Annotated in this window: 102 protein-coding genes and 3 pseudogenes (2 of these 105 cut by a window edge); 26 read left to right on the top strand and 79 right to left on the bottom strand. The window is 48.4% G+C overall.

The window, feature by feature from the left end; translation table 11 throughout:
* The 8 genes from SATMO3_RS07430 to SATMO3_RS07395 all read right to left on the bottom strand — a co-directional run.
* Positions 1 to 493, bottom strand: partial view of a nitrogenase component 1 gene (locus tag SATMO3_RS07430; RefSeq protein ID WP_371379634.1) — the beginning only. The gene continues 980 nt to the left of window position 1, outside the view; 493 of the gene's 1,473 nt are visible here — the first part of the coding sequence; its start codon is at positions 491 to 493; its stop codon lies off the left edge, out of view.
* 97 nt (positions 494 to 590) lie between these two features.
* Complete coding sequence (locus tag SATMO3_RS07425; RefSeq protein ID WP_371379630.1) at positions 591 to 1,439, bottom strand: MetQ/NlpA family ABC transporter substrate-binding protein; 849 nt, start codon at positions 1,437 to 1,439, stop codon at positions 591 to 593.
* Positions 1,440 to 1,459: 20 nt separating this feature from the next.
* The gene (locus SATMO3_RS07420) at positions 1,460 to 2,128 is read right to left on the bottom strand and encodes a methionine ABC transporter permease (protein ID WP_371379628.1); all 669 of its coding nucleotides are present in this window, start codon (positions 2,126 to 2,128) and stop codon (positions 1,460 to 1,462) included.
* On the bottom strand, positions 2,125 to 2,904 hold the full coding sequence (locus SATMO3_RS07415) for a methionine ABC transporter ATP-binding protein (protein WP_371379626.1): 780 nt from the start codon (positions 2,902 to 2,904) through the stop codon (positions 2,125 to 2,127). Before SATMO3_RS07415 ends, SATMO3_RS07420 begins: the two co-directional genes overlap by 4 nt.
* Before the next feature lie 522 nt (positions 2,905 to 3,426).
* The gene (locus SATMO3_RS07410) at positions 3,427 to 3,828 is read right to left on the bottom strand and encodes an ExbD/TolR family protein (RefSeq protein WP_371379624.1); all 402 of its coding nucleotides are present in this window, start codon (positions 3,826 to 3,828) and stop codon (positions 3,427 to 3,429) included.
* Positions 3,825 to 4,427, bottom strand: coding sequence for a MotA/TolQ/ExbB proton channel family protein (locus tag SATMO3_RS07405; RefSeq protein WP_371379621.1), 603 nt, complete (start codon positions 4,425 to 4,427; stop codon positions 3,825 to 3,827). Before SATMO3_RS07405 ends, SATMO3_RS07410 begins: the two co-directional genes overlap by 4 nt.
* A 53-nt stretch (positions 4,428 to 4,480) precedes the next feature.
* On the bottom strand, positions 4,481 to 5,182 hold the full coding sequence (locus SATMO3_RS07400; protein WP_371379618.1) for an energy transducer TonB: 702 nt from the start codon (positions 5,180 to 5,182) through the stop codon (positions 4,481 to 4,483).
* 29 nt (positions 5,183 to 5,211) lie between these two features.
* On the bottom strand, positions 5,212 to 7,173 hold the full coding sequence (locus tag SATMO3_RS07395) for a TonB-dependent copper receptor (protein WP_371379615.1): 1,962 nt from the start codon (positions 7,171 to 7,173) through the stop codon (positions 5,212 to 5,214).
* Positions 7,174 to 7,694: 521 nt separating this feature from the next.
* Between SATMO3_RS07395 and SATMO3_RS07390 the strand changes: the two genes are divergently transcribed.
* Complete coding sequence (locus SATMO3_RS07390; RefSeq protein ID WP_371379613.1) at positions 7,695 to 8,192, top strand: rhodanese-like domain-containing protein; 498 nt, start codon at positions 7,695 to 7,697, stop codon at positions 8,190 to 8,192.
* 101 nt (positions 8,193 to 8,293) lie between these two features.
* A complete protein-coding gene (locus SATMO3_RS07385; RefSeq protein WP_371379611.1) occupies positions 8,294 to 8,650 on the top strand; it encodes a hypothetical protein in 357 nt (118 codons plus the stop codon).
* Positions 8,651 to 8,753: 103 nt separating this feature from the next.
* On the opposite strand, the gene SATMO3_RS07380 is transcribed toward SATMO3_RS07385, so the two are convergent.
* From SATMO3_RS07380 to SATMO3_RS07365, 4 genes are read right to left on the bottom strand one after another with little or no spacing between them, the layout of a single operon-like run.
* The gene (locus SATMO3_RS07380; protein WP_371379609.1) at positions 8,754 to 9,818 is read right to left on the bottom strand and encodes an Ldh family oxidoreductase; all 1,065 of its coding nucleotides are present in this window, start codon (positions 9,816 to 9,818) and stop codon (positions 8,754 to 8,756) included.
* Positions 9,819 to 9,838: 20 nt separating this feature from the next.
* Positions 9,839 to 11,113 (bottom strand): Sapep family Mn(2+)-dependent dipeptidase, encoded by a 1,275-nt coding sequence (locus tag SATMO3_RS07375; RefSeq protein WP_371379607.1) that lies wholly within the window; start codon positions 11,111 to 11,113, stop codon positions 9,839 to 9,841.
* A gap of 20 nt (positions 11,114 to 11,133) precedes the next feature.
* The gene (locus SATMO3_RS07370; RefSeq protein WP_371379604.1) at positions 11,134 to 12,156 is read right to left on the bottom strand and encodes an ABC transporter substrate-binding protein; all 1,023 of its coding nucleotides are present in this window, start codon (positions 12,154 to 12,156) and stop codon (positions 11,134 to 11,136) included.
* Between the two features lie 44 nt (positions 12,157 to 12,200).
* Positions 12,201 to 12,611 carry a NifB/NifX family molybdenum-iron cluster-binding protein gene (locus SATMO3_RS07365; RefSeq protein WP_371379602.1) on the bottom strand — a complete coding sequence of 137 codons (411 nt, stop codon included), beginning with the start codon at positions 12,609 to 12,611 and terminating at the stop codon, positions 12,201 to 12,203.
* A gap of 313 nt (positions 12,612 to 12,924) precedes the next feature.
* Here SATMO3_RS07365 and nifS point away from each other — a divergent pair, with 313 nt between their 5' ends.
* Positions 12,925 to 14,130, top strand: coding sequence for a cysteine desulfurase NifS (nifS, locus tag SATMO3_RS07360; protein WP_371379600.1), 1,206 nt, complete (start codon positions 12,925 to 12,927; stop codon positions 14,128 to 14,130).
* A 152-nt stretch (positions 14,131 to 14,282) separates the two neighbouring features.
* Here the strand turns inward: nifS and SATMO3_RS07355 are convergent, their stop codons facing one another.
* Positions 14,283 to 14,534, bottom strand: coding sequence for a hypothetical protein (locus tag SATMO3_RS07355; protein WP_371379597.1), 252 nt, complete (start codon positions 14,532 to 14,534; stop codon positions 14,283 to 14,285).
* 15 nt (positions 14,535 to 14,549) lie between these two features.
* Between SATMO3_RS07355 and SATMO3_RS07350 the strand changes: the two genes are divergently transcribed.
* Genes SATMO3_RS07350 through SATMO3_RS07340 form a run of 3 tightly spaced genes read left to right on the top strand, consistent with a single transcriptional unit; the run spans position 14,550 to position 17,807 of the window.
* On the top strand, positions 14,550 to 15,326 hold the full coding sequence (locus SATMO3_RS07350) for a DeoR/GlpR family DNA-binding transcription regulator (protein WP_371379595.1): 777 nt from the start codon (positions 14,550 to 14,552) through the stop codon (positions 15,324 to 15,326).
* Positions 15,327 to 15,359: 33 nt separating this feature from the next.
* On the top strand, positions 15,360 to 16,934 hold the full coding sequence (locus SATMO3_RS07345) for a PTS sugar transporter (protein ID WP_371379591.1): 1,575 nt from the start codon (positions 15,360 to 15,362) through the stop codon (positions 16,932 to 16,934).
* Positions 16,935 to 16,970: 36 nt separating this feature from the next.
* Positions 16,971 to 17,807 (top strand): thiamine phosphate synthase, encoded by an 837-nt coding sequence (locus SATMO3_RS07340; RefSeq protein WP_371379589.1) that lies wholly within the window; start codon positions 16,971 to 16,973, stop codon positions 17,805 to 17,807.
* A gap of 338 nt (positions 17,808 to 18,145) precedes the next feature.
* Here the strand turns inward: SATMO3_RS07340 and SATMO3_RS07335 are convergent.
* From SATMO3_RS07335 to SATMO3_RS07265, 15 genes and pseudogenes are all read right to left on the bottom strand, one after another.
* A pseudogene (locus tag SATMO3_RS07335) lies at positions 18,146 to 18,457 on the bottom strand (PLP-dependent transferase); the annotation flags it as partial.
* Positions 18,458 to 18,627: 170 nt separating this feature from the next.
* Complete coding sequence (locus SATMO3_RS07330; protein WP_371379586.1) at positions 18,628 to 19,671, bottom strand: ABC transporter substrate-binding protein; 1,044 nt, start codon at positions 19,669 to 19,671, stop codon at positions 18,628 to 18,630.
* Between the two features lie 48 nt (positions 19,672 to 19,719).
* Positions 19,720 to 20,358, bottom strand: a complete 639-nt coding sequence (locus SATMO3_RS07325) for an ABC transporter permease (protein ID WP_371379583.1) — start codon at positions 20,356 to 20,358, stop codon at positions 19,720 to 19,722.
* Between the two features lie 11 nt (positions 20,359 to 20,369).
* Positions 20,370 to 20,552 carry a hypothetical protein gene (locus tag SATMO3_RS07320; RefSeq protein WP_371379580.1) on the bottom strand — a complete coding sequence of 61 codons (183 nt, stop codon included), beginning with the start codon at positions 20,550 to 20,552 and terminating at the stop codon, positions 20,370 to 20,372.
* A 52-nt stretch (positions 20,553 to 20,604) separates the two neighbouring features.
* Positions 20,605 to 21,390 (bottom strand): ABC transporter permease, encoded by a 786-nt coding sequence (locus tag SATMO3_RS07315; RefSeq protein ID WP_371379578.1) that lies wholly within the window; start codon positions 21,388 to 21,390, stop codon positions 20,605 to 20,607.
* A gap of 243 nt (positions 21,391 to 21,633) precedes the next feature.
* On the bottom strand, positions 21,634 to 22,422 hold the full coding sequence (locus SATMO3_RS07310) for an ABC transporter permease (RefSeq protein WP_371381680.1): 789 nt from the start codon (positions 22,420 to 22,422) through the stop codon (positions 21,634 to 21,636).
* A gap of 203 nt (positions 22,423 to 22,625) precedes the next feature.
* A complete protein-coding gene (locus SATMO3_RS07305) occupies positions 22,626 to 23,804 on the bottom strand; it encodes a PLP-dependent aspartate aminotransferase family protein (RefSeq protein WP_371379575.1) in 1,179 nt (392 codons plus the stop codon).
* 189 nt (positions 23,805 to 23,993) lie between these two features.
* Positions 23,994 to 25,226 carry a chromate efflux transporter gene (gene chrA, locus SATMO3_RS07300; protein ID WP_371379573.1) on the bottom strand — a complete coding sequence of 411 codons (1,233 nt, stop codon included), beginning with the start codon at positions 25,224 to 25,226 and terminating at the stop codon, positions 23,994 to 23,996.
* Positions 25,227 to 25,308: 82 nt separating this feature from the next.
* Positions 25,309 to 25,743: a DUF4418 family protein gene (locus SATMO3_RS07295; protein ID WP_371379570.1), complete on the bottom strand. Its 435-nt coding sequence runs from the start codon at positions 25,741 to 25,743 to the stop codon at positions 25,309 to 25,311.
* 25 nt (positions 25,744 to 25,768) lie between these two features.
* Complete coding sequence (locus SATMO3_RS07290; RefSeq protein ID WP_371379567.1) at positions 25,769 to 25,939, bottom strand: hypothetical protein; 171 nt, start codon at positions 25,937 to 25,939, stop codon at positions 25,769 to 25,771.
* 121 nt (positions 25,940 to 26,060) lie between these two features.
* Positions 26,061 to 26,717 (bottom strand): corrinoid protein, encoded by a 657-nt coding sequence (locus SATMO3_RS07285; RefSeq protein ID WP_371379565.1) that lies wholly within the window; start codon positions 26,715 to 26,717, stop codon positions 26,061 to 26,063.
* 93 nt (positions 26,718 to 26,810) lie between these two features.
* Complete coding sequence (locus SATMO3_RS07280; RefSeq protein WP_371379562.1) at positions 26,811 to 27,875, bottom strand: uroporphyrinogen decarboxylase family protein; 1,065 nt, start codon at positions 27,873 to 27,875, stop codon at positions 26,811 to 26,813.
* Between the two features lie 6 nt (positions 27,876 to 27,881).
* Positions 27,882 to 29,234 carry a nitrogenase component 1 gene (locus SATMO3_RS07275; RefSeq protein WP_371379559.1) on the bottom strand — a complete coding sequence of 451 codons (1,353 nt, stop codon included), beginning with the start codon at positions 29,232 to 29,234 and terminating at the stop codon, positions 27,882 to 27,884.
* Positions 29,231 to 30,718: a nitrogenase component 1 gene (locus SATMO3_RS07270; RefSeq protein WP_371379557.1), complete on the bottom strand. Its 1,488-nt coding sequence runs from the start codon at positions 30,716 to 30,718 to the stop codon at positions 29,231 to 29,233. The genes SATMO3_RS07275 and SATMO3_RS07270 overlap by 4 nt, the downstream gene beginning before the upstream one ends.
* 13 nt (positions 30,719 to 30,731) lie before the next feature.
* Complete coding sequence (locus tag SATMO3_RS07265) at positions 30,732 to 31,016, bottom strand: DUF2325 domain-containing protein (RefSeq protein WP_371379554.1); 285 nt, start codon at positions 31,014 to 31,016, stop codon at positions 30,732 to 30,734.
* Positions 31,017 to 31,623: 607 nt separating this feature from the next.
* On the opposite strand from SATMO3_RS07265, the gene SATMO3_RS07260 reads away from it, so the two are divergent.
* From SATMO3_RS07260 to SATMO3_RS07230, 7 genes are read left to right on the top strand one after another with little or no spacing between them, the layout of a single operon-like run.
* Positions 31,624 to 32,706, top strand: coding sequence for a uroporphyrinogen decarboxylase family protein (locus tag SATMO3_RS07260; RefSeq protein ID WP_371379552.1), 1,083 nt, complete (start codon positions 31,624 to 31,626; stop codon positions 32,704 to 32,706).
* The gene (locus SATMO3_RS07255; protein WP_371379549.1) at positions 32,703 to 33,749 is read left to right on the top strand and encodes a uroporphyrinogen decarboxylase family protein; all 1,047 of its coding nucleotides are present in this window, start codon (positions 32,703 to 32,705) and stop codon (positions 33,747 to 33,749) included. The genes SATMO3_RS07260 and SATMO3_RS07255 overlap by 4 nt, the downstream gene beginning before the upstream one ends.
* A gap of 4 nt (positions 33,750 to 33,753) precedes the next feature.
* On the top strand, positions 33,754 to 35,469 hold the full coding sequence (locus tag SATMO3_RS07250; RefSeq protein WP_371379546.1) for an ASKHA domain-containing protein: 1,716 nt from the start codon (positions 33,754 to 33,756) through the stop codon (positions 35,467 to 35,469).
* Between the two features lie 13 nt (positions 35,470 to 35,482).
* Positions 35,483 to 36,160, top strand: coding sequence for a DUF1847 domain-containing protein (locus tag SATMO3_RS07245; RefSeq protein ID WP_371379544.1), 678 nt, complete (start codon positions 35,483 to 35,485; stop codon positions 36,158 to 36,160).
* 7 nt (positions 36,161 to 36,167) lie between these two features.
* Positions 36,168 to 37,253, top strand: coding sequence for an ABC transporter substrate-binding protein (locus SATMO3_RS07240; protein ID WP_371379541.1), 1,086 nt, complete (start codon positions 36,168 to 36,170; stop codon positions 37,251 to 37,253).
* A 56-nt stretch (positions 37,254 to 37,309) separates the two neighbouring features.
* Complete coding sequence (locus SATMO3_RS07235) at positions 37,310 to 38,113, top strand: ABC transporter ATP-binding protein (protein WP_371379538.1); 804 nt, start codon at positions 37,310 to 37,312, stop codon at positions 38,111 to 38,113.
* Positions 38,110 to 38,850 (top strand): ABC transporter permease, encoded by a 741-nt coding sequence (locus SATMO3_RS07230; protein ID WP_371379535.1) that lies wholly within the window; start codon positions 38,110 to 38,112, stop codon positions 38,848 to 38,850. Before SATMO3_RS07235 ends, SATMO3_RS07230 begins: the two co-directional genes overlap by 4 nt.
* Positions 38,851 to 38,948: 98 nt before the next feature.
* Here SATMO3_RS07230 and SATMO3_RS07225 read toward each other — a convergent pair whose 3' ends face one another.
* The 9 genes from SATMO3_RS07225 to SATMO3_RS07185 form a co-directional block, all read right to left on the bottom strand.
* Positions 38,949 to 39,422, bottom strand: coding sequence for an HD domain-containing protein (locus tag SATMO3_RS07225; RefSeq protein ID WP_371379532.1), 474 nt, complete (start codon positions 39,420 to 39,422; stop codon positions 38,949 to 38,951).
* Between the two features lie 139 nt (positions 39,423 to 39,561).
* Entirely contained in the window at positions 39,562 to 40,863 is a 1,302-nt protein-coding gene (locus SATMO3_RS07220; RefSeq protein WP_371379529.1) for a CitMHS family transporter, read from the bottom strand.
* A 115-nt stretch (positions 40,864 to 40,978) separates the two neighbouring features.
* Positions 40,979 to 42,133 (bottom strand): MFS transporter, encoded by a 1,155-nt coding sequence (locus SATMO3_RS07215; RefSeq protein ID WP_371379527.1) that lies wholly within the window; start codon positions 42,131 to 42,133, stop codon positions 40,979 to 40,981.
* A gap of 281 nt (positions 42,134 to 42,414) precedes the next feature.
* Positions 42,415 to 43,236, bottom strand: a complete 822-nt coding sequence (locus tag SATMO3_RS07210; RefSeq protein WP_371381679.1) for a MetQ/NlpA family ABC transporter substrate-binding protein — start codon at positions 43,234 to 43,236, stop codon at positions 42,415 to 42,417.
* Positions 43,237 to 43,260: 24 nt separating this feature from the next.
* On the bottom strand, positions 43,261 to 43,923 hold the full coding sequence (locus SATMO3_RS07205; protein ID WP_371379525.1) for a methionine ABC transporter permease: 663 nt from the start codon (positions 43,921 to 43,923) through the stop codon (positions 43,261 to 43,263).
* Positions 43,916 to 44,878, bottom strand: coding sequence for a methionine ABC transporter ATP-binding protein (locus SATMO3_RS07200; RefSeq protein ID WP_371379523.1), 963 nt, complete (start codon positions 44,876 to 44,878; stop codon positions 43,916 to 43,918). Before SATMO3_RS07200 ends, SATMO3_RS07205 begins: the two co-directional genes overlap by 8 nt.
* Before the next feature lie 66 nt (positions 44,879 to 44,944).
* A complete protein-coding gene (locus tag SATMO3_RS07195) occupies positions 44,945 to 46,753 on the bottom strand; it encodes an ASKHA domain-containing protein (protein WP_371379520.1) in 1,809 nt (602 codons plus the stop codon).
* Between the two features lie 5 nt (positions 46,754 to 46,758).
* Positions 46,759 to 47,766 carry a uroporphyrinogen decarboxylase family protein gene (locus tag SATMO3_RS07190; RefSeq protein WP_371379518.1) on the bottom strand — a complete coding sequence of 336 codons (1,008 nt, stop codon included), beginning with the start codon at positions 47,764 to 47,766 and terminating at the stop codon, positions 46,759 to 46,761.
* Between the two features lie 89 nt (positions 47,767 to 47,855).
* Positions 47,856 to 48,506: a corrinoid protein gene (locus tag SATMO3_RS07185; protein ID WP_371379515.1), complete on the bottom strand. Its 651-nt coding sequence runs from the start codon at positions 48,504 to 48,506 to the stop codon at positions 47,856 to 47,858.
* A gap of 175 nt (positions 48,507 to 48,681) precedes the next feature.
* On the opposite strand from SATMO3_RS07185, the gene SATMO3_RS07180 reads away from it, so the two are divergent.
* On the top strand, positions 48,682 to 49,752 hold the full coding sequence (locus tag SATMO3_RS07180; RefSeq protein ID WP_371379512.1) for a uroporphyrinogen decarboxylase family protein: 1,071 nt from the start codon (positions 48,682 to 48,684) through the stop codon (positions 49,750 to 49,752).
* 92 nt (positions 49,753 to 49,844) lie between these two features.
* On the opposite strand, the gene acsB is transcribed toward SATMO3_RS07180, so the two are convergent.
* From acsB to menC (SATMO3_RS07150), 6 genes are all read right to left on the bottom strand, one after another.
* The gene (gene acsB / locus SATMO3_RS07175; RefSeq protein ID WP_371379509.1) at positions 49,845 to 51,980 is read right to left on the bottom strand and encodes an acetyl-CoA decarbonylase/synthase complex subunit alpha/beta; all 2,136 of its coding nucleotides are present in this window, start codon (positions 51,978 to 51,980) and stop codon (positions 49,845 to 49,847) included.
* A gap of 144 nt (positions 51,981 to 52,124) precedes the next feature.
* Entirely contained in the window at positions 52,125 to 52,709 is a 585-nt protein-coding gene (locus tag SATMO3_RS07170) for a DMSO/selenate family reductase complex B subunit (protein WP_371379506.1), read from the bottom strand.
* Complete coding sequence (locus tag SATMO3_RS07165) at positions 52,706 to 54,982, bottom strand: DMSO/selenate family reductase complex A subunit (RefSeq protein ID WP_371379504.1); 2,277 nt, start codon at positions 54,980 to 54,982, stop codon at positions 52,706 to 52,708. The genes SATMO3_RS07170 and SATMO3_RS07165 overlap by 4 nt, the downstream gene beginning before the upstream one ends.
* A 178-nt stretch (positions 54,983 to 55,160) precedes the next feature.
* Positions 55,161 to 56,324: a M20 family metallopeptidase gene (locus SATMO3_RS07160; RefSeq protein ID WP_371379501.1), complete on the bottom strand. Its 1,164-nt coding sequence runs from the start codon at positions 56,322 to 56,324 to the stop codon at positions 55,161 to 55,163.
* Positions 56,325 to 56,343: 19 nt separating this feature from the next.
* Positions 56,344 to 57,453: an o-succinylbenzoate synthase gene (gene menC, locus SATMO3_RS07155; protein ID WP_371379498.1), complete on the bottom strand. Its 1,110-nt coding sequence runs from the start codon at positions 57,451 to 57,453 to the stop codon at positions 56,344 to 56,346.
* A gap of 212 nt (positions 57,454 to 57,665) precedes the next feature.
* Positions 57,666 to 58,778 carry an o-succinylbenzoate synthase gene (gene menC, locus SATMO3_RS07150; RefSeq protein WP_371379495.1) on the bottom strand — a complete coding sequence of 371 codons (1,113 nt, stop codon included), beginning with the start codon at positions 58,776 to 58,778 and terminating at the stop codon, positions 57,666 to 57,668.
* 198 nt (positions 58,779 to 58,976) lie between these two features.
* On the opposite strand from menC (SATMO3_RS07150), the gene SATMO3_RS07145 reads away from it, so the two are divergent.
* The gene (locus SATMO3_RS07145; protein ID WP_371379493.1) at positions 58,977 to 60,299 is read left to right on the top strand and encodes a hypothetical protein; all 1,323 of its coding nucleotides are present in this window, start codon (positions 58,977 to 58,979) and stop codon (positions 60,297 to 60,299) included.
* Positions 60,300 to 60,469: 170 nt separating this feature from the next.
* Here SATMO3_RS07145 and SATMO3_RS07140 read toward each other — a convergent pair whose 3' ends face one another.
* Positions 60,470 to 61,723, bottom strand: coding sequence for an MFS transporter (locus SATMO3_RS07140; RefSeq protein ID WP_371379490.1), 1,254 nt, complete (start codon positions 61,721 to 61,723; stop codon positions 60,470 to 60,472).
* An 808-nt stretch (positions 61,724 to 62,531) separates the two neighbouring features.
* Between SATMO3_RS07140 and ahpC the strand changes: the two genes are divergently transcribed.
* From ahpC to SATMO3_RS07120, 4 genes and pseudogenes are all read left to right on the top strand, one after another.
* Positions 62,532 to 63,095: an alkyl hydroperoxide reductase subunit C gene (gene ahpC / locus SATMO3_RS07135; RefSeq protein WP_371379487.1), complete on the top strand. Its 564-nt coding sequence runs from the start codon at positions 62,532 to 62,534 to the stop codon at positions 63,093 to 63,095.
* 115 nt (positions 63,096 to 63,210) lie between these two features.
* Positions 63,211 to 64,887, top strand: a complete 1,677-nt coding sequence (locus tag SATMO3_RS07130) for an FAD-dependent oxidoreductase (RefSeq protein WP_371379484.1) — start codon at positions 63,211 to 63,213, stop codon at positions 64,885 to 64,887.
* A 274-nt stretch (positions 64,888 to 65,161) separates the two neighbouring features.
* Complete coding sequence (locus SATMO3_RS07125) at positions 65,162 to 66,331, top strand: pyruvate formate lyase family protein (protein WP_371379481.1); 1,170 nt, start codon at positions 65,162 to 65,164, stop codon at positions 66,329 to 66,331.
* Positions 66,331 to 66,423, top strand: a pseudogene (locus SATMO3_RS07120) (hypothetical protein); the annotation flags it as partial. The gene SATMO3_RS07125 and the pseudogene SATMO3_RS07120, both read left to right, overlap by 1 nt.
* A gap of 173 nt (positions 66,424 to 66,596) precedes the next feature.
* Here SATMO3_RS07120 and SATMO3_RS07115 read toward each other — a convergent pair.
* The 8 genes from SATMO3_RS07115 to SATMO3_RS07080 all read right to left on the bottom strand — a co-directional run bounded on the left by SATMO3_RS07115 (position 66,597) and on the right by SATMO3_RS07080 (position 73,987).
* Positions 66,597 to 67,031, bottom strand: a complete 435-nt coding sequence (locus tag SATMO3_RS07115) for a winged helix-turn-helix transcriptional regulator (protein WP_371379477.1) — start codon at positions 67,029 to 67,031, stop codon at positions 66,597 to 66,599.
* A 45-nt stretch (positions 67,032 to 67,076) separates the two neighbouring features.
* On the bottom strand, positions 67,077 to 68,825 hold the full coding sequence (locus SATMO3_RS07110) for an NADH-dependent [FeFe] hydrogenase, group A6 (RefSeq protein WP_371379474.1): 1,749 nt from the start codon (positions 68,823 to 68,825) through the stop codon (positions 67,077 to 67,079).
* A gap of 1 nt (position 68,826) precedes the next feature.
* On the bottom strand, positions 68,827 to 70,128 hold the full coding sequence (locus SATMO3_RS07105; protein WP_371379471.1) for an NADH-quinone oxidoreductase subunit F: 1,302 nt from the start codon (positions 70,126 to 70,128) through the stop codon (positions 68,827 to 68,829).
* The gene (locus SATMO3_RS07100; RefSeq protein WP_371379468.1) at positions 70,128 to 70,640 is read right to left on the bottom strand and encodes an NAD(P)H-dependent oxidoreductase subunit E; all 513 of its coding nucleotides are present in this window, start codon (positions 70,638 to 70,640) and stop codon (positions 70,128 to 70,130) included. The genes SATMO3_RS07105 and SATMO3_RS07100 overlap by 1 nt, the downstream gene beginning before the upstream one ends.
* Before the next feature lie 133 nt (positions 70,641 to 70,773).
* Positions 70,774 to 70,953, bottom strand: coding sequence for a hypothetical protein (locus tag SATMO3_RS07095; RefSeq protein WP_371379466.1), 180 nt, complete (start codon positions 70,951 to 70,953; stop codon positions 70,774 to 70,776).
* A gap of 125 nt (positions 70,954 to 71,078) precedes the next feature.
* Complete coding sequence (locus SATMO3_RS07090; RefSeq protein WP_371379463.1) at positions 71,079 to 71,555, bottom strand: acyl-CoA thioesterase; 477 nt, start codon at positions 71,553 to 71,555, stop codon at positions 71,079 to 71,081.
* 18 nt (positions 71,556 to 71,573) lie between these two features.
* Positions 71,574 to 72,758 carry an acetyl-CoA C-acetyltransferase gene (locus SATMO3_RS07085; protein ID WP_371379460.1) on the bottom strand — a complete coding sequence of 395 codons (1,185 nt, stop codon included), beginning with the start codon at positions 72,756 to 72,758 and terminating at the stop codon, positions 71,574 to 71,576.
* A gap of 14 nt (positions 72,759 to 72,772) precedes the next feature.
* Entirely contained in the window at positions 72,773 to 73,987 is a 1,215-nt protein-coding gene (locus SATMO3_RS07080; protein ID WP_371379457.1) for an OFA family MFS transporter, read from the bottom strand.
* Positions 73,988 to 74,137: 150 nt separating this feature from the next.
* Between SATMO3_RS07080 and SATMO3_RS07075 the strand changes: the two genes are divergently transcribed.
* Positions 74,138 to 75,067 (top strand): LysR family transcriptional regulator, encoded by a 930-nt coding sequence (locus SATMO3_RS07075; RefSeq protein ID WP_371379454.1) that lies wholly within the window; start codon positions 74,138 to 74,140, stop codon positions 75,065 to 75,067.
* Between the two features lie 16 nt (positions 75,068 to 75,083).
* Here SATMO3_RS07075 and SATMO3_RS07070 read toward each other — a convergent pair whose 3' ends face one another.
* From SATMO3_RS07070 to SATMO3_RS07005, 14 genes are all read right to left on the bottom strand, one after another.
* Positions 75,084 to 76,427, bottom strand: a complete 1,344-nt coding sequence (locus tag SATMO3_RS07070) for a DUF512 domain-containing protein (protein WP_371379452.1) — start codon at positions 76,425 to 76,427, stop codon at positions 75,084 to 75,086.
* Positions 76,428 to 76,588: 161 nt separating this feature from the next.
* Positions 76,589 to 77,269, bottom strand: a complete 681-nt coding sequence (locus SATMO3_RS07065; protein WP_371379449.1) for a 3-oxoacid CoA-transferase subunit B — start codon at positions 77,267 to 77,269, stop codon at positions 76,589 to 76,591.
* A 17-nt stretch (positions 77,270 to 77,286) separates the two neighbouring features.
* Entirely contained in the window at positions 77,287 to 77,946 is a 660-nt protein-coding gene (locus SATMO3_RS07060; RefSeq protein WP_371379446.1) for a CoA transferase subunit A, read from the bottom strand.
* A 19-nt stretch (positions 77,947 to 77,965) separates the two neighbouring features.
* Positions 77,966 to 79,132, bottom strand: coding sequence for an acetyl-CoA C-acyltransferase (locus SATMO3_RS07055; RefSeq protein WP_371379443.1), 1,167 nt, complete (start codon positions 79,130 to 79,132; stop codon positions 77,966 to 77,968).
* Entirely contained in the window at positions 79,132 to 79,956 is an 825-nt protein-coding gene (locus SATMO3_RS07050) for a 3-keto-5-aminohexanoate cleavage protein (RefSeq protein ID WP_371379440.1), read from the bottom strand. Before SATMO3_RS07050 ends, SATMO3_RS07055 begins: the two co-directional genes overlap by 1 nt.
* A gap of 54 nt (positions 79,957 to 80,010) precedes the next feature.
* Positions 80,011 to 80,988 carry a phosphotriesterase gene (locus SATMO3_RS07045; RefSeq protein ID WP_371379437.1) on the bottom strand — a complete coding sequence of 326 codons (978 nt, stop codon included), beginning with the start codon at positions 80,986 to 80,988 and terminating at the stop codon, positions 80,011 to 80,013.
* A gap of 17 nt (positions 80,989 to 81,005) precedes the next feature.
* A complete protein-coding gene (locus SATMO3_RS07040) occupies positions 81,006 to 81,821 on the bottom strand; it encodes an SDR family NAD(P)-dependent oxidoreductase (RefSeq protein ID WP_371379434.1) in 816 nt (271 codons plus the stop codon).
* 25 nt (positions 81,822 to 81,846) lie between these two features.
* The gene (locus tag SATMO3_RS07035; protein ID WP_371379431.1) at positions 81,847 to 82,812 is read right to left on the bottom strand and encodes a 3-hydroxyacyl-CoA dehydrogenase family protein; all 966 of its coding nucleotides are present in this window, start codon (positions 82,810 to 82,812) and stop codon (positions 81,847 to 81,849) included.
* 100 nt (positions 82,813 to 82,912) lie between these two features.
* Entirely contained in the window at positions 82,913 to 83,719 is an 807-nt protein-coding gene (locus SATMO3_RS07030; RefSeq protein WP_371379428.1) for a cyclase family protein, read from the bottom strand.
* Between the two features lie 125 nt (positions 83,720 to 83,844).
* Positions 83,845 to 84,618 (bottom strand): SDR family NAD(P)-dependent oxidoreductase, encoded by a 774-nt coding sequence (locus SATMO3_RS07025; protein ID WP_371379425.1) that lies wholly within the window; start codon positions 84,616 to 84,618, stop codon positions 83,845 to 83,847.
* A gap of 49 nt (positions 84,619 to 84,667) precedes the next feature.
* On the bottom strand, positions 84,668 to 84,994 hold the full coding sequence (locus tag SATMO3_RS07020; protein ID WP_371379422.1) for a cupin domain-containing protein: 327 nt from the start codon (positions 84,992 to 84,994) through the stop codon (positions 84,668 to 84,670).
* Between the two features lie 235 nt (positions 84,995 to 85,229).
* Positions 85,230 to 86,150, bottom strand: a complete 921-nt coding sequence (locus tag SATMO3_RS07015; RefSeq protein WP_371379419.1) for a glycyl-radical enzyme activating protein — start codon at positions 86,148 to 86,150, stop codon at positions 85,230 to 85,232.
* Positions 86,151 to 86,163: 13 nt separating this feature from the next.
* Positions 86,164 to 88,533: a pyruvate formate lyase family protein gene (locus SATMO3_RS07010; protein ID WP_371379416.1), complete on the bottom strand. Its 2,370-nt coding sequence runs from the start codon at positions 88,531 to 88,533 to the stop codon at positions 86,164 to 86,166.
* Positions 88,534 to 88,554: 21 nt separating this feature from the next.
* Positions 88,555 to 89,388: a methyl-accepting chemotaxis protein gene (locus SATMO3_RS07005; RefSeq protein WP_371379413.1), complete on the bottom strand. Its 834-nt coding sequence runs from the start codon at positions 89,386 to 89,388 to the stop codon at positions 88,555 to 88,557.
* Positions 89,389 to 90,224: 836 nt separating this feature from the next.
* On the opposite strand from SATMO3_RS07005, the gene SATMO3_RS07000 reads away from it, so the two are divergent.
* Positions 90,225 to 91,151 carry a LysR substrate-binding domain-containing protein gene (locus tag SATMO3_RS07000; protein ID WP_371379410.1) on the top strand — a complete coding sequence of 309 codons (927 nt, stop codon included), beginning with the start codon at positions 90,225 to 90,227 and terminating at the stop codon, positions 91,149 to 91,151.
* Positions 91,152 to 91,237: 86 nt separating this feature from the next.
* On the opposite strand, the gene SATMO3_RS06995 is transcribed toward SATMO3_RS07000, so the two are convergent.
* From SATMO3_RS06995 to SATMO3_RS06960, 8 genes and pseudogenes are all read right to left on the bottom strand, one after another.
* A complete protein-coding gene (locus tag SATMO3_RS06995) occupies positions 91,238 to 92,065 on the bottom strand; it encodes an FAD-dependent oxidoreductase (protein WP_371381678.1) in 828 nt (275 codons plus the stop codon).
* A gap of 117 nt (positions 92,066 to 92,182) precedes the next feature.
* Positions 92,183 to 93,184, bottom strand: a pseudogene (locus SATMO3_RS06990) (hypothetical protein); the annotation flags it as partial.
* Between the two features lie 76 nt (positions 93,185 to 93,260).
* Positions 93,261 to 94,013 (bottom strand): SDR family NAD(P)-dependent oxidoreductase, encoded by a 753-nt coding sequence (locus SATMO3_RS06985; protein ID WP_371379407.1) that lies wholly within the window; start codon positions 94,011 to 94,013, stop codon positions 93,261 to 93,263.
* 66 nt (positions 94,014 to 94,079) lie between these two features.
* The gene (locus tag SATMO3_RS06980) at positions 94,080 to 95,285 is read right to left on the bottom strand and encodes an S-layer homology domain-containing protein (RefSeq protein WP_371379404.1); all 1,206 of its coding nucleotides are present in this window, start codon (positions 95,283 to 95,285) and stop codon (positions 94,080 to 94,082) included.
* A 33-nt stretch (positions 95,286 to 95,318) separates the two neighbouring features.
* Complete coding sequence (locus tag SATMO3_RS06975) at positions 95,319 to 96,653, bottom strand: S-layer homology domain-containing protein (RefSeq protein ID WP_371379401.1); 1,335 nt, start codon at positions 96,651 to 96,653, stop codon at positions 95,319 to 95,321.
* Positions 96,654 to 96,722: 69 nt separating this feature from the next.
* Positions 96,723 to 98,033: an MFS transporter gene (locus SATMO3_RS06970; RefSeq protein ID WP_371379397.1), complete on the bottom strand. Its 1,311-nt coding sequence runs from the start codon at positions 98,031 to 98,033 to the stop codon at positions 96,723 to 96,725.
* A gap of 598 nt (positions 98,034 to 98,631) precedes the next feature.
* Entirely contained in the window at positions 98,632 to 99,630 is a 999-nt protein-coding gene (locus SATMO3_RS06965) for a sigma-54 interaction domain-containing protein (protein ID WP_371379394.1), read from the bottom strand.
* Between the two features lie 703 nt (positions 99,631 to 100,333).
* Positions 100,334 to 101,221 (bottom strand): LysR family transcriptional regulator, encoded by an 888-nt coding sequence (locus SATMO3_RS06960; RefSeq protein ID WP_371379391.1) that lies wholly within the window; start codon positions 101,219 to 101,221, stop codon positions 100,334 to 100,336.
* A 216-nt stretch (positions 101,222 to 101,437) separates the two neighbouring features.
* On the opposite strand from SATMO3_RS06960, the gene SATMO3_RS06955 reads away from it, so the two are divergent.
* Both SATMO3_RS06955 and SATMO3_RS06950 read left to right on the top strand, forming a co-directional pair.
* On the top strand, positions 101,438 to 103,804 hold the full coding sequence (locus SATMO3_RS06955; protein ID WP_371379389.1) for a formate C-acetyltransferase/glycerol dehydratase family glycyl radical enzyme: 2,367 nt from the start codon (positions 101,438 to 101,440) through the stop codon (positions 103,802 to 103,804).
* A gap of 364 nt (positions 103,805 to 104,168) precedes the next feature.
* Entirely contained in the window at positions 104,169 to 105,422 is a 1,254-nt protein-coding gene (locus SATMO3_RS06950) for a nitrate/nitrite transporter (protein ID WP_371379386.1), read from the top strand.
* 210 nt (positions 105,423 to 105,632) lie between these two features.
* Here SATMO3_RS06950 and SATMO3_RS06945 read toward each other — a convergent pair whose 3' ends face one another.
* Positions 105,633 to 106,409 carry an epoxyqueuosine reductase gene (locus SATMO3_RS06945; protein WP_371379383.1) on the bottom strand — a complete coding sequence of 259 codons (777 nt, stop codon included), beginning with the start codon at positions 106,407 to 106,409 and terminating at the stop codon, positions 105,633 to 105,635.
* Positions 106,410 to 106,613: 204 nt separating this feature from the next.
* Between SATMO3_RS06945 and SATMO3_RS06940 the strand changes: the two genes are divergently transcribed.
* The 3 genes from SATMO3_RS06940 to SATMO3_RS06930 are packed head-to-tail and all read left to right on the top strand — an operon-like array spanning position 106,614 to position 110,279.
* Positions 106,614 to 108,794, top strand: coding sequence for an ATP-binding protein (locus tag SATMO3_RS06940; protein WP_371379381.1), 2,181 nt, complete (start codon positions 106,614 to 106,616; stop codon positions 108,792 to 108,794).
* Between the two features lie 28 nt (positions 108,795 to 108,822).
* Positions 108,823 to 109,542, top strand: a complete 720-nt coding sequence (locus SATMO3_RS06935; RefSeq protein WP_371379378.1) for an N-acetyltransferase family protein — start codon at positions 108,823 to 108,825, stop codon at positions 109,540 to 109,542.
* On the top strand, positions 109,542 to 110,279 hold the full coding sequence (locus SATMO3_RS06930; protein ID WP_371379375.1) for an aspartate/glutamate racemase family protein: 738 nt from the start codon (positions 109,542 to 109,544) through the stop codon (positions 110,277 to 110,279). The genes SATMO3_RS06935 and SATMO3_RS06930 overlap by 1 nt, the downstream gene beginning before the upstream one ends.
* Before the next feature lie 137 nt (positions 110,280 to 110,416).
* On the opposite strand, the gene SATMO3_RS06925 is transcribed toward SATMO3_RS06930, so the two are convergent.
* The 4 genes in view from SATMO3_RS06925 to phsA are tightly spaced (at most 44 nt apart) and all read right to left on the bottom strand, a layout consistent with a single transcriptional unit that may run on beyond the window.
* Positions 110,417 to 111,466 (bottom strand): 4Fe-4S dicluster domain-containing protein, encoded by a 1,050-nt coding sequence (locus tag SATMO3_RS06925; protein WP_371379372.1) that lies wholly within the window; start codon positions 111,464 to 111,466, stop codon positions 110,417 to 110,419.
* 44 nt (positions 111,467 to 111,510) lie between these two features.
* The gene (gene nrfD / locus SATMO3_RS06920; RefSeq protein WP_371379369.1) at positions 111,511 to 112,533 is read right to left on the bottom strand and encodes an NrfD/PsrC family molybdoenzyme membrane anchor subunit; all 1,023 of its coding nucleotides are present in this window, start codon (positions 112,531 to 112,533) and stop codon (positions 111,511 to 111,513) included.
* A complete protein-coding gene (locus SATMO3_RS06915) occupies positions 112,533 to 113,102 on the bottom strand; it encodes a 4Fe-4S dicluster domain-containing protein (protein WP_371379366.1) in 570 nt (189 codons plus the stop codon). The genes nrfD and SATMO3_RS06915 overlap by 1 nt, the downstream gene beginning before the upstream one ends.
* A gap of 11 nt (positions 113,103 to 113,113) precedes the next feature.
* Positions 113,114 to 115,343: the 3' portion of a thiosulfate reductase PhsA gene (gene phsA / locus SATMO3_RS06910; RefSeq protein ID WP_371379363.1), read on the bottom strand. It continues 71 nt past the right edge of the window; the window shows 2,230 of its 2,301 coding nt (coding positions 72–2,301); its start codon lies beyond the right edge, outside the window; the stop codon is at positions 113,114 to 113,116.

The following is a 115,343-nucleotide window of genomic DNA, read 5'->3' as shown; positions in this document are numbered from 1 at the left end:
ATTCCTCTGTCAAATCGTTGGCTACCCCTTCCACATCGTCGCCAATAATCCCCGAAGCGCAGGAGGTGGTTATAAAGATAGCATTAGGCCGTACCCGTTCATATACGGCCCGGACAGTCTCAGCCAGCTTCTGGGCCGCGCCAAAGATAGTGTCCTGTTCTTCCAGGTTGGTGCTAAAATAACGGCCAATTACCGGCGGCAGTTTTCTCTCCATCTGCCCAACCCGGTACACAAAGTTAAAGGTAAAGAAATCACCCGCGCAGCCAACAGGCGCATGATTGATAACGACAGCATCCTGAATCATGGAAAGCTGACAAAACGCGTTAATTGAACTGCAGCCCATACACTGGCTGAAACTGCGGGCAGTGTCCTGCAATTGGCCGCTGCGCGCGCAGCGAACCAGTTCACCGGCAGTCCCTTCAAAGCCGGTAATGGAACCAAGTCGGGTTTCCCTTACAGGTACCTCGGCCGCTTCTATATTGACAAAATTCATGACTGTCCTCCTGTCACCCCATAAGTAGTTTCATCCCTAATCCGGTGGATAATGACAAGCTCCCGCCATTATCCTGCCGTCTTAAGGTTCACAGCTGCTAGAACGCAGGCACAACAGCAACGCCATACTTATCTTGGATGAATTTCTTGACATCAGCCGATGTTAAAACTTCGGTCAGTTTTTTGATTTCCGGGCGATTTTCTTCACCCTTGCGCACAAACAGATCATTGGCGTAAGGCGAGTTGGCATCTTCCCGGAAAAGGGCGCTTTTCGGATCAATCTTGGCTTCCAGAACAAAATTGGTATTAATGATGGCACCGTCGACATCAGGTAAGGACCTGGCCAGTTGCGCCGCTTCCACTTCAACAAATTTCAGTTTTTTCGGGTTTTCGGCAATATCCCGGGGAGTAGCCGAGAAATTAGCAATACCATCCTTCAACTTGATGAGTCCATTGGCCTGTAATAAAGCCAGCGCCCGGAATTCATTGGACGGATTGTTGGGAATAGCAATGGTGGCCCCCTCTTTAAGCTCCTCTTTGGACTTTAGCTTTTGTGAGTAAAAGCCAATTGGTTCAACATGCACTTTGGCGGCTACCGCAAAATTATAGCCCTTTTCCTTGGCTACCGATTCATAGTAAGGCACATGCTGGAAATAGTTGGCGTCAATTTGTTTGTTCGCAAGCGCCGGATTTAACTGGCCTTCATCATCCAGCACGACCACTTCCAGATTGATGCCGTCCTGCTTGAGTTTGGGCTTTATAAAGTTCAGTATTTCGGCATGCGGCACAACGGCTGCGCCGACTTTAACTGTAACCTCCTGCTTACCGGACGGTTGCGCAGGTGCAGCGCTTTTTTCACTGCCTGATGAGCAGCCGGCAAACAAGCTTGCCAGCAAAAAAACACCAATAATAGCCAGCGCGGATTTAACAATGCTCTTTTTCAACATAGACATCGTCCTTTCGTTTTTTAATCAAACTTATATCTTTTTCTATTAATATAATTAGCCAGCGAGTCACCTCCCCACTGCACCCCTTGCACCAGCAGAACCAGAATAACAACGGTAGCCAGCATGATATCATCCCGGAACCGCATATAGCCAAACCGTATTGCCAGACTTCCCAGGCCACCGGCCCCAATGGCGCCTGCCACCGCAGTAAACCCGGTTATGGTGATAACAGCCAGGGTAACGCCCCGGACCAGCGCCGGCAGTGCTTCAGGAATCAAAACTTTGGTAATGATGGTAAAGGGATGGGCCCCGATTGCCATGGCGGCTTCAATTTTGCCAAAACTGACTTCCTTCAGGCAGTTTTCAATAATTCGGGCTAAAAACGGCGCAGAACCAATAGCCAGCGGCACGATCGCCGCAGTTGCCCCTAACGTTGTACCAACAATGAACCTGGCCAGAGGCAGTAAAACAACAATTAATATAATAGAAGGAAAAGACCGGACAATATTAATTACGGTGCTTAATACCCTGTTAATTTTTGGCGCTTCCAGCACATGGCCCTTATCGGTGATTACCAGAATAATGCCGAGCGGCATCCCCAGAATCAAAGCGATGCAAGTGGACAGCGCAACCATATACAGGGTTTCTCCTAAGCCTGTCGCTAAAAGCTCTATTAAGTCTTCACTCAAATCCCTTCCCCCTCACGGTAAATTCTCTGCGCCTGAAAACCTTGCAAAATGCGGATAAACCGCTGGGCCGTATCGCTTTCCGGGTTGAGGAAAAACTTCTCTACAGACCCGCTTTCAACAATCTCCCCCTGTTCAATAACCGCCATATTTTTGCAAATATGTTTGAGGACATCGAGTTCATGGGTAATTAATACAATAGTCACTCCCAGTTTTTCATTGATATCTTTTAATAGTTCCAGGATCGAAAAAGTCGTTTGCGGATCGAGAGCCGATGTCGCTTCATCACTCAAAAGGACATCAGGATCATTGGACAGCGCCCGGGCGATGCCGACCCGCTGTTTCTGCCCCCCGCTCAATTGCAGCGGATAAGCCCTGGCCTTGTCGGTTAAACCAACCAAATCCAAAATCTTCTGTACTTTTTCATTAATAATTTGCGGGGAATGACCGGCAACTTCCAGCGGGAAAGCTACGTTTTCAAATACCGTCTTGGCGTCAAATAAGTTGAACTGCTGAAAAATCATGCCGATCTTGCGTCTGGCCAGCCGCAATTCTTTCTTGTCCAATGCGGTAATTTCCTGTCCGGCCACAGTAACGCTGCCGGTATCCGGTTCCTCCAGGCGGTTGAGGCAGCGGATCAGGGTGGATTTGCCTGCTCCGCTAAAGCCGATGATGCCAAAAATGTCGCCTTTGTTAATCTTGAGATTTATCTTGTTCAGCGCCGGTATTACGGCATGGGGAGTTACATACGTCTTACTCAGATCTTTTACTGTGATCATAGCTTCCTGCCTCGCTTTATTGCTTAAATTACAGTAAGGAAAACACAACTGGCACCGGGCCCTGGGCGAACGCAAGTGCCGCTGTAGCCCTTATCCAGGCGAAAGTTATACTTTCTATCAGGATAAAAAAGCTTGGCTTCACACGCATACCCATCCGTGCAAAACCAAGTCTCCAGTATGTCTGGTCAACTTTAGACAAGTATTCTGTTAAGCTCCGACAACAAATAAAAAAAGGCTGTACTCCCTATTAAGGGAACACAGCCTCTGATTGCATAGATCAGTCAGCAATGTCGGATTCAATAAATTAATTGCATTATACATTGCCGCATTATAATTGTCAATATTCTATATCTGTATTTTCAAGCTTTAGTCTTTTCCCTTTATGTGACCAACTGCATTTTGCAGATAGTTTGCGTGATACCTATCCAGGTACTGATGTCGACGCTGCTGCTCACCTTAGGAAAGATTCTAAACAGTTTTACAGTTCTTTATTTGCGGATAGCTGCCGGCGCAGACAGCAGTTCAGGAAGGATTGACAGCCACGGCAATTCTGGTAATGCCGGCTTGCCGGAGGATGTCCATTAATTCAATCACGCGTCCATGTTCCACACTGCGGTCGGCCTGGATAATAACAGATAATGGCAGTCCCTTGCGGCTCTCTGAGGTACGCGCCGCAGCGTCCGCCGGCGAGGCGACCGGTTCCTGATTATAAAAATATCCATTGTCCTTGGTCAGGGTGATGGTATGCACCTGCTGCCTGTCGGCCTTAACGCCGCCGGCCTGCGGCAAATTGACCGGCAAACTGTTCTGGCTGGTCATCGCCAGCGTTGCAATCATAAAAAAAACCAACAGAAAAAACATGGTGTCAATCATGGGTATGATTTCTATCCGGGCCTTTTTAGGCGTATTTCTTGCTATCTTCATGTTTCTCTCCTGAGCAGCTGCGTGTCCAGCGCCACTTCCAGCCGGGTTGCATAGTATTCGATGACTTCGGTTTCCTTCTCAACGCGTGCGGTAAAATAGTTATAGGGAATCAGCGTGCTTACAGCAACCGTAATGCCGGCCGCAGTGGCTATCAGAGCTTCCGCCACCCCGCCGGTAATGGCATGCGGCTGTGCCAGTGAACCCAGGGTCATAACCTGAAACGAACTGATCATGCCAATAATAGTCCCCAATAGTCCTAAAAGCGGCGATAAGGTAATAATGGTATCGAGCACCGGCAACCCGCGTTTCATAAGCGTTATTTCGGCAATGGCCGCCGCTTCCATAGCTTTGACTGGGCTACCGGCCTGCTCAATGCCTACACCTAATATGTTAAGCAGTGGCGCGGCTGCTGCTTTGCTCAGCCGGGCGGCTTCACCCGGCTGCCCGTTTTTCACCAGACCGACAATTTGTTCCGCCAGACCGTTCACGGCGGTTTTCCTGAAAAAATACAGCCGCTCAATGATAACGGTAAGTGAAACCAGTGAGCAAATCAGGAGCGGCACCATTGCCCAGCCGCCTTTGATTAAAAATTGCAGCATAAATTGTTCCGACCTCCTCATCTATTTGGTATAATCATTTGCCGCCAATCGGCTTACTCCCAATCGGCTAGGCGGAATCTCACCCGTACGTCATGATAACTTTCCACCGGCGCGGAACCGTAGCGGGCCGGAGAAAATCGCCACTTCCTCACACCCCGTGCCGCCGCTTCATCCAGCAAGGAATAACCGCTGCTTACTAGCACCGTTGTCTCAGCAGCCGACCCGTCTGCACCGACAAGCACCCGGATTACAACCGTACCCTCCTGTCCCGCCCTGCGGGCCTGCTGCGGATAATCCGGACGCGGCCCCGACTGGAATGCAGGCTGTGACCGCTCTTTTGAATTGCCTGCCGATAATTCATTCCTGGCAACATTTTTATCAGCCGACACCCCGCCTGTGGCAGTTTCGTGAACGGCTACAGGCGGGGCGCCTGGCTCGCTTACTCCGGATTGCCGGTTAGTTTCCGGGGAGGATAAGGCTGCTGACTGTTTAACTGGCTTTTCAGTCCTTTTCTGCCATTCTGCAGCAGCCGCCGGTGGCTGGGCGGTGTGAAGCCCGGCAACCATCGGCAAGGCTCTAGCGGCAGTTGGCTGTTCACCCGGCTCAGCCACGTTGGCCGGGAGTATTTCCACTTCGACCGGAGCAATAATCGCAGGCGATGTGTATATACTCCAACCGAACGAAAAAATACCAATCACCAGAGCATGCATTGCCAATGACAATCCCGCTGCCTTGCTGTATGGATGTTTCACCATGGTATTAAACTCCTTACGAGGTGTTTTTGCTAATAATTATAGGTGGTCTTTAACCAAATGGTTCGTCTCGGTTCGTTCACCCGGAAAGACTGGGCGATACCCAGCACCGGAATTGATACCCCGGAGCGGCTGATAAATTCGGCGTAATTTTTATCAAAAAGGTTATCTACCCCGGCTGCTACCGTAAGCTGTTTGTTGGCCTTATAAGCCACACTGGCTGAAAGGATGCCAAAGCCACTGCTTTTTCCCAGGTCGTAGCCGGTTTCAGTACCGCTGTTCAAGTCATAGCGGGTTTGCGCCTGAACACCGCGCCACAATAAACCTGCTTCCACCTTTTCACGCCGGTATTTCAGTCCCAGTGTCCCCTCTAGCGGCGGCATCTGAGCCAGCGGCTTGTGATTGGAATCATTATTGCCGCGAACATAAGCCAGTGTGGCAGTTACCGTCCAGTTTTCATTCAGAGTGTAAGCCGCGTCGATTTCACCGCCGTACAGGGAGGCGTCAATATTCTCCGCTGTCTTGGCCGTTGAACTGTTGGCATTCTTGAACTGGATAAAGTCATTAATGTCGGCATAGAAAAGTGAAAGACCGGTCTTCAATTTATCGGAATTATAAATCCAGCCGATATCTAGCTGTGTATTTTTCTCCGGTTTTAAAAAGAGCTTGATTCTGCGTTCCCAATAGTCAGCCGGACGCTGTGCATGTCCTATGCCGATATAGGAGGTAACCGGCGCATTGGCGTAATCGTGTTCATACCGCAGGAATGCACCGTAAGTCCGCTCATGGGCTTTTGCCCCTGAACTTTCATTCCTTACATCCAGACTGTCGGTTCTGATGCCGGACAACAAACGGCTGTTGGTATCCAACTGCTGTTTAAACTCGCCAAATAGGCCATAATTGGTAAAGGTCAGGTCTGAGGACCATTTTGAATAACCGATTCCCATATTGTTTCGTCCGGAATGTTCGTTTTTCTGATAATCCAGTCCCACTGTCGCCGTAGTGGACTTGCCCAAAACCAGATCAGCCGCCAGCCGCCCGCCATTGGTTGTCCGGTCCACTTCCATAGCCATGGCCATCATGCCGGCAGGCCGCAGTGAATAGTTATCCATCACATGATCAACATAGGAATGATACAACTTGAATTCCAGATTGCTAATTACCGGCGACAGATTTTTCTTGTTGAATTTAAAACTGTAATCATTGCGGTCGAATTTCGGGCCGTCCATGCTCCTGCCGGCATAGGCCGCTTCGGCATCACTGGTACCGGCGGTAAATTCATACAGGGTATCGGCGTCGGGTGTCCAGCCGGCAATGCCGGTCAGGCTGTTGCGGGTATAGAGCGAATGGACCTTCGTGCCGCTGCCATCCGTATAATCGTCAGCATTCGACCTGGTTCTGATAACCCGCACATAGCCTTTGGCATCGCCGGCAGTAATGTCCATCACTTCATCGTCGCGACCGTTGCTGCCGGCCAGCACACTGCTGTTTACCCTGACTCCCGGCTTGTCAAAACGTTCGGTTTCCCGTTCAAACAAAACTGTTCCGGCCACATCACCGCCACCGTATTTCACTGTCTCCGGCCCTTTTAAAACAGTGATTTTACTGTACGTTTCCGGAAATACATACGAAGTGGTAGGGTCCATCCGACCCGGGCAAGCCCCCAACTGATACGTTCCGTCCAACAAAACATTCAGCCGAGTTCCTCCCAGCCCCCTAAAGACAGGATCACTGCCTGTCCCGCCCTGCCGCACCACGGAAAAGCCGGGAATGCTTTTTAAATAACCGCCGCCGTCAGCAGCCGGAACCGGCTGCCTGGGCGCTTTGGGATCGGTTTCCACCGTCAGCGGCGCACTGACTGCCGGCGCGGTCACAATGACCTCTTCCAGCGGCACTGCCGATTGTTCCCTGTTTTCCTGTTCCGCCCAAGCCGCCTGGGTACTGGCTGAAAGCAGCAATAAAGAGGAGACTACCAGGGTTCGTACTTTTTTCATCACAGCATCATCCTTTATAGTGTTTTCTCACCCTTAAAAACATCGCGGCAAAAAAGAAAGGCCGGGTGTCCTTAAGGACAATCCCCGCCTTCAGCCTTTACTGATCAGCCTGGCACTAGTACTTTGCGTCACTTAAAAATTGAGAATAGTTAGGTGACGAAGGTCTAGCATTTGTTTACTATTATATTTATTAACTCTGAAGCGCAACACTGTCCTAAAGCACTATTTTTTTTAGCTTGTTGCTCCCCGGATAGTACTTTCAGGCGGTGTCAATAGTACTTTTGGATAATAGACATCAGGATAACATAGTTTTATAATCAATATATAGTTGATTAGCAACAAGCTAAAGGCTACAAAGGTCCTCAGACCTTTGTAGCCTTTTCTGCTTTCGAGCTCGGCAGTGCCTGTAAGAAACTCTACCGGATCCCAGGCATGCATGATTAAATACTTAGGAAGGAGGCTGACTCATCCGATCTTCGGCAAATACAAAAATTTCACAAATTCATCTAAGGAGGCAAACTATGAAAACCCGTTTATTTCTACTGGTAACGCTCATTCTAACTTTTACGCTGCTGCCGGTCTCGGCTCACGAAGCAGCAACCTCCGGCCAAGTCCACAGCGCCCAGACCCCGGGCGGACACGATGCCAACGCTTCGATTCACCATAAAATTGATCAATTGTTAAAATCAATACCTGAGAACCATTCCTTTATTGTGCCTTTGGAAAGCAAAACAGCCAACGATCTTCTGCTGGCTGTGCGCACCGCAGAAAACTTTCAAAAATCGCCTGTCCCAGATGCCTTAAATGTTTCTCTGGCGGATTTGCACGCTCACCTGAAGAACCTGCCTAAAGATAAAAGAGTGCTGGTCATTGGCGATTCCACGGTGGACGGGGCTTATGCCACTTTTATCTTGCGGTTGCATGGCATCGAAGGCTGGCTGATAAAAAGTGACAAAGCACATAGCGGCTGCCCCTTGGCGGAATCCCAGAATAAGAAAAAATGCCCAAAATGCCATTGATACAGAAAAACTCACAAGGAGCCACTGTTAGCACTTCTTTATGAGTTTTTACATGCCTAAAGCACGTCTCCTAAATATTTCCAAAAACCTGGAGGTCCAAAATGAAAGTATATTGCCTTATCATTATGCTTATCGCCTTAATCCTGACAGGCTTCCCCGCCGCCGGTTCGGCCGCAGGTCAAGAATTCACCATTGTTAATAACAGCAGCTCCGACTTTTATGATCTGGCAATCACGCCGGCCAACAGCGCCGAGCGGGGACCCAACGTCTTAAACGGGGATGACTTGCAAAGCGGCCAAAGCCTGCGTGTTGTTTTTCCCAATTATAATTCCGGCATTACGCAATGGGACATCCTGGGGATCAGCTGCTGCGGAGAAAAATTAAAATGGCAGCAACTCAATTTAAATTCAGCCCGTATGATCACGTTACGCGACGGCGGCATTGCTGAATTGAATTAGCTGCCAACAAAAATTTTCTTCATTTTAAATTAAAATTAAAAAAATGCTGCCCTTATTTGACTACAGGGCAGCATTTTTATTTTCGCCAAATTCCATTACCGTATTACTCTGAAGCCGTAATAATCTCCAAAATGCTCTTCAGCCCATATCTCTTTTGTACTTCCTGCAAATCGGCCAATACCGCGCCGCTGATGTCCACGCCTTGCTTAATGCTGTTGGCTCTGCTGATATATTCCTTTTCCCCCGGCATGTAGATCTCCCCGTAGTTCTCCTCGCGCCGGGAGGCCTTTAAACTTGCAATCAGCTCATCAACCGCCTGTTTAAATAGGGCAGTATCTACAAAATCCGTAATGTGAACAGCCCCGAAAAAGAAACCCACGCCGTTATGTTTTGCCGCAGGCTGCTCACCGCCTGCGGCCGCAAGAAAGGCACCGCTTAGAAGACCGCTAAGCACCTCTACCATAACCGCCAAATCGGAACCTTTATAACCGCCAAAGGGAATGACGGCCCCCAGCAAGGCTTCACCGGCGTTAACCGTGGGCTGCCCATGCTGATCAACAGCCCAGCCGGACGGTATCTCCCGTTCTTCCCGGTTGGCGACAATAATACGGTTAAAAGCAGCCTGACTGGTTGCCGCATCAAAGACCAGCGGATACTCTTGGTTGGCGGGGACGGCTATACTGATCGGGTTGGTGCCCAGCACCCGCGAAGTACCGCCATATACTGTCATGATGGGACCGCTGTTGCATAAGGCAATGCCAATCATATCCTGCTTTAAGGCCAGCATGGAATAAAAAGCCGCCATGCCGAAATGCCGGCCTTTGCCTACCGTAGCGACAGCAATTCCGGTCCTTTTGGCCTTATCCAGGCAGCGGGTCATGGCCCATTTGCCGGTAACAGCCCCTAAGCCGAAATCGCCGTCAATGGCCAGGCTGGAGATGCCCTCCCGGACTATTTTTATGTCCGGCCTGGCATTGAACTCCTTAATCTCAAGCTTATGGGCATATTCCTTCATTTTGGCAACACCGTGGGACTTTACGCCGCGTAATTCGGCTTCCACCAAATTGTCGGCCACCGTTTGGGCATCCGTCATCCCCACGCCTAAAGTGGCGAAAACTTCCTGGCAAAACACCCGCAGACTATCCTCCGTTACCCGATACTGTGTCATGACTTACTCCTTATCACTCTTTATTCTCCGGCAAGTTTATAGATGGCTGCCACATATACTTCAGTTGCTTTCAGCAAACTGTCAATCGAAATATATTCATTTTTTTGATGCGCCGTACGGGGATTGCCGGGAAACCGCGCCCCAAAGGCGGCAAAGTTGCCCAGTACGCGGGCGTAGGTACCGCCGCCCATAGCTTGTGGCGGCGTATCGTAGTCGCCGGTTATTTCGCGATAAGCGGCGACCAGTTTTTTTATTAAGGGCGAATCCGGCGCGACATAATGTGGCGACGAACCGGTATAATCTGCAAACGAAAAGCCGTATTGTTGGCCGGCGGCCTGCAGTTTCTCAATTATGTCGGCAGCATTATTCGTAACAGGGTAACGAATATTGACCGTCAGAGTAGCCGCGTGTTCGTCAACATGAATTAACCCCAGGTTATAGGTCAAATGTCCGGAAATTTCATCCCGGGCGGCGATTCCCAGACTTTCCGAGCTTGCTGCTGCCTGGGTAATAAACTCCAGCACCGGATGTTGGCCAACCGCGCTCAGTTCCCGGGCTAACTTGACGATTGCGTTTTCTCCCAGTTCCGGGGTTGATGCATGCGCCGCCACCCCAGTTGCCTCATAGCTTTTCCCGGCAAATTCCGCCTTGGCGTAGGCTGGCACCACATTGCGCGCCGTGCCGCCTGTAAAAATCAGTTTGCTGGTTCCGGGCGGCAATTGTTTTACAAAATTGCCGCTGAGCGCCCCTTTTTCCGCATTAATCACGGGAAAAGCGCCATCGGGTGTGAACCCGGAGGCCGGCAGCCCTTCTACTTTTATATAATGTTTGACACACTCAAAACCGCTCTCCTCATCGCAGCCGAAAACCAGCCGGATACGTTTGTTCACCACTATCCCGCTGTCGCGTACAAGCTTAAAAGCATACATGGCGGCAACGGCCGGTCCTTTATTATCAGCCGCGCCGCGGCCATAAATATTACCGTTATGGATTTCCCCGCCCAAAGGCGGATAATCCCAGTCAGTGCCTAGCGGTACTACATCTAAGTGCGGCATAATAACAACCACAGCCTGGCCTTCGCCAAATTCCCAATAACCGGCATAGCCATCCAAATCCTTGGTAATAAAACCCCATTGCCTGCCGATTTCCAAAACATAATCAAGGGCGGCCCGGTTACCCGCACCAAAAGGCGCATTGGGTAGAGCCGGTGTTTCCACGGTGTTAAACTGAATCAATCTTTGGGTTGTTGCTATGATATCATCTTTGATGGTTTGAATTTTACTTTTAATCGCCATACAGTTTACTCCTTACCTGTCTATTCTTTCAATTCACCGGTAAAAAAAGGGTTAACCTCATTCGTATACAAATCTTGGGCCTTAATTTCACCCGGGTTGGCAAAACCATTGCGTTCCATCATATCAATCCAGAACTGAATCTTCCTTTCATCCACCCATTTATCAGTGGAATGCCAGTTACCGCCGGATAAAGGCGCATCATTGAATTTAGCCCAAAGCTGTTTCGCGTCGGCAAAATTTTTATTGCCCCATTGCTGTCCCCGGTAGTTGCCGGAAATATAGGCTTTAACTACGCCCGGGTATCTTTTTATAAAATCTTCACTGAACGCCCGCACCGCCAGTCCCCCAGCTTCCCCGTCACCGGCTGCCACACCGATTTGATAGCTGGAAACCAGTACTTTCAGACCTGGCCGCTGCTGCGCACCAATCGAAAAAGTTGAGTGGACAACGGCAACATCAATCAATCCTTGCCGTAAGGCTTGTTCCTGCTGGGCATCCGGCATGGTCACCAGTTCCACCTGGTCTTTGGCGATGCCATTTTGCCGGAGATATTCATAAGTGAGCAAATCAGCGCAACTGCCTCTGTTGGCGACTGCTATTTTTTTGCCGATGAGATCCTGGGCCGTATTGATCTTGCTATTATCTTGAACTAACCAATACATATGGCCTTTATCGCCGTCAGGATGGTCCACCATTCCTTCCATAACAATTTTAATTTTCATACCGGCTTGTCTGGCCATGGCCACATTGATGACATGGCCGGAATGCATAACATCAACGTCGCCTTTGACAACGGCCTGCACCAAAGTTCCGCCTTTAAGCGGCCCCTGGTAATCGGTAACAATCCCCACATCCTTAAAAAAACCGTTTAGATCGGCCATGGCATAATCAAAGGCGCCGCCTTTGATTACTTTGAGGTGAAATTCCTGCGAAAGTTTGCCGTTTTTGAATTGGTAGTCACCGCCATCGACTCTTTTCGCGCAGCCTGTCAGCAGCAGAACGAGCAGTATTGCCAACACCGGCAATAGCCTGTTTGCCTTCATCTTCAACTCTCCCATCTGCCATAAAGTAAACTTAGCCTAACTGCCTATTCACATCTGAATGAGCCTCCGCACAACCCGGCGCCGCTTACTCCCGGACAACCGCTTGTCGGCCTGGCAGCCTTTATGCTCCGGAGAAGCTTTCCCCGCCGGCCGTATGTTTCCAATGCCTTAGCAATAGGACCGGTAACAGCTAAGGCGAAAACACCTTTTCCCAGCAACTCAATTTCAGCCCGTGGACCAATTTGGGTTACTAATACGGCCTCCACATCGGTCAGCAATTCAACTGCCCTGCTGGCGGCATGGGTGGCAGGATCTACAGGCTGCTGGACTGTCCGTTTCTCTAGCAACTGGTAGACCCCGGTCTCATCAACTTCATAAATCAAAAATTCCCTGGCCCGGCCGAAATGTTCGTTGATGGTGATCCCATCAGTACTGGCAACTGCTACTTTGGACATGTTCTATCACCTCATATTTATATTTGAATTACTTTCCCGTGAAAAATAAAAAGACAGATCTTTTCAAAATGAAAAAACCTGTCTCCGGACTCATTCCGGTCAACAAATCGGCTATTTAGATATTTTATACATTGTAGACCATGCGTCAGGCGGTGTCAATGCAAAATTTTATTATTTTTCAATGTTGACAATGCTGATCGGATTTATTACAATTAGTGCAATGTTAATTATTAACATCCAGGTGGTGATTTGCTAAAGATATTGTTTAGTATAGGCTGATTTAATTAAAAACAAAGTCAGGAAGGTGTATACGATGAGTGATAAGCACATCTATTTGGATCATTCGGCAACGACCTATATTAAGCCACAGGTCTTCGATGAAATGCTTCCCTATCTGAATACATATTACGGCAATCCTTCTTCCATCTATGCCATGTCACACAAGACAGAACAAGCCATTGACCAGGCCAGGGAAAGAGTAGCCCTCGCCCTGGGGGCGGAAAAAGCTGAGATATTCTTTACCGGCGGCGGCTCAGAAGCCGACAACTGGGCCTTAAAAGGGATTGCGTTTGCCAATAAGCACCGGGGTAATCATATCATTACCACCAAGATTGAGCATCATGCCATTTTGCATGCCTGCGAGTTTTTAGAACGCAACGGTTTTGAAGTAACCTATCTGCCGGTGGACGCCGAAGGTCTGGTAGACCCGGAAGCGGTGCGGCAGGCCATTACCGACAAAACCCTGCTGGTCTCGGTGATGTTTGCCAACAATGAAATCGGGACAATCGAGCCGGTAAAAGCAATCGGCCAAATCTGCCGGGAAAAGAAGGTATTGTTTCATACCGATGCCGTTCAGGCCGTAGGTCATGCGCCAATTGATGTAAAAGATATGAATATTGACCTATTGACGCTGGCTGCTCATAAATTTTACGGCCCCAAAGGCGTGGGTGCGCTTTATATCCGGCGGGGAGTAAAAATCGACAGTCTCATTCACGGCGGCGGCCAGGAGCGAGGCAAACGGGCCGGTACCGAGAATATTGCCGGTATTGTCGGTTTGGGCAAGGCGCTGGAACTGGCGGTGGCGGAAATGCCTGCCGAAAACAAGCGGCTGGCAGCCTTGCGGGATAAACTCATTAAAGGACTTACCCGTATACCGCACACCCGCTTGAACGGACCGGCGGGTGATAAGAGAATGCCTGGCAATGTGAATGTATGTTTTCAGTTCATTGAAGGCGAATCTTTGCTCTTATTACTAGATAGCAAGGGCATCTCGGCCTCCAGCGGCAGCGCCTGCACGTCCGGCTCGCTTGATCCCTCCCATGTATTGCTGGCAATCGGCCTGCCCCATGAAATTGCCCACGGCTCACTCAGGCTTACGCTCGGGAGCAGTACAACCGAGGCAGATATTGATTATGTTCTGGAGGTATTGCCCGGAATTGTACAACGATTAAGAGATATGTCCCCGCTCTGGAAAAACTATCTACAGGCGCAAGCAAACGCTAGTGGGCATGCAGTATAGTGGTAAGACCGGCAGACTATAGGGATATAAATTAAAGAAGGCTAAGAAAAACCTGGGCGGTTTTTCTTAGCCTTCAGACATTTTCCGATCAGCCAATACCTGTTTATTACAAAATATCACTTTATACAATGAGCTGTCAAGATCAGCTATATTTAAATTTTCCAATCGCAAGCTGCAGTTCCTGCGCCATTTGCACCAGGGTCTGGCTTGAGACTGGCAGTTCCTCCAACACCGGAAGGTTCTGCGATCGACCTGCTCTGCAGCTTGGCTCCGCCAGCCATATCGGCAATAGTGGCATAATCACGCTCTTCTTCGATGGCAAACTTACACATTAAATAGCTATCATTTTCAGAAAAAATAAAACTATTATTGCAAAGCAGATATTGTTGTTCTATAATGTTCATAGGTGGTGATCATTCGTGAACGAAGGTGAACGTTTTAAATCAATAATGGATATTTTATATCAAGAAGATCTGGTTTCCTCGGAAAAATTAGAAAAAATACTGGGTGTATCTTCTGTAACGATAAGAAGAGATTTGCAGAAATTAACTAAAAAAGGACTCATTGTGCGCTACAGAGGTGGCGCCATGCTGGCCAAGTCCAAACTTGGGCATGAACCAACATTGGGTGAACGCGAATCTGAGAATCTCTCTAACAAGCGCTTAATTGGGCAAACTGCCGCTAGTCTGGTAAAGGATGGGGAAGTCATTGCTCTGGATGTTGGAAGTACAGCGATGGAGCTTGCGAAAGCTTTAAAAGCACGCAGTAATATTACTGTTTTCACCCCTAGTTTGCCGATTGCCAATATATTTCTCAATACGAATGTAACGGTTTATATAGTCGGTGGAATTTTACAGCACAAAGAAGTTTGCGTAGGCGGACCAATTGCTAGAAGCATCATTCGTCAGTACCATTTCGATAAGTTTTTCCTGGGGGTTGCGGGTATCAGTGAAACTGCGGGAATGACTGATTTCGGCATGGATGAAGTTGAAACCAAGAAGGCTTTTATTGAACGGGCACGGGAGGTTATTGTACTGGCTGATTCCAGTAAATTTAGCAAAACTTCCTTTGCTACCATTTGTAAATTCAATGAAATAGATCAAATTATTACAGATTACGACCTCGATTCTCAGCTGCAAGCTAATTTAAAAAAGAAAGGAGTAGATATTGTCGTGGCCAGTTGCAGTGAGGATTGATTCGTATATAAAAATGTAAAAGGAGTAGCGATCATGAGAAAGAGAATTGCTATTTTAGGAAGCAGCGGCGGGAATCTTTATAATCTTGGTGGAAAAGACCCCAAAAGTCTGTTAGGGGAACTTATCCAACAAATTCAAGCTGCAGAAATGGAAATAGGTGCTGTGCAGTTTATTGCGGCAGAAGCTTCCATGGATAATATCAAACCAACTACAAAGGCAAGTTTGTGGACCTGGAACGGTGACGATATTGAAATTAGCTTTACCGGAACGCTGCAAGAAGTAAACGAACAAGCGAAAGCGGAAGATAGTAAAATTGCTCAATTAATTTCAGACAGCCAAATTGACGGACTTATTCTGGCCAGTGCTGATCCTGAGGGAACTAATAAAGAAGCACTTGCGGCCGCAGCCAAAAATAAACTGGCAGCAACAGGAACTGGCGGAACTTCCATGGCTAAAATTCAGGCCATGGGTGTAAACGTTGTTGCTGTTTCAGGTACTACAGGCACCACAAACCGGACTCGCTCCATTGCTAATGTTTTTGCCCTTGCTAAACATTGGCAATTGAAATACCGTCCTTCGATAGGAAATGCCGGAGAAATCAATGCTTCTGGAAACGTTTTTTCCAGAATAAGTATTCGTGGTATATTGATGGCTTCCTTACCCGCTTTCATTAGCATGGCCCTTATCCTAATAATCAGTAAAATTCCAGGGTTACAAGCTTTCGAGAAAATATTTGAAACGATAATTGCCGCTCTGCCTGTTGTTGTCGCTACAATAGCTGCCAAGCAAGTTTCCGGTTTGAATGAAGTCGCGATTGTGGCAGGGATTATTACCGGTACTTTATCTGTCGGTGGTGGACTAATTGGGGGCATTATCGGCGGTATAATCGCCGGTATCCTTGTTCAGGTCTTGTTTATAAAATGCCTTCAGTGGAGCTTCCCCGCAACCACAGCGAATATCGTATCGGGTGGTATTTCCGGATTGATCGCAGGCTTGCTTGTTTATTATTTAATCGGTCCTCTGGCTCAAATGGCTGGGGATAGTATAAGATTACTCATCAATACGGCAATCGAAATCAGCCCTGTACTATGTGGAGCATTAGCCGGTTTGCTAATTTGGCCGGCAATAATGGGCGGCATGTACCATGCGGCTATTTTGCCCATCGTCCTACTGGAAATGGAGAAAACAGGGAACAGCTTTTTAGGGGCAATTGATATGGTCGGTTTGGTCATGGTATCTGCTGGGATAACCCTGGCAAATGTGCTGTATCCCAGGGTCAAAGATGAACAGGCTTTAGCCACACCTGGATTTTTAATCAACGTTGTATTTGGCACTTTTGTCGAGGCTTCCTATCCATTTATGTTTTCCAATAAAATTGTTTTCGCCGGTGCTCTCATCTCGGCCTGCGTAGGTGGAACTTTGGTAGGTTTTTTTAATGTCAGAGGAACCGCTTATGTCCCAGCCATTGTAGCACCAGGTCTTTCTACTGACTGGCAAGGATTTTTGATTAGTATGCTAGTTGCCATGGCGATTAGTTTTATAATTACAATTTCCGCAAATAAATTTAGTAAAGTTAAAGATTCAAAGGATGACATTACAGTAGCCTAGCTATGTAATAATTATACTAATTAAGGAGTGTTAGAAATGATTAAAGCAGACATGAGAAAAAAAATGGAATCTGCAAGGCAAAAGGTTTTAGCCGCTATTCATGCCCACGGTGGTACCACGCTGCTTTCGACTGGTTTAACCGGCGATGATGCCCGGTTGGCTAAAGCTGCTATTGCAGCCGGTGCTAAAATGGTAGAGCCGAACCATCCGGCAGTCGCTCTAGCCCGGGGTTATAAAGGAGTTACCAATATGCACGCTGCCGAGCAAATTCGTCATGAAATACCAATTGTGGAAATGGCTAAAGTAACCTCAGGAGTGAGACAGGTTGTTGGTAAGGACATTTATATCACAGTAGGTATTCCCGGTGGATTTACCGAAATCATGCCTACCATTCTTACCGATAACGATTTTAAGCTGATGTCAGAAGCAGGTGCTGATGGCCTTCATATTCATAAAAGTGATTTACAAGATTTAGCCGAAATTGTTGAAAAAGCACATTACTACGGCCTGCTTGTCGATGCATATATTGGTCGCTCTACGGATTTGCATTCTTTTGGCATTCCTGCTGATACACCTGAAGAAGTAGCTAAAGTAGCCAAAGAGATGGAAAAAATAGGCGTAGATTTTATTGGTCTGATGACCGGTATGAGTTATGAAGGAATCGCGGCTGGTGAAATCCCTGCTGTAATAAAAGAGCGTCTCAAATCGTTAGTTGAGACTGTTAATGTTCCGACCTTAGCCGAAGGTGGCATCAATCTAAATAATCAAACTGCTTTTAGAAATACCGGCGTTAATATTTTGGTTGTAGGTACAGCTATTGATGATATGGCTGAAGAAGCAGTTAAAGCAGCAGTAAAATCCTTTCTGCCTTAAAGTAAGGAGAGTTTTTTTAATGAAAAGGAAAAGTCTTATTAGAAAAAAGAGCCCAAAAACGCTTTGAGCCGGCAAGCAAACAAGCGAATTTGAGCCCCCTATGGAAAGGAAAATCTTCTGATTTTCCTTTCCTTTGCATTATAGCACACCGTTAATTAATCGTCACCAATGGTGAACTTTCTAAAACGCTCAGCGTTTGACAGTATGCTTAACCGCATTTCTCTATTAAGCCCCTTGCGGGGCACCTGTTTCGCCTTCTTAAAAGGCTTAACATTTGTTGAATAAAATTGTCAAATATAAACTATAAGAGAACGCAACATGCAAAAAACGCTTGATGGTCATTTATATTTTTGACTCACCTCAAGGGCTTCTTCCAGATAATAGATCAGGTCATTAATATCTTCCAAACCGATAGACACGCGGATCAGATCTGCGGTTACGCCGGTTGCCAGTTGCTCCGCCGGGGTTAACTGCTGGTGGGTGGTGCTGGCCGGATGAATAACCAGCGACTTGGCATCGCCAACATTGGCCAGGTGAGAAAACAAGCCGAGATTATCGATAAGCCTGCGGCCTGCTTCTAAGCCTCCTTTTATGCCAAAAGTAAGAATGGCCCCTGCGCCCTTGGGGAAATACTTCTGCGCCTTTTCATAACCCTGCCGCATTGCCTGTCGTTAATTCACTGTTCGGCCGCACCTCCCTACATTTATACCAGTATCTCCTTGTCCGGCAGAAAACTATATTTCTGTCAGGCGGCTGGCGCCCAGCCTTGGCTAAAAAAGCGCAAGCCGGTGTTACAGGGAAGTTATAGATTACTAGCTACTTACTGTAAAACAGTCAGATCCAGCAAATCGTCCACTTTTACCTTTCCTTTGGCAATTACGCCGGCATTTTCCAGATCTTCAATCCACGGTTTTACCATCTCCGGGGTAATAGCGGCGTCGCCCGCATAATAATGGGTGGCGCTAACCGGTACCTTGATCCAGTCTTCCGTCATTTTCCGGGCTTCCTCCGGGTGGTCGTTAGCCCATTTTTGGCCTTTTAGGATGGCCCGGGCAAATTTCCGGACAGTCTCAGGATTTTTCTCAATGTAATCGGTAGTAAAGTAATAGTAGCCAACACCGCCGGCTTGACCGAATCCGGCGTCAAGGCTGTCGGCAATCTTGACCATGCCGGCATCTTCCATGAGTTTATAGAATGGCGGATGTACGCCGGATACTGTTACCAAGCCTTGCTTCAAGGCCTGTACGGCCTGCACGTCCGGCATGGTCACCCACTCAAGCTTGTTTCTGGCGACGCCATTATGGTCGGCAATGTTATTAGCCAGAAAATCAGAGCATTGATTATTGGTAATGATGGAAAATTTAATTTTTCCATCCAGCTTGTTCAAATCGGCGAAACTTTTAATGCCCGAAGTTACATTGGGGTTGACATACCAATTCATATGCCGCAGCTTGGGGTCCTGGTCGGGCAAGGGATCAATGCCGGCTTTTACGACCCCTTTGATTTTAGCCCCACCGGCGATAGCAACGGCAAGTGTATTAGGATGGGCATTGCTAACATCGTTATTGCCGTTCAGAATGGAAGGGATAATCTGGTTCGGCTGTGTATCGCCGGTATACACCACTTTAAGTCCCTCTTCTTTGAAGAAACCTAGCTGATCGGTTACTACCCAGGGTGTTGAGCTGCACGCCGTCTGCGATATGGTGCGGATAGGAATTAGGCCATCATTACCGGCGCCATTTGCTCCGTTTTGTCCGGCAGCGGCCGGATTATTGCCTTGATGGGCGCCATAGGCAATGGCGCCGGCCACTGCCACGCCAATAATTCCTGTCAGCACCAGTTTGATTGTTTTTCTAGTTGCCATAATACGGTTATCCTCCTCCGATTTTGTAATCGCTTGGTTACGTAAACATCAGTATTCAGGTGCGTTCTCTTTCCAATTGATAATACGTTTCTCCAATTCGGTAAACAAATAGTTAAGCGAGAGACCAAGAACAGATATGGTAACGGTAGTGGCGAATAACTTGGGGATCTGGTAGTTGTTCTGGGCGTTAAACACCAGCCAGCCCAGACCACTGCTGGCGCCAATCATTTCAGCGGCAATCAGCATAAAGAAGGCGGTATTGCAGCTGGTCTTAAGGCCATGGAATATACCGGGCGACGCCGCCGGCAGCACCACCTTGAAAAACATATCGACAGCACGCACACCCATAGAGCGAGCGGATTTCACCAATAATCCGTCAACATGCTGCACGCCGGTAATCGTATTCAGCAAAATCGGCCACAGGCATACCCAAAAAATCATGGATACCTTGGATATTTCCCCGATACCAAAGATTAAAATAAATACGGGAAACAACGAGAAGGGATTTACCTCGGCCAACAAGCGCAGCACTGGTGTGACAATCCGCTCAAACAGCTTAAACCAGCCGCCCAAAAAGAAACCTAACGGAATACCGATAACGGCCGCCAGCACAAATCCCAGCAGGGCCCGTAACAGACTGGCCTTGATATGGATTAGCAAAGTGCCGTCAGCCAGCAAATCCCACAAGGTACCTATCACTACTGTCGGCGGTGAATAAAAGTTTGCGGTACCAGCCCAATCCTGGGCGCAGCCTCCCAGATAATGAGAAACACGATAATTGATAAATTGTCGACAATCAATTTTTGCACAAGCAGCATTGTCTTTCTTCGTTCACCCCCTTCCCTGACTTTGGTGTCTGTTTTCTTTAGCGTTGCCTCCATCTGGCACCCTCCTTTATCTACCACAGATGTAAAAAATCATATTGAATTGACGTTACCCTTCATTTTTGTAAGCTGCTTTCCAGTCAATTACAATATCCTCCAAATAATGCAATGCATAGGTGATTGCGGCGCCGAGTACGGCGATACTGATGACCCCGGCAAAAAGCCTGGGTATGACGCCATTGATAGCCGAATTATGGATGAGCCAGCCTAGACCGGCGCTGGCGCCGATAACCTCGGCCGCCATTAGCATGAGAAATGCGTGGGCTGCCCCGGTGCGCACGCCGGTAAAAATAACCGGCGCCGCTCCTGGCAGAAGTATCTTCCAGAAGATAACCGCCCTACTGGCCCCCATCGACCAGGCACTCTTTACAAACAGGGGATCTATTTGCTTAATGCCGGCAATGGTGGTAAACAAGACCGGCCAAATGCTCGACCAGAAAATGATGCTGACTTTGGCCCCTTCCCCAATGCCAAAAAACAAAATAAATATGGGAAACAGGGAAAAACCGTTAATTTGTCCCAGCATGCGCAACAAGGGGCGCAGTTGCCGGGCCAGTTGCGGGTAGACTCCACCCAGCAGGAAACCGCCGGGGATACCAATACCTACGGCTAGCGCCAGGCCAATCAGGGTCCGCTGCAGACTCGCTGCAATGTGTAAGAATATGGACCCGTCTGCGGCCAGCGCCCATAAAGTCTGCAACACCACCGACAATGGCGGTATAAACTGTCCGTCGATAACACCAACCCGCGGTAAAATCTCCCATAAGGCAAAAAAAGTCACAATACCTGATAGATTGATCAACCGCTCTTGGAATTCTTGGATATAAGCGAGCATAATATCACCCGTCCTTCTAAATACTTATAATTTCTATCCGCCAGATCCCGAAAATATGGGAAGGCCACAGAAATAGCTGACTATTTCTGTGGCCTTCAGTTTTTTTCACTGATCAGCCCCTGTACAAGGGACAAATTTAATATAAATCATCTATAAAAACAAAGGCTGGTAAGATAAGCCGCATACGGGCAATATCCTGCCAGCCTTTGGTATAACAACCAATCAGCATATGAAAATTCGGCTTTAGAAACCGGCAGCCGGCTCCTCTTTCCAACGGGTGACCCTTTTTTCGATCGCTACCAGAGTATAGTTTAGCAGCAATCCTAACATCGACATGGTAATAATGGCCGCATACATGTTGGGAATCTGGTATTTCACTTCAGCATCATACAAAAGAAAGCCCAGGCCGGCATTGGCCCCGATCATTTCGGCCGCGATCAAAATCAAAATAGAGGTGGTGGCGCTAAGACGGATGCCGGTAAATATAGACGGTATGGATGCCGGAATAACTACTTTAATAAAGATCTTCAAGGGAGAAGTCCCCATGGACCTGGCAGCTTTGACTAACAGCGGGTCTACATTTTTGACACCGGCAATGGTATTTAATAATATCGCCCAATGCACCCCCCAAAAGATAATGGCCACTTTGGAAATCTCGCCAATACCAAACAGCAGGATAAAAACCGGAAACAATGCCAGAGTCGACGTCTGCCGGAACGTCTGCAATAACGGATCAATAAAGTTTTCAAAGTTTTTAAACCAGCCGATAATGAGTCCTAAAGGAATGGAGATGATAAGTCCCAGACTAAAGCCGATTATGGAACGACGCAAACTGACAGCAATATGTTTGAATAACTCCCCGCTGGCAATTAATTTGCAGAAGGCGGCAAATACTTTGGAAAACGGCGGCAGAAAAACAGGATCCGCCAAGCCAATCCGCGGCGCAATTTCCCACAGTAATAAGAAAAGTCCGATAGCCAAAAAACGGTAAGCACCGTGAAATAGCCTCTTTCCCCATTTCGTCAGCAGCACTTGTTTCAATACAATCACTCCATGTCAAGTATTCTCTAAATAACATAAAAAGGCTGCATCCCTTAAATAAAGGGACACAGCCTCCAGTTCTCTGACCAGTCAGCAATGATTCTATATTTGTATTTGAAGTTCATTGTACATGAGCAGGTTATAATTGTCAATACAAATTCAAAATACGGTATGGCCAGCCAGGTTTTATGATTTTAGAAACCGCATTTCGCCAAGGCCTGTTTAAGATCGTCGATAATATCCTCAGCCGCTTCCAGGCCGATGCTGAAACGTAAATGGCCATTCTGAAACTCAGGCGGATAAAAATGATTTCTTTCATCATCAGGCCCGACATAAACGATTAAGCTCTCATCATGGCCGACAGACACGGCAGGAACAATCAATTCCAGCGAATTGACAAATTTGTTGTGGGTAGCCACATCGACCTTCAGCCCAAAAGCCATAACCCCGGAAAACATACTCATCTGTTTTTGGGCAATTTCGTGCTGCGGATGACTGGCAAGACCCGGATAGGCGACAAAGGCTACTGCCGGCTGCGCTTCCAGAAACCGGGCGACCTCAAGGGCTGTTTCGCTATGCTGCTTCATGCGCAGCGGCAAGGTTACCACCCCGCGCATAATAAGCCAGGCGTTAAACGGACTGATGACCCCTCCGAGATTGACCATGGCCTGCCGCTTTATCTTGTCAATGAGTTCGGTGCGGCCGATTACAGCGCCGCCCATAGCATCTCCATGGCCGTTGATGTATTTGGTCAGACTGTGAATGACCAGATCGGCCCCCAGGGCGAGAGGCTGCTGCAGATAGGGCGAGGCAAAGGTACTGTCAACCGTAAGTAAAGCGCCTACTGAGTGCGCCAGCTTGGCAATACCGTCAATATCACTGACCCGGGTGGTCGGATTGCCAGGTGTTTCAATGTGAATAATTTTGGTATTAGGCCGCAAAGCCTGTTTGACGGCTGCTAAATCAGCAGTGTCTACAAGACTTGTTTCAATGCCGTATTTAGCGGGAAAATACTCTTGCAGCAGCCTGTACACGGCTATGTAGGATACGTTGGAGCAAATGATGTGAGCGCCTTGCTCCAAAAAAGTGAAAAATACCCCGGCCAAAGCCGCAACCCCGCTGCCTAAGACGACACAGTCTTCCCCTCCCTCCAAGGCCGCCAGCTTTTCCTGCAGATAGATCTGGTTGGCCGAGGTATTTCTGGTGTAAACCAGCTGATTGGGATCACTCCAGTTAAGCGTGGAGGCATCTTCCGGCAGCCGGTAGCTGTTGGCCATGGTAAGCGGGCGCCGGATGGCGCCGGTTTCCTTGTCAATTCCGTTGCCGGTGTGGACGCATTTCGTCCGGAAACTAAATTTCTTGCTGTCAGTCATGTTGCAAGTCCCTCTTTTCCTTTGAAATTATAAGCAGCAAACCTTCTAAAAAAATAAAAAGACTGAAGTGCAACCGATATTACTATCGTTTGGCCTTCAGTCATCTGATCAACCTTAACGGTTTGATTATACCATTTTATAAGGAATAATTCAATGTTCCTCCGGCAAATTATTCCCAAAAGCCAAATCTTATCCCATACTACGCAGGGCTGAAAGCAAACAGAACAGCAGTGTTCCGAAAACAATTACCGTAATGGTACCCAGTCTGGCAAACCGTAAAGCCATAAAAGCCAGCAGAGCCATACTAACAGCCAGCAAGTCGGTCAGAGTATGCCGGGCCAAATCAATAACTGCAATTGTCATCATCCCGGTAAACGCGGCCGCTATGCCTTTGAGGGCCGCCTGCACCCGGCGATTGTTGCGGATACGCTCATGGACTTCAGCAGTTCCCATAACCAAAATCAGGGAAGGGGCAAACATTCCCAAGGTAGCCGCCAAAGCTCCGCTGATGGCGGCTACCTTGTAACCGATGAATGTTGCGATAATCAAAACCGGACCGGGAGTCATCTGACTGAGAGCAATCCCGACGGTAAACTCGTCCAGACTCAGCCAGCCATTGACAACCACCACTTCCTGCTGAATAAAAGGTATCATGGACAACCCGCCACCAAATAAGACGGCACCCATCCGACAGAAAACCAACCAGAGTTTAGTGAGAACAGGCGGAATAGGCGCCACGAGCCAAAGCACAGTGAAGATCCCCCCCAGACAGGCTGCCGGCCATAGGCTGATAACGCTGACGGTATTATGATGATCCCGGTTGCCCGGTTCACTCATGGCCCCGTCTTGTCTCTGCGGGAAGCGGCCATCAATGAGAAGCCCTGAAAGCGCAGCTACCAGCAGCGCAACAAACGGACTCTGCGAGAAGGACATAAGTCCGGCTGCCGCCAAAGCAACAGCCACTGCTATCCTGTCACGGGCAGTAACACGCCCCACTTCAATAACGGAATGGGTGATTACGCCCACGACAACCACAGCGCCGCCACGAAACAGCATGCCCACTGTTTCTATCGAATGATAGGTAAAGTATATATGCGACAACATAAGCATCACGGTAAACGGCATAAGCAGAAGGGCCAGAAAGGCAGTAACCGCACCGGCCATTCCTCTCAGTTTATAGCCGATATACACCGTTAAGTTGACAAAAGTGGCTCCAGGCAGGAGTTGGGCTAACGACAGTCCGTTCACAAAGTCTCGTTGTTCAAGCCATGGCTGGTTCTGAACCAGACGTTTTTGGGTTTCGGCGGCAAGCGTTGGCCCAAAACCGGTCAGCCCAATCAGTGCATACAGGTAGAACAAACGCCACAGAGATATGACGCTACCCGCCGGTTCTGCAGATAAAGCCCGTTTTACTGTGTTCAATCCGCATCTCCCACCCTTGCCGAGTCCTGCTAACTTGACTTTGATCGAGAGTTAACTTCATTATAATTTACTCAACATTCCTTTAGATATTGACTGTTGTTTTTCCTGCTTGCCCTTCAGCAATTTGCTGCCGCCGGGTAACCCAGATAAGCAACGCCCCTGTAAAACCAAGCAGACTGCCGATAATCGTCGAGAAAAACGCCGTCTTGACGCATGCCCCGCCATGCGCGCAAATGCCAATAACCCACGGTTGCGGCAATATCGCAATGGTTATGCCCAGCAACAGCAGTAGGAAACTGCTTAATGTTCTGGCCTCGGTAGTCTGCAATACAAGCAAAGCACTGGAAAAGATGAGTGCCAGAAGAGCAATGAGAAATTCAGCCTGATAGGCAAAATGGCATTGCATCGGATTCCCCCCCTGGCCTACTCCGGTGCAAACAGGGATAACCCGTGGCAGTACCAGCAGCACTGCACTTAATAATATCGCACTCCATGACAGCGTTTTATAGCCACTCATATAAAACAGCTCCTTTCACATTTCATTACGCCAGATAATTAGTCCCGGCAGATAACGGCGCTGCGGAATGGGTTTGCGGATGCGGACCGTTAGGATTATGCTGTCTGAAGGGCGCCCGGTTTGCCCCGCTGTACAGGATGGCGACACCCGCTAAAAATACTATGAGAGCACTTATCAAGAATTTTTTTAAGCTCACACTCACAACCTCCTTAATCACGCCTAGATCAATTTTTCCTCTCCATAAACTAAAGGCCGAAGTGTTCCCCAGGAACTCTCCGGCCTTTAGTCGCTACTAATCAGCCAAGCCAAACAAGATATTATCCGGCCAATCCTAGAAGGCGCCGGGAAAGTCTTACAGCATCGGCCGCATTAACGGCATAACCGTCAGCCCCGATTTTATCGGCGAAGCTTTGCGAAATAGGTCCGCCGCCAATAATAACCTTGAACTCATTTTTAATGCTTTGCTGCTCTAAGATCCTGACCACTTCGGCCATCCCATCCATAGTAGTGGTCATAAGCGTGGCCACAGCTATGATATCGGCATTAACTTCTTGGGCCTTATCCACAAAAGCCGCCGGCGCAATATCCCGGCCTAAATCATACACATCAAAACCGGAGGTCTCCAGCATTATCTTTACTAAGTTCTTGCCAATATCATGGGTGTCGCCCTCAACAACCCCGATAACAACCTTGCGCTTTTCGCCTTGCTCGGCAACTTTAAGATGCCCCTTCAATACGCCCAGTCCGGCATACATGGCATCAGAGCATAAGAGCAGTTCGGGAATAAAATACTCTTCTTCCTCAAACAGTTTGCCAGCCCGGTCCATGCCGTCAGACAATCCTTTTTCCACGGCCTCATAGGCATCAATCTGGTTGGCGACAATTTCCTCAGCCAGACTCACCGCCGCAGCTTCGTCCATGTCGACCACCGCATCGGATAGTTTTTTGAATAGCTCTTCCTTATTAACCGACATATAAAGTCCTCCTATAGTTTTATTCTTATATGAGACCAAGCCCGAAATCTTCTTCCTGAATTGCCGCCTGTGGAGCAAAAAGGATTTTGACAGTCATGAAGCTTCGGCCTCATGACCTCTTTCGACCTGCAGGAATGCTTTCACATTTGCCAGCGGCACACCGGGCGGAATGTCGCAGCCGGGCATGAGAATATAGTTGGCGGCCCGGCCGGCCTGCCTGATACATTGCTTGGCAGCCTGAATGACTTCCGCCGGAGTTTTATCTTTGAGCAGCACCGGGTTTACATTGCCGGCCAGCGCTGTTTTGCCGTCCAGAATACGCTGGGCCAGCGCCAGATCCACCTTGTAATCAACCGATAACAAATCAATATGCATATGGGGAACAAGAGTCAGCTGGTCTCTGATATTCCCGCAAATATGAAGCGTGGTATAAGCGCCCTGCTTTTGCAGGCGTTCGGCTGCCCGGCCAATATAGGGAGCAACAAATTCCTCAAAATGATCCAGGGAAATGAGATCACCGGAAGCCGTCGGCTCCGCGATAGAGAGAATTCGGGCGCCCTCTTTGACAGCGGGGGCCAGATAGGCGACGCACACCTCGGTCATGACCGCCAGCAAGGCATGAATGGCGGCTTTATCCTGATATAAGCCTCGCATCAGTTTTTCCACGCCATAAAATTGGCCGGCCAGGGTAAATGGTCCCCAGCTTGATGTACCGACAAGCACGTTATGACCGACTTGCCCATCGACCTGTGCGATTATAGAGCGGATGGTCTTAATCCATTCGTGTTTGTCAATAAGTCCCAGATCCAGTTGTTCGGCCTGGCCGGCCTCGGCTAACAACGGCTGCTGCACATCAATATTGCCCTGCGGCCGGAACTTGACCTGGCCGCCAAAAATATGCACAAGCAGGTTATGGTAGCCCGAGCCCGGCCACACAATGTCGGACTGAACCTGCTGATTGGTCTCGATAATGGCCTTAACCCCCGCTGCCGGGTTCTCAAGCACCTCCTTGAGCGAAAGGCCTTGTTGCCTAAACGCCCAGGTTCCCGCCGACAGAAGCGTGGCCGGAACGGGTGACTGGCCGAAAGGTCTGCTGCTTTTAGCCGTTATTGCCTGGATAATCCTGTCCTTGGGCAGCATACTTACATCTCCCTTCACATTTCTTTACCTGCCGGCAATAATTATGCTGACTAAATCTTCGATCAGTGTCAGACCGCCGCTATACCCGGTATATCCTCTGCTGATAACAGCCCGGTTGGCCACCGGAAAACCTACACTGAGATGCCCGGCGCCCAGTTCTTTGGCGAGTTCCCGGTCCAGCGAGCTGCCGATAACAAAGGCCGGACTAAGTGGATTGGCGTATTTGCCGGCCTGCGCCTGGTATTTATTCCAGTGGGCCCGTACAGCATCGGCAATGACGCTGCCATCGGTGTGAAAAATCACTTCCGGCGAAATGCCGCTATCCAACCGGGTCAGGCGGCTGGCTATTTCAACTTGCTGGTCATCGTCCAGAATGTCGGTAATACCCACAACTTCCGGCAGCCAGCCCAAATCATCGGCCAAAAACCGGGTTATCCCTGCCGCATAATTGGTATCGCCGATAACAACGGCATACCGCTGTAAATCAGCGTCATTAAAGCAGTCGGCCAGTGTTTCCAGCAAGCTGTAGTATCTTTTGTTTTCATAGGTAATCAGACTTTCAAGCAAGGCACTGTCTAAATTAAGGGCAGCGCCAATCTGGCGGAGAAAAGCATCGGTAGCCGAAGGTCCCACCGGCAGTGGCGTTCTTATATAAGGTATGCCGTGAATTTCCTCTGCCAGTTGCGCCGCGCCCTGGCCAAACACCTCGGATACAACAATATTCAGGCTGGCGCTGCCTGCTTCCCGGATTCCGGCCGCACTGTCATCCACAGTAAAAAAGCTGTTGACTGAAAGTCCCAGTTTAGCCAGAAGCTGGCGGATGCCATTTAAGTTTCCTCGCCAGAATACATCAATAAAAGGAGCAATACCCCATAAATTTACGGTTTTAGGCTGCTTTTCCTCAGTCTTGGCGACGAAATTTTTAAATAAGCTTTGCAGCACCAAATCATAGCCCTGGTAAGAGTTGCCCCGGAAGCCACCGGTTTCGGCAAAGAGAATGGGGACGCCCTCTTCCGCAAAAGGTCTTACCACCGACCCGATATCATCGCCGATTACTTCGGTAACACAACTTGTCAGTACAAAGTACAACTCACCCTGCATAACTTCCAGGGCATTCTTGATCTCCTGCTCCAACCGTTCGGCGCCGCCAAAGACAACTTCCCGCTCCTGGACATTGGACCCGGGCATACTCAGTCCGCCGCAGTAGCCGCCAACCTGCAGACCGCAGCCGCCGGCCTGAGTCCAGGTAAAGTTGCCGGCGCAGCCTGGCGGCGCATGCAATATCGGCACAGCCTTAGGCAAAGCGCTTACTGTGGCGATGGCGCCGCCTAAAGCGCAGGTATAGCGGGGCCGTTCCACAAAATTATAGTTGCTCATTCGCTGTCACCACCTGCGGTTTCAATATATTTAAACGGATTCTGACTGTACCAGGATTCCTGATACGGCAGACTGGCAAACCGGCTAAGATTGGCGTTAAAGCGGGGATTTTTCAGTTGCCGGTATAACCGTCTTGCCAGTTCATAGGCTCCCCGGTAACCAACATAATGGAGGCCGGTATTATAAATAACGTGCGTGGCAATACCCAGTTTGGCCGCTGTGCTGTTGCCGTTCATATGCCCTAAGAAGACATCCGGCTTAAGTTTGCGTAAGAGATTGGCTTCCTCAAACGGCTGGCAGTTGGCAATGTTTAAGGGATAGTCCTGCCCGGTAATCCGTACCAGCTTTTCGTATTCCACATCCGCAAACTCATCATGATGAAACGCACGGATGCCCACTACCTCAAAACCCAGTTCGGCCAGCAGGATAGCGGTAGACAAGGCTCGAAACTCACCGGCGCTGCTAAAGGCCTTTTTCCCGGCAAACATGGATTTAAGCGGCGCAAGGGCAGCTGCCAGCTCTGCCTCTTCCTGCGCAATTAAGGCCCGGGCCTGCTCGCCAAGACCAAAAAATTCAGCCACATCGGCGAGCCATTTGCCGGTGTTCTCAATGCCGATTGGCATATGCCTGATAATAAACGGCACCTGATATTTCTCGTGCAAGTGATTTAGCATATAATCATCATGAGTCGGACAAGTACTAATGGACAAATCAGCCTCAGCCATCCGCTTCATGCCGTTTGGATCAGCAAAGACCGGGAACACGTTGACCTTGAGCCCCAAAGCTTTTAGCAGGCGCTCCAGTTCCAGTTCATCAACCCGCCCCATGGACGACATGTTCATCAAATTAACGGTTTTTCCCGCTTTCTTTTCTGGCGTTTTGTTCTCGCCATCAGGCAGCAGCGTCCGGCCAATCGCATGGTACACAGCATCATAAGCCGTAGCCCAGATCTTGGTTTTAAAGCCTTCGCAATGGACAGGCAGCAGTTTCGCCGAAACCTCGGGCTGGAGCTGCTCGACCACCCCGTCCACATCATCGCCGATAATACCCGGCACACAACTGGCCACCACAAAAATAACAGCCGGCTGGTAACGCCTGTCGGCTTCCAGTATGGCCTCAGCCAGTTTAGGTTCACCGCCGCTGATGACATCGGCCTCCGTCAGGCCGGTGGATAACCAGGTGCCGTCCTTGACAATACCCCAGCGCTGGTTATTACCGCCGCGTACGGCTGCATTGCCGCCATGAGAGGAGGAACCGCAGCCCAGGCCGCCATGCATCAGCACAACACTGTTGGGGATACTGTTCATGGTCCCTAAGGCCGGCAGTAAGAGACAAATAGAATTCTGGGTAAAACTGCGTTCACTCTCCGGCAGACAGCACCCCAGCCGGCGACCTGCTACCTCACCCAGGGACGCTCCGTGGGCGATGCAGGCTTTCAGCCTGTCTTCCCGCCTGGGCGGCTCTTTTAACTCGAAATAACTCATAATCTCATCCTCTCTATAGACCAAGTCCGGCCAGTTTGTGCTCAACGGCACTCCAGGACCGTTTGGCATACACCAGTGGAACCGACCGCGCCTTGGCATGGTCTTTCACCACTTTAGCAATATTGTGATTAACGTAATCGGTAAAGACCAAAACAAAAGCTGCGGCCTTAGGTATATTCACTTTTTTGATTTCACCAGGATTACGGCCCTTGATATGAGCGATTTCGGTTATACCCCTGGCCCGCATTTTTTGTTCTATGGCTCCCAGATAATCCGCCCCGATAACCAAAGCCGTCATGTCCTCATCTCCTTAAAAATATTTTTTGATAAAGTAAACTTAGCTTCAGGTGGGGTTTTAACCCATCTGAAGGTTAGTTGCCCTTATCCCGGCGAAAGTTATACTTTCTATCAGGACTAAAAAAGAGGCAACCGAAAAAACCCTCTAAGAGAGTTGAATTCGGTTGCCTCCGGTGTGTTTTACCGGTCAGCAATGAACTAACGCTTGCATTGAGCCTTTGTTAAAATGAAGTCGTCGGGTCTTAATACTGTAAGCAAATTGCTGTCAATAAAATAAAAAAGGCAACCAACGGCTCAGTAGCCGGTGATTGCCTCCGGTATTCCGGTCAGCTTAGTGACTATTATGCTCATCATGTTAGCATAGCCGCATCCGGGTGTCAATCCCCAAAAAAGTAAATTTATTGATCTTTTTTAAATTTAGCCTTGACACTTTTTTACTTCTTATCATATAATTGCCACAATACGCAATCTATGCAAGGCTGATCAGACATACTGAAGGCCAAAAGGAACATTTCGTTTCTTTTGGTCTTCTTTTGTTTTTCCATGCTAAATGCTATTCGAACTGAAAGGAGTATTGGAATGAATACGAAAAAGGCAGGTGCCCTTAAATGGCTATAGACCAGATGACACCCATCGAAAGAATGACCGCTTACAACCAGGGAAAACCGGTTGACCGGTTGCCCTGCGTCCCTATTGTCGGCAACACGTCGGCCCGGGTAATTGGAGTTAAAGTCAGCGAGCTGCCAGGCAACGGCAAACTGCTGGCCCAGGCGCAAATTGCCGCCTATCGCCGGTTTGGCTATGATATCATCCGTATTTTTACCGATCTCTACGGTCAGGCCGAGGCCATGGGAGCCGTTGTTCGCTATCCGGAGGATGAAACCGCCTACCTGGATAAACCGGCTATCAGCGAAATCAGCCAGATTGACCGTCTCAAACCGGCGGACCCTTACCGGGACGGCCATCTCCCAAACCATCTGGAAGCTATGAAAATTGCCGTAGGGGAAGTCGGTAAAGAAGTAATGGTAACAGGCGCACTTACCGGGCCTTTTACCAATGCCTCCTTTCTGGTTGGAACCGAAACTCTTACACGACTTGTCGGCAAAAATCCCGAGGCGGTTCACCGTCTCTGCAGGATTTCCCTGGAGACTTGCCTTAACTACGCCAAAGCCATAATTGACAGCGGCTGCACTCCCAGCCTGACAGACCCCATGTCTTCGGCTACCATCATCAGCCCGCAGAAATTCAAAGAATTTTCTTTGCCTTACCTCAAAGAGCTCATCGACTATATTCACTCGCGCGGCAAAACAGTAACCCTGCATATCTGCGGCAAAACGGCTAAGATATGGGAACTGATGGCTGAGGCCGGCGCCGACTGCATCAGCATTGACAATGCCGCCAGTCTTACGGAAGCCAAAGCTAAGGTTGGCGACCGCCTGCGCCTTATGGGCAATGTGAAACCGTCAGAAATCATGCTGCAGGGCACTCCGGCCGAAGTCCGGCTGGCTGTCTTAAGCGGGATCCGCGAGGCTTATGATAATCCTAAAGGCTATATTGTCGCGTCTGGCTGCAGCCTGCCCACCGAAACACCGTTTGCCAACATTCATACCATGCTGGAGGCTGTCCGTGAAATCGGCTACCCCATTACGCCGGAAAAACTGACTCTGCTGGAGACGAGGTGGTCCAAATGACAACGCCGGCCCTGACGGAGAAAGCGCGCTTATTATCCGTATTAAACAAGCAAACCGTTGACCGCCCGCCGGTTATCTGCCCCGGCGGCATGATGAACGCCGCCATCGTCGAGGTAATAAACGAAGGCGGCGCCGCCTTGCCGGCCGCTCATGCCGACGCAGCCTTAATGGCTGATTTAGCTTATCATGTGCACAGGCTGACCGGCTTCGAGAACTTCGGCCTCCCATTCTGCATGACGGTCGAAGCCGAAGTTCTGGGCAGCGAGGTTGACTTGGGAACCCTGGAATGTGAGCCCAAAATCAGCCGGGAAATATTTGCGTCCGCCGCGCAAGTAGAATATAAAGACATTGCCGCCTTAATAACCGCCGGCAGAATCCCCGTTGTCTGCCAGGCCGTCTCCCTGCTCGCTTCGCAATATCCCACAATCCCGGTTATCGGCAGTCTGACAGGTCCGGTAAGTACAGCCGCCTCCATTGTCGATCCAATCCCCTTTCTCAAAGATTTGCGTCGGGACCCGGCTGCTGCTCACCGTGTTTTTAACTATGTGACCGATCTCTTAATCGGCTTTGCCCACAAACTGATCGACCACGGCGCCACCGCCATTGCCATCGGCGACCCTACCGCAACCGGTGAAATCCTCGGACCCAAGATGTTTGCCGAATACGCCGTCACCTATATTAATAAACTTATCGAAGCAATCCACCAAAGACAGGTTCCCGTTATTCTCCACATCTGCGGCAACTTAAACAGTGTAAAACCCTTGCTGCCGGCTATTAAGGCCGATGCCGTGAGCACCGACGCCATCGTTAACCTCAAACAGCTGAAAGAGGATTTTCCGCAGCTGACCACCATGGGGAATGTCAGTACCTACCTCCTGGAGTTTGGACCGCCGAAAAAAGTAGCCCTGCAAACCGGCAATCTGCTGCTTAACGGTATAGATATCATTGCACCGGCCTGCGGCCTCAGCACCTCCAGCCCGTTAGCCAATATTCAGGCTATGACGCAAACAACCAAAGCCGCGCCATCCCGGGAAAGGAAGTGAATATGTGACCTTAGTACGTTTTTGGCAGGGCGGCATTCGCTCTGACAGCATCCCTGTCTGCCTTGAAATTACCGGCAATACTACTGTTCTCGCAGCTGCCCGGGCCGCCGGCGTTCTGGTTGAATCCCCCTGCAACGGGGCCGGCACCTGCGGCAAATGCAAAGTGCGAATTCCTGCGTATGCTGCGGCTAATACCCGGTTAACCGGCCAATGCCAGCATACTCTGACATCGGCGGAAATAAGCCAGGGGATTCATTTGGGCTGCATGACCGAAATTCAGGGACAAATGACTGCTGCTGAAGCAGTTGATATCTTTATCCTGGAGCGTCAAGACAAAAACCATGTACAGATTTTGAGCCGGGGACAGCAGCTCGACGTTACTCTGGACCCGGTAATCAAAAAACAATACCGGGAGGATTTAAACCAGACCTTCGTTTTAGCGTCTGAGGCCGTACTGGGTATAGAACCCGGCGATACCGCCGCTGCCATGCATGGCCTGGTTGTTGACATTGGTACAACTACGTTAGTAGCTGCCTTATTCGATCTGACTACCGGCAGGGAATTAGCTGCCGTTTCCGAGCTCAATCCGCAGAGCCTGCATGCCCAGGATGTTCTTTCCAGGATCAAAATAGGCTCTGACGCCGCTGGGTTGGCTACTCTACACACGGCTATTATCACCGCCATTAATACCATGATCGGTGAACTGTCACTAATCACCGGCACTGAACCGGATACGATTTATGAAACCGTCTTTAGCGGCAATACCTGCATGCTGCATCTGGCTATGAAAACCAATCCGGCCTCCCTGGGTAAATACCCTTACACACCCGCACTCTGGGGTAACAGTTACCATCCTGCTGCCGCACTTGGCTTAAAAACGGCGCCTTTTGCCCAAATCTACCTGCCGCCGGTGATGTCCGCCTATGTGGGCGCCGATATTACCGCCGGCATATTAGCAGCTGATTTGGCCAATCTTTCCGGCACCACCTTATTTGTAGATATCGGCACCAATGGCGAAATGGCGCTCGCCGTCAACGGCCGCCTGGCGGTAACCTCCACCGCCGCCGGTCCGGCTTTCGAAGGCATGAACATTGCCTGCGGCATGCGGGCCGCTCCGGGCGCCATTGAAAAATTCGCCGTGGAGGAAAACGGAGCTGTTTCCGTCAAGACCATTGCCGGCAGTCCGGCCGCTGGCATCTGCGGCAGCGGGCTTCTGGATATTGTCGGGGAACTTGTCAGGACCAGCATCATCAGTAAGAGCGGCAAATTCAGCGGTACGGCCGGCAGTTCTCCCCATCCCTTACAGCGCCAACTGCAGAGCGAAAATGGAAAAACTGTCTTTGCTGTAGAGCAGGCAGTCTATCTGTCACAGAAGGACATCCGCCAGGTACAGCTGGCCAAAGGCGCTATCCGGGCCGGCATTGAATGCCTGCTCGCCGCCAAAGGACTGAGCGCTGCTGATGTTGACCGAATTTATATCGCCGGCTCGTTTGGCTTTCATCTCAACGCGGCCAGTCTCATCAATATCGGTATGCTGCCGGCCCCCTTTAAAGGCAAGATCCATTTTCTCGGCAACACGGCGAAAACCGGCGGGCAGGCGCTGCTCTTAAACCAATCCACCCGGGATTTGGCAGCCGGTTTAGTTAAACAGGTTACCGTGGTGGAACTGGCCACTTATCATGACTTCGACAAAACTTTTGTCAACTGCCTGAATTTTTAAGGAGGTATTTTTCTTGAGTGATCACCGGCCGAAAGAAGAACTTAGCTGCGCCGACTGCCATCAGTTGAACTGCTACCGGCGCGATAAAAAATTTCCTGAATTTTGTTTGAGTGTAGTCCCGCGCGGCGAGGTGGATATTGACGCTGAAATTGAAAAAGCAAGAGCCATCTATAGCCAGGAAGGGCCAGACCGCAGCATGGCCCTGGCAGCCGCCGAAATTGAGGGCATCTATTACGGCAAGCTGACCAGAGTCGAGGAAATCATCGCCTTTGCCAAACGCATCGGCGCTAAGAAGATCGGTATTGCCACCTGCATCGGCCTTATGGAGGAAACCCGGGTCTTTACCAAGGTTTTGGCCGCCAAAGGCCTGGAGAGCTATAGCGTCATCTGCAAGGTAGGCTCGCTTGACAAGACGGAAATCGGGGTTCCACCCGAATATAAAGTGCAAAAAGGCTGCCATGAAGCATTATGCAACCCCATTCTTCAGGCCCGGCTGCTAAATCAGGCCGGTACTGAACTCAATGTTGTCGTTGGCTTGTGTGTCGGCCATGATTCTTTATTTATCAAGCATTCCAACGCCCCGGTCACAACGCTGATAACCAAAGACCGGGTCTTAGGCCATAACCCGGCAGCCGCCCTTTATACCAGCGGCTTTTATTATAAACGGTTGTTACAGGAAGAAAAGGAGTGATTCGCCCGTGTTAAAAAATCGTCTGATTCTGGCCTGCCTGGCCATATCCCTCGTTTTCAGTATACTTTTAGCCGGCTGCGGTCAGCAAAAACCCCCACAAACTGCTGCGTCCGCGGGTTCAGCAGCACCCCCGGCTGACAAAATCAAGTTTAACATCGGTTATCTGCCGGCCGTTGGCCATGTTCTCTATTTTGTTGCTAAGGAGAAAGGCTTCTATGAGCAGGAAGGTCTTGATGTCGAACTATTTCAATTTACTAATTCCGGTGAAGGCCTGAATGCTATTAAAGCCGGGAAACTGGATGCCGGCTCGTTCGGCACAGCCGCACCACAGGTATTCATCGCTAAAGGCACGCCGTTTGTAGATATCGGCGGCATGCAAAGCGAAGGCCACGCTGTTGTTACCAAGCCCGAAAATGTCGGGCAGTATTCTACCATCCAAGGCTTTGTCGGTAAAAAAGTAGCTACCGTCCGCCTGGCAACCGGTGACGCCGTCTGGCGTTCGGCCATGTCTAAGGCCGGTATTGACTGGAAAACCCAGGTAACCATTCAAGAACTGGATTCACCCGCCGCCGTGCTGGAAGCTGTAAAAAAAGGCGCGGCTGATGCCGGCCTGATTTGGGTTCCTTTTTCCGAAATGGCTGAACAGCAAGGCCTGAAAGTAGTTACCTGGTCGTCCCAGTACATGGATGGCCATGTGTGCTGCCGGATAGTGGCGCTTGAAGACAAGATCCAAACCAATAAAGAGGCTTATATCCGTTTCAGCCGCGCCAGTATCCGCGCTTACGACTTTTATCTCAACCACCAGGATGAAACACTGGATATTCTCAGCAAATATGTCAAATTGGATAAAGAAATGCTTAAAAAGGCTACTTACAGCGGTCATATCCACAGCATCCCCGATCCTGATAAAAAGCGGTTTGTCGCTTTCTGGGAGGCTATGAAGGCAGCCGGCTATATCCAAAGCGACATTGATATCACCAAGCATGTTAACAGCGAAATCTATAAAACTGCCCTGGACCAGTTGAAACAACGGGAACCGCAGAATCCGACCTACCAGCAGCTTGATAAAGATTTTTCGGTCAACAATCTATAATCGACAAGTATGACTCATTAGTTTTACTATACAGCATATCGGAAAGGAGGATGCTTGTGGCTTTACTGAATCTCGATTCTGTCTCGCTCGTTTACCCGGGCGACGATCGGCCGGCGGTTGCTAACCTGTCGCTCGCCATAGATCAGGGAGAATTGCTGGCAGTAGTGGGCCCCAGCGGCTGCGGCAAAAGTTCGACCATTGGGCTATTGGCCGGACTGACACAGGCTACAAGCGGCCTGCTTACGCTAAATAACATGCCAATTGTTGCACCAGGCCCCGACAGGGCGGTCGTTTTTCAGGATTACTCGCTGTTTCCCTGGATGACGGCGCTCGATAATATTGTCTTTGCCCTGCAAGAATCTGGCCGCGCACTTGGCAAAGCAGCCCGGGAGGAAGCAGGGAAATTGCTGGAAATGGTTGGCCTCGAGAGTTACAGCCATAAATATCCGGGAGAATTATCAGGCGGCATGCGGCAGCGGGTAGCTATCGCCAGGGCCTTTGCCCTGGATGCCCCTGTGTATCTAATGGATGAGCCCTTTGGCGCGGTAGACGCCAGAAACCGGGTAAGCCTGCAGGATTTACTGCTCAAACTCTGGATCGGCAGCGGCGCAAAAAAAACTATCTTCCTGGTCACGCATGATATTGACGAAGCGCTGTATCTGGCCGACAGGATTGCCGTATTTACTCCCGGACCGGGCCGGGTACAAAAAATAATTGAGGTTCCCTTCCCCCGTCCCCGCCGGCGTTATTTTCTGGTACAGGACCGGCGCTATATCGATCTGCGCAATGAGATCCTCTCCTTGCTGCAAAAAGAAATACTGGAAGAGTTTCAGCAAGTGGAAGGAGGCGCAGGCATATGAGCCAAACCAGCCGCGACCGCCTGCTCTTAGGCCTTGCCACCCTTCTCCTCTGGCAGCTCAGCACCGCCTGGCTGAAACTGTTAGACCCCCAATTATTCCCCGAGCCGCTAAAAGTGCTAAAGCTGCTGGCCGAGGACCGGCAGGTATTTCTAAAAAGTCTTGTCAGTTCTTTTAATCTGCTCTTCTGGGGTTATTCCCTGGCAGTCCTGACCGCGGTCCCTTTAGGACTCATCGTCGGCTGGAACCGCCGTCTCAAGCTGGCCATTGAACCGGCCACCAATGTCCTCGGCCCCATCCCGCCCATTGTCTATATTCCCTATGCCATTGCCATATTACCGACCTTTACCTTATCCTCCATCTTCGTCATCTTTATCGGCGCCTTCTGGCCCTTATTCATCAATACCATCGCCGGGGTGGAAGCGTTGGCGAAAGGGATTGTGGATTCGGCCCGGACGATCGGCGTCAGTAAGCGGTCAATGCTTTTTAACATTCTCCTGCCGGGAGCTATGCCGCACATTGTCAGCGGCGGCGCCGTCAGCCTGGTACTGGCCTTCATCCTCTTAACAGCCGCCGAGATGATCGGGGCTACCAGCGGCCTGGGCTGGTACGTCAAGTACTTCTCCGACTTCGCCGATTATGCCCGCGTTGTTGCCGGTATCATTGTCATTGGCGCTGTTGTGCTCGCATTAATGACCCTGTACCAGCGCATTACCGGCTACCTGCTGCGCTGGCGGTAAAGAAAACACGGCTTGTGCTGAGCCCTTGGCGAAAGCAGAAGCCGATGTTGCCCTTATGCTAAAAGAAAGTCATTCTTTCTTTCAGTAAAATAAAAAGCTTACATGCCTAATTCAGCAAGCACGGCTGCCAGCCGCGCCCGCTGTTCAGGGCGCTCCAGCGTTTGTCCGTACTGGTGGCAGTCAAGCACATCAGCATCTTTTACGATCTCCTCCAGCGGGGTGCCGATTTTCTGCTTGTTGCTGTGATTCTTCGCCGCTTGGGCCAATATTTCTATTTCCCCGGCCGTAAACAAACCATATTCCTGCAATAGCGCCTTGAGAGGCAGGTATCCGTTTGGGGCATGGTTTACTTGTTTACCGGTTACAATCCGTCCATAATCATGCAAGGTACAGGCAATAGCAGCCATTTCCGGGTTCACCCGGCGCTTAACGGCCAGCAACTGGCCTAGTTTGCTGCAACTGGCCATATGTATTGTTTCCCAGGCCAGCGGGTAATCCCGCTCCATGCCGTGCTCCGCCTGCTTATCAATTTCAGCAAGCAGGTTTGCCTGTATGACGTAGATTCTATTCATAGGGTTCATATCCTCGCTTTTCTATAGTAAAGTACAACTTTATATGCACTTCAAGTATTCTAAAAAAAGGAACAAACTCCTGCCAAATCTCAACAAGATCTGACAGGAGTTTGTTTTTCACTATCACCATGCTATACACCTATAAAGCAAAAGCGCCGAACAGGACCGCTGCCAGCGTCATCACAATACTTGCCGCCCACAAGAACGGAATGGCAAATTTCTGGTGATCGGCAAAATCAATTTGCGCCAGGCCGACAAGTAAAAGCGGGCTTGGCGTGAGCAGGCTTACCGGAAACCCGGTCGTCATTTGTCCCAGCAGGGCGGCCTGGCCGATCTGCACTTTCGACACGCCCAGCATGCTGCCCATTTCGGCAATTACCGGCAGCACGCCAAAATAGAAAGAGTCCGGATCAAACAAAAGGCTGAGAGGCATGGAGATAAGTCCTAAGACAACAGGAATATGGCCGGCTAACTCTTGGGGTATAAAGTGTACCGCCGTTTTGGCCATGGCTGCCGTCATGCCGGTTTGCGACATAATACCGATAAAGACCCCGGCTGCCAGCAGAATACTTGCCATCATCAGGGCCGCTTTGGCGTGAGCATCCACACGTTTTCGCTGCTCGTCAGGATCCCGGTAGTTTACCAGCAGGGCTATGGCCGTACCGGCCATAAATGCCACCGCCGGCTGAAGAAGGCCGGTAATCATACTCCCCAGCACGCTGATGGTTAACAAGACATTAAACCAGAGCAGCTCAGGGCGCAGCAGTCTCTTTTCCTCGTCCTTCAGTTCGCGCTGTATGATGCCAGCCGCATTACCGGTTTGGCTGTAACCCAGCCGCCTGGCCTCTTTTCGCCCCAGCCACCAGCCTGTCAGGATAGCAAACAATATCCCGACAAACTGCACCGGCAGCATGGGAATAAAGAGTTCCATAACCGGCACCTGCAGAGATGCGGCTGCCCGCATCGCCGGACCGGTCCAGGGAATAAACCCCATGACCCCGGCGCCAAGACCGGTCAGACAGGTAAGGATGCGTCTGTCCATGTTTAATTGTTTATAGACAGGCAATAAAGTGGAAACGGTAATCAGGAAAGTTACCGCCCCGGCCCCGTCCAAATGGGCAATCATAGCCAGACAGACCGTGCCAACCGCAATCTTTACCGGATTATTGCCGACAAGCGCCAACGTTTTGTCGATAATGGGGTTAAACATACCGGCATCAATCATAACGCCAAAATAGATGATGACAAACACGAAGGTGGCTGCCACCGGCGCGATATTCCGTATGCCTTCAATGACGAACCTGCCGGCGTCATGCCCATAGCCGCCGGCCATGGCTGCCAGCAACGGCACAACAATTAAGGCAACCATCGGTGACATCCGTTTTGCTATAATTACGGTCAATAAGACAGCTACAGTTGCCAGACCAAGCAATGCAAGCATGGTTTTTGCCTCCTACCAGGCCTCAGGTCAGCCAGTTAGTAATACCGTGTTAACAATTATCTGCAATTATGCGTTCGTCACGGTACTCGTCTATTATTTCTAATTATACCACTTATTACGCTGTTACCGGTTCCCTGGACACTTTGGCTTCCTGGATCGGCAAATTGACGAGGGCCGCAGCACCGGCCAGCAGCATATCGGCATACCACATCCATTGATAATTGCCGTCATGGGCTACCGCAATTCCCCCCAGCCACGCCCCCAGGAAACCGCCGATCTGGTGGGTAAGAATTGTCAGGCCCAGCAGCGTTGCCATATAGCGGGTGCCGAAAAGCTTACCGACAAGACCGGCCGTGGGCGGCACCGTCGCCAGCCAGGTAAAGCCCAGCCCGGCCGCAAATATGTAAAAAGTAAGCGGTGTTTTGGGAGCCATAAGATACATGGCGATCATAACCGCGCGACTGGCATACATAACGGCCAGGATGTATTTCATCCGGTACCGCGTGCCAAGTACGCCGGCAGCCAGACTGCCGCCGATATTAAATAACCCGATAAGCGCCAGTGACGTGGCCGATACACTGGCCGCATGGCCACACAGCGACACTTCCCCGGGCAAATGAGTAACCAGAAAGGCAACATGGAAGCCGCAGGTGAAAAAACCGGCATGCAGGCATAAATAACTGGGGTTGCGCAAGGACAGCCTGACTTGCCGGAGTAGTCCGCCTGCGGCTTGGCCGTCTGCGGGCCGGGGTGCGGCGGCTTTACCGCACAGCAGCGAAGCAAGCGGAATAGTCAGCAAGGTGGCTGCGGCCATGGTAAGCATGGCCGCAACCCAGCCAAAGCCGCTGATAATAGCCTGTAACAAGGGGGCGAAAATAAATTGGCCTAATGAACCGCCGGCATTGATAAACCCACCGGCGAACGCCCGCTTTTCAGCCGGCAGGCGCCCGCTGGTGGCGCCGATCAATATCGAAAAGCTGCCAGCCCCGGCTCCGGCCGCACTTAAAATGCCCATGGTTGCGACAAGCGCCCATTCCGATTGCACCAAGGGTGTCAGCGCTGTGCCTCCGGCCAGCAGCAGGGTTCCAAAAATGAGTACATGATAAGAGCCCTTTTTGTCGGCGATAGCACCAAATATAGGCTGAGCCAGCCCCCATACAAACTGGCCAATCGCCAGTGCAAAGCTAATTGAAACAATGCCCAGGCCGGTAGCCTGATCCAGCGGTGTAACAAACAAACCTACCGACTGCCTGGCTCCCATAGTAATCATTAATATCGCCGCCGCACTCAGCATCAGCAGCCAGGCAGACTGAATTTTGGATGTAGTCAGGTGATAGTCCCCCTTTTATTACAAATCAAGCTAATTTCACCTTAATTCCATATTCCAGTGTAAAATTCCTTTTGAACAATCCCGCGCACGCATTTTAACTTTGCCGCAAACTCCTTTTACCCGGTTAACAAAGAAACCATTCCTTATTGAAAAAACTGCCGGTCTCCAACATTACAGTCGAAAACCGGCAGTCTTTCTTCCTACTTGCGACTTAGGTTAAGTTAGAATAACGGCACTATCGCCCCTTTATATTTTTCTTCCAGGAACTTTTTAACCTTGTCCGATTTCAGGGCGGTTTCCAATCTGGCTATAGTTTTATCAACCTTTTGGTCCTTCTGCACGGCAATCACAATAGAGTATTTGTCGCTTTCGGCTTTATCCTCCAACGCAATGGCCGATTTGGGATCCACATTGCCTTGAACGGCAATAACCGAATTGATAGTGGAGCAGTCAACATCATCAAGCGAACTGACCAGCTTCATAACATCCATCTCGACGATATTCAAATTTTTCTTGTTTTCCACAATATCCAGTTTGGTTGGCATAGCCGCGCCGTCCTTAAGCTTAATTAACCCGTTGGCCTGCAGCATTTTCAAAGCCCGTGACCGGTTGCTCGGGTCATTCGGGATGGATACGGTGGCGCCAGCCTGCAAGTCGTTAATGTTTTTTATTTTTTTGGAAAAAACACCCATAAAGTATTTAACTAGGCCGCCGTTATAAGGAGCAAGAGTAGTGCCTTTGTTTTGATTGAACTGTTCCAGATAGGGCCCGTGCTGGTAGACATTAGCATCAATACTGCCTTCCTGCAAGGCGATGTTAGGAGTTACCAGATCATCAAAAACCTTTATATTTAAAACATAGCCGTCTTTATCGAAATCTTCTTTGGCTGCAGCTACAATATCCTTAAAGATCGGGGACGTTCCCACCGTGATACTCTTCTTTTCCTGGGAACTGGCTGCTGTATCGGCGCTTTTAGAGTTCCCGCAGCCAACCACGCTAAGGCCAAGCAGACAAATTAACAACAGGGCCATTGCTTTTTTCATATTCACGTTTACCACTCCATAACTTTATTTTAGTACTTTGTATAAGTAGTTACCTATCGACTGAATAACCTGCACTAGTATAATAAGGAAAAAAACCGTACCATACATGATTGTGTTGTCAAAATTGGCATAGCCATAAGTGATGGCCACAGCTCCCAGTCCACCGGCGCCAACGGCGCCGGCCATGGCCGTGCAGCCCAGTATGGAAACAATGGCCAGCGTAATGCCGGAAATAACTGATGGCACCGCCTCCGGCAGCATAATCTTGAAGATGATTTGAAAATTGCTGGCGCCAAAGGATTTCGCCGCCTCAATCAGTTCCTTGTCAACCTCACGCAAACTGCCTTCAATAATCCGGGCAATAAACGGCGCACCGGCAATGGTTAGCGGCACAATCGCGGCCTTTTCGCCAATGGATGTTCCGACTATGGCCCGGGTAACCGGGATGATCGCCACCAGCAAAATGATAAACGGGAAAGAACGGACAATATTGATAACGGTGTTTAAGGCCTGATAAACATATTTATTAGGCTTTAGCCCGTCTTTATAGGTAATAATTAATAAAATGGCCAGCCCGATACCGATTATGGAGGACACTGCCGTGGCTACGCCCACCATAAACAGCGTTTTGGTAAGCTCGGGCAGCACAATGCTGTGAATCAGGGTATAAATCTGCGAACTACTCACTGTGTACCGCCTCCCATTTGACGCCGGCCGCGGTTAGGTAATCGCCTACTTTTTGCACATTGCCCTCATCAATATTAATTACAATGGAGCCAAGCACACCATCCCGGTACTTTTCCACCTTGGCCCAGGCAATCGAAAAACCGATATCCAGTTCTTTGGCCATTGCCGACAAGATTTGACTATTATCGGCATAAGCAATACGGATATTTTTGCCGGTCGCCGCTATGAATTCCTCGTTTTCGTCCCCGAGCAGATTCTTAAGCGCCTGCGGCTGATTAAGGAAGATACTGCCGACCGTGCCATTGGCCATAATTTCGCCGTCTTCCAGAATAGAAACCTTATGGCAGATGGCCCTGACCACCGCCATTTGATGGGTGACAAAAACGACGGCAATCCCCAGGCTTTCACTTATCTTCTTTAACAGCAGCAAAATGGCTTTCGTCGTTTTCGGGTCTAAGGCCGATGTCGCCTCATCACAAAGTAAAATTTTGGGATTCAGCGACAGGGCCCGGGCAATGGCTACCCGTTGCTTCTGCCCGCCGCTCAATACCCGGGGTTTGTCATGGATTTTATCTTCAATATCAACAAGCTTTAATAATTCCCGGACGCGCTTGTCAATCTCACCCTTGTTGTAGCCCCAGCATTCCAGCGGTAACGCCACATTCTGGTATACGGTTTTTCTCTCCATTAAAGAGAAATGCTGAAAAATCATACCAATATTTTTTCTGAACTGCCTTATTTCGTGATCACTATGCTGGCTGATTTCGAAGCCGTCGATTTTCACACTGCCTAAGTCATATTTTTCCAATCCGTTAATGCAGCGCAAAAGAGTCGATTTTCCAGCGCCGCTCCGGCCGACAAGTCCATAAATTTCTCCGTCCTGGATGGTTAAATTAATATTTTTCAAAACTTTAATGTCACCATAAGACTTTTGTAAATTCCGTATTTCTATCAAGCAACTCACCCTTTATCATGCATCTGCGTCTACTGTGTCAATTTTGGCCGGGAGGAAAAACAGCACTCACACGTCAACAGCCGCTTGCGGGGGAAAAGCCAGCGCCCGGACAAAATAATCCTGAAATTCCGGCTGCAGCGACAGCTCGATAATTTTCAGGTCCTGACCGATTTGCTCCACTTCAGCACCGGCCCGGCGGTTTAAGAGCACCGCCCTGGCCCCCTCTTTGGCCGTATTGCCGACAAAGCGTATTTTACTCTGGCAGGCAGCCGGCAATAAGCCGATCCCTGCCAGGGAAGCCGGCTGCAAATGAAAACCAAAAGCGCCTGCCACCAGAATCTCATGTATCTCACTAAACTCTACGTGTATTTCCTTTAGCAAAAGATCGATAGCGGCCCTGATAGCGCCTTTGGCCAATTGAACCTGCCGGACATCCTTCTGGGTTAGAAACACGCGTCCGTCCTCAGAAAGGGAAAAACAAGGCTTGCCATCCATTGTGACAAGACGCGACGCCAGCTGCGGCGTCAATTTCTCAGGGTTCGCAAATCGTCCGCTGGCGGTAATCACGCCATGCCTGACAAGCTCGACAATCAAATCAATGAGCCCGCTGCCGCAGATTCCGGTTGGCTGGCCGCCACCGATAACCTTGAGTTTCACAGTCCCGTCACCGGATATGGCAGCGCCTTCGATGGCCCCTGGCTCGGCCCGGCAGCCACAGGTAATATTCATCCCTTCCAGCGCCGGTCCCGCTGCCGAGGAAGTTCCCACAAGCTCCCCGTCCTTACAAACTACAATTTCGCCGTTGGTCCCGATATCGATAAACAAGGCCGTGTCCGGGCAATGGCTGAGACCTGCCGCCAACAGACCGGCTACAATATCGGCGCCGACAAAGGCGGCCGCTGAAGGCAGAACAGTAACGACACCGCGGGGAGACATGGCAAGTCCAAGTTTAGCGGCACTCACTTCCACCTGCTGAAGAAAAACCGGGCGATAAGGTGCGCAGGCTAAGGAATGCGGCGCTATCCCCAGCAGCAAATGCTGCATGGTAGTATTGCCGGCGACAACCATATGATAGATATCCCTGCTGTCCAGCTGCCGGGCAGCAATCAGCTGTTCCAGCAACCGGTTAATGCCGGCAATTATCTTTTCCTGCAATAAAAGGGTTCCTTCCGCCAGTTTACCGGCAAAGGCTATTCTTGTCAGCACATCGCCGCCAAACTCGGTTTGAGGATTTAAACAGGAGCGCACGCCCAAGCTACAGCCGCTCGCTAAATTAAAAAGTTCGGCAACAACACTTGTTGTGCCGATATCCAAAGCAACCCCGTAACACGTACGCCCGGGCTGGTAATGCCAGTCCAGCAGTTTGCCATTGTTAACGACGGCTTCCATATGCGTAATTCCTTGTTTATAATTTACAGCCAGTTCCTTGAGCAGCGCAGCGTAATTATCCGGGAATTGAGGGGAAAATCCCATGGCCAGATCACGCTGGTCCTCCTGAGAGCCAAACCGGCCAGAGACTAGCTTATACACTGGCGGGTCAAGCGGCCATTCTATACCCTGGCCTGCGGCCACAGTAATAAAACCATCCTGCTGACCGCCCGGCAGTTCCACCTCTGCCGGCCCCAGGATTTTGGCCTGGCAGGCTAACCGCAGGCCTTGAGTTTGCTGTTGCTCCAGCCATTTGCGCTCTGTTTCGTTCGGAACGCTCAGAGCTCCGGCAGCTTTAACCTGGCATTTGCCGCAGGTGCCACGTCCGTCGCAGGGCGCCTCCAGCGCCAGGCCCGCTGTCCTGGCCGCCTGCAGCAGCGTAGCGCCTTCCGCGGCGATAACGGTTCTGCCGCCCGGACTAACTGTAATTTCGTGTAAACGCTTCAAGAGTATTATCCTTTCACAGCACCGGTAAGCGCCTTAAGATTGGCCTGCGGCGTTGCCAGGCTAATCCCGCAGGCCGGTGCAATAATGTCGATATCCTGCTGCAGCAGAATGTTCACATATTGTCTAATCCGCTGCGGCTCGCCGGTGTGCAGCATTTGGGTATTGATATTGCCCATGACAGGTTTATTGGCTAAAACGCTCTTAGCCTTCGCCAGGTTTACGATGGAGTCGAAACTGAAGGCCGCGCCGTCCAGTTCATTTAAGGAGTCGAGCAGCACGGTGGCATCACCGCAGATATGCACGATAGCGCCGGCCCCTGTTCGCTCTATCTCCCTGATGAGACGGGATAAGAGCGGAATTGCAAACCGGCGGAAATTGGCCCCGCCGATAATTTCACCGGTGGCAGTAGGATCGGCAATGGCAATGGCATCTGCGCCGGCGGCAACCTGATTACGGGCAAAAGTCACCAGATAATCAGTTAAATAATCCAGTACGCTTTGTACTTCCGCCGGTTTTTTCCGCATCAGGCGAAAAAAAATCAAAGGGTCCATAATCGAGGTGGCTAAACTTATGGGCCCGGTCAGGTTGCCGATGATAGGGACCTCCTGATTACGGGCGGACAATTCTTGAATAGCACCAAGAATAACGGCCGATCTGCCGCCGCCGGCCGGATCAGGCAACGGCCTGTCCAGGATAGAATCCAGTTGCTCTGCCCCATACCGGGTGACACAGGGTTCCACGCCGGCATCACCCATATCGACAGTACTGCCAAACACTTCGGCTTCCACCGTCATACAAAAAGGTACGCCCAGATTTTCAAAACCGGTATGTGACCGGATGGCTTCCGCTACCTGAGCCATAACAAGCGGATCGGTGTGAAAACTGCCGGCAAATTCTTTGAGTACTGTTGTCGTAGCCGCACTCATCATTCCACCAGGGCAGATTACCGGCGAACGATCGGCCTCTTCCCCGGCTAAAGCGGCTTTAAGCCGTGATTTCTCTGTAAAACTCACCCGCATCACTCCATTTTTACATTGGCCATAAACTGCACACGATAATCTCCCAGACTGCCTGGGCCTGATTGGACCTGCCTTCAGTTCGCTCAGGCAACTGCTGTCTTACGGGCTTTTAGCTGCCGGACAGCCACATTGGCGTCTGAGGCATACAGGTCGGCTTTGATTTCATCGGCAAAAGCCTGGGAAATGGGCCCACCGCCAATCATCACGGTAACTTTATCGCGCATGCCGCGTTTCTCCAATTCTTCGACAACGACACGCATTCCCTCCATGGTGGTGGTCATCAGGGTCGCCATGGCAACAATGGTGGCGCCCACTTCCTGGGCTTTATCAACAAAGGCCTGCAGGGGGACATTGCGGCCCAAATCATACACTTCAAAGCCAGCAGCCTCCAGCATGATTTTAACCAGGTTTTTACCGATATCATGGGTATCGCCCTGGACAACGCCAATTACGATTTTTTCAGCGTCCTGATTATAGTCCTTGGGCAAATGAGGCCTAAGAATTTCCAGGCCGGCAATCATGGCGTCAGAACAAAGCAGTACTTCCGGAATAAAATACTCCTGGTCCTCATACTTATCACCAACAATATTCATACCCTTTACCAAACCTTGCGTAATCGCTTCATAGGCGTCTATACCGGCGGCAACAGCCGCTTTTGCCGCCGCTTGCGCACCTTCTTCATCCATTTCGACAACTGCGTTAGCCAGTTCCGCCAAAATATCCTGTTTACTCATGCTTGCACTCCCCATAAAAAATTTATTAAACTCATATGTTTTTTCTATCCCAATAAATTGAACTCCTGCTAAAATAAAGCAGGAGTTCAATTTATTATAGATAATTATTAATAAATATATATAATAATTCTTTAGCCATTAACGTGCAAGGTTAAAGGAAGCGGGAGGACAATCCATGAAAACTACCTGGAAGGACCAAATGACCCCCAAGGAGCGAATGAAGGCCTTCGCGGCCGGACAGCCCCTTGACCGGATACCCTGCATGCCCTTGGCTACCGACCAAGTCTACAGCCTGGCCGGCGGCCCCATGCCACAGTATTATCATTCGGCCACACTTATGGCCCAGGCGCAAATTCATGCCTTCGAAACCTATGAAACCGATTCGATTGGCTCCGGGCCAGGGTTGTTTGGGATAGCCGAAGCCATCGGCACAAGGCTGACTTTTCCCGAGGATGGCATTCCCTTTGTTGCGGCACCGGCGCTGGCCAGTTATGATGACATTGACAGGCTGGGGTTAATCGACCCGTACCGTTCCGGGAGATTGCCGCTTATCCTGGAAGCGCTCAAAATAGTTCAGAAAGCCGTTGGGGAACGCGCTGCAGTAGGCTGTTCGGTCGGCGGACCGCTTACCACGGCGGCGGCCGTCCGCGGCACTGACCAATTTCTCCGGGATATCTGCCGCAATCCTGCTCAGGTGCACCGTTTATTGCAGTGTGTGACTAACAATGTCCTCATATTTATTGACGTGCTGTGCGATATGGGCATTAAACCAAGCATCTCCGAACCCACTGCCTCCGGCACGTTGATCAGCGCCAAACATTTCCGGGAGTTCGCCAAACCCTACCTGAAACAATACGCCGACCGGATTAGCAAACGGTGGGGCAGCGGTCCTTTTCTCCATATTTGCGGTGATACCATGCCAATTCTGGCGGACATGGTCGATGCCGGCGCTACTGTACTCAGTTTGGATAACCAGATTGACCTGGCTGAAGCCAAAAGCAAGGTGGGCCACACAGTCTGCCTGGCGGGTAATGTAAAGCCGTATACACTCTGGAAGGGAACCCCCCGGCAGGTTGCCGGCGAAGTAAAGGACTGCCTGTTGAAAGCCTATGACAGCCCGAAAGGGTTTATCTTATCCAGCGGCTGTGGTCTGTCGGTAGGTACGCCGGCGCAAAATGTAATTGCCATGATGGATGCCGCCAGGCAATACGGCAAATGGCCGATCGATCCGGAGCGGCTGAAGTAATTGTTGCCTTTATCCAGGCGAAAATTGATATTTAGCAAGACGAAAAAAGATAACCCTGGCAGCCAGGGTTATCTTTCCATTTTTTTATACCGTTACATTAACGGGTCCATTTTCAAAGCCGGATGTTGTCTCTCTTCCAGGAAAGGCAAGATTTCTTCTTCGGTTATGCCAACCGTCTCGTCGGCAATTTTATCGATAAAATCGGCGCCAAGTCCGAGGAGAGTAGCCCGTTCGGTGATTTCATCCCGGAGATAGTCTTTCAGTTCCTTCGGCATCCAGACAACCCGTCCCAGCCCGCCGTCAGCCGTGATAAACTTGGAACTGACGATATACCGGCGGCCAATGCCCATAAAGCCGGGCGTCTGTACGCCGCCGCCGCAGGTGCCGGCCAGCGTGGAGAAGGTCATGCCGCAAGGAGTGTCACCAGAATGTTCACGGGTGGTGATCATCACGCCGTTGGTCATCGGCAGCACGGCGATAATGGCTTCAAAACAGCCGCAGGAAGTCATGGGCTTATCCATCAGGGTGTACAGGTTGACCTCATCCAGCGTGCGGTTGGAGGCCGTGTGGAGGAAATCATTCAGGTTCTGCCACATGCCTTTTTCGGCATCGACGCACTCGCCCTTTTCGATCGGCTGATTGGGGCCTGTCGGCGTAATTTCGTTGGAAGCCTTGGCATCCAGCCAGCTTACCGCTCCGCACAGGCCAACGCGCTCGGGGGAAACAATGCATACATGATTAGGCGCGAACGACTGACATAGGGTGCAGGAGTAGAAGGTGTCGACCGACTCGTCGGTCAGGCCTTTCAGACGGGCATCGCGGGCCTGGTATTTGTCACGGGCGATGGCAATTTTTTCTTCGATAGCCTTGGCATCGGTAATCAGGGTTACTTGTACCCGGTCGACTATCGCCGGATAATCCGACTTGAACTTGGCAATTAAGAGCTCGCCGTAATGACGGATTTTAAAACCGGCGGCCTGAGCGCCTTTACTAATCCTGAGCCAGCACAGATCACGCTGGGCAACATGCCAGAGACCTTCGCCGTAGTTGATGAAATAATGGATACGGCGCTCCAGCACCCCTTCAAAATCTTCCTGCATCTTACGGCCATAAATATCCACCATAATGCCTAACGGGAATACACTGCCTTCCGGCATCTCGTCGATTTCCGGCCCGATAACCTCGATTTTTCCGTCCTCAACCTCTTCGGCGCTGGACATCCGGACAAGCTCGAAGCCTGGTGCACGCCCGCCGCCGAACTCGACCCAGGCTTCTTTCTTACGGATGGTTTCGCCTTCAAAAGCCGGGCCAACGGTAATGGGGACAGGGATATCCACGATTTTAAGTTTAATGCCGCGGAGTTCTAAAGCCAGCTTGACGATTTTATCATACTCCGGCTGCGGCTCCAGGAGGCCAGGGATGGTAAGCTCCGGCGGCAGCGCCTGATCGGTGACAATAGGGAAGCCCATAAACAGCGCCCCGGCGCCAATGGCCACGGTAACGGCGTCCAATTCACCCAACGCAATAACAAAAGCGGGCACCCGCCGTTTCTGATAGTCCAGCATTTGCTCGCGAGCCCCTTTGGGTACGCCGCCAAAGGCCAAACCGGCCCGGGCCGCAAAGTTAACGGCATGAATAATCTGCGTGAATTTTCCCAGCGGGAAAGTCAGGTAATCCACACCGACTTTAATATTTTCTTCAATACATTGCTCAATAATGTCATTAACCAGCATAACCAGGATGCCCTTGGACTGCAGATCCTTAACAAGGGCAGCGCCGGCTTTGGCGTCCTTAGCCTTGCCGGTGACAACGGCTACGCCGGGAATAGTGCCGTCAACCAGCGGCACCCCGAATTTGCGGAGAATAGGATCAGGCAAAAAGCCGGTATAAGGCGGTTCATCAGGTTTGGCCCCGCCGACATACCGCAGGGCTTCAATGATTTCACCGGCATACAAAGTAGCTTCCCCGGACAAGAGGGCATTGCCTAATTCAGGTTCAGGCCGCAGGTTATTTTCTTTAATCCTTTGCAAAACAGGAACAATATCACCTAAAGTCGTTACTTCCTCACCGCTTAAGGCGGTAACCATGGGCAGCTTGTACGCCGTATCGGGATACTTTACCGGTGCTTCAGCACCGTGTTTTTCGATGGCTTCCGTAAGGAGCTTTTCGGCAACACTTACCGCAGTGGAAGCTCCCTGATAAGCCAGTTCACAAATTTGTTTCGACATGAGCATGCCTCCTTCAGGAGCACGTTATTATTTTTACATACTTCCTACTATTCTAGCATACCCGGCGTATTCCTGCAAAAATCAGGAAATCATAGAAAATATTGAATGCCTAAAGCAACTGCTTTAGGCATTCATTTTACTTAGTCATTTAATTATCCGGGCGTTCTTGTGGGGCGTAATTACCAGGGACGGTTTCGTGATATCAGGCTGTGGCATTCCTGGTATCTGCGCTATACTGCCATGTCGTTTTTGCAGTTCCCCGATAAGACCATGCTGCAAGGCGCGCATGGGACAGGCTGACACACAGGCCGGGCTTTCACCGCGCGTGAGCAGTTCCGAACAAAAGTCGCATTTGGCTGCTTTCTGCACCCGGGGATCATAGTGCAGCGCGCCGTAGGGACAAGCCGCCATGCACCGCCGGCAGCCGGTGCACACATCCGGATTGACAATCACAATTCCATTTTCCCGCTGTTTTCGGATAGCTCCCGCCGGGCAGCTGGCGGCGCAAAGCGGCTCTTGGCAATGATTGCAGGTTAACGACAGCCAATAGGCATACACGTTGTTAGCCACTCCCTGACCGCTTTGAGAGTAGCCGCCGCCTGCCAGTTCCCGCACCTTGCGAAACAGGATTCCCAGCGGCAGGTGATTTTTCTCCTTGCAGGCAATCTGGCAGGTTGTGCAGCCAATACACCGGTCCTGGCGAAAATGAAAACCGATTTGGCCATTCATTCTGCATCCCCCTCCCATTTGACCACTTCCACCAGGTTGGTATGCTGGGGATTGCCAAACGCCAGCGGAGTAGGCTGATATTTTGTCAGCGTATTAATATTGCCGCGGTGGTCTATTCCCCTGGTATCAGGCTGCCACCAGGCCCCCTGGGGAATGGCGACAACACCCGGCCTGACTCTGGGTGTTACCTTGACGGGTATCACCACTTCCCCCCGGTCGTTGAAAACCCTGGCCTTTTCACCGCTCTGTAGTCCCCGTGCCCCGGCATCCCCTGGATTGAGCCAAATTTCCTGAGGGACGGCTTCCTCGAGCACAGCAAGGTTATCAAAGGTGGAGTGTACCCGCCGCTTGGAATGATAGCCAATACACTGCAGGGGGAATCTTTCCGCCAGCTGGTCGTCAGGTCCTTCCCAGGCGGGCAGGTATTTAGGGATGGCCGGAATAAGCGGGTTATTCATTTCCCACAGTCTTGGGGAAAATATCTCGATCCTGCCGGAGGGCGTAGCAAACGGGTTGGCCGATACATCCCGGATCTGCCGCTCATAAGCAATGATCGGCCTGGCCGGCTTCTTTTTATAGATGCCAATCCTGCGAAATTCTTCAAAGTCCGGAAACTCCGCGTCCTGCCGCTGCGCTTCGCGGACGCACTCCCGCAGCCAGTCCTGTTCCGTCTTTCCGCCGGTATAGGCCTCAGCAAAACCTAGCTTCCCGGCCAACGCACTGCATACATCATAAACACTGCGGCATTCATACATAGGCTCGCGGACTTTCCGGTGGTAAATGGCATAGGCAATGCCCGCTGAAAAGGTAACAATATCCTCCCGTTCAAAATGACTGACATCAGGCAGCACGATATCGGCGAATTTGGCACTGGGTGTCATAAACAAATCATGCAAAACAATAAATTCGCATTGCCGTTCGTCTGCCAGCAGTTTAGCGGTGGCGTTAATGTCGGCATGCTGGTTAATCAAAGTATTTGAAGCATAATTCCAGATCATTTTAATATTGGCCGGTAAGCGTTTAGCGCCCTTTACTCCATCGGCGGCAGTCATCTCCTGCCCGCGGCGAATGGCGTCCGTCCAGGTAAAGCAGGAAATCCGGGCTTTAACCGGATTCGTTCCGGCCGGCATCCACCCCATCGGCATTTTATGTCCGCCCGGGCGCAGTCCCGGGCCGCCGCCCTCTCGGCCAATATTGCCGGTCATGGCCGCCAGCACCGGCAACGCTCTTACCGCCTGCTCACCGTACGCGTGCCGCTGCCAGCCAAGTCCCTGAACAAGAGCACAAGGCTTGGTCAAACCAATTTCACGGGCCAGACTGACTATATCCTCCCGGGGAACACCGGTGACGGCTTCCGCCCAGGCCGGCGATTTGGCAATTTTGTCCTCACCCAGGCCCATAATATAACTTTTATAAGACTGGCCGGCCGGAATACCTGGCGGCATATGAGCCTCATCAAAGCCTAGGCAGTATTGATCCAGGAAGGCCTGATCAACAAGCTCTTCGCTGATCAGTACATAAGCAAGCGCCGCCATCAGCGCATTGTCGGTCGTCGGCTTGACCGGAATCCACTTATCGGCCAAACTGGCGGCCGTATCACTGTGCCGCGGATCAATAACAATAATCTTGGCTCCCCGCTCTTTGGCCAGACTTAAATAATGCGGAATATTAGCCCCGCCCATTCTTGTCTCGGCCGGGTTGTCGGCAAACAGTACGATCAGCCCGGCATTTAAGAGATCATCCGGCGACTGGCCTTCCACCTCCCCGAAGGTATACGGGGCAGCCGCGCTGTAACAGGCCGCACTGTAGGTATTATAGTAGCCCAGAAAACCGCCAAACAGGTTGAAAAACCGCGGCAGTGCCCCCCGGCTGCTGTCGTCAATCCAGGACTGGCTGATCTGACCGTACACGCCTGTGCCATAGTTTAAATACATGGCGGCATTGCCGTACGCTTCCTTAATCCGGGTCATTTCCGCCGCAATGGCAGTGATCGCTTCATCCCAGCTAATTCTTTGAAAATGCCCTTCGCCGCGCTTCCCCACCCGTTTCAGAGGGTATTGCAGTCTGTCAGGGTGGTCCAGCCAGTGACGCTGAGCAAGGCCGCGCAGACAGGCTCTGGTTTGAGGGCAATCCGGGCTGTCCGGCCCCTCTTCGCCGGGCGACAGCCTGATAAGCTTACCGTCTTTAACATGCGCGTGCAAGAAGCAGCGCCCGCTGCAATTGTGAACACAACTGGTGGGAATTAGCTTTTCTTCCGGTGGCAAATGACTCATGGCTGCTTCCTCTCCTAGGGCTTACTGTCTATGTAGACATTGTACCGGCTTATTTTCCTCGTGTCCATAAGTAATAGCAGCACTGCAGAGGTCAAAGCCGTTTACGGAAAGCGCCGGTTCCGGACGTAATCAAGTATTATGACTGGAGTGATAAGCGCAGCGCATAAAGTAACTCCAATTACAGTGTGTCAAGCTTCATGACACAGGCAGCCAGCAGCTTGGCCCTCTCAAACAAGGTTTCAACAATAGCATATTCCTCCGGGCTGTGATTTCGCCCGCCTTTTACCCCCATTGCACATATGGTAGATACACCGGCACTGACGGTATAGGCCGAGTCGGAGCCGCCACCTACCTGCTTAGCATAGGGCAATTCAAAACCGCTTTCACTGGAAACTTCTTTTACCAGCGTAAAGAGACGCTTTACGCCATCTGTTGCCTCCATTGGCTTAAAAATGACACCGGTTGTTAATATCGTTTCAGTACCCGGCACATAGGTCCTGGCAGTGATGGTTTCAAGCTGCTTTCTAATTCTTGGGTAGTCGCTGACGCTGCTAAAGCGAACATCTATTGTTATCTTGGCATAATCAGGCGTTGCATTTGGCGCCGTACCGCCTTCAATGCGCCCGACATTAAAGGTGATGCCTGCTTCCCAGTCTGTGAGCTTCTCGATCTCGATAAGTTTGTAAGCAATTTCCACTATGGCGCTGCGCCCATTTTCCGGGTCATTACCCACATGTGCGGCTTTGCCCCTGACTTCCAGATCAAACCTGGCAACGCCCTTACGCCCAATTACCATGGCATTATCGGCAAAACCGGTCTCACAATTAAATGCCGCAATACAGCCGGCAGCTTCCTGGCAAATAACTTCGGCGGCATTTGTTGCGGCATGGCCGGTCTCTTCATCTCCTGCCAGCAGCACTTTGATTGGGCGTTCGGAGAACCCGGCGGCATTAAGGGCTTTTATGGCATAGAGAAAGGCCACTACGCCGCCCTTCATATCAAGCACCCCCGGACCATAGGCTTTACCGGCGTTTATAGTAAAAGGCCGCTGCTTAGCTGTGCCGGTTTTAAACACCGTATCAATATGTCCTAAAAAGATAACCCCCGGCCGGCTACGTTCTGTACCGATCTCGGCGATCAGCATATTGCCGGCCTGCTCGTATTCAATCAGCCGGACAACCGCTCCATCCCCTTCCAGTATTGCTTTAATGGTATTTTGCAATTTATCAATACCGGTCTTATTATCAGGGCCGCTATCTATGTTTACAAGGGTCTGCCATAACGCCAGCATATCGTTCCGGCGACTGTCGATGTAGTTAAAAGCTTTCTCTTTACTGCCCATATATTTTTCCTCCGTTTATTTATCTGAATACTTCCCGTCCGACCAGCATCCGGTCAATGGCCTTTTCATCCACCTGATAGCAGATACTGTTGCTTTCATCCGGAACAAGCAGGGTGCACCGCCCGGTGGTAGTAACGACCGGCACGGTGATATCCTCGGCAAAGTACCGGCTGCTGGCCGCAATATCGTGAGCCAGCGTAAAGTTTGGCAGGCTGGCCAGCGAAATATTCTGCACGCGGCCAATGCCAAGCTCAGTCATGCCGCCGCACCAGACGGGAATATTATGTTCCCGGCACAGGTCATGTATTTTTATTGCTTCACCGACTCCGCCGCAGCGGCTGGACTTAATGTTAATGACTTTACAGCTGTTAAGAGCTATGGCTTTGCGGGCCGCATCCACCGATACAATGCTTTCGTCCAGGCATATCGGCGTTGTGATGGCTTTTTGCAGCACGGCATGATCGATAATATCATCTTCAGCCAGCGGCTGCTCAATATAGGCCAGGTTAAACTCGTCCATGGCCTTAAACAACTCGATGTCAGCCAGCGTATAATCGGAATTGGCGTCCACAGTTAGCGTAATATCGGGATAATGCCGTCTGACCTCTTTCAGCACCGCGAGATCCTTACCCGGTTTGATTTTTAACTTGGTCCGGTGATACCCTTCGGCCAGGTATTTTTCGATTTTATTAAGCAAGGCGGGAATTGTCGGTTCAATCCCCAAACTGACACCTACCTTGACTTCCTCATAGACACCGCCCCATAAGGCCTTAAGCGACTTTTGCTCCCGCTGCGCCTTTAGGTCCCACAGCGCATTTTCGATGCTGGCTTTGGCTAACCGGTTGCCAACAATGAAGGAAACCTTGGCCATGAATTCGGCCGGTCCCTCAATATCCTGATGTAAGATGCTTGGCACCAGGAAATTTTTAAGTATATAGAGACAAGTCCCGTTATCTTCCGAATTATAGAGCGGAGCATGGAAGGCCTTGCATTCGCCGTAGCCGGTCAACCCTTCCGAATATATCTTGATGAGTAAGGCATCCCGTTCCACAAAGCGGACAAAACTTGTTTCAAAAGGATGCACGAACGGATTTTTAACATGAATAATATCAACACGGTCAATTCTCATCTCACATCATCCTTTGCCGGGAATTTTAATAGTAGAAAAAACGCCTGTTAGCTGCGGCGTTTTTTCTGCTATATACAACGCATTAAAGTTTTGCAGGCGGGTGGTGCGTTGGCAAAAGCGGAAGTTAAACGCCAGTGGTGGAGCGTTGTCAATGCATCACCCGCCTGCTCTGGCAAATGCTTTAGATAGTATCCAATAACGATTTCCTATGGCTATCTAAAAATTTCTTTTTTCTCAAAAGTAAAAGCATCCATCAATTCCGGCACCGGCACAAACCCAATTCCCGGTTTTTGCGGAACTTCAATCATGGCATTTTGATCAATAATCAGTTCAGGTGTGGTTAAGTCCTGCTTCCAGTAACGGTTGGAAGCGGGCACATCACCGGGGAATTGGTAATTGGGCAGTGACGAGACAGCAACATTATGCGCCCTGGCAATACCGGTATCCAGCATCCCGCCGCACCAAACCGGAATATTGTAAGACTGACACAGATCATGAATCTTCTTAGCCGCTGTCAGGCCACCCACCCGGGCCACTTTGATATTGATGGTTTTAGTACTGCCCAGTTCAATGGCGTGCCTGGCATCATCCACCGAGTGAATGCTTTCGTCCAGACAGATTCTGGTTTTCATAACCGCCTGCAGTTTGGCATGATCGACGATATCATCATGCGACAGCGGCTGTTCAATCATTAAGAGATTCAAGTCGTCAAGTTCTTTGAACAAGTCTATATCCTTCAGGGTATAAGCCGAGTTAGCGTCCGCCATCAGCATGATATCGCCAAACTGTTTGCGTACGGCTGCCAGATAGTTAATGTCTTTGCCGGGTTTTATTTTTACCTTGACCCGTCGATACCCCTCGGCCAGATGTTGGTCAATTACCCGCAGCAAATCGTCGGCCGTGGCCTGGATGCCAATGCTGACGCCTGTTTCCACCTTGTCTTTGATGCCGCCCAAAGCCTTAGCGAGCGGGATATTCTGCTCTTTGGCGTACAAATCCCAAACAGCGCAGTCAAGGGCGGCTTTGGCCATTTTATTGCGGCGGATATGCTCAAATAAGGAGTATACTTCTTCCGGATGCTTTATTTCTTCTTGGCTGAATAGCAGCGGCGCCAGAAAGTCCTCAATAATGTGCCAGGCGGTAGTGGTGGTTTCTTCATTGTAAAAGGGGTGGGCAAAGGCCGAACAGTCTCCGTAGCCAACATGCTCCCGGCCGTGAACCTCAACCGCAATAAAACTCTTATCTTTCATGCGTCCGAAACTAACTTCAAACGGGGTCTTAAACTCCATTTTCATCTTGCGCAAGACTATTTTTTTCAGTTTCATCTTCTGTTCCTCCATACAATATATTTAGGCAGAAAGAGCAAAATAGCCGCTGACAGCTTTCTACAGCAATCGGCGGCTACACTGCCTGATTCGGGGATATGTGTTTTCATTGTGTTTTTTCCGGTTAATGCTATTATATATAGAGAAGCATGACCTTAAAACGTCTTTAAACTGTCCCAAATGAGTTAGGAGGCCGGCATGAAACTAGGCATCGCAGGACCACAGGAACCTGGCGAAAAAATCATTCAGATAATCAAACGGGAATTTCACCAAATTGAACCGGTTGCCCTGACGTACAGGACCTATCTGGAAGCTCCGTCCCTCATCGCTCCGCAGCAGCCTTTTCTGGATGTTATCTTATTTGCCGGCGCTACGCCGTTATCGTATGCAGAAAAACATATTAAACAAACCATTCCCTGGGAGTTCGTTCCCCGCAGCGGCAGTGCCTTATTGCGGGTCTTACTGTCCATTGCATTATTAAATAAGTATGATATCTGCCGCCTAAGCTCGGATCTGTATGACACCGCCCAGTTGTATGAAGCCTATGAAGAAATCGGCATAAACAAAGACCGGCTGCAAATATATACTGCCAAGCCACTACCGCAGGCCAACGATTTTGCCGATTATGTCTGCGCCTTTCATGAGCAGCACTACGAATGCAACCGGGTTTCCTGCTGTATCACAGCCCTGTCCAGTGTGCACGAGCGATTAACAGCTAAAAAAATCCCCTGCTTCCGCGTCGACCCTACCGCCGACGTGATTAGACAGACACTGCATAAATTACAGTTAAACTACCTGCTGCAGGTCAGCCAGCAAAGCCAAATAGTCGCTGTATACCTAAGAATAGACGCCTCGCATGAGTACTCATTACTCAATGACAATGAGTACCAATATATCATTGATAAAACTAACGTCACGCGGGAAATTTATCTGTTTGCCCAGAGAATTCAGGCTGCCGTTATTGAAGTAGGTTTGCGGGAATTCCTGCTTTTTTCCACCAAGCAAATGCTGGAGAATGTAACTAACAATTACGAAAAAATTGACTTACTCCCGGCTGTAAGAAAAAATACCTCCAGCACCTTGAGCGCCGGCGTGGGTTACGGAAAAACAGCGCAAGAGGCCAAAATCAATGCCGGCATTGGTATGGAAAGAGCCGGTAAAGCCGGCGGCGATACGGCCTTTATTGTTTACAGCGGCAATCAAATCATCGGCCCTATCCGCTCATACGATATAAACCAGCCGGCAAACACCAATCCCAAAATCGATCAAAAATTTCTGGCTGTTTCGGAAAAAACGGGCATCAGCGTCAACACCGTTTTTCAAATCTACAGCCTTGTTAAACAGCAGGGCAAAAACCGTTTTACCACTGCCGAACTGGCCGAACTAACCGGAGTAACCTTAAGAACCATGAACCGGATTGTCGCCAAGCTAACGCTGCATGGCTTCTGCTGCGAGGTTGGCAAACGCGTGCTGGCCAATTCCGGCCGGCCTAGCAGAATCATCGAAATCTGCATACCGTAACCAATATTAAAAGGGTATCAGCCTGGCAGCAGCCAGCTCTGATACCCTTTTAATGTGATAGGCCAGCATGTGTGTTCCTCCTTTTGTCTTTTCCTCCCCCGGGGAAAAGCTTCATCTGGTTTATCTGCGCTACAAAAGCACATGCCCGTCCCTGGGGACGGGCATGTATCTTAGCATACTTCAGGAGCCACCTTGGTATTGCCGGGAAGTTTATCACCTTTTTTTATTGTCAGACTGGAGATGGCCGACAGGCAGGCACAGCTGATCAGGAACCAAAAGACCGCATCATAGGAGCCGTTGAAAGCACTGATCATAAAACCGATAATAATGGGGGAAACAAAGCCGGCCGACTGACCGCCAACGTTGATCATGCCGGTTGCGGAACCAACAACCGTGCCTGGCAGCATCTTCATAGGCATAGCCATAACCCCTGCCAAAACAAAGGATTTAAAGAAATACACCAGACTTTGAAAGGCAATTACCATGATAGCCGTTTCCGCAGTGTACATAAAATACAGGAAAAAGGCAGTTAAAGCCGCAGCCGTGACCAGCAGGTATTTCTCCCGGCCGTCAAAGAGTTTATCCATAACCCAGCCGCCCATGGCCGTTGCCAGACCGGCAGCAACAAACGGCAAAGGCGTCAGGAGGCCAATTGATTTTAAGTCTAAATGACGTACAGTCAGCAGATAGGTAGGCATCCAGGAGTCCAGACCTTTGTTTATCAGGCTAAGCGCAAACCAGGCTATCACCAGCTGCCACATCAGGGGAATTTTCAGCAATTCTTTGGCGCTTATTGGGGGAGCGCCGGCCGCCTTCTGCTCTTCCTCCTCCTGTACTTTGGCCGGTTTGATTAAGAACCAGTACACGGCAATAAAGACAATACCGGCAATACCGATAGTAAAGAACATCTGCCGCCAGCCCAGATACATGAGCAAAGGCGCAATAACCAAAGGCGCAATGGCACTGCCGATATAGTTGGAGGAAAGCAGCGCGCCGATCATTTTCGGCCGTTCACTCTTGGGGAAATACTCAGCAATGCCTTTAAAACTGGCACAGGGAAAAGCGCCTTCCCCTAAGCCAAATAACAGGCGGATAACAATTAAAGCGCCCAGTGACCAGGCCAAGCCGGTAAAGGCGGTAAATACCGACCACAGCAGCAGGGAGCCGATAACAATTTTCTTGGAACCAAACTTGTCTGCCATCCAGCCGCCGGGAAGCTGCATGATGGCATAACCGATAAAAAAGGTACTCAGTACTACACCCATTGACGCCGGATTTAAACTAAACTCCTTGCCAATAGAAGCCAGGGCAATATTCATGGCCGCCCGGTCGATATAAGAAATACACCATCCAAGATAAAGCAGGGTAAATGCAAGATACTTTCCGGTAGCAGTTTTGTTGAAAATGTCTTTGGCTGTTTGCATCAGTAGTCCTCCCTCGTTATTACAGAATTAGAAGTTACCAGAGCGCCGCCCCTTCTCCACCGCCTATAAAGAAAACACGGCTTACGCCGAGCCTTTGGCGAAAGTGGAAGCCGATGTTGCCCTTATCCAGGCGAAAGTTATACTTTCTATCAGGAAAAAAATAGCCATTAAAGCAGAATTATGCTTTAATGGCTTCATTGCCTAGTGCGCATTATTTGTGGAAACAGGCAGAATTTAATATATATGACTTATTGAATGCTTTAATTATACAAGTCCGAAACTGTCCTTAAAACGTCTTTAATCTGACCAAAATTACCATCACAGCCAACATTCCCGCGGTGCAATCATACCCGGCAAGGTAGGAATTACAAGCCGTGGCAGCGATTTTGCACTGTTAATTTTCAGGCTTTTACTATAATATTTTTTGCCTTGTCTGTAAATTCGATTCTCGATTGTATTTCTGTATACATTCGCAAATCGAAAAAATGGCCATCGTCCTGCGTCAGAACGATGGCCATTTTGTTAGACAGGCCTGAATCAGGTAGTCAACCGCCTGTTCCTTAAAGAAGAGATCGCCATCCTCCGCGGCGACTAGCTAGGGATAAAGAAAAAATTATTAAATCGTAAAATTTTGCATTTTGCTCTTGACAAAATTATCTAAATAAGATAAATTGATAATTGAGAACAATATCCATTAGTAGTTGATAAATTTTATTTACAGATGTTGAAGTTTTCACATCAAACCTATTTAGCAGCTAACCATAAGTTACTTATGGTGCAAATAAAAAACAAAAGGGAGGCTATGTTCATGTCGTTAATTGGAAAGGAAGTCAGCGACTTCAAAGTCAAGGCCTTTGTGAACAATGATTTTCACGAGGTAACCAAGCAGGATATTTTAGGAAAATGGTCGGTCTTCTTCTTTTATCCGGCGGACTTCACTTTTGTATGCCCGACCGAACTGGAAGATCTGGCGGACAAACATGAGGACTTTTTAAAGATCGGTTGCCAGATCTATTCCGTGTCCTGCGATACTCATTTTGTACATAAAGCCTGGCATGATGCGTCCAAAACCATCAAAAAGATCCGCTACCCCATGCTGGCAGACCCGACAGGAGCTCTGGCGAGAGACTTTGACGTTATGATCGAAAGCGCCGGGCTTGCTGAAAGAGGCACTTTTATCATCAATCCGGAAGGAAAAATCGTAGCCTATGAAGTGCTGGCAGGCAATATCGGCCGGAACGCCGATGAGCTTTTGCGCCGAGTACAGGCGTCCCAGTTTGTGGCTGAACACGGCGATCAGGTGTGCCCGGCAAGATGGGCCCCTGGCAAGGAAACCTTGAAACCCAGCCTGGATTTAGTCGGCCTGTTATAAGCGAAGAGAGAGTCTGTATGCGGTACGTATGAGGCATCACGGCCTGCCGCGTACAGGCTTTCTTTTTATCTACCCGGTTATGAAAAATGCACTGGAAGGGAGAGTGTAAAGAGCAATGGAGCGTTATGACGCAATCGTTGTCGGCGCCGGTCCGGCCGGACTGACGGCGGCCATCTATCTGGCCAGGGCCCGGTACCGCGTTCTGGTGATAGAAAAAGCGGCCATCGGCGGCCAGATCACGATAACCTCGGAAGTTGTCAATTATCCCGGTGTCAGGAAAGCCGACGGCAAGCAGCTCACAGCCGAGATGCGGGAGCAGGCGGAAGCCTTTGGCGCGGAATTTTTGCAGGGTGAAGCCATTGGCTTTGACCTGGAAGGTGATTTTAAAGCGATTACCCTAAAGGATGGGCGAACCCTGCAATCCCTGGGGGTCATCCTGGCGCTTGGCGCCAATCCGCGCCAGGCCGGCTTCCTGGGCGAGGAGGATTTTAAAGGGCGAGGCGTTGCCTATTGCGCAACCTGTGACGGCGAATTTTTCACAGGCAAAGAGATTTTTGTAATCGGCAGCGGTCTGGCCGCCGCCGAGGAAGCGCTGTTCTTAACCCGCTACGGCCGCAAAGTCAACTTGCTGGTCAGGGGCGACCGGCTGAAATGCCCTGAACCGGTAACCGAACAAGTCGAAAACAGCGCAACAATTCAAATACATTATCATACACAGGTTACGGCGGCCGGAGGAAATTCAGTGCTGGAATACCTTGTTTTGCGAAACAGGCTCACCGGAGCGGAAGAAAAATATATCCCGGAAGCCAAAGACAATATCGGCATTTTTGTCTTTGCCGGCTATGAACCGGCGACAACAGCCGTCAGAGGCATTGTCGCAACCGATGAGGCCGGGTATCTCATAACCGACCGGAATCAAAAATGCAGCATTGAGGGCGTCTATGGCGCCGGTGATGTATGCATCAAAAATTTACGGCAGGTGGTGACCGCGGTGGCCGACGGCGCCGTAGCGGCAACCGAGCTGGAAAAGGTCTTGGTCGAAAAGTATGTTCGGCTTTCGCTGCCCAAAATCGCCGTAAGCAACAAAAATGACGAAACACAAATAAAAACCGGCCTTGCGGAAACTGCCGCTCTCCAGGAACAGCCGGACGGCATGCCGGGCGCTTTCCTGGACGCAACGCTGCGGCAGCAACTGCAGGGTGTCTTTCAGCAACTGACCAAACCGGTTCACCTGCGCGCCCGGCTGGATAACCGCCCTGTTTCCCGGGAAATTCGCCATTTCCTGCAGGAAATCTGCGCCTTGTCCGACAAGCTGTCTTACCAGTGTGAAGAACCGGAAAAAGCCGCCGTCACTAAGCTGCTGCCGGAAATACGCCTGGAAACTGATGACGGTTACAGCGGCATCAGTTTTCACGGCGTCCCCGGCGGTCATGAGATCAACTCCCTGGTCGTTGCCCTGTATAATCTCGGCAGTGATGGTCAGAAGATAAGCAGTGAATTGCGGGACCGGATCGTAGCCGTTAATCAGGACATCCGGCTGGAGGTCATTGCTACCCTGGCCTGCACCATGTGCCCCGAACTGGTAATGGCCTCTCAGCGAATGGCCTCCCTCAATCCCCGGATTGAAGCGCATATGTTTGATTTAGCCCATTTCCCGGATTTTAAGGAACAATATCAGATTTTAAGCGTCCCCTGCCTCGTCATCAATAACGAGCAGGTTCTCTTTGGCAAAAAAGATCTGGCCGCGCTGACGGACTGCATTGAAGAATACTTGCGTGAGAAGCAGCGCTGACATTCGGGAAAGGATATCAACACTCATCCCCTCATACGCACCTTACCGGAAATAAATTTCTCTGAAATATCATTACTGGAAAATCAAAGCCACCCGCCAAAAACAGGTGGCTTTCTAATTTGCATGTGGGTTAGACAAAAGACTGCTGGCAACATTTTATCGACAGTCCGAGGTAATATACTAACCACATAGTAAGCTAATGAGAATATTGTGCGTACTTCTCAGTCCCTGATTAATCTCCTATAATTGAATAAAATATATAGGAGGTATTTAAATGGCTATAAATTCAAGAGTAAAAAAGCTGAGAGATAAAATGCTGACGATTCCGGAAATATGCACTGAGCGCGGACATTACATGACTGAATCTTATAAAGAAACCGAAAATTATCCGGATGTTATAAGAAGAGCCAAAGCACTGGAAAAAATTTTACTAAATATGACTATTCGCATTGAAGACGGTGAGCTTATCGTTGGCTGGCCAACCAGTAAAATTCGTGGTGGCGCCTTGCTTCCTGAACTGAATTCGCAGTGGATATTGAATGAAATAGATACCGTTTCCACGAGAGATTGGGACAAATATGCTCCTTTGACTGATGCTGAAAAGAAAAAAATTAGAGAGTTTATGCCTTTTTGGGAGGGAAAATCCTTAAGTGATAAATGGAGCGGCTTACTCCCGGATGAAGAAAAAGAGCTTGAGGGCATTATTCAAACTTCCGGCGGCATGTGCCGCAACGGCCATCATTTAGCGCATGTTGCCGTAGACTATGAGTTAGTGCTAAATAGAGGTCTGGCTGGCGTGATTTCTATTATTGATGATGAGATTGCAAAACTATCTCTAGCGAAACCTGAGGATTTTGAAAGATATCAATTCTTAATTTCTGCAAAATTGACCAATCAGGCAGTAATAGCCTTTTCGTTGAGATATGCGGAACTTGCGGAAAGTATGGCTAAAACTGAAATTGATGAGCAACGTAAAACGGATCTTGAACGCATTTCACAAACATGCAGAAAGGTGCCGGCACATCCAGCCGAAAGCTTTTATGAAGCTATTCAATCAATATGGTTTGTTTATATTCCGCTTATGATTGAGAGTTGGGGAGCCGGAATGAGCCTTGGCAGAGTTGATCAATATCTGTATCCTTTCTACAAAAAAGATCTTAACCGCGGCATAATTACTGGTTCCACTTCACTTGAGCTTATTTCACTGCTTTTAATAAAAATGAATGCAGTGATAAATGTTGCCGATGAAATTGTTACAACCTTTCTTGGAGGCTACCCGGTTATGCAGGGACTTACACTTGGCGGTGTAACAAAAGATGGAAAAGACGCCGTAAATGAGCTGTCCTATCTTTTCTTGGATGCTGAAAAAGATATCGGTCTTAATGCTGAAGATGTCGTAATCAGGGTGAATAAACTAAACCGGAACAATATAGAGATCTTTTAGTTCGAGTGGCTACCTATAGCGCTTATTTTGTAGAACTGAGTCCTGAGCTTCAAAACGACATCATAAAAAGAATGGAATTTGACAAAATATAATCACTACCAGCCGAACCGAATAAGCTTTAAGCCTGCAGTGGGCTTTCACCAGCAAGTGCCCATTCAGGACAAGTCGAAAAAACCACCACCCAAGCGAGTAGTGGTTTTTTCTCATTACACCAAAACATTAAATTAAACTCTATAACAATAGGAGCAACTTACAGCCGGATTAGTCAGCGACTGAACGGTGGCTGCATAATTGTTTCGTTTCTTTTTTGGTATCCGTGCCAGATTTCTCCTTCCCGATCTATAGGAAGCTTGCGCTTCTTCATTTCTTCCCTGCCCCAGTCGTACAGGGCATTAAGAATGGGACATATTGAGTAACCGAGCTCAGTCAATCTATATTCCACACGTGGCGGTACTTCTGCGTAGACGGTTCGCATTACGAGACCGTCAGCTTCTAACTCCCGCAGGTTCTGGGCAAGAACTTTCTCTGATATCGGCAACTGTTTGGTAAATCTGGCAAAACGCGTGAATTCATCACAACTGATGGCTTTGATCAAAAATGGTTTCCAGCGTTTACAGAATAATTTCATAGCAAAGTTATATGGGTCCTTACTTAAGAATTCCTTTACATGTTCCGGATAATCACTTCTGTTTGTATCCAACAGTGGTCACCACCGCACATTTTTTAAATGGCTAGAACTCGCCTTTCAACTATTTACTTTTGGAACATAATGAGTATGCAGCAGTTCGTGCGCCTTACGGCTCAGCGGCTTTTCCAGAAACTCCTTATAAAGGGCTTTTACAGCCGGGTTTTTATGCGACTTGCGAATAGGCATCTCCCTGTCTAGCTGATAAATGCTGTTCAGCCGCGCTTCTTTTGTTGCCGTGGTAGTTCCCCAGGGCTGACCGCCGCCACCAATACAACCGCCAGGGCAGCACATAATTTCCACAAAATGATAGTCGCACTGGCCTGCTTTGATTTTGTCTAAAATCACACGGGCATTTTTTAATCCGTTGGCAATAGCCACTTTGACTTTTTTCCCCGCCAGGTCGACTTCCGCCTCTTTTACGCCGGTTAAACCGCGCGCGGCTGTAAATTCAACATTGGCTAGATCTATTCCTGTCACCACTTCGTAGGCGGTCCGCAGCGCAGCCTCCATCACACCGCCTGAAGCACCGAAAATAACGGCGGCGCCGGTAGAAATGCCCAGCGGAGCATCAAAGGCTTCGCCTACCAAATTGTTAAAGTCAAAGCCTGCCTGTTTGATCATGCGGGCCAATTCACGGGTGGTCAGCACAATGTCAACGTCGCGGTAGCCGCTGCTGTTCATTTCAGGACGGGCACTTTCATGTTTTTTCGCCGTACAGGGCATGACCGACACCGATATGATATTGGCGGCATCTATGCCGGCTACCTTGGGATAATAGGTTTTTACCAGGGCGCCAAACATTTGCTGCGGGGATTTACAACTGGACACATGCGGTAAAAGTTCCGGATAGAAAGTTTCCACAAAATTTATCCAACCGGGACTGCAGGAAGTAATTAGCGGCAGCACAGCTTCAGAATTCATTCTTGCCAATAGTTCATGGCTCTCCTCCAGGATGGTGACATCGGCGGCAAAGTTGGTATCAAAGATTTTGTCAAAGCCCAAACGTCGAAGCGCCGCTATCATTTTACCAATGGTGATGCTGCCGGGCGGAAGACCAAATTCCTCGCCCAGGGCGACTCTGACTGCCGGCGCAACCTGGACAACCACGTGTTTGCCGGTATCACCAATGGCTTGCCACACTTTTTCCGTATCATCTTGTTCGTAGAGGGCGCCAACCGGACAGACCGAGATGCATTGGCCGCAATATACGCAAGTGCTGTCCTGAAGAGGCCGGTCAAAAGCGGTGGTAATTTCATAGTCGACTGAACGGTGAGCCGTATTGATAGCGCCCACGGTTTGAACTTCCTGGCACATTTCCGCACAGCGACCGCATTTTACGCATTTGGCCATGTCCCGGACAATAACGCCATTAGCATCTTCCGGGGGAATTTGCTTAGGTTTGTTGGCAAACAGCGGCTGACTGACGCCAAAATCCCGGGCTAACTGCTGCAGTTCACACTTGGTGTTGCGTATACATTGCAAACATTCTTGCGGGTGTTCGGCCAGGATAAGTTCCAGGATATCTTTTCTGGCTTGACGGATGGCCGGACTGTTGGTAATAAATTCGGCGCCATCCCAGACTTCGTTACTGCATGCGGTCTTAAATTTTTTCTGCCCCTTGACTTCAACTATGCAGATGCGACAGGTAGCTCGGACTTTTAGATCGGGATGATAACAGAGCACAGGAATGTCAATTCCGGCCATTTTAGCGGCATCCAGAATCAGGGTGGTTTCCGGACAGGATACAGGTATATCATTGATAGTTACTGTTACAATTTTATTTGGATCGGCTGCATGATGTGCCATTTTATTCACCTCTTTCCTGTTCGCTAACGCAAACATTTGCCGGACATGTTTTGTTTAAGTGGTCGGCAAATTCTGCGTGGAAATGCCGCCAACAAGTGCTAAGAGCAACGGCAGCCGCCTGCCCCAAGCCGCAAAAAGAGGCGTTAGTCATGGTATTTATGAGCCGCCGGAGGATTATCAGATCTTCAGGGACAGCCTCACCGGCGGAAAGTTTCGTTAAAATGGCGTAAATCTGTTTGTTTCCTTCCCGGCAGGGCGTGCATTTACCGCAGGATTCATGGATAAAAAATTCAGTTACGCCTTTGAGATAATCAATAACGCAAACCTCTTCATCAAGAACCACGATTGCCCCCGAACCGACACTAAGTCCGGCATTACGCAGCGCTTTGTAACAATACGCCGTATCGAGTTGACCTTCACTGCCAATAGGGCCGGATTGGCCGCCCAGATGGAAAAATTTAAGCTTCTTGCCGTTCGGAATACCGCCGCCGATTTCAGGATCATAGATGACATCACGCAGGCTGACACCAAAAGGAATTTCATATACACCACGGTTGTTTACGTTGCCGGACAGGCAGACAAGTTTTGTCCCGCCACTGTCAGAAGTGCCATAGCCTAAGTATTTATCTCCTCCCTCCAGAACAATGGTCGGAATGCTGGCAATGGATTCCACGTTATTTACCAGGGTCGGCTTGAGAAACAGACCTACTTCGGCCAAATGCGGCGGTTTGATCCGCGGCCGCCCGGCTTTTCCTTCAATAGAATTTAACAGCGCTGAATTTTCTCCGCACACATAGGCGCCGGCGCCTGTCATAACATGAATATGAAAGTCAAAGCCGGTTCCCTGAATGTTATTGCCTAAATATCCAGCTTGTACAGCGTTATCAACGGCGTTTTGAAATATTCTTTGTATGGCGCGGTATTCGCCGCGAATATAGATATAGCCGTCCTGAGAACCAAATACATAGCCGGCAATCGTCATGCCTTCGATTACTCTGAGCGGATCTTGTTCCAACAGAATTTTGTCTTTAAACGTGCCTGGCTCACCTTCATCGGCATTGATCACAATATATTTCGGAAACTCACCGATTTCCAGAAGTTGTTCCCACTTTGCGCCTACCGGATATGCCGCTCCACCGCGCCCCAGGAGTTTTGCCTTTTTTACTTCTCCAATTATATCCAGCGGATTCATTGTGAATGCCTTTTTTAGCCCCTGGAAACCGCCGGCTTTGATATATTCCTCTACATTAACCGGCGTAATAGCGCCACAGTTGCCGGATATAAGCTTTCTTAATTTCGACATTACGACACCTCCCGGTAACTTAAAACGATTTCGGCTATCTTCACTGCAGTCAGATTTCCGTATACTATCTCGCCAATTTTGGCTACCGGCCCAATATCACAGGCGCCGACACAACTGGTATGCAACAAGGTAAAAAGCTTATCCGGCGTGGTTTCACCGAGCTTAATTCCTAATTCTTTTTCAAACAGCGCGACAACTTCATCAGCTTTGGTCACCTGGCAGGGGGTGCTTTTACATATTTCAATTATATATCTGCCTTGCGGCTTGATATGAAACATGGCGTAAAAGGTGAGTACATCATGTACTTTACTAACAGGAAGTTCTAATTCGTCAGCGACAACTTCGGCCCATTCCTCGGCCACATAGTTTTTTCCGGAACTGGCCTGAATATCTAATAATATGGCTAGCAGTTGCTCCCTGGATTTATCATACTTAGCTATAATGGCTTTCACTTGCTCGTAGCGCTTTATAATTGCCAATGCCTGTTTTTTGGGTATTGTCGTACAACACATTCTGCTCCCTCACCCTTACCTTTCTTCCTTTTGCAATACAATAGTCTTCTAATATTCAAATTCTTGGTCTTTGTACACAATTATCAAAATATGCTTTTGTTATAATCGCTGTATTAAAAGCGAACCGTTGAATTTATGCTAAACTGCGAACCTGCAGAAATTTTATTTTTGCTTCTCTTGGTCTAAGTTGCATTATTTTGCCATAGACAAGCCGCATGGCATCTTCCGGGCTATCTGATTTTACAGTTTCTTCAATTAAAACCGCATTATTTTTTGATAAACAAATATTGAATTTAACTGCGTATGATTTCATGTTACATAAGCTCCATCTTAAAATAATTATAAAATTTTATCCCCTTTAGCCGCCCGGCTAGAGCAGCGAAAACTTCGCTCGCCCTGGCAGGACGGCGCCAGGAGATACAATTAAAATATGTACTTTTAGTTGGTGTTTTTCCGTTGTAATTTATAGGCTAAGTAGCGTCGATATCCTTCCGCAAAGGCGCAACGCTCTGCTTCGCTTTTTGCTGCTAAAGCGGGCACAGCTTGGGGATGACCGTCGGCATCGAGTGACACCAGTGTAAAAAACGCCGTTAATGCCGTTAACGCCGGTTCTTCTTTTGACAAATCTTCAACAGTTACTGTGACCGAAACTTCCATGGAACTTTTGCCAGCAAACGTTAATTCACCATAACAAGTTACTACATCACCAACACGGATAGGCTGATGAAATTCCATTTCATCAACACGGGCAGTGACAATATTAGTGCGGGCATGCCGCCGGGCCACGACTCCAGCCGTATTATCCATGATCTTCATAATCTCGCCGCCGTGGACGTTACCTGCCGGATTAGCATGTTGGGGCATCATTACAACCGACATTGACACCTTAGAGTCCTCAACTGATTTTGACTTCATAACACTCTCCGAAATTAATTAATCTATTCTCTTAACAATTGTGGATACGCCCATTCCGCCACCAACACACAGGGTAGCTAATCCTAAATCAACTTTCCGTTTTTGCATTTCATGGAGTAAAGTAACCAGAATTCTAGTTCCACTTGCCCCGACAGGATGTCCCAGCGCAATCGCGCCGCCATTTACATTTACCCGCTCAGTTTGCCACTTTAATTCTTTGCCCACAGCCAAAGCCTGTGCAGCAAACGCCTCGTTGGCTTCGATTAAATCCATATCATCAATTTTCAGGTTTGCCTGTTTTAATGCTTTTTGGCTGGAAAGGATCGGGCCTAATCCCATAACTTCAGGCGCCACGCCGGCAGAAGCATAGGAAATGATTTTGGCCATAGGTTTAATACCCAACTCCTGCGCTTTGCGTGCATCCATGACAACAACAGCTGCTGCTCCGTCATTCACTCCGGAGGCATTGGCGGCGGTAACAGTCCCGTCCTTCTTGAATGCAGGCCGCAATCCTGCCAGACTTTCGGCAGTGACCCCGGTCCGCGGAAACTCATCCTGGGAAAACAGTTTCTTTTCTTTTTTGCCGGTTGTTACTTCCACAGGAACAATCTCCTCAACAAACTGTCCTGACTTAATTGCTCGTTCCGCTTTCTGCTGACTTTGAGCAGCAAAGGCATCCTGCTCTTCCCGGGATATATGGTATCGTTCTGCCACATTTTCCGCAGTAATCCCCATATGGTAGTGATTAAAGGCATCGGTTAAGGCATCATTCACCATGGTATCCACTAATTCCCCGTTACCCATCCGGTAACCCCAACGGGCTTTATCCAGGACATAGGGAGCTGCACTCATGTTTTCCATACCGCCGGCAATAATGATCTCTGCATTACCTGCAGCTATTAAACCGGCGGCAAGATTAACCGCTTTTAACCCGGAGCCGCAAATATTATTAATGTTCATTGCCGGCACATAATCGGGAATGCCGGCATATATGGCCGCCTGCCGCGCTGTTCCCTGCCCTAGGCCGGCCTGCAATACATTCCCCATAATTACTTCATCGACAAGTTCAGCGGAAATTCCGCTTCTTTCCAGTGCAGCGGCAATGACCACCCGCCCCAGCTGTTCAGCCGGTATTCCCGCGAGTGTCCCGCAAAATTTCCCAATTGGTGTTCTGACTGCTCCTGCTATAACTACTTCTCTCATACACAACACCCTTTCTAGTTATTAAACTCAGTCCCAATTACTCCTTTTTGTTTCATGGCGATAAATGCCGTTAGCAGAATACCTACTAAACTAAGTACCGCAGCGGCGATGAAGGCCTGGGAATAATCACCAAGCGAGACTGCCAATCTGGGACCCAGTATCCCGGCAAATCCATAAGCAATATACATCAGCCCATAGTTTGACGAAAGATTCTTTGTGCCAAACATGTCAGCCGTTACAGGTGCTATCAAAGTGGTAAAGCCACCATAACATAAACCGACTAACAGCATCGCACCAATAAACACCGGGAATGATTGGACTGCTGAAAGCGTAAACATAGCCACCCCAATACAGGTAAACAGGGAGAATATTACCGGATACCGGCCTATCCGGTCCGACAGCCAACCCCAGAGCAGCCTGCCACCGGTATTAAATACCGCCAGAATTCCGACGAAAAATGCTGCTTTTTCCGGTGTTAGTTTAAGCATTTGCTGCAAAATGGGCGATGCACTGCCCATAAGCATTAAGCCTGACGTTGTACCCAATGTAAATAATGCAAGTACTACATAGAAGACTGGACTTTTTACCATTTCGCTTCTTGTTTTGTCTATCCCACTGGTGGATCTATCAACTAATAACCCCGAACTATTTGCTACAGACATAGATTCAGGCAAATCACCAAGCAATCTTGATAAAACACAGATTACAATAAGGAAAATCGAGCCTAACACTTTAAAAGCGGCAAGCACGCCATACGCGGCAATTATATTGGCCGCAACCGGAGCAAAAATTATGGCGCCTGAACCATAACTGGCTGCCAGTAAGCCGGCTGACAGCCCTTTTTTATCCGGAAACAATTTAACCGAGTAGGCCATCAAACAGGGATATATCAGGCCAACACCGATACCGGTGCCAATGCCGTACAGCAAATATAGCTGAAATATTGACTGTATGAATCCTGTTGTCAGCACGCATAAGCCGTAGATTATCCCGCCTGCCAAAATTACTTGTCTGGTTTTTACTTTATTAACTATGTTGCCAATCAGCAGCGGCGTTAAGGTCGACGCCGCAATTTGCAGAGTAAAGGTCAGCGAGACATCCACAGCCGGCCAGCCAAAGTTTTTAACAATCGGATTTTGAAATACACTCCAGGAGTAACCAATACCCGCACAAACGCAAATTACCAGCGACACAGCCAGGTATATCCACCGTCTTGTTTCAAAATTCATAACCAATCCCCTCTTAATCCAAATTATCAATCGTCATCTATAGCGGCAAGTACGAGCCCTATTCTGGAGAATATTTACATATTCCACATATTATGTTATAATAATGTTTTCAGTAATACTATATTTGTTAGTCTCAACAAGGAGAAACGCATGAACAGCCTTCAAATTGAGTATTTTTTAGCACTGACAAAGTATTTAAATTTTACGGATACTGCTAAGGCTCTTTATGTTTCACAGCCGGCTATCAGTAAGCAAATTGCGGCGTTGGAAAAAGAAATTGGCTTTACGCTTTTTTTTCGCTCCAACCGCAATGTCAGCCTGACTCCGGCAGGTATGATTTACTTGAAGACATTTAAACAAATTAACGAACTTTATAGCGAAGCCCAGGAACAGGCACAAGCCATTTACAGCGAGCAAAACAGCAAAATACGTCTAGGCTGCGTTGAGGGAATGGAACTGAGTAGTTTGCTGAGCAAGGTTTTTACCTCCTTCTCAACACAGTTTCCCAGCATTCAGTACCATCTGGAACGGCATACCCCGCAAGATCTGGTAAGCGCCTTATATAACGGCGACCTGGATGTAGCCATAACCCTGGAGCCGTTTATCGAAGACAAGCCCGACTTATCCCGCATCTTTTTCATGAAAGCCAAACATATGCTTTTTGTGTCAGTAAATAATCCCATTATTCAAAAGGACAACTTTTCTATCACCGATTTGAAAGATGAAACTTTTATATCGTTAGCACCCGACATTATGCCATCAGCGGATAAAAGCATTGCTAATTTCTGGGAAAAAAATGGCTTTTATCCAAAAAAAATGCATTATGTCCCTAATGTGGAATCATTAATGCTTTCGGCTGAAGTAGGCCTCGGTGTTGCTTTCGGGGATACGCTGCTCAGGTTATGCAGCAGTTCTTTACTGCGTAATTTTGAGCTTAATACTTCACATAACATTTATCTGGTCTGGAAAAAGAACACAACAAACCTGCTAATACCGTCTCTGGCCAAACTTGTTGTTGAATTCAGCAAAGCTATGTCAGTTGTCGCCTCGCCGGATTCCGCCGCGGAGACAACCGGCTAAATCCGGAAACTTATCACTATATTACTTTTACCGCAATTCCTGTAACTTCGCTCAATTGACTGTATGGCCGCCCCAATAGATCATATCCCTGACAATCAAAAGCTTCCTGCGGAATTAAGACTATGTCCGGGCGCTTGTTTGTCAGGCAATAATCCTCGATTGCCTGTACAAAATCAGAGACAGTCAATAAACCGGCTGCTTTGATTGAGCCACCGAATAAATTATTTTTGACTGCCAGGACTTGTATCAGTCCTTTTTCAACAGACATCAGCTTAACTACCGAAGTCAAAACAGCAAAACCGAACTCTGATGACAACACTGCCGCCTTGCCGCCGGCGGCCTGGATACTCTGCTCCATTGCCTGCAGCCGTCTCATGTCAAAATCATATTCCATGACAGCACCGCTGCCGCCGCCTTCACCGTTATCCCATTCAACCTCGAAGTATTGTCCGTTGCGGCTAGCCTCCACCTTAACCGGTCCCGGCTGTTGCAACATATTCCAGGCTTCAACCCGGGAACGCGGCGCCAAGCCATTGGCAGTTTTAATGACATCGCCACGCCGCAAGCCGCTTTTATACGCGAGTGAACCGTTCACAATCCCTGCAACCACCGGCGTTAAGTCACTTAATAACGGTGGCTCCATAACAAGCGGGCAATTAATCTCTTGAGCCAGCCTGCTCACAAGCTCCGCCAAATCCCGGTGCATAGCCGTGGTGTCAAACTTAAGCGAGCGCGGGGCCCGCTTAGAGTAACCCGGCATAAATATGCGAATGCCAAGCGCCTGATTTGCCGCCAGATAATGTACGGTCCTGGTTACATCCTCCCAGCCAATCAGATGCGGCATGGCCACAATACTGCCGTGAAACGGCAGTTGATACTGCCTAAGGAGCTTAACCCCGTTGATGGCTTTTTCCGCCTGGCTGCGATTGTCGCCCATTAACCGTTCCCGGCCTTCAACAGTGCCGCTGTTTAAGGATAGATTGATTACTATCGGCATAGCCGTTTTTAGAAAAGCAACCAGCCGGTCGTCAAGACCGTGGCCATTGGTGGTAATATGAACGGGTGTTGCCGGGAATTTTTCCCGCACCAGCCGAATGATCTCCATAAAATCCGGGTGGCACAGCGGCTCGCCTTCAATAATACTGGTTGCCGATTCACCAATCGTAATCTTCTCCTGACCGTTTAAGAAACGTAAGGTCCAGGCTATTTCGTCCAAGGAACGCGGCGGCATCGACACAGTGCGGATACCTGGCGGATTGTCCTTGTGGCTGCAAAAGACACAGCGGGCATCGCAGGCGGAGGTAATTGGCAAAATATTGGCTTCCATGGCTGAGTGCAAAATCAAGTGTTCATTTTCCACACGCTACTCCCCCCACACCCTAACAAGATCACTGACCCCAAAATACTTTGAATATCATAAGCGCCAAAGTCATGGGTACAAAAAATTAAATCCGTAAAACCGGCAACTTGCTCCTGTTGCATCTGGCAAACACTGCAACAGGAAGTGCAAGTTGCTTTTATTTATTCCGAGCCCCTGAATGCTCCACGCCGGTTTGGATATGCTTCCATTACCGCCACGGAATCCGGGATAAGTAAGGTTGGTTCCGTTTTGGACTGAATTTCATCCACTGTGACACCTGGAGCCAGTTCCTTTAAAACAATTCCCGCTTCTGTTACTTCCATAAGACCCAATTCTGTAACAATCAGGTTTACAACCTTTACCCCTGTCAGCGGAAAATTGCAATTCTTTAGTATTTTAGGGGATCCGTCTTTAGCGGTATGTTCCATAGCGATAATCACTTGGCGCGCACCGGTAACCAGATCCATGGCTCCGCCCATGCCGACAATTCGACCGGGAGTCGCCCAGTTAGCCAGATTGCCTTGTTCATCAACCTGCAAGGCGCCGAGTACAGTGGCGGCCAGATGTCCGCCTCTGATAATCGCGAAAGAAGTAGCATGATCAACACAGGAAGCGCCTTTGACAATACTGACCGGCTGCGCTCCCGCATTGACAAAATCCGGATCTTCCTGACCGGCAGGAGGTTTGGGACCATAACCGATCAAGCCGTTTTCGGTATGCAATAAAACTCCGTCGGTAACGTAATTGCCGACAAGAGTCGGTGTACCTATACCAAGATTGACTACGTCCCCGGATTTAAAAAGCTTGGCAATCCTCGCTGCAATGAATTCTTTTGTATCCATCTTCTCCTACACCTTCCTTACTTCGCTAATACCATATTGACGAACACGCCGGGAGTCATAACCTGATCAGGCTCAAATGTGCCTGCGGGAACAATTTCCTCGGCTTCCACAATGACGGTTTTTCCTGCTGTAGCAACGATGGGATTATAGTTTCTGGATGTGCCCCGATAAACCAAATTGCCATATGTATCCGCTTTCCAGGCCTTAACCAGTGCTATATCGGCCGTTAGCGGTGTTTCCAGCAGATATTGAACTCCATTTACTTCAATCTTTTGTTTACCTGCTTCAATCATCGTGCCCATACCGGTTCTAACAAGTGCACCGCCTAAGCCGGCGCCGCCGCAGCGAATTCTTTCTACCAAAGTTCCTTGGGGATTGAGTTCAAGTTCCAACTCTCCCGCCTTGGTCATATCACCCACCAGTTTGAGCGCTTCAGGGTTCATGCCGATATAAGAGCAGACAAGTTTAGTTCCCTGCCGGCTGTCAAAAATTTTGCTGGCGCCGATACCGGCTAGGCCGGTATCATTCGAGATGATCGTCAGGTCTTTTACACCACTTTCGATAATAAGGTCAATTAACTTGATTGGTACTCCATAATTGGCAAACCCGCCAATCATAATTCGTTGTCCATCACTAAACTGGTTAATAATTTCCTCCCGGCTGACTACTTTATTCAAATGCAGCACCTCCTTCGTCCTATTCCCGCTCAATAATCGCCGCGATACCCTGTCCGCCGCCAATGCAGAAGGAGATTAAGCCTGTCTGCAGATTTCTTCTTTTTAGCTCACTTACCATCTTGGCAACTAAAATTGCGCCGGTAGCAGCCATAGGATGTCCGAGAGAAATAGCCCCGCCGCAAACATTTAATTTTGCCGTGTCCATCCCTAATTCACGAATGCAGGCCAGAGACTGAGCGGCAAAAGCTTCGTTCATTTCTATTAAATCGATGTCCTGCATGGTCATACCGGCTCGGGCAAACAGTTTTCTGGTAGCCGCTACCGGGCCAATTCCCATGATCAGCGGATCTACACCGGTTACTGCAAAATCCCGGAACTTGCCAAGTATTTCGAGGCCCTGCGCTTTTGCCTTAGCTTTTTCCATAACCACAACCGCACCTGCGCCGTCGCACAAGGGCGAACTATTGCCGGCAGTTACAATACCATCCTGCTTGAACACCGGCGGCAGCTTGGCAAGTCCCTCCATGGAAGTGTCCGCTCTTACGGTCTCATCCTTGGTTACTACTACGGTTTTTCCTTTTCCCGCCGGTACTTCCACCGGCGCTATCTGCTCGTCAAAATATCCCAGTTCCCATGCGGTTGCTGCTTTTTGATGGCTCAAGAAGGCAAACTCGTCACATTCCTGGCGGGTTAGGCCATACTGTTTAGCAACGTTTTCAGCTGTAATTCCCATGGGAACATTCATATTCCCCGGGGCAATCCTGACTTCCGCCCATTTAGGAGGGGCTGCCTGGTAGGCTGCGCCGGGTTTCTCCATGATATAACAGCGAGTGGAATCGCTTTCTACGCCGCCGGCCACAAACACATCCCCATAGCCGGCCTGAATCATGGCCGCCGCATGAGCAACCGCATTCAGTCCGGTTCCGCACTGGCGGTCAAGCGTAATACCCGGAACACTAATCGGCAGGCCGGCGGTTAAACCCACTACTCTGGCCATATTGTTGACTTCACTGTTCATGAGATTGCCAAAAATTATATCATCAATTTCCGCGGGATCAATCTTGGCCCGTTTGACTGCTTCCTTGACGGCAATTGCCCCAAGTTCATGAGCTTTTACCGGCGCGAAAGAACCCCTGAACTTGCCTACCGGCGTCCGGGCAACAGCTACTATAACTGCTTCTCTCATTATTTACTTCCCCTTAATCCCAGAATCTGCCTGGCGTCAGCAGGTGTAGCCACTTCTTTGCCTGCTTCTTTTACCAGCCTGCCGGCCCTGGCCACCAAATCAACATTGGTAGCTAACAGATCCTTAGAGTAATATACATTATCCTCCAGACCCACACGCACATTGCCGCCCAATGCAATTGCCGCATATAAAATCGGCAAATGGGCTTTACCTATTCCAAAAGCCGACCAGGTTGCGTTTTTAGGCAGCAGGTTTCTCAGATACACCAGGTTTTCTACTGTGGCCATGGCTGCGCCAAGTACGCCCAGGACAAATTGATAATGCGGCGGCGCCAGCAAAACCCCTTTTTTGAGATAATATTCGGTGGTATGGATCATGCCGGAATCAAATATCTCCAGTTCGGGCTTTACCTGGTTTTCAATCATAACTTTTCCCAGTTTTTCCAGGAACTGCGGGGTATTCATGAACACCCCGGCCGGCATCCAGTTAAAGCTGCCGGCATCAAAGGAAGCCATTTCCGGCCTGATAGCCGCAATATGCGCCATTCTTTCCTCATCAGAAGCGCGATTGTCGCCGGAGGTAGTTAAATTAATCACCACATCGCATTTTTCCTTAACAAGGGCAACCGTTTCCTGGAACAGCTCGGTATTCATTGTGCCTAAGCCTTTTTCATCCCGCATATGCAAATGAACGACGGCAGCACCTACTTTCCAGCATTCATAGGCGTCATTGGCAATCTCTTCTGGCGTCATTGGGATATGGGGGTTAATGTCTTTCGGAGTTACGGCGCCGGTAAGTGCGGCTGTAATAATTACTTTATCCATTTCATTCACCTCATCAATTTTTAAACCAAATATTGCAGTTAATTTAAGCTTCCCTTAGCTAAATAGTCGTTGGGGATTACGAATCATTATTTTATCAAGTTGCGAGTCGGTGGCACCCATTCTTTTCAAGTCAGGTATAATGGTTTCAAATATCCGTCCTATATGTGCATCAGCAAAAATTGCTGCCATTTGCGGCGGCATTTCCACCGGCCTGCCCAATAAAAGATTGACCGTGTCATGTGAAAACAGCAGCCGGTCTTCATAACCAAGCGCAAGCAATGCTACGGTAAGCGCTTCACGAAAAATATCTTTCGGCGAATCACCTAATCCTTGAAGGCCAAACCGATCAAAGCCAATGTATACACCTTTTTCAAGTACTCTGACCTGATATTGGATATCCGTATTGCCGCACATATGGCCAATCATAATTTTTCCCGGGTCAGCTCCTGCGGAAATTAGCAGTTCGGCCTGCTCACACCCCATAGTCCCGGCCTGAGTATGGGTAATGATGACAACGCCTGTTTCCCGCTGAACTCTTGCGGCCGCCTTAAAAAATAACTGTTCGTAGTCAGTAATACAGTCTTTGCTGGAGGCTAATTTGATTACTCCGGCTCTAATTCCCGAAGCCCCTATACCTTCCGTAACTTCCCGCAGCAGCATTTCATAGATTTCTTTTTCTGCATGTCCCAGCAGATTTCTGAATTTGAAATAGGCCGGCGCGCCTTCACCTTCATAATAGTAGCCTGTCGCACAAATTATGTTTACACCTGATTGTAAAGAAATTTCCTTCAACAATTCCGGTTGTCTGCCTGAATCATTGGGTGTAGCATCAACAATTGTTTGTACTCCATGCAATTTAGCCCGCTGAGCGGCTGCTACACCGATTGCCAGTGCCTGGCTCTTATCAAATGGCCCAAAGGTTGCATCTCCCGCAAATCCCGGATAGCCAAACACAAAATGCTCGTGCATCAGGGTCTTTCCTAATTGGTTAACAGCAATAGGCCCGGTAACAGTATTAACCTTGCTTATCATATGCATCGGCCACCTTATTACTTGATGTACACTTTACTATTAGTGCCGCCGTTTACTTCAAGCACATGGCCTGTTACATAATCTGACATGTTCGTCGTTAAGAACTCGATAGCATATGCACAATCTTCCGGAGTGCCGAAGCGTTGCAGTGAAACATTGCGTAAGAATTTCTCCTCACCGGTTGCTGCAAAGCCTGTTTTTAATCTGGCGGTACTGATATACCCCGGGGCAATGCAATTTACATTAATGCCATACGGGCCAAGTTCATTGGCGAGCAGCTTAGTATAATGGATAATGGCAGCCTTGGACATCGAATAATGCGCATAAGTTCCATCAAAGTTGGCCATTTGCCCGCCTACGGAGGCGACAGTTACGATTTTTCCGGCCCGGTTCTTCTTCATCATAGGCGCTGCAGCAGTAACAGTGTACACTGTTCCGTCCACATTTCTGGCTACTACCTTGTGATAGATATCCAAATCCATTGCCGACGCTTTACCTTCCGTCAGCGGCCCCATGCCGCCGCCGGCGTTGCAAATTAGAATTGACACATCACCAAGTTCGTTACTGATCTTTTGCACAGCGGCAAATACCTGTTGCTGACTGGAGATATCGGCCTCAGCTCCGATCGCCTTTATACCAAGCGCCCGGAGTTCTTCAACAACTGTATCTGCCGTCAGTTGGTCCGCTTCGGCCTGAAACTCCTGAAAAGACCGCAAGCTAATGTCAATAACGCCAATATTTGCTCCCAGTTTTGCTAAATGCAAGGCATAGGCTCTGCCTAACCCTCTGGCCGCTCCTGTAATTATTGCGGTTTGTCCGGTTAACTTCCCCATCGGGTTCTCCCTCTTTTCCAGTTACTTATAACTTGTTATGAAGTTTTAGCAGCTCAATCAACATATCATCCCGGAATTTGATCAGTTCTTTGTCTGTTTTGCCAAACTCAGCCGGGCGGTTTTCCATTTCACGCAGTACGCCCTCATGCGCAATATCAGCCCATTCCTCCGGAATTTCTGTTCCTGAGGCCATATCTTTGAGCCACATCATTCCCGGCTCCCGCATTTTCGTTAACATACCTTTTGCGCCCTGCGGACCACCGCCAAGATGCAAGGCCAGAATGGGGCCCATGATGGCGAACCGCAGTCCCGGTCCATAAAGCATAGCTTTATCAACGTCTTCAATTGTGCAGACGCCACGCATAACCAAGTCCATTATTTCCCTGGAAATAGCCATTTGCAGACGGTTAGCGATAAAACCGAGGGTTTCCTTATTCAAGACGACCGGTTCTTTGCCTAATAATGTATAGAACTCTTTAGCGCAATGTACGGTTTCCGCACTTGATTGCTCACCTTTGGTTATTTCGACCAAAGGTATCAGATGCGGCGGGTTATAAGGATGACCGCCGATGCACCGTTCCGGGTGTTTAGCGTATTTGGCAATCTCGGTAATCAGCAACCCGGATGTACTGCTGGCGATAATTGTGTCCGCCCGTGTATATTCTTCAATCTCAGCCAGTACTTTTTGTTTTATTTCATATTTTTCCGGACCGGACTCCTGAATAAATTGCGCATTCTTTACGGCTTCTTCCAGATTCAGCGTGTAGCTTACCATTGCCAGGGCCGTAGCAGCACTTTGGGAAGATATTATTTCTTTCTTGACAAGAAAATCCAAATTTTCTTTTACAGTGTCTTTGGCAGCATCCAGTTGCGCTTGCATAATGTCATAAATAACCACCGGATAACCACGGACAGCAAAATTGGTTGCCCAGCCTGCCCCAATGACACCTGCGCCGATGCAAGCAATCTTTTTTATATCACTAGCCTTCATTGCCATATCCCCATTCATTAGTCTTATTCTATAATTTGTTAAATAACTGGAAGCCCTCACAGGCTCCCAGTTATTTACAAATCATAATGTCAGACAAATATTAATAAATGCCGTATTTGTATTCTCTTGGCTTTATATTTTTGTTAATTTCATCTTCATCGATAAAGGCCACGATCCTGACCCAGGAGCCGTCACCCATATACCATTTTGTCGGAAAAGCGGAAATTACGCAGCGTTTGCCTACCACCATTTCAATATCGCCGCCGACATTCTCAAACCCGGGAATGCCATTAGAAAGCAACGTATAATGCACCGGCTCCCAATCGGGATGATCGTCTTTGGGATTCCGCCCTATTTCCCGGCGATAGTCTTCGATCAAACGCGGTACAAAAGGTCCCACGCCATGGTCGATCATGTAGGTTGCACAGGGGTGATCCAGAGCCTGACAGTCAATGCCGAAAGCCTTAATCTCCTTTTTTACCAACCATTCAGCCGCCGCTTTATTTAATCCAGGTCCATGGGCGAAATACTTGTCATTGTCACCCCAATAACGGTGGCTGCCGGTATGAACAATAACAATATCGCCTTTTTCAATCTTGGGAGTAGCTTTTTCCAGATCTTCCGGGGTAATTACTCCCCATTTTCCTTTAGGAATATCAACAATAACAGCATTTCCGTGATATTTTTCCAAAGGCATTTCATGCATAAACGGCGATTCCTGCACTACATGGGCAGGGGCATCGGTATGGGTGCCAATATGCATATGTAACCCATAAAACAACTGCGTCAGGCGATCATGTTTGGCAAAATACTGAACCTTCTTGCTGTGATAATCTTCGCCGGCCGGCCACACCGGAGTGTTTTCCCCAAAGGGATGTGTTAAATCGACCAGTTTTGTTTTTCCCATAGTAAAATTCCTCCTTTTAACAACCGTGTCACTATAAATTTTTAATATCTATAATATATTAACCACACGCAACCTCTGCTTTGGCTCAACGCCGTTAGCAAAGCTGGGCAATACTATAGCCTGTATCAGCCGATGGCAGTAAGGCCGCCATCGGGGTAGATAACCTGTCCTGTGACATAGTTCGATGCATCTGAAGCCAAGAAGACCGCCGCCCCTATCATATCTTCAGGAACACTGAGCCTTCCCAGCGGATGCGCACCGGTAAGACGCTCTTTTAATGCGGGATTGTCCGTAAGCAGCTTGGTCATCATCGGGGTTTCGGTAACGGTGGGCCCCACTGCGTTTACAGTAATATTAAAAGGAGCCAGTTCAACCGCAAGCGTTCTGGTCATCATATCGACAGCGCCCTTACTGGAATTGTAGGCGCTGTTGCCCCCTCCGCAGGCTCTAGCCCCACGGACCGAAGATACATTGATAATTTTGCCGTAGTTCTGCTTGGTCATAATTTTGGCAAACTCTTTACAGCACATCATTACGCCTTTTACATTTACATTGAACAGGGCATCCCACTGATCCATCTGAAATTCCAAAGCACTCTGCTTGATATTAATTCCCTGGGAATTTACCAGGATATCAACCTTGCCCATTTCAGCAACCACTTTCCCGGCAAGGGCTTTTATACTGTCCTCATTCGCAGAGTCTACCTGGAATATTTTTACCTCTTTGTTAATGTCGGTCTGGATCTCTTGCGCCGCCTTTTCCAGATTCTCCAGTTTTCTACTGGCGATCCCTACTTTGGCACCATAAAATGCCAGCCCCTTGGCAATAGCCTGACCAATGCCGCCGGCGCCGCCAATAACTATGGCGTTCTTGCCTTGCAATGAAAAGATATCTTTCATTTAAAACTGACCTCCTTACAGGTATTTAATTAGCGCCAACGCTTAACCGCTACATTATGACAAGCATTGTCGCCGGTAAATTTGTCTCATTAATGACCGCTCTGCCATCGCCGGGCATAATATGGATAGAATCCCATTTCTTGAGAACGTATTTTTCCGTTTTTGTTTTTACCGTGATTTCGCCTGCCAATACGAAATATACTAATTCCATTGGTACTTCTGCCCACTCAGCGCCACCGCCGGGTAGAAAATGCGACATCCCCATCCAGTACTTGGGGTCGCCGACGCTTTCCCTTTCGTGCAGTTTGAGTCCAACCATATCGAAATGTTTAGGGGCTGTGTACGGCTTAACATCCTTTAGTTCAATCTTCTTCATTTTTTCCTCCTAATTAATCCGGTTGTTTCAGCTAGCCAACAACTGATTTTTCAAGAATCGATCAACTAATTCAATTTGATATTTTCTGAATTTGGATCTCTGATTTCATGTTAGCAAACCGGTCTCAACCTGTAAAATATCCATGTAGCATCGAGCTATTACCATTTGGTTATAGCCGGCGGCCCAGCAAAAAAGGCTCTGTAAAACAAGCCTTTTTACCGCATAATAAGCATTATTAGCCGCCAATTTGCGCGTTCAATCCATAACTTTCAAACAACATTTTAATTTGCTCTTGCCGTTCCTGCGGAATAAGTTGAATGTCGACTAGTTTGTATTCCATTCCGATCTGGGAATACTTGACTTTGCCAAACTGATGGACAGGCAGGATATCTACTCTTGCCACCGATTTAAGCGTTGCCAGGAATGCGGCCGTTGCCGTAAGATTTTGCTGCGAATCGGTATAGCCGGGGATAACAGGCACGCGGATTATGATTTCTTTGCCTAAGTCATTAAGATTTTTCAGATTTTCCAAAATGATTTCGTTCGGAGCACCGGTATTTTTAAGATGCTGCTGCGAGTCCATCCCCTTTAGATCAAACAAAATCAGGTCTGCCTCAGCCAACGCCTGCCGTCCGTCAGCACTGGTAACATAACCGCACGTATCAACAGCAGTATGAATATAGTTTTCTTTGCATTTTCTAATCAGCGCCAATGTGAATTCCGGCTGCCACGTGGCTTCGCCGCCGCCAATGGTTACCCCCCCCTCAGACGACCGGTAGAAAATAGCATCTTTTTGGATAATATTGAACAGCTCATCAACCGTATAATCTTTGCCGAAAAAACTTAACGCATTGGTATAACATACATCAATACATTTACCGCAATTAGTACAGAGCTTCCGGTCAACATCCAGCCGAATATCGTCTTGTTCTTTTTCCAGCTGGATAGCGCCGTGCGGGCAGGCGGAAACACAGTTCCCGCACCCGTTGCAATCGGCGGCAATAACTTTTAATTCCTGATTAAAGGCTTGCCCTTCCGGGTTGCAGCACCAAATGCACTTTAACGGGCAGCCTTTTAAGAAGACGGTTGTTCGTATTCCGTAACCATCAACAAAAGAACCATGAATAATATGAAATACTGACCCTTTAATCGTCATACCGCTCTCCTTCCTAACACTCCTGAAATTCCATTCTGTCTATAATGTCATTCTGCAGCTCGGCACTGAGTTCCACAAAGTAAGCGCTGTAGGTTGCCACACGCACCAGTAAATCTTTGTACTTTTCCGGGTCCTGCTGGGCCTTCCGCAGCGTATCGGTACTTACAATATTAAACTGAACAAGATATCCGCCCGTCTCACAGAAGGCTCTGATCATATTGGCAAACTTTTTGATCTTGCCGGCATCCTTAAAGGCATCCGGGCTAAATCTCATGTTAAGAACAGAGCCGTTGGTAATTTGGGTATGGTCTAGCTTGGCTACCGACATAAGGGTCGCGGTAGGTCCGCAAACATTGCGGCCTTGATGCGGCGATATCCCCCCCTCGGCAATCGGCGTTCCGGCTTTGCGGCCGTCCGGCAAAGCACCAACAACAAATCCTAACGGTATATTAGCCGTAACCGTGCCTGCCGCGCAGTTGGACACTGCACCTTTAAAACCTTTGATCTTACCTGCTTCCCGGCTGCCAAGCACAATTACATCATTAACAATCGAATCAACATATTCATCATCATTGCCAAACTTCGGGGCCGACGACAGGATATGCAAAATCTGTTCTTCCCCTTCAAAGTTTTTATCCAATGCATCAATCAGATGCTCCATGGTGATCTTTTGATCTTCAAACACTGCTTTTTTAATTGCGGCGAGGGAATCGCCAACATTGGGGGTACCCGCTAAAGAAACAGCATAGCTGATGTACGGCGCCGTTCCGCCATTAAATACATCCAGTCCCTTCTTAATGCATTCCTCATACAGGGAGGACTCAAAAACAATAGGCAAATACTCGCCGAATAGCTGCTTGTCAACATTTCTGAACAACAGGGCTGCCGGCATCAACGCTTCCACCTGTTTAGCAAAGGCCTGCCAAACCTCTGCAAACGAGTTGAATTTTTTCGGCTCTCCTGTTTGTGGTCCGATTTGCTGCCCTGTCATGCGGGAAACGCCATTATTTAGTGCCAGTTCCAGCAAGAATGGCATATTTACCATTCCACCGGGGATATCCAGCGAATGCCCCGGTACAGTCGGACTGTTGCAGCCGGTTACGCCGTAATTTCTGGCAAGCTCCAAGGGTTTCCCGTCACGCACAAGCTGCTGGATGGTTGTCTCATCACTCAGGAATTTAATTTTCCCGCTTAGCTTATAAGCCACTTCGCAGGCTCTAATCACAAATGCATCCGGCGTCTTTTTGTGAATTCTGACAATAATATCTTCAGAGTTTAGCGCTATGTCTTTTTCAGCCTCAAGGAAGAGGTAGGAAAGCGCGTTAACCGCATCTTTGCCCTGTTCGGTTATTCCGCCTAAAATAAAATTAGCTCCTGTTGACAGGCCGGCAAAAAAACGCACTGCTTTGGAAGGATAGATTATAATCAAACCGTTGCACTTGACATACAGCAGTTCAATCAGTTCGATCACTTCGGCATCGGTGATTTCTCCTTCGTCTATGTCCTTTTTATAAAACGGATACAAATACTGGTCCACTCTGCCAAAGCCATTTCCCGGCCCCATGCCTTCAATCATAATTACCAGATAGGCAAACCACATAGACTGCAAGGCTTCATAGAAATTTCTCGCCGGATGATAAGGAACCCGGTTGCAGGTTTCAGCAATCCTTTCCAGTTCCTTTTTTCTTTGGCTGTCAGTCTCTTTTGCCGCCATACCGGCAGCAAGCTCGGCATACCGTTTGGCAAATGCCACCGTGGCTTCCAATGTAATGTTAGCCGCTTTTAGAAACTGGTATTTTTCAAAGTCTGCTACGTCGGCAAGGTTTAACTTTGCTATTTCATCCTTTATCTGCTGTTGGATGCCTTTTATTCCTTTAGTAATGATTACGCTATAATCGGCACTGGAGTGGCCAAAATACTGATTGTTGCCGCAGAAAGCACCGCCGCCCTGCACCAGGTTGTTTAATTTCAGTATGTCTTCCGGTATCCGCGCAGTCCACATATCCAGTAGTGATTTATCTTGCCAGTAGGGCATAAATTCTCGCATTTTAGCCTTATCGGCTTCCGAAATAGGGGCAAATCTATCAACACTTCTTGTCGACAGGTCGTCCATTTCTTCCAAATACCAGCCGGCGTTAAGCTCCGGCGTCATAACGCCGCCGCGCTGTTTACTGGAGCCACGGCCGACAATGAGTTCTCCTCCGTCAATACAAATACTCATTTTCTGAAGAATATTGGCTACGGACATAGCCCTTCTGATTACGTGGGGCTGGCTTTCCGTCTGTTTATAGGATTCGGTCATTAGTAGACCTCGCTCAATGCACACCTCTGGCATTGAAAGCATCTTTTCCCGCAAATTTAATACTCTTGCACTAGCTTCCATGTTCCAATCTCCTTTTTAATCTCACATTTTTTGCGCGAGTTCCTCAAGTTCAACAGAAGTAGCAGCCAGTGATTCCATGGTTAAAGAAATCTCTTGCATTGCCGCGGCCTGCTTTTCACTAATCTCCGCCGTATTTTGGATTGTTTTTACAACTACTACTGTTTCTTTCTGTATGTCCAATAGAATTTTTTTAATTTCGCTTACTGATTGAGCACTGTTGGCCGCCATTTTACGTATCTCTTCGGCCACCACTGCAAAGCCTCGCCCTTTTTCACCGGCCCGGGCCGCTTCAATCGCCGCGTTTAGACCGAGCAAATTTGAATTGGCGGCAACGTCACTGACAAATCTCAGGATATCATCTGTTCTGTTAATTCTAGCCAGTACGTTTTCACCACCGGTTTTTGCCTTCTCCAGCTCTTTAGCCAGACTAACGGCGTTAGCTCCCAGTTCCTGGGTACTGGCGGTCATTTCCTCGGTTGTAGCGGCAATAGCCTGAGCAGCGCTGTTAAGAGTATCATGGCCGTCCAGACTTACTGCAACAGCAATCACTCCTTCAACCTGCCCATCTTCGCCAAATATCGGACAGTTATGTGTTTTCCAGCGAAACCCAAAAGCTTCTTTGGGAACAATTATAGTCAATGGCTTTTTTTCTCTTATACAGTCATACGTTACAGCGTCAGACGGAAGCTTATCGCCGATCTTAAACGCGGGTATAGCCGGGTTTTTCCGGTGAAACTCAGCTTGCAACGAAGTTAAGATAACCCCATCCCGGTCAATCACCAGTACGCTGCAATCTAAAGGACAAACCATTTGCATAATTTCCGCAGCCGCAACTACCGCATCCAGCCTTCTCACATATAACACCTCTTTATAAATTACCCCAGTCCTACGATAACGCTACGTTTCATTTCACAGGCATCGTTAAACTATTGCGATTAGCGATGTCTGCAAAATAACATGACTTTCGTATTACCCTTTTCCTCCTTGCAGCTATAATCTGAAATATTAGAAAGTTAATCTTATGTCTTTCTATCAACCGCTTTCAAGCGTTACTTCCTCCTCTTTTCTTACACCATTAAACCATTGATTGTGTTCATATTATTACAAATTGACTGGTAATGGAAATATTGTATACGGCGGCTTCTTATGCAAAATAAGAATGACGAGTTTCACTCTTTTCCGGATGTTGCCGTACATCTTTTAAAGTCCTTTTTCACTGCCTCAACAAGAGAAGCATTTAGCATGGACAGCCAAAAAAAGGCAAGAATGCCTTACAAAAAAGTAATACTTATTGTGTTTGTTCTTATGCATAAAAAGAATTACAGATAGAACTATTTATCAGCAAGAACAGTTTTTTGCATGAAAATCACTAATAATTTGGCTAAAATATAAAAATGAGTCCCTTAATCAGACTTTAACAAAAGTCTAATTAAGGGATTCATTCCAGTAATATCTATTTTTAAATTTTTCGATCTTTCCATAAATATAAAATTCATAGTATAATTATGAATCAAGTAGAATCATTGGTTTAACTGTTAAATTGCACTTGCGGAATTGAATATTCTGCTATTTTTATGTTATATCCAGTAACAGATTCATACTTCTATTTTGCGGCAAACATTTTAATAAATGCGAAACTGCCGTTTGAAATATCGAATTCTGTGGGATTGCATAACAAATTGGGAGGACTTATGGAGCTTTGTCACTTGCGTGAATTCGTCGTGCTTGCTAAGCATCTGAACTTCAGTGTGGCCGCAAGAAATTTATTTATTACTCAACCAGTACTTAGCAGGCATATCTCTGAATTGGAACAGGAATTAAATGTACTGCTGTTTGTGCGAAATAAACATTCTGTTCAGCTAACTGCCGTAGGTAACCTGCTATTGGAAGAAGCACAAATTCTCCTTGCCCGTTATGAGGAGACCCTGGAAAAAATCCGTTTGGCTGCTTCAGGTTTGACCGGCTGTGTTAACATCGGCTTTTTAGGTGCGGCTGTAAAACCTTTTTTGGTGCCATTTGTGATGCATTTCAATTGCGTTCATCCAAAAATCCAATTACAGTTCTCTTCCTACGAAAATGCCAGAATGTTAACAGACGCCCTTCTCCGCCGCGATATTGATATTGGCTTTACATTGTCCATGGAGCTTCCTACCAATTCCAGCAAGCTTAACTGGAAGCCCATATATAGTGATACAGTTTCTGCCGTATTACCTCATAACCATCCACTCGCCAACGAAAAAAATATTGATATTACCCAACTAGCCAACGAACCCTTTATTCTGCTTTCCCCCGAACACACGCCGGACAGCTTCGAACATGTAATGGAAATATGTAAAGCCGGCGGATTTGCCCCGAATGTAGTTCGCCAAAGTACTCGTCTCGATGCAGTATTTATGATGATTGAGATGGGCCTGGGGATTTCTATTATGCCGCGCCATACGCAGGTCTACGCCAATCCCGCCATTCGATACATTGATCTAACAGGGGCAGATTGCCGGCTGGATGTCGTACTCGCCTGGCGAACCGATTGTACCACTCCTGCCGTATTTCCCTTTTTAAGTGAATTTGAAACTGTCAGCAGCCGTCTCCCTGGCAGCTCCGATACAGAGACACCTTAAGCTTTACAACTTTTGCTTGATAAGTTAGAAGAATCCATCATACCGGTATTACCTGCCGGTATGATGGATTCTTTTTTCCTTAAAAATTAAATAGTGACTGCAACAGAAAAGGCGCTACGCATAGCTTGTTGCACAGTGGCAGGCTTTTTGCAGTCTCCAATCATATAGAATCTATCAGCAATTCCGTAGAACTCCAAGGCTTCAGCTTTATTTGCCTTCATTCCGGTAGATACAACAACACTGTCGGCCTGGATGACTTTTTCTTCCCCATTTTTATCAGTGTAGATAACTTCATTGCCTTTGATAGCATAGCAGCATGCATTCAGAATATAACGGAAGGTATCCAATGCTTCCCAGGCTTCTTCAAACATCGACCGGTAATGAATGATAGTTGCATCTGCCGCCAACATATCACGCAGTTCTAATACCGTAACGTTGTGACCCTTTTTCGCCAAAACCATTCCGGCCTCTACGCCGACTTCGCCGCCACCAATCACTACAACATTCTTTCCCAAGGCGTCAGGGTTGATGAACGCATCGTTTGCAGACACCACACGTTCATTATCAATACCCGGGATTGGCGGCTTGATAGGCTGCGCTCCCAGCGCTGCCAAAATAACATCGTAATTTTTCCCTTTGAGCAGTTCGGGGGTTACCTTGGTATTTAAACGGACAACAATGTCCCGCTTGGCTATCTGATGGATTAAGTAGTCTTTAAATTTCTTCAGCGGCCACTTAAAATCTACATAATCAGCATGTTTGATCGCCCCGCCCAGCGCATCGGCAGCCTCGAACAGCGTGACCTTATGCCCCCGGTCATGCAGTTCCATGGCGGCCTTCATTCCCGCGGGTCCGCCGCCAATAACAGCGATATTCTTTGAGGCGGCGGGTGCAACAACGAGTTTGTCAATCATATGCTCCAGACCGATGAGGGGATTAACTGAACATACACTGACAAACGGATCCTCTTTGCCTCGTCCATGACACTTATTACATCTCAGGCAGGGAACCACATCTTCCTGCCGGCCTTCATAAGCCAGCTGACCGTAATTGGGATTACTGATCCAGCTTCTGGCCATAGAGATGATATCCGCTTTACCGGTTGCAATTATTTCTTCGCAAGTATTCAGGTCCTGATAGCCGCCGATTGTGGCAACAAGCACATTTGCGCCGCTCTTTTTTACATACTCGGCATAGTGAACAAAGGGTTCCGCCGCCGGGTTAAAGCCGGTTGGGTGGGCCGGATCAACTACCGGCGCCCGCAATTGAACAATGTTGATATATTTTTCCGCCATCTTCAGGAAGGCGACCGTATCATCCAGAGTATATCCTCCCGCAGGCTCTTCCGCACTCAGGAGACACTCAATAATAAAGTCAGGTCCAACCGCTTTACGAATGCGCTCCAGGACCATCAGCGGGAACCGGGCGCGATTTTCCAGGCTGCCGCCAAATTTGTCGGTGCGGTTATTAGTCAACGGCGACAGAAACTGGGAAGGCAGTTGCCCGCGATACGCGAAATGAATGGAAGCCATATCAAAGCCCAGACGCTTGAGAATGCTTACTTGTTCGGCATAACTGTCCGCGATCAATTCCAGGGTAACTTCATCATACTCACTGACCGCCTTATGCGCATCAATCATTTTAAGCGAATCCCCGTCCAATAAGGGATAATCGGAGGCCGGCCCAACAAAAAAGCCCATGCAGGCGATGGAATCATAAAAATGAATTGCATCGGCAAGCTGCATCAAATAGTTCTGGCAGGTTGGGTCATAAAGATCAAAGTCCGGGAAGTGAGCAACATCAAAATCCATGGGAAGCTTGGCGCCCCGGGTGAAATTATTAATCCCCATGCAAGTGACAATGGCCGCACCACTCTTGGCTTTGTTCGCAAAATGTGTAATAACCGAATCCGCCGGATAAGGCTCCGGTCCCTGCAAGAAATGCGGCAGTGAATTGGATGCCGACATTCTGTTTTTTAGAACATATCCCCCCACTTCCAATGGTGCTAAAAGATGCTTATATTTGAGACTCACAATAAATTTCCTCCTTATAATTGCTGACTATGGTAGAACGCCTGTCTCAACAGAAGTCGCTAATGACTATTTGTCTTTAAAAGCCAACGGCAGAACCGCCGCCATCAATAACAAGTATTTGTCCTGTTATCATACTTGCGGCATCACTGGCAAGAAAACAGACACCAGCCGCTATTTCACTGGGTTGAGACAGGCGTTTAAGCGGAATGAGCTGTTCAAGCGCCGCCGGTGGAGCCTTCATATTTTCCGTCATGACTCCCCCCGGGGCTACTGCATTTACCCGGATGTTATCCTTACCCCATTCGACGGCGCCCTGTTTGGTCAATTGCACGACAGCTCCTTTGCTGGCGCTGTAATGGGCCGAGCACAGGGGCGGCATCATTCCGCGAACACCGGCAATTGAGGCAAAATTGACAATCGATCCCGCTTTGCGTGGTTTCATGGATTGGTCGGTTACAGCCTGCATCATGAAAAATACCGCTCTGCTATTAACATTCATAACGGTATCCCACTCGTCCTGGCTAATGTCCTCCGACGGACTTGCACTCAAAATCCCGGCTGCCTGGATTAAGACATCAATCTCCCCCAGCTCTTCTCTAATTTTACTAATTATGCCGGAAATATCGGCTACTTTTGCCAAATTAAGTTGATATCCTCTGACAGTGCCCTGTGATTGCAGCTTTTGGACGGCCTGCTGCAGATTACCGGCATGGATATCAATAAGCGCCACCTTGGCCCCGCTTGCAACCATTGCTTCTGCACAGGCATAACCGATTCCTCGTGCCCCACCGGTTATAACCGCAACTTTTCCATCAAATCTTATATCCATACCAATTGACCTCCCGTATTTCATCTAACCTTTGCAGTATAGCATTGAAAATCTGTTATTTATCATTTAAAAAAAGAATTCCGCCTGGGCGCGATATACTTTTGTGTTATTGCTTGTGCTGATGGTTTTGCCATCCATATACCAAACAGTAACCAATGTATTTTTCATCGGTACATAGTGAATACCAACCTGGCTGCCCTTAAAATCATCGGTATAGTTGTAGTCATCCGCGTCGCTGCGGTCATAGGCAACATCGGCCGGTATTTTGGTATAGCCGACAAAAATATCATTAGAGTGGACAATGCTGATATCCGCCGTCTTATATTGCAAAGAGGCAAGATAGGCTTTTGATTTAACCCCGGGATTATTTACGGGTTTCGCCTCGGAAGCAGCAGCCTGCAGTAAGAAACTGTTTCCCAATTTAGTGTCAAAACCGGCGCCGTAATATTTGCTGTAATCGCTACCCGACCCAATTCGCTGGAAATCGGCCCGGACATTTGTCCGAGAGTTCACAGGCACCACAAGGTCAACGGCCTGAAATCGCTCATTATCCTTATCGCTGTTGGTATGACCCCAGTTTAAGGTTGTCTTGATATTATCGCCAAAGCTATATTGAACTCCCTGAATTTTAGCATAGTACGACAAACCGTATCCAGGCTTATAGGCATGTTTACCTACCAAGAGGTTTTTTCCGTCAGTAACATAAAGCTGTTCGCACTGACCTGACATCATAGTATCATCATCACCGGAAGCATTGGGATCATCAAGCAGCCTTGTCCACTCGCTTTCGGCTTTAACGGCCCAGCCGTCTCCAATGTTATACGTATAGTTCAAATCCAGGTTGATATGTTTAACTCCCTCGGAACTATCTCCGCCGATTACGTTATCGTACCGCAGGCGAGCCTTGCCGGTAATCACGATTTTTTGCGCTTTCTCTTCCAGTTTTCTGACTCGAACGCCCACCCCTTCCAGTTCGGCTTTGTATTCGTCGGCCAGCTTTTCGATAAGCTCCCGTTGTGCAGCGTTAGCTTTGTCTTCTCTGGCAATTGCCCTGGCGATACAAGTGGCGAATTCATAACGGGTGAGAGTTCTATCCCCCTGGAAAGTGCCATCGCCCATACCGTCAATAATTCCCTCAGCAGCCAGTTTGCTAACCGCACTATACGACCAATGACCTGCAGGGACGTCGGTAAAGGGGTTGGCCGCAAAAACACTACCGGCAATACCCAATATGAATACAAGCGCAACGATCAGAACCAAACTTTTTTTCATATTCTTCTCTCCTTAACGTTTATTTGTCGGTAACTACATTAACATAAAGTTAAACTGCAGACGGAAGAACTTGTCTTTCCAATCGGTATTGGCCTTAGTGCCTTTCTGGATAATGTACTTTGTTTCAAGCATTACTTTCGGACGAAGAGTATAGTTGCCGCCAATCTCAACCGCTTTCGAGCCATAATAACCATCTTCCGAATCGTAATTGTTAGCAATTGACGCAGTAGCATCGGTTTTGGAAACATATAAATGGGCATCCCAGGTTCCCGGTTTAAAGAAGTCGGCACGGCCATAATCCAGTCCTGCAAAGTAGCCGTCGTTATCAGTGTCCGCACTGGATTTAGAGAAAGCAGCCTTAAACTTTAAATTTTCAGTTAGCTGGGTGTCAAAACCGGCTTCATTTATATGACGTGACATGCTGTCTTTGCTCAGGCGATGATAGGCAGCAGCGATATTCGTCGTCCTGGAAATGGGGTAAGTAATATCAACAGCTTGATATCTGGGACCTTTACCGTCGCCGGTATATCCCTGAATGTCGTAGCCAAACAATGGATCTACGGTCCATCCCGGATTATTAAGAAGATCATACCGCGACAGCCAGCCGGCATTGGCAGTAATTTTGGCTACCTTGCCGAAACGGGCTTGCACGCCGGACATATCCTCACCGATAACATATCCGGAGCAGGCATCAACATAATGGAAACGCCCAACCTTAAGATCCATTCCGTCAAGTTTACCACTTATCGAAAATATTTTGGTCTGGTCCCGGTTCGCGGGCGTACTGCTGCCATCCTGCATGCCCCGGGTAAATTCCCCGACAGTCTCAACCGTCCAGGTGTCAGATAATTTATAGGTACTAAAGACAACTAATTTAAAACCACCCCGGATTACGTCGTTAAACTCATCTACCCGGCTCCCGCCGAAACCGCCGTCGGCGTTAATCCGCTTGAGTAAGCCAGGATTGGTTCGATGGTCATATTTCAGCATAGCAAACGCGCCGATATTTATTCTCTCACTGTCCTTTTCCAGCTTGGTAACTGTGACATTAAGACTTGTCAGCTCATCGGCAAATTCACCGGCCAGGCGATCAATAAGGGCTTTGTCCTTGGCATTGGCCTTGTCCGCTTTAGACATCACCTTAGCAACTAATTTGGCCATTTCGTAGCGGGTAATCACTTTATCGCCATTAAACGTTTTGGTGGAGTTGCTCTCCAGTAGACCATCCGTAGCCAATTTATCAATCGCTTCATAAGACCAGTGTTTTTTCGGAACATCATTAAAGGGATTCTCATTAGCGGCAAACGTTGAGCCTGCAGCACCCAATGTCAGTACTAACATCAAAAGAGCAATAAATAATTTTTTCATACTCTGCCCCCTTCTTCACTGTTAGGTCAATCCACAATTATTACTTGGTTTACCACATGTAGTTAAGCTTTACGCCTGGACACCGGCAGAGTCGATCTTTGCACTCCGTTCCTTTGAGATAACCACAGCAGCTGCTACCAAACCCAGTACACAAATCGACGCTACAATACCAAAAGACATAACATAAGTTCCTGTATGGTGAAGTGCATAAGAACCGGCCATTACGCCAAACGCACCCGTGAAATTGCTGATGCATGTCCAGGAGGCCGTCACTTTTCCCATGACGTGAGGAGAAAAATTTTTTATGGCAAAATATTGGTTGCCGACAGCTGTAAATGGACCAGTAAAACCAGCTAATAGCAACCAGGCGGAAAGGGTGGTCATATTACCGTGAATTTGCGGCAGCAAAATTCCGTTGTAAAATACCAAACTGCAAATAAAACCTATTGCAACCAGCATTCCGGAACGTCCCTTGAAGACCTTATCAATAACCAGGCCGGAACAAAATATGCCAAACATAGATCCAAAAAATGCTCCGGAAGATAAACGGCCGGCAACCTCCGGTCCGTAACCGGCACCAAGCGGCGGAGCAATTGCCAGGAAACTTGGCGAAAGATCGTTAAAGGCGTTGTTCGCCCAGTTACTCAGTGCCATAACAGCCAAGCCAATCCAAAAGGGCGGACAATGTAAGAGCACTTTGCTAAAACTTTCTTCCGTTTCACAAGTTCCTTCACAAGCCTCTTTATTACTTACCGAGACCAAAGAAGGAGGCTGATGTTTCTTCTCATTAAGCGTGACATACAGTAAAAAAATGATACCCAAAACCAGGATATAACTTAACCAGGCTAAGCCCGTCTGCCAACTGCCGGCTCTTTCGGCAAACATCGGACCAACGGTAAAGCCAGCCATTCCGCCAAGCATAGTAAGGCAATTCAGGCCTAACGCCAGTCCTTTTTCTTTAACGGGAAACCACTGGGATACGATCGGATTAATCGCTATCAGGCCTACTGCTCCACCCAACGCTGTGAGTATTCGCAAACCCACAACGGCATTGTATGTATACCCAATTACCGGGTAGGCAAGATGTACTGCCAGCAACAATAGCAAGCTGCCGGTCATAACCTTCATAATTCCGATCCTATCCACAAGAATGCCTACAATAATGACGCTTATTGCTGTTGAGAACAAGTTCAACCCCATAATGCCAAAGGAGGCCGTTCCGATATCAATCCCAAGGCTTGGAGCAATTACTCCCATTAGCGGGGCCACTGCCAAGGCGGTCAACATACTCATAAACATCATGAGAATTCCAGCCGCCAATACTAACCAGCGAAATGCCGGGTACCGGGCTTCAGCATTTGCAAGATCACATTCATTCATAAAAAAATCCTCCTCTTCATCCTTGGAAACCAAAGCTACAGGATTTCGTCATGCTTCGTCCATGCTCATGGCTTCCCAACTATTCCTTCCTGGTTACTTATCGCATCCAATCCTGCCTGCATTTCAAATTCCGCTAACAGCAAGACGTTTTCTCTATTGGGATCACTAAACCACCTCCTGTTCTTCGTTTTATTAAAAGATACTGTTTTCACAATAAGCTTTAATGCAACTGTCATGCCAGCGCATCAATAGCTCTGCTTGCAGAACTCAGTCAATCTCCTATTCGTCTTTTATAAGAAGACAAATTTGTCCAAAACGCATCTATTGTACTTTAATTTCAGTACAAATAGTGTCAAAATATTTTAAATTAAACTTCATATTTATACTTAAGTAAGAGAAGCTAACCTTTTATATAGACTTTGAGGGGACTTTAAACTCACCATTCTTTATTTTTCACGATATTTATTTAATTCGTAATTGAATTGTAATTCATAATTGTATTGCAAGCGAAAAAACTTTACTAAAGAACTCCCGTTTCCGCGCAAATAAAAAACCAGTCAAATGTTCATTTGACTGATTTAACAGGCCTGTTGCAATTTTATAATAATGTCATACCTGAAAATAATAGCAATGCAGGAGCGGCGTTGACTAAATTTATTCCTAACGCCCTTGCCTTTCTAAATACCGTAGGCTGAGAAACGCCAAGAACTTTTGCCGCTTTGTAAGTGCTGCCGCAATGCTCCAATGCATTCTGGATAAATTCTCTTTCAAATGTATCCAATGCCTCTCTAAGTGTTATTGATCTGCCAAAATTACCTTTTACCAAAACATTTGCTCTGTTACTATAAGGCAGGTCGTTTTGCGTAATGGTCTCGTCCTCAGAGCTGACGACAATTCTTTCTATTGCATTTTCCAGTTCTCTGATATTTCCAGGCCAATCATACTTCATCATTGCCTTAATTGCCGAATTGTCCAACTGCTTTTCCATACCATATTTTATATTAAACCTATTTAGAAAGTAATGCGCCAGCAAGGGGATATCTTCTTTTCTTTCCCGTAAAGGCGGCAGGCTGATCGGTATGATATTGAGCCGGTAGAACAGATCTTTCCTGAATCTTCCCTGTTTGATCAGTTCATACATATCCTGATTACTGGTGGCGATAACCCGCACATCTAATTTTATGGATTTTCTTCCGCCTATTCGTATAAATTCCTTTTCCTGGAGAACCCGTAGTAGTTTAGCTTGTAAAATCAAAGGCGTCTCGCTAATTTCATCTAACAGAATAGTACCTTTGTTAGCCATTTCAAACATACCCATTTTTCCATTACTTGACGCACCGGTAAAAGCGCCCTGCTCATAGCCAAATAGTTCCGACTCGATTAAAGAATCAGGAAAAGCCGCACAATTTATTTTTATGTAAGGTAGCCCTTGCCGGTTACTTTTACAATAGAGCTCACTGGCTACAACCTCTTTACCACTGCCGGATTCACCGGTGATCAAAACAGTAGCATCAGATTGAGCAATATGTTGTATTAGTTTTCTAATTTTTTTCATTTCCGCACTTTCACCAATCAGAGTTGTGCTGACATAATTCAATGCTTCTCACTCCTCGAAAATATAATATTTTTTGTGCAGCAATAACACCAACTCCGGCAAACCCCACTGGCGGACCGCCCGAGCACCTTCAGCATCCTGTTGGCTTCCATAATACTTTCACCTGTAACACTAACCGCCATTTATAACTGCCTGATCTGTAAGCAGTCTAAAGATGTCAAAATTTATAGTTTCTTTTTGCGATTCAAATTTCTTAGGTAAAATCAATGCAACAGGGTAGTACAAACCTTCACACCACAGTAAGTACTTTATTTTGCCATTGAACAACTCCAGCAGCCTCCTAATATGTTTCATAACTGTCCGTATGTACTCTGGTGTATTGTATCAAGACCTCATTTGACTCTATGTATTTCTTGACATAATAAACCAGTTCACATGCTACCAGGTTTGTCTTCTTAAGAAAAAGTCCAGTTTGCAATAAAATCATTAGTATTCAACAATTGTATCAACTTTCCGGCCAACACCTCACATAACAAACTACGATCCTAAATCTTAGACATTACATTAGCATTTTCGCCGGAAAATTGGAAATACTAATTATAACGGCACTTATACGCAAAAAACATAATGCCATTTGCCCTCCTTATTTCATCACCTTCCTGTCTTGAAAAATCACGATAATAGACCAAACCTCAACCGGTATCACCGGTTGAGGTTTGGTCTATTATCGTGTTCTATACTGAAACTACTGTATAGGCATTAATGCTTCAAATTCACCTAGCAGGAGAGGAATAACCGGGTTAGTATTGCCTGTTTGCCAGGCGGCGATTACATGTAAAAAGGAATCGTCGCCACCGAGGTTAGTATAGTAAAGCAACGGGCTGGCGTACGTTTCGGGGACAGGGTGCGGTAAAATAGAAAATCCATTGCCGGCTTCAATTGACAGTAAAAGGGACTGGATATGCGGAACCAACCGAACTTTCGGATGAATTCCCCGTCTCGCGCACAGCTCCAGGGTATGCCCAAGTCCACGGTCCTGCTCAACATATAAGAAGGAGTCCTCTGCTAATAACGAGAGTTGGCAGGACGCTGCACCCGCAAAGGGGTGGCTGGCTGGTGCAATTACAGACAGCGGAACAGTAAAGAGCAATTGCCAATTTAGCGCGGGAAGTCGTTCTGCAACCGTTTTTAAGGTAATGGCAATGTCGACTGTTCCTTGTACAATAGCCTTATCCAGCTCAGTAAACGAGCTGAAGTACTGCAAATCAATGTCAATTTCGGGATACCTTTTCCGGAATTCAGCCATCAATTGCGGCAAGAAACGTCGTTCGGCAGCACCTAAAAAACCGATCGTAATAGTGCCAACGACTCCGGCATTGATCTGGCAGACAACCCTTACCGCCTCATCTACTTTTGCAACAATGCCTTTCGCCTCTGTTAGCAAAGCCGCTCCGGCAGGGGTTAGTTGCACGGAATGGCGATCTCTAATCAATAGCTTAACGCCTATTTTTCGCTCCAGTTCAGCAATCTGCTGGCTAAGGGTCGGCTGGGTAATAAAAAGAATTTTTGCCGCAGCCGTAAAATTCTGGGTTTCCGCCACCGTAATGAAGTAGCGAAACTGCCTAATATCCATAATTGCACCTCCTTGAAGGCCCTCGCGATAGTAGTTAAATAGAAAGTCTCTATTACGGTAATACGTACAATCAATTTCTCAACAGCTGGTGTCTTTCCTATAATTAAGTATAGTGAAATTAGTATTAATTAACAATGATTAATTACCCGGACCCATTACTGGCCATATGCCTGATAACCGGCAAATCTCAATCAGAATAGCAAGGAGTGAAAGCCAATGAAAACAACGGAGAAAATCAAGAAATTACGGGAAAAAATGGTGACAACACCCCAGATATGTGTTGAACGAGCTTATTTTATGACTGAATCCTACAAGGAGACTGAGGGACAACCCAATGTAATTCGCAGAGCCAAGGCATTAAAGAAAATCCTCGAGAAAATGTCAATCCGTATTGATGAGTGTGAACTGCTTGCCGGTTGGCCGACAAGCAAAATTCGCGGCGGCGCTCTCATGCCGGAAATCCAATGGCAATGGATTCTGGAGGAGATGGATACCTTTTCAACCCGCGCCTGGGATAAATACCAACCGTTGACCGAGCAGGAACGCACTCAGTTACTGGAATGTCTGCCTTACTGGCAGGGAAAATCCCTGCAGGATCAGGTAATGAATATGGTACCTGAGGAATTCCACAAATATGATCACGTCGTTCAGACCTCAATCGGCTTCAGTGAAAACGGCCACCATTTTGCGCATGTTGCCGTCGACTATGAAAGCATACTGACCCAGGGGCTTGACGGGATCGAAATCAAAGTCGATGAAAGCGTGACGCATATAAACCTGGCGGAGCTAACAGATATTGATAAATATCATTTTTATAAAGCTGTAAAAATAACCTTTGCGGCAGTGCGGGACTTCGCCCGGCGCTATGCCGCGCTGGCCAGCAGCTTGGCGCAAGCCGAGAGTGACCCGGAAAGACAAGCCGAGCTGGTAAGCATTGCAGCTATGTGCAGGCAGGTTCCGGCGAAACCGGCGCGGAATTTCCATGAGGCGCTGCAATCCATCTGGCTGGTATTTATGGTGCTGATGATTGAAGGCTGGGGTGCAGGTATGAGTTTCGGGCGGCTTGACCAGTATCTTAATCCCTTCTACAAGCAAGATCTGACAGCCGGAAAAATTACGAAAGAGCAGGCCCATGAATTACTGTCACTGCTGTTAATAAAGATGAATGGCGTTATTAATGTTGCCAGCGGCACTGTAGCCACCTTTATGGGCGGTTACCCGGTTATGCAGGGAATAACCGTCGGGGGAATTACTCTGGATGGAAAAGATGCGGTTAATGAAATGTCCTATCTGTTGCTAGATGCCGAAAAAGAAGTCGGCTTAAATGCAGAAGATCTTGTAGTCAGAGTTAACCGGCTTACCCCGGATTGTTTTGTGATTAAAGCCTGTGAAACGGCCAAGCATTTACGGGGAAAGCTAAAATTTGTCAGCGATGAAACCACCATTCAGTCCATGCTTACGAACGGCATTCCCATTGACCATGCCCGTAATTATATCTCAACAGGCTGCCACAACCCAACAGTACCGGCTGTATCTCATGATATCGGCGGCGTATCTTTCAATCTGCCGCTGATGGTTGAACTGGCGTTAAATAACGGCGTATCCCGCCTTACAGGGGAGCCGCTCGGGCCTCAGACCGGGGACCCGCGCACCTTCACTTCCTTCGCAGATGTATGGAATGCTTATAAACAGCAAGTGGCAGCATTAGTACAGGTCAGTTTCGTTTATAAAAATGTTGATTTAAAACTCTACGCTCAAACACCTTACCCCTTTCAATCCGCTCTATTCCCTGGCTGTATTGAAAAAGGGCTGGATATTAACTGTGGCGGAACCGCGCCTTACGCCACTCACACGACAGCTTTTATCGGCGCACCCAATGTTGGCGACTCCTTAGCCGCCGTCAAGAAAGCCGTGTTTGACGACAAGGCAATTACCATGAATCAATTGATCGATGCCTTGGACAATAATTTCGAAGGCTGCGAAAATATCCGGTATATCTTGCAAAGTGCGCCCAAGTTTGGCAATGATGAGGACTATGTAGATTTACTAACTCGCCAGGCTTTGGCATATGCGTGCGATACTGTATCACGGCACCGGACATTTGCCGGAATCAAAAGCACTACCGCGTGCCTAACCATGACTGGAAACATTCCTATGGGTTATGCTGTTGGCGCGCTGCCTGACGGAAGGAAGGCGCGGGAACCGCTTGCCGAGGGTGGAATTTCGCCGCACCAGGGCAGAAATATCTCAGGACCGACAGCCACTTTGCGTTCAGTGGCCAAACTGGATCAGGTAAAGTTGACTAATGGCTCGATTCTTAACATGCGTTTTAGTGCTGACGCGGTTAAAGATGATGTTAAAATAAAAAAATTCGTTGCTTTACTCAGGACTTTTTGCGAAACAGGGGGTAACCTTGTTCAATTCAACTTTATCAGTAACACTACCCTGAGAGCAGCGCAGAAAAATCCGGAACAGTATAAAGATCTGCTGGTGAGAGTGGCAACGTACAGTGCTTACTACGTCGAATTAAGTCCCGAACTGCAAAATGACATTATTGCCAGAATGGAGTTTGAAGAAGTCTAAGACCAACTAACTGAAAGCTTTGCTGAGTAAATTATTTTATACATATTCTCTAAGTAACTTACGCCTCATAGGAGCCCATGCACTTCTTGTTTTGTGCATGGGCTCAGCTTTTTCCAAACACCCTTAGATTCATAAATTATATACTGATGTACTCACTCAAACCGCAAAAGTATTATGCAATTTTTACATAATAAATGAATTATATAGAATTTCTCAAAAAAGCAACATTATATTAATATTAAATTGAAAATTTGCAAAGATCTGCATTTTATACCTACTGGGAAAGGATGTGAAGAGAAACGGATATGTAATAGCCAAAATAATCAAATGAAAAGTAACAATATAGATAGGAGATTTTAATATTATGGAAAAATCTGTGCCCTACTCCCGATTCCGCTGGGTAGTACTAGCCGCAATATCAATCACAACCATGTGTGCAGCAATGATCATGATTCCTTTCGGACCGCTTATGGGGGTAATTGCCAACGACCTAGGGCTTGATTTAGGCACAGCATCATTTAGTTTTATGGGCTTGCATGCATTGGCGACTGCTGGCGGATCCTTTGTGTCACCCATGGTTCTCAAGCGCTTCGGCCTTTTCCCCACATTTGCCGGAAGTCTTTTCGTACTAAGCGTGGTTAATGCTTCGCTACCCTGGATTGCACATAACCTTGAAATAGTCGCTGCAATTCGAATTATTGAAGGATTGGCTACTGCGCCAATTTTTGTCGGATTTATTTCTGTTGTAACAATTTGGTTTCCTGCCAATCAAAGAGGACTAGCCAGCGGCTTTCAGTCAGTAGGCGTTTCACTAGGCATTATGTGCGGCGTTGGAATCGCCCCCGTGCTATTTGAAAAGTGCGGTACCTGGCAAGTCGGTATCGCCTGGATGTCAGTCATTTTCATTACAGCCCTGCTTATATTACTGGCAGTACATTTTTACCTGGAAACTAAGCCGCCAGCCATAATGATGGCTGCTGAGACTAATGACTTACAACCCGATTATTATCCCCGTCAAATCTTGCGGACACCTGCATTCTGGGTCGGTGCTATAGTATATAGTATGGGAAATTGGTGTCTGCAGGCGTTTAACGACCTTACGCCTGGATACTTTGCCGTACTTCCGCCAATCGGAGTTGGTTTTGGACCGGTAATAGCCGGGAAACTAATGATGGTAGTTATGTTCTCCGGTATCGTCAGTTCACTGCTTGGTGGAATTTTAGGCGATAAATTCGGAAACCGGTCCATAATGATCCTAGGTCATACTTTAAATACTATTTTTTGCACTTCCGTACTATTTTCTCTTGTCTATAACAATCGATTAGTGTTACTTGTATCCTTGGCGTTAGCCGGAACAGGAACTGCATTTACGCAACCACAAAGTCTTGCCTTTGCATGTAAATACTTCCCGCCATCTGTGGTAAGCAAAGTAATTGGCACGTGGGTTGGGGCCGGCATGCTGGTTGGCGCCGGCGGTGTAATTGTTGGCTCTTTAGCCTTGCACGCTACAGGTAATTATCAGCTTCCAATTATCATTGTTGGTTTGGTCGGTTCTGTGGGGTTAATCGCCGCAATTGCTTTACGAAGATTAACCACTAAAAAGCCAGTGTCAGCATAGACGACTCTAAGAGCCGGACCAGTCAGCCCTAACAGGATCCGAATTTTAGACTTAATTAATCAACAACCATATTTTCTTGCAACAGCTCTCTGATATATAAGCTTTGGGGATCCACATCATGCCTAGCATGTGATGTTCACTTTATGCAAAAATGGCTAAACGCCCGGCAATACCGGGCGTTTTTGCTACTTATATGATTTTAGGAATCATTCATCTTAGAGGTCTTTGGGCAGGATTGCGACTTGAGCAGGGAACATTAACCAGGCATTTACCGCAAGCGTCCGCTAATCCCAGCTCACTATACAGCTTGGCATTTTCGAGGCACTTCGCCAAATAGCATTTATGGCGGTCAAACCCTTCTAAGGTAAGCGCCTGTTCCGGACACCTGCTGACACATTTTTGACATAAGCCCCCATGTTTATAGAGGCAGTTTTCTTGGCCTGACCCCTGAGTCGGCTCGATAGCCACATTAGTCACAAGACTGCCTACACGTCCGCAACAGCCTTTTTCAGTAATAAGCATATTATTCAGGCCAAAGCTTCCCAGTCCTGCCAAATAGGCCACATGCCTGTGAGACCAGTCACTCACCAGTCTTGTTTCGTCGAAATTATGCGTTGCCGGAATGATGCTGCTGGCATATCCCTTTTGCCCTAACTGCTCACTGAGATAAGTATTAAGATCAAAAATGAGTTTATTGGTCTCAATATAGGCTGCCGCCCACTCGTAAGAGCACGCGGCGCCTGGAATGTTACTCCTCACTATGGAATCGGCAAACGGTATAAAGTACACTACAACAGTACGTGCATCCGGTAGCAGGTCACAGGGTAAGGCGTGAGTGGCGCTGACACTTTCCCTCAGGCCGGTAAATCGCTCGTCCGCCGCATTGACAAAGCCGACCAGCGGTTCTTGCCATTGGCTTTTACTGCCGTTTCGCCGGGAATACTCACCTGTAAATTCCTTAATTAATGTCGTTATCAACTGTCGCATGAAGTCACTTCCTCCCAAATTTATAAAGTAGACTAATCTGCCCCAATCTCCAATTTATTTGAGTTCTCTCCCCCCTGCAGGCAATTAGAAACTTTTGGCGAAATATGAATATAAATCCAATTAATTTATATTTCTTGTAGAATCATTAAGCAAAAATTTCTGAGATGTTTGGAAAACTTCTTTAGTTGGGAGTTGTGGCAATTTATGCTTAAAAAATCTTCAGTCAAAAACAAATTTATACTGGCTGTCCTGCTTGCCAGTATCATACCATTTTCCGTGGGTGCGTGGTATATCCAAAAAATAATCACGGAACAGGAAAAACAAAGTTTCCGGCTGCATTCTTATGAAGCGTTAAGCAGGATTCACAGCATAATTAATGACGGCTCCATCAAACCGGCTAATAAGATTATATCATTACTGGCTATGGACCATAAATCCATGGAATTAGCCACCGTTCTCAAAGAGCAGCAAATTGCCAAGCCAGCGGAGATCAATCCGAATTATTACAGCCATTTCGCCAATTATAAAAAACTTTTTCCCAACATAATTGGCATTGGGTTAGGAACAGAGCAGGGCGGCTACCTTGAGTATCCGAGCTTTTTTACAGAACAAGGCTACGATCCCAGAACACGTCCATGGTATCAGGGCGCTTTAAAATATCCCGGCCAGGCGTATTTGAATGATCCTTACGTCATGCAGACAACTGGTGAAATGGTCATTGCCATAGCGCATACAATTGAAGCCAATGGCAAAATAGCCGGGGTCTTAGTGACGGGCTGGAATATAAATGAACTGCAAAAAGAAGTAGAAGAATTCAAGCTTAATCTGAGCGGCTATGTTATCTTAATCAACCAGAATAATAAAATAATTACTTCCCGTAAACATACGGACTGGTTAATGAAAACTCCCCAGGAAATAGGCATTCCTGAGTTAAATTATTTAATAGAGGGCGAACTGAATCAGGTTGTAATTGCCGGTAAAAATCAACTGGCCTTTTGTTACACTTCTGCAACATCAGGCTGGCGGGCAATATCTATTATCGATGAAGCAGAACTGCAAAACAACGTAAACAAAGTTTTGATCCCCATTGTCCTTGCTTATTGCGTTACCATACTTGCCATCTTAGGCTCCATTTTTCTTATTGCGCAAATTCACGTGATTCGCCCTATAAAGGCTTTGTCGGCGGGAGCCGCGGCAATAGCCGGCAATAATTTGGAGGCCAAAGTCGTTATTAACAATAATGATGAATTTGGTATGCTGGCCACCACCTTTAATGAGATGACAGAACAACTAAAAATGAATTTCAACGAAATCCACACGCAAAATATAATCCTGTTTGAACGTGAAAAAGAACTGCAGACACTGGTTGAAAATGCCCAGGATATTATTTTGCGTGTGGATGAAAACCGTACGATTACTTATCTTAACGCGATATCTGAGGCGTATTTCTCAGAACCTGCCAAAAACTTAATCGGACAAACAATCAAGTGTATTCAGATGCCGGAATGTTTTTTAACAACAGTCAATGAAATATTTGATACTAAAAGGGTTGAGTGCGGAAAAAAAATATTGGATTTTGAGTTTACAACTAGCTCAAACCAGACCAAAAACTTCCAGGCGCATCTGATCCCCGAGTTCTATGAACAGCAGTACCCCAAAACCGTATTAGCGGTTATCCGGGATGTTACTCAGCAAAAACAGATAGAGAAACAACTGGCCCGAATGGACCGGCTAAACGTTATCGGCGAGATGGCCGCCAGTCTTGCTCACGAAATCCGCAATCCCATGACAACGGTCCGGGGATTTTTACAAATGATTGAAAAGAAAGAATCCAATTCCCGGTATGCGTCTTTTTATAAACTTATGATAGAAGAATTGGACCGTACAAATGCAATTATTACAGAATTTTTATCTTTGGCTAAAAACAAGACGGTTAATCTAAAATCCTGCAATTTAAATGCAATTATAGAGGCGCTTGCCCCACTGATTCAGGCCAATGCAAATCTATGTAATACGTTTTTGAAGCTGGAGTTAAAAGAAATCCCCAGTGTGCTTATCGACGACAAAGAAATTCGGCAATTGATTTTAAACTTAGTTAGAAATGCATTGGATGCCATGACAGCAAATGGCGTTGTAACAATTAAAACATTTTACGAGCAAAATTCGGTTGTCTTAGTAATCAAAGATCAAGGCAAGGGAATTGAGCCACGGATACTTGAGAACATAGGCATGCCTTTTCTAACAACCAGGGAGTCCGGGACAGGACTGGGATTGGCGGTATGTTACAGCATTGCCGCCAGGCATAACGCAAAAATCAGTGTACAGACAGGACCGGAAGGCACAGAGTTTGCTATACACTTTCCTGTGCAGGCAATAGCTGGCTAATTTCTCAAAGGTGGTGACGCAAGCCGCTATGTACGGTGTAAACGGTGCATGTATCCATAACCCTGAATATATACTTAGATTTCTAAGCAGCAATGATATTGCTCAGATTCTGGGCCTTCAGGCGCATGTCTCGCAAACGCTGACAGATCCAACCTCCTACTATTTGGAGCCGGCTGAGTTCTTCCATGATCATTTAAAGCATCCCAACAGTGCCATGGGGATATTTTACAGAACGCAGCTGCTCGGCTTTCATTTTGCGTCATTTCCCGGTTTGAGCGAAACTAATCTTGGACAGGATATCGGCCTATGCCAGGAAGCATTACTGCAGGTTGCGCAGTTAGGGCCGGCTGCGGTCCATCCGGCTTATAGGAACAAAGGCCTCCTGACATTAATTCACAAAGCCCATCTCCATCGACTCAAAGAGCTGGGTTACAGGCACTTTCTGCTTACCATAGCCCCTAACAATTATCCTTCCATTAAAGTCACTATGACACAGGGATTTATTATTAAACAGCTGCAACTAAAATATCACAGCCTGCTGCGCTATATTTTGCACCTGGACATGCACAACCGCAAAATTCCGCAAACCACTCTATGCGTTCCGTCGGCAGATATCAACGCGCAAAACCGGCTGCTTGCCTTGGGTTTCTACGGTTATGACGCCGTCAAAAATTCCGGCGGGTTTGATATCCTGTTTGGCTGCGATACACCGCGAAGCGTTATTACGCCGGAAAGTGAGGTTACCTGATGAAAACCTGCGGCGTCATCGGAGGAATGGGGCCGGAAGCAACTGCCTTATTTTATTTAAAATTAATCCGGCTGTTTCAGAACAGAAAAAATGTAAAGGGATACCCGCCGGTAGTAATATACAGTGTGCCTGAACCATTTCAAATCGTCGGCAGCTTAGCAGGACCGGAGGAGCACATCCTGAAAGAACTGGCTATGAACGGGTTAGCAACCATCCAGGATAAGGTCGATTTCTGTGTTATTCCCTGCAATACCGCCCACATCCATATTAACTCACTGCGCAGTGCTGCCATAGTGCCCATCCTTAGTATTATAGAAGAAGCCTGTAATCATCTTGTCAGGCATAACATCACACGGATAGGTTTGATGGCAACGACTACTACAATAGCAGCAAGCCTGTACCAAGATCAGTTTTCCGCAAACAATATCGAGGTTATTCTGCCAGACGGCTCCCAGCAAAAACGGATATCGGCGATAATCGGCAGAACTATAGTAGGCAAAAACAATACTACCGATAAGCTGTCTTTGATTAAAGTTATTGATAGCCTGCATAAAAAAGGAGCGGAATACACCTTGCTGGCCTGCACCGAATTGCCTGTCCTGATTTCACAAGGTGATACCGGTTATCCGTTGATTGATACGCTGGACATATTAGCGGAAACTTCGGTGCGATATATTCTGGCTGACGATTGTTCATTCGCCCAAACCGCTGTTACAAAGCATTGCGCCCTTGCTTAATAGCAGCAAAATTAAAGCGCTAATGCGCTGCTTTATACCGGCTAATATAAGGTAAGGCCCTCAGCCATCGCTTAAACATTTGGGCGATTGGCTGAGGGCCTGTTTACATATGGCCAAGGCGCTTCTCTTGCTCTTACTTAATAAATGGCCTGCAGAAACGGAGTTTTTTCTCTGCCGCACAAATTGCAGCAGGTTTGTTCCCGCTCCGGCAAAAATTCGCCGCAGGTACCGCAGCAGTTACCGCTATTAATTACAGCCGGCCGGCGGCTGCCAACTAAGTGCATTCTGCTAAACTCGGTTTTGAGCTCAAGACATCCATGGGGACAGAGCATCTGACAGGCCTTACAGCCAATGCACGCACTTTGTTTGTGCCAAAGTGCAATCTGCCGTTTTTCTTTGTCGACCGCCAGGGTCAGCGCCGCCTGTTTGCAGGCTCTGGTGCAAATTCCGCAGAAATTGCAGTTTTTCAGCGTTTTTGCCCCCCAAAACAATGGGGCTGCAGCCAGTGACATTACGTCGGCAGCCTCACTGTGCCGGGCAATTAGCCCGACAAGCCTTTCCCGCGGCGTTTGCTCACCCGCTAAAGTTAGCGGCAACGCAGCCAATAACGTTTCCCTGGCGCGTGAGAAACAAAACGCGAACAAATCCCGGCGCCCAATTATGGCTTCGGCTTTGCCGCGCTGGCAAATGACGGTTAGAGCCGGTCTGCCAAATTTGCGTAAGAAGTCGTTTGCTGACAAAACCGCTTGCCGTACTGCCGCCGGCACGCCGGGATTACACGGTTCGCAGCGCTGACTGTCTAAAAGGATCTTCACCTGACTGAACTGCAGGCCAACATAGCTTAGCGAGTATGCATCCAGCATTCCCAGACAGCCAACAGCCCCCTCCAGTTGCTGTTTGCAGCAGGCAAGTTCCACTGCATGATCTTTAAGCTTGAATTTTTCCGGCAGCCTGCGCGCAGCGGCGATGGCGCCAGTCGGGCAGGCGGCAACGCATAAGCCGCAGCCGGAACAGGTATCATCCACTCGAATCGTAGCTTCCCCCCCTGAGGTGCCTGCCTTGATACTCTGCCGGGAGCATACCGTTTCACACTTTTGGCAACGGCTGCCGCGAATCCGGTTATTTAAGCAATGCTGCTCTTTGATATGCACCGGTTCAACGGGTACAATACTTTCCGTCAGTAACATAGTCTCGCCTCACACCTCCGCGGAATTTATCCCCTCTGCAGAAACTAACTGAAAATCTGGCCGGCATACAGAATATAAAATCGCAGCAAGACCCCGCCAAGCAATACCATGGTGGAATTAATGAGCAGCGTCCCCACAGGCACCGCCTGGCGAACTTCCTGGTACGCAGCCTGACCGGCGGCAATACTTACAGAATGACTTACCGTCTGTTGCTGGCCGTGAAGAGAAGTCAACGCAACAATGATCGGTAAAATCAAGCCTGCACCAATCACGCCAAGCCAGAATACCTTGGCCCAGAGGCCGACGGTTAAAGCTTGCTTGGCAACCACGGCATACTGCCCGCCCATGTTGATGAGGCCGCTGAACATGATAAACAGGACAAACAGTTCCACCGGCAGCAGTTTGGTATCTAGAGATAAGAGATAGTTAAGATTTTCATCCCTTACCGATCCTTTAAAGGCAATTACCCCGCCGGCGATGGTTGCGGCAATTCCCGCCGATATGCCGGAAACAAGGAACAACAGCGGCAATAAGGGCACATTCAGCAGCGGCTTGGCCCCCAGCGCCGACAGCAAAAAGCCGGTGTAAGCGGCTATGGCGATGGCAAACAGGCACATAATCCACTCCAGCCAGGTTCCCCGGTTTTCAAACCATTCCACCACCGGCAACAGCGGTGAAAAACACCATTCGGTCCATTCGGATTCAGCCAGGAACCCTTTGAATACAATGACTGCCAGCAGCGTCGCCAGCCCCGAATACACCATCAGCAGAATAACCCCGATGGACATTACGGAATTAAGCTGGTAGTGGAACATCAGCAGCCAAAAAGAAAGAGGTTTGCTTAAATCCACAATCAGCAGGGCCTGACCAATGCCAATTGCGACCGGCGCAAGTAAGACACCGGCTTTCACCAGACCGTCATATTCGTTGTTTCCGTCCCGCCACTTCACCAATAACGCCGCGATTAAAGCGCCTGCGCTTAATCCCGCCAGAAACAGATATACCGCGACCGGCCATTCCCATTGTATAGCAGTGTACTGGACCATGCTTCCCCAGATTTGCTCCATTATTGCCCACCTCCCCGTTTATTGGGAATGACGCTAAGCTTAGGCATCGTTCCCAAATGCTCTTTAGGCTTTGCCGTATACCGTTTCATAGCCAGACAAAGCTCGCTCCTGGGATCATTCAAATCGCCGAAAACAAGCGCATTTGCCGGACAGATGGATACACAGGCCGGTTTTTCGCCCTTTTTGATACGGCTTTCGTAACAAAACGTACATTTGTCGGCGGCACCTGTTACCGGGTTGGCAAACCTGGCCTGGTACGGGCAGGCATTAATACAATATTTGCAGCCGACACACTTTTGTGCATCCACCAGGTTAATGCCTTCCTGATTGGTGTAGGATGCCCCGGTCGGACATACCGGCACACAGGGGGCATTGTCGCACATAACACAGGAATGCCTCGCAAAATCCATAACAAGATTGGGATATTCCCCCTTCGGCCCGTCAATACGGACCTGCAGCCGGTAGACCTCTTCCGGCACTTTATTTTCAGCCCGGCAGGCCACCGAGCAGGATTGACAGCCAATGCACCGGTTGCTGTCAAAGAGCATGCCATATCGTTTTTCCGCCATAACCTATCCCCCTACACCTTTCGTATCGCAACGCCTGCGGTATGAAGAGCGATACCGCAAACCGGGCCCATTACCGTAGGCAGCATGATATTGGAATTCGTTCCCTGTTTATAAGCCCGTTTTAAACCTGGCGACAGTCTGCCAAAGCCAAAATACGTAAAGACAGTATCCGGACGAATGCCTTTGCTGAGTAAAACAGCAGCAGGCTGTTTGCCATACTCGTTTTCTATTTCTACGCTGTCACCTGTCTTCAGCCCCAGTTTCGCCGCCGTGTCAGGGTTAATCCAGACCCGGTTGGCCGGCATTAACGCGTTGAGCCAGGGCACATCATGCGTGTGCGCATTGGTGTGAACAGCGACCTTACCCTGCGTAAAATACAGCTGATTTTCCTCTTTTAATTTGACTGGCCGGTACACCGGTACGCCCCTGCCAAACAATTCCTCAGTCTCATGCGACAACAATTCGATTTTTTTACTGTGCGTTTTTAAGTTAAGTAACGGCCCGTCAATGGTTCCCTGTTCATTCACCCGGCTGAGCGCGTCAGGAAACTTCTCGACAAACTGGGCTACCGAATTTTTATCCCGTAAGAAGAGCGGCTTTATACCGAAATTGATAAAGCCCTTCTCTTTGGCGGTTTTGATTAATTCTTGGCGTCCGCCCAGTTGTATGGCCCGCATATCCTCCATGTCCCGCCACGGAAAATAACTTGCCAGGCCCAGTTTCTCGCCTAACTCTTTAAAAATCTGCCAGTGAGGTTTTGTATCATAAACCGGTTTAATAACCTGCTGCCTGAGAGTATAGGCCGGCGCACTGCCAGTCGCATTGTTAAAGCCTTCATCCCGTTCCAGGAAGCTGCTTTCCGGCAAAACCACATCGGCGTACCAGGCGGTGTCGGACAGATACAGATCACAGACGACTAACAAATCCAACTTTTTCAGGGCTTCAATCACCCTGTTGGTATTGGACTGGCTGATTACCGGATTATTGCGGAGTACAAACCAGCCTTTAATCGGGTATGGCTGTTCTGTCAGAATGGCCTCGGGAACGGCCTGCACTACACCATCGCTGGCAGGAACCATAAAGTGAGGATGCCCCTTAACCTGCGCTCCGTCCACCCTGGGTCTCGCCGGCTTGGGATATGCCGGAATTTTCGGTGCCGCCAGCCCTGGCACTACATTCCGGCCAACAAGGCCATTGATGAGCGCCGCCGATTTCGTAAGATAGATTCCCCCGGGCACCTCAAAGCTCCCGAGCAATAAGGTGGCAATTAGACTCGCCCGTCTCAGTTCAAATTCTTCCGGCGTAAACGTAGTGCGCCAGCCCCAGTCAATGACTGCGCGGGGTTTGGCAGCCGCCATTTCCCGGGCAATGCGCTCGATATCCCTGTCGGCAATCCCGGTTTCGCCGGCCGCCCAGGCCGGAGTGGCGTTGGCCACCGAAGCTCTGACGGCCTCAAACCCCTCGGTATATTTGTCGACAAACTCCTTATCATACAGGTTATCACGGATTAATACATGAATAATGGCCAGTACCAGCGCAAGATCGCTGCCTGGTTTAATGGCAAACCATTCGTCGGCCTTGGCGGCCGTCACCGAAAACCGGGGATCCACCGAAACCAGCTTGCAGCCCTTGGCCATGGCCGACGTGATGGCCCGGACGTGAGCAACGTTAATACCTTCAAAATAGCTTCTGCCTAATGACAACAGATATTTGGCATTGCCGTAATCAATCGCCACGGCGCTTGTGCCAAAGGTTGCCTCCTGGGCTACCGTCCGGGCAATCGGACAGGTCGATTCATGGGTAAAGACATTGGGCGAACCATACGCTTTGGCCAGATTATCCATATAAGCTTTGTGCGGACCGCCGCGGGCAGCGAACGCCACGCTTTCAGCCCCATATTTGTCCTTAATTGCCAGCATTTTCTCCGCTATGTACGAAAGTGCCTCATCCCAGGTGGCTTCCCGCCATTTTCCCTGGCCGCGCTCACCGGTGCGGATCAGCGGTTTTTGAACGCGCTCTTTGTCATAGAGCTGCGAAAAAGCCGCTCCGCCCCGGGCGCATACCGTCCCGCCTGTTGCTCCCCACTCGGGGTTGCCGGCAATAAAACTAATCCTGCCATTTTCCGTGCGGACTTCCAGCGGACAGCGGGAAGTGCACATCTCGCAGTAACTGCGTACCAGTTCACGCGTACCTCCCTTGGCCTCGGCGGACACTTCGGCGACCATTTTGCCGATTGAGCCG

It is taken from the genome of Sporomusa aerivorans (assembly GCF_041428895.1).
Classification (GTDB): domain Bacteria; phylum Bacillota; class Negativicutes; order Sporomusales; family Sporomusaceae; genus Sporomusa; species Sporomusa aerivorans.
Note: the sequence above shows the minus strand (reverse complement) of the source record. Positions and strands in the feature narration are given on the sequence as shown.

Bases quoted from the DNA above. Each gene is read 5' to 3' on its own strand.
- SATMO3_RS07260 (WP_371379552.1), top strand. From the start codon at position 31,624: ATGGCTATAGACCAGATGACACCCATCGAAAGAATGACCGCTTACAAC.
- SATMO3_RS07410 (WP_371379624.1), bottom strand. From the start codon at position 3,828: ATGAAGATAGCAAGAAATACGCCTAAAAAGGCCCGGATAGAAATCATA.
- SATMO3_RS07065 (WP_371379449.1), bottom strand. From the start codon at position 77,269: ATGGATACAAAAGAATTCATTGCAGCGAGGATTGCCAAGCTTTTTAAA.
- SATMO3_RS07180 (WP_371379512.1), top strand. From the start codon at position 48,682: ATGAAAACTACCTGGAAGGACCAAATGACCCCCAAGGAGCGAATGAAG.
- SATMO3_RS07100 (WP_371379468.1), bottom strand. From the start codon at position 70,640: ATGTGTTGTACGACAATACCCAAAAAACAGGCATTGGCAATTATAAAG.
- SATMO3_RS06925 (WP_371379372.1), bottom strand. From the start codon at position 111,466: ATGTTACTGACGGAAAGTATTGTACCCGTTGAACCGGTGCATATCAAA.
- SATMO3_RS07255 (WP_371379549.1), top strand. From the start codon at position 32,703: ATGACAACGCCGGCCCTGACGGAGAAAGCGCGCTTATTATCCGTATTA.
- SATMO3_RS07225 (WP_371379532.1), bottom strand. From the start codon at position 39,422: ATGAATAGAATCTACGTCATACAGGCAAACCTGCTTGCTGAAATTGAT.
- SATMO3_RS06930 (WP_371379375.1), top strand. From the start codon at position 109,542: ATGAAAACCTGCGGCGTCATCGGAGGAATGGGGCCGGAAGCAACTGCC.
- SATMO3_RS07380 (WP_371379609.1), bottom strand. From the start codon at position 9,818: ATGACACAGTATCGGGTAACGGAGGATAGTCTGCGGGTGTTTTGCCAG.
- SATMO3_RS07270 (WP_371379557.1), bottom strand. From the start codon at position 30,718: ATGAGTTATTTCGAGTTAAAAGAGCCGCCCAGGCGGGAAGACAGGCTG.
- SATMO3_RS06940 (WP_371379381.1), top strand. From the start codon at position 106,614: ATGCTTAAAAAATCTTCAGTCAAAAACAAATTTATACTGGCTGTCCTG.
- SATMO3_RS07370 (WP_371379604.1), bottom strand. From the start codon at position 12,156: ATGAAGGCAAACAGGCTATTGCCGGTGTTGGCAATACTGCTCGTTCTG.
- acsB (WP_371379509.1), bottom strand. From the start codon at position 51,980: ATGTCGAAACAAATTTGTGAACTGGCTTATCAGGGAGCTTCCACTGCG.
- SATMO3_RS07390 (WP_371379613.1), top strand. From the start codon at position 7,695: ATGAAAACCCGTTTATTTCTACTGGTAACGCTCATTCTAACTTTTACG.
- SATMO3_RS07110 (WP_371379474.1), bottom strand. From the start codon at position 68,825: ATGGCACATCATGCAGCCGATCCAAATAAAATTGTAACAGTAACTATC.
- nrfD (WP_371379369.1), bottom strand. From the start codon at position 112,533: ATGGAGCAAATCTGGGGAAGCATGGTCCAGTACACTGCTATACAATGG.
- SATMO3_RS06945 (WP_371379383.1), bottom strand. From the start codon at position 106,409: ATGCGACAGTTGATAACGACATTAATTAAGGAATTTACAGGTGAGTAT.
- SATMO3_RS07285 (WP_371379565.1), bottom strand. From the start codon at position 26,717: ATGTCGGTTAATAAGGAAGAGCTATTCAAAAAACTATCCGATGCGGTG.
- SATMO3_RS07385 (WP_371379611.1), top strand. From the start codon at position 8,294: ATGAAAGTATATTGCCTTATCATTATGCTTATCGCCTTAATCCTGACA.
- SATMO3_RS07425 (WP_371379630.1), bottom strand. From the start codon at position 1,439: ATGTTGAAAAAGAGCATTGTTAAATCCGCGCTGGCTATTATTGGTGTT.
- SATMO3_RS07130 (WP_371379484.1), top strand. From the start codon at position 63,211: ATGGAGCGTTATGACGCAATCGTTGTCGGCGCCGGTCCGGCCGGACTG.
- SATMO3_RS07025 (WP_371379425.1), bottom strand. From the start codon at position 84,618: ATGAAAGATATCTTTTCATTGCAAGGCAAGAACGCCATAGTTATTGGC.
- SATMO3_RS07035 (WP_371379431.1), bottom strand. From the start codon at position 82,812: ATGAAGGCTAGTGATATAAAAAAGATTGCTTGCATCGGCGCAGGTGTC.
- SATMO3_RS07090 (WP_371379463.1), bottom strand. From the start codon at position 71,555: ATGAAGTCAAAATCAGTTGAGGACTCTAAGGTGTCAATGTCGGTTGTA.
- SATMO3_RS07105 (WP_371379471.1), bottom strand. From the start codon at position 70,128: ATGTCGAAATTAAGAAAGCTTATATCCGGCAACTGTGGCGCTATTACG.
- SATMO3_RS07095 (WP_371379466.1), bottom strand. From the start codon at position 70,953: ATGAAATCATACGCAGTTAAATTCAATATTTGTTTATCAAAAAATAAT.
- SATMO3_RS07085 (WP_371379460.1), bottom strand. From the start codon at position 72,758: ATGAGAGAAGTAGTTATAGCAGGAGCAGTCAGAACACCAATTGGGAAA.
- SATMO3_RS07315 (WP_371379578.1), bottom strand. From the start codon at position 21,390: ATGCTCGCTTATATCCAAGAATTCCAAGAGCGGTTGATCAATCTATCA.
- SATMO3_RS06960 (WP_371379391.1), bottom strand. From the start codon at position 101,221: ATGGATATTAGGCAGTTTCGCTACTTCATTACGGTGGCGGAAACCCAG.
- SATMO3_RS07275 (WP_371379559.1), bottom strand. From the start codon at position 29,234: ATGAGCAACTATAATTTTGTGGAACGGCCCCGCTATACCTGCGCTTTA.
- SATMO3_RS07125 (WP_371379481.1), top strand. From the start codon at position 65,162: ATGGCTATAAATTCAAGAGTAAAAAAGCTGAGAGATAAAATGCTGACG.
- SATMO3_RS07305 (WP_371379575.1), bottom strand. From the start codon at position 23,804: ATGACTGACAGCAAGAAATTTAGTTTCCGGACGAAATGCGTCCACACC.
- SATMO3_RS06935 (WP_371379378.1), top strand. From the start codon at position 108,823: ATGTACGGTGTAAACGGTGCATGTATCCATAACCCTGAATATATACTT.
- SATMO3_RS07265 (WP_371379554.1), bottom strand. From the start codon at position 31,016: ATGACGGCTTTGGTTATCGGGGCGGATTATCTGGGAGCCATAGAACAA.
- SATMO3_RS07000 (WP_371379410.1), top strand. From the start codon at position 90,225: ATGGAGCTTTGTCACTTGCGTGAATTCGTCGTGCTTGCTAAGCATCTG.
- SATMO3_RS06995 (WP_371381678.1), bottom strand. From the start codon at position 92,065: ATGATTGACAAACTCGTTGTTGCACCCGCCGCCTCAAAGAATATCGCT.
- ahpC (WP_371379487.1), top strand. From the start codon at position 62,532: ATGTCGTTAATTGGAAAGGAAGTCAGCGACTTCAAAGTCAAGGCCTTT.
- SATMO3_RS06950 (WP_371379386.1), top strand. From the start codon at position 104,169: ATGGAAAAATCTGTGCCCTACTCCCGATTCCGCTGGGTAGTACTAGCC.
- SATMO3_RS06915 (WP_371379366.1), bottom strand. From the start codon at position 113,102: ATGGCGGAAAAACGATATGGCATGCTCTTTGACAGCAACCGGTGCATT.
- SATMO3_RS07185 (WP_371379515.1), bottom strand. From the start codon at position 48,506: ATGAGTAAACAGGATATTTTGGCGGAACTGGCTAACGCAGTTGTCGAA.
- SATMO3_RS06985 (WP_371379407.1), bottom strand. From the start codon at position 94,013: ATGGATATAAGATTTGATGGAAAAGTTGCGGTTATAACCGGTGGGGCA.
- SATMO3_RS07055 (WP_371379443.1), bottom strand. From the start codon at position 79,132: ATGAGAGAAGCAGTTATAGTAGCTGTTGCCCGGACGCCGGTAGGCAAG.
- SATMO3_RS07140 (WP_371379490.1), bottom strand. From the start codon at position 61,723: ATGCAAACAGCCAAAGACATTTTCAACAAAACTGCTACCGGAAAGTAT.
- menC (WP_371379498.1), bottom strand. From the start codon at position 57,453: ATGAGAATTGACCGTGTTGATATTATTCATGTTAAAAATCCGTTCGTG.
- SATMO3_RS07170 (WP_371379506.1), bottom strand. From the start codon at position 52,709: ATGAATGGCCAAATCGGTTTTCATTTTCGCCAGGACCGGTGTATTGGC.
- SATMO3_RS07145 (WP_371379493.1), top strand. From the start codon at position 58,977: ATGAAACTAGGCATCGCAGGACCACAGGAACCTGGCGAAAAAATCATT.
- SATMO3_RS07340 (WP_371379589.1), top strand. From the start codon at position 16,971: ATGATTAAAGCAGACATGAGAAAAAAAATGGAATCTGCAAGGCAAAAG.
- SATMO3_RS06975 (WP_371379401.1), bottom strand. From the start codon at position 96,653: ATGAAAAAATTATTTATTGCTCTTTTGATGTTAGTACTGACATTGGGT.
- SATMO3_RS07375 (WP_371379607.1), bottom strand. From the start codon at position 11,113: ATGGCGATTAAAAGTAAAATTCAAACCATCAAAGATGATATCATAGCA.
- SATMO3_RS07040 (WP_371379434.1), bottom strand. From the start codon at position 81,821: ATGGGGAAGTTAACCGGACAAACCGCAATAATTACAGGAGCGGCCAGA.
- SATMO3_RS07405 (WP_371379621.1), bottom strand. From the start codon at position 4,427: ATGCTGCAATTTTTAATCAAAGGCGGCTGGGCAATGGTGCCGCTCCTG.
- SATMO3_RS07075 (WP_371379454.1), top strand. From the start codon at position 74,138: ATGAACAGCCTTCAAATTGAGTATTTTTTAGCACTGACAAAGTATTTA.
- SATMO3_RS07015 (WP_371379419.1), bottom strand. From the start codon at position 86,150: ATGACGATTAAAGGGTCAGTATTTCATATTATTCATGGTTCTTTTGTT.
- SATMO3_RS07080 (WP_371379457.1), bottom strand. From the start codon at position 73,987: ATGAATTTTGAAACAAGACGGTGGATATACCTGGCTGTGTCGCTGGTA.
- SATMO3_RS07050 (WP_371379440.1), bottom strand. From the start codon at position 79,956: ATGGATAAAGTAATTATTACAGCCGCACTTACCGGCGCCGTAACTCCG.
- menC (WP_371379495.1), bottom strand. From the start codon at position 58,778: ATGAAACTGAAAAAAATAGTCTTGCGCAAGATGAAAATGGAGTTTAAG.
- SATMO3_RS07295 (WP_371379570.1), bottom strand. From the start codon at position 25,743: ATGAGTGGCTATAAAACGCTGTCATGGAGTGCGATATTATTAAGTGCA.
- SATMO3_RS07400 (WP_371379618.1), bottom strand. From the start codon at position 5,182: ATGGTGAAACATCCATACAGCAAGGCAGCGGGATTGTCATTGGCAATG.
- SATMO3_RS07395 (WP_371379615.1), bottom strand. From the start codon at position 7,173: ATGAAAAAAGTACGAACCCTGGTAGTCTCCTCTTTATTGCTGCTTTCA.
- SATMO3_RS07415 (WP_371379626.1), bottom strand. From the start codon at position 2,904: ATGATCACAGTAAAAGATCTGAGTAAGACGTATGTAACTCCCCATGCC.
- SATMO3_RS06970 (WP_371379397.1), bottom strand. From the start codon at position 98,033: ATGAATGAATGTGATCTTGCAAATGCTGAAGCCCGGTACCCGGCATTT.
- SATMO3_RS07355 (WP_371379597.1), bottom strand. From the start codon at position 14,534: ATGAACATTATAGAACAACAATATCTGCTTTGCAATAATAGTTTTATT.
- SATMO3_RS07045 (WP_371379437.1), bottom strand. From the start codon at position 80,988: ATGATAAGCAAGGTTAATACTGTTACCGGGCCTATTGCTGTTAACCAA.
- SATMO3_RS07030 (WP_371379428.1), bottom strand. From the start codon at position 83,719: ATGGGAAAAACAAAACTGGTCGATTTAACACATCCCTTTGGGGAAAAC.
- SATMO3_RS07215 (WP_371379527.1), bottom strand. From the start codon at position 42,133: ATGATTACTATGGGAGCCAGGCAGTCGGTAGGTTTGTTTGTTACACCG.
- SATMO3_RS07330 (WP_371379586.1), bottom strand. From the start codon at position 19,671: ATGGCAACTAGAAAAACAATCAAACTGGTGCTGACAGGAATTATTGGC.
- SATMO3_RS07220 (WP_371379529.1), bottom strand. From the start codon at position 40,863: ATGCTTGCATTGCTTGGTCTGGCAACTGTAGCTGTCTTATTGACCGTA.
- SATMO3_RS07010 (WP_371379416.1), bottom strand. From the start codon at position 88,533: ATGGAAGCTAGTGCAAGAGTATTAAATTTGCGGGAAAAGATGCTTTCA.
- SATMO3_RS06980 (WP_371379404.1), bottom strand. From the start codon at position 95,285: ATGAAAAAAAGTTTGGTTCTGATCGTTGCGCTTGTATTCATATTGGGT.
- SATMO3_RS07160 (WP_371379501.1), bottom strand. From the start codon at position 56,324: ATGGGCAGTAAAGAGAAAGCTTTTAACTACATCGACAGTCGCCGGAAC.
- SATMO3_RS07320 (WP_371379580.1), bottom strand. From the start codon at position 20,552: ATGGAGGCAACGCTAAAGAAAACAGACACCAAAGTCAGGGAAGGGGGT.
- nifS (WP_371379600.1), top strand. From the start codon at position 12,925: ATGAGTGATAAGCACATCTATTTGGATCATTCGGCAACGACCTATATT.
- SATMO3_RS07210 (WP_371381679.1), bottom strand. From the start codon at position 43,236: ATGAAAAAAGCAATGGCCCTGTTGTTAATTTGTCTGCTTGGCCTTAGC.
- SATMO3_RS07230 (WP_371379535.1), top strand. From the start codon at position 38,110: ATGAGCCAAACCAGCCGCGACCGCCTGCTCTTAGGCCTTGCCACCCTT.
- SATMO3_RS07365 (WP_371379602.1), bottom strand. From the start codon at position 12,611: ATGTCCAAAGTAGCAGTTGCCAGTACTGATGGGATCACCATCAACGAA.
- SATMO3_RS07345 (WP_371379591.1), top strand. From the start codon at position 15,360: ATGAGAAAGAGAATTGCTATTTTAGGAAGCAGCGGCGGGAATCTTTAT.
- SATMO3_RS06955 (WP_371379389.1), top strand. From the start codon at position 101,438: ATGAAAACAACGGAGAAAATCAAGAAATTACGGGAAAAAATGGTGACA.
- SATMO3_RS07165 (WP_371379504.1), bottom strand. From the start codon at position 54,982: ATGAGTCATTTGCCACCGGAAGAAAAGCTAATTCCCACCAGTTGTGTT.
- SATMO3_RS07020 (WP_371379422.1), bottom strand. From the start codon at position 84,994: ATGAAGAAGATTGAACTAAAGGATGTTAAGCCGTACACAGCCCCTAAA.